At 58.5% G+C, this 115343-nt stretch carries 110 protein-coding genes and 1 pseudogene (1 of these 111 running past the window's edge); 3 read left to right on the top strand and 108 right to left on the bottom strand.

Features of this window, described 5'->3' with window-relative positions:
* From ABEV74_RS12905 to lepB, 5 genes are all read right to left on the bottom strand, one after another.
* Window positions 1-1336 carry the 5' portion of an efflux RND transporter permease subunit gene (locus tag ABEV74_RS12905; protein ID WP_430146486.1) on the bottom strand. It extends 1988 nt beyond the left edge of the window, so 1336 of the gene's 3324 nt are visible here — the first part of the coding sequence; it begins with the start codon at window positions 1334-1336; its stop codon lies off the left edge, out of view.
* A gap of 26 nt (window positions 1337-1362) precedes the next feature.
* Window positions 1363-2049 carry a response regulator transcription factor gene (locus tag ABEV74_RS12900; protein ID WP_430146484.1) on the bottom strand — a complete coding sequence of 229 codons (687 nt, stop codon included), beginning with the start codon at window positions 2047-2049 and terminating at the stop codon, window positions 1363-1365.
* Complete coding sequence (locus ABEV74_RS12895; protein WP_430146520.1) at window positions 2027-2947, bottom strand: sensor histidine kinase; 921 nt, start codon at window positions 2945-2947, stop codon at window positions 2027-2029. Before ABEV74_RS12895 ends, ABEV74_RS12900 begins: the two co-directional genes overlap by 23 nt.
* A 671-nt stretch (window positions 2948-3618) precedes the next feature.
* On the bottom strand, window positions 3619-4581 hold the full coding sequence (locus ABEV74_RS12890) for a DUF4184 family protein (protein WP_430146483.1): 963 nt from the start codon (window positions 4579-4581) through the stop codon (window positions 3619-3621).
* Window positions 4582-4666: 85 nt separating this feature from the next.
* Window positions 4667-5248, bottom strand: coding sequence for a signal peptidase I (gene lepB / locus ABEV74_RS12885; RefSeq protein WP_430146481.1), 582 nt, complete (start codon window positions 5246-5248; stop codon window positions 4667-4669).
* A gap of 193 nt (window positions 5249-5441) precedes the next feature.
* On the opposite strand from lepB, the gene ABEV74_RS12880 reads away from it, so the two are divergent.
* Window positions 5442-6632 carry an MFS transporter gene (locus tag ABEV74_RS12880; protein WP_430146479.1) on the top strand — a complete coding sequence of 397 codons (1191 nt, stop codon included), beginning with the start codon at window positions 5442-5444 and terminating at the stop codon, window positions 6630-6632.
* A gap of 142 nt (window positions 6633-6774) precedes the next feature.
* On the opposite strand, the gene ABEV74_RS12875 is transcribed toward ABEV74_RS12880, so the two are convergent.
* Complete coding sequence (locus ABEV74_RS12875; protein ID WP_430146478.1) at window positions 6775-9159, bottom strand: ATP-binding cassette domain-containing protein; 2385 nt, start codon at window positions 9157-9159, stop codon at window positions 6775-6777.
* Window positions 9160-9279: 120 nt separating this feature from the next.
* Between ABEV74_RS12875 and ABEV74_RS12870 the strand changes: the two genes are divergently transcribed.
* The gene (locus tag ABEV74_RS12870; protein WP_062492639.1) at window positions 9280-9873 is read left to right on the top strand and encodes a biotin transporter BioY; all 594 of its coding nucleotides are present in this window, start codon (window positions 9280-9282) and stop codon (window positions 9871-9873) included.
* Between the two features lie 132 nt (window positions 9874-10005).
* On the opposite strand, the gene ABEV74_RS12865 is transcribed toward ABEV74_RS12870, so the two are convergent.
* From ABEV74_RS12865 to sucC, 99 genes are all read right to left on the bottom strand, one after another.
* Window positions 10006-10506 (bottom strand): YlbF/YmcA family competence regulator, encoded by a 501-nt coding sequence (locus tag ABEV74_RS12865; protein WP_062496757.1) that lies wholly within the window; start codon window positions 10504-10506, stop codon window positions 10006-10008.
* A gap of 75 nt (window positions 10507-10581) precedes the next feature.
* Window positions 10582-12135 carry a tRNA (N6-isopentenyl adenosine(37)-C2)-methylthiotransferase MiaB gene (miaB, locus tag ABEV74_RS12860; RefSeq protein WP_430146476.1) on the bottom strand — a complete coding sequence of 518 codons (1554 nt, stop codon included), beginning with the start codon at window positions 12133-12135 and terminating at the stop codon, window positions 10582-10584.
* A gap of 96 nt (window positions 12136-12231) precedes the next feature.
* Window positions 12232-12804, bottom strand: a complete 573-nt coding sequence (gene pduL / locus ABEV74_RS12855) for a phosphate propanoyltransferase (protein ID WP_430146474.1) — start codon at window positions 12802-12804, stop codon at window positions 12232-12234.
* Between the two features lie 120 nt (window positions 12805-12924).
* Window positions 12925-13791, bottom strand: a complete 867-nt coding sequence (locus ABEV74_RS12850; RefSeq protein ID WP_062492636.1) for a 2-oxoacid:ferredoxin oxidoreductase subunit beta — start codon at window positions 13789-13791, stop codon at window positions 12925-12927.
* Window position 13792: 1 nt separating this feature from the next.
* Window positions 13793-15526, bottom strand: a complete 1734-nt coding sequence (locus ABEV74_RS12845; protein ID WP_430146472.1) for a 2-oxoacid:acceptor oxidoreductase subunit alpha — start codon at window positions 15524-15526, stop codon at window positions 13793-13795.
* Window positions 15527-15708: 182 nt separating this feature from the next.
* Entirely contained in the window at window positions 15709-16641 is a 933-nt protein-coding gene (locus ABEV74_RS12840) for a dipeptidase (RefSeq protein ID WP_430146471.1), read from the bottom strand.
* A 110-nt stretch (window positions 16642-16751) separates the two neighbouring features.
* Window positions 16752-17012 (bottom strand): stage V sporulation protein S, encoded by a 261-nt coding sequence (locus ABEV74_RS12835; protein WP_006286829.1) that lies wholly within the window; start codon window positions 17010-17012, stop codon window positions 16752-16754.
* Between the two features lie 143 nt (window positions 17013-17155).
* A complete protein-coding gene (locus tag ABEV74_RS12830; protein WP_430146470.1) occupies window positions 17156-17953 on the bottom strand; it encodes a TIGR00282 family metallophosphoesterase in 798 nt (265 codons plus the stop codon).
* Between the two features lie 88 nt (window positions 17954-18041).
* Window positions 18042-19583 (bottom strand): ribonuclease Y, encoded by a 1542-nt coding sequence (gene rny / locus ABEV74_RS12825; RefSeq protein ID WP_062492633.1) that lies wholly within the window; start codon window positions 19581-19583, stop codon window positions 18042-18044.
* A gap of 179 nt (window positions 19584-19762) precedes the next feature.
* The gene (locus ABEV74_RS12820) at window positions 19763-20452 is read right to left on the bottom strand and encodes a RecX family transcriptional regulator (protein WP_430146468.1); all 690 of its coding nucleotides are present in this window, start codon (window positions 20450-20452) and stop codon (window positions 19763-19765) included.
* 93 nt (window positions 20453-20545) lie between these two features.
* Window positions 20546-21604, bottom strand: a complete 1059-nt coding sequence (gene recA, locus ABEV74_RS12815; protein WP_062492631.1) for a recombinase RecA — start codon at window positions 21602-21604, stop codon at window positions 20546-20548.
* Between the two features lie 244 nt (window positions 21605-21848).
* Entirely contained in the window at window positions 21849-23108 is a 1260-nt protein-coding gene (locus tag ABEV74_RS12810; protein ID WP_430146467.1) for a competence/damage-inducible protein A, read from the bottom strand.
* A gap of 43 nt (window positions 23109-23151) precedes the next feature.
* Window positions 23152-23730 carry a CDP-diacylglycerol--glycerol-3-phosphate 3-phosphatidyltransferase gene (gene pgsA / locus ABEV74_RS12805; protein WP_430146466.1) on the bottom strand — a complete coding sequence of 193 codons (579 nt, stop codon included), beginning with the start codon at window positions 23728-23730 and terminating at the stop codon, window positions 23152-23154.
* Window positions 23727-25055, bottom strand: a complete 1329-nt coding sequence (rimO, locus tag ABEV74_RS12800) for a 30S ribosomal protein S12 methylthiotransferase RimO (RefSeq protein ID WP_062492628.1) — start codon at window positions 25053-25055, stop codon at window positions 23727-23729. Before rimO ends, pgsA begins: the two co-directional genes overlap by 4 nt.
* 128 nt (window positions 25056-25183) lie before the next feature.
* Window positions 25184-25675 carry a YajQ family cyclic di-GMP-binding protein gene (locus ABEV74_RS12795; protein ID WP_062492627.1) on the bottom strand — a complete coding sequence of 164 codons (492 nt, stop codon included), beginning with the start codon at window positions 25673-25675 and terminating at the stop codon, window positions 25184-25186.
* A 52-nt stretch (window positions 25676-25727) separates the two neighbouring features.
* Window positions 25728-26663, bottom strand: a complete 936-nt coding sequence (locus ABEV74_RS12790) for a helix-turn-helix domain-containing protein (protein WP_430146464.1) — start codon at window positions 26661-26663, stop codon at window positions 25728-25730.
* A gap of 45 nt (window positions 26664-26708) precedes the next feature.
* Window positions 26709-27473, bottom strand: a complete 765-nt coding sequence (locus ABEV74_RS12785) for a DUF3388 domain-containing protein (protein WP_062492625.1) — start codon at window positions 27471-27473, stop codon at window positions 26709-26711.
* Between the two features lie 193 nt (window positions 27474-27666).
* Window positions 27667-27918: a DUF3243 domain-containing protein gene (locus ABEV74_RS12780; protein ID WP_430146462.1), complete on the bottom strand. Its 252-nt coding sequence runs from the start codon at window positions 27916-27918 to the stop codon at window positions 27667-27669.
* A 117-nt stretch (window positions 27919-28035) separates the two neighbouring features.
* Window positions 28036-28782 carry an elongation factor P 5-aminopentanone reductase gene (gene ymfI / locus ABEV74_RS12775; RefSeq protein ID WP_062492623.1) on the bottom strand — a complete coding sequence of 249 codons (747 nt, stop codon included), beginning with the start codon at window positions 28780-28782 and terminating at the stop codon, window positions 28036-28038.
* 2 nt (window positions 28783-28784) lie between these two features.
* On the bottom strand, window positions 28785-30065 hold the full coding sequence (yfmH, locus tag ABEV74_RS12770) for an EF-P 5-aminopentanol modification-associated protein YfmH (RefSeq protein ID WP_430146460.1): 1281 nt from the start codon (window positions 30063-30065) through the stop codon (window positions 28785-28787).
* A 3-nt stretch (window positions 30066-30068) separates the two neighbouring features.
* Window positions 30069-31349 (bottom strand): EF-P 5-aminopentanol modification-associated protein YfmF, encoded by a 1281-nt coding sequence (gene yfmF, locus ABEV74_RS12765; RefSeq protein WP_430146458.1) that lies wholly within the window; start codon window positions 31347-31349, stop codon window positions 30069-30071.
* A 151-nt stretch (window positions 31350-31500) separates the two neighbouring features.
* The gene (gene sleB, locus ABEV74_RS12760; protein ID WP_062492620.1) at window positions 31501-32271 is read right to left on the bottom strand and encodes a spore cortex-lytic enzyme; all 771 of its coding nucleotides are present in this window, start codon (window positions 32269-32271) and stop codon (window positions 31501-31503) included.
* A gap of 125 nt (window positions 32272-32396) precedes the next feature.
* Window positions 32397-35039 (bottom strand): DNA translocase FtsK, encoded by a 2643-nt coding sequence (locus tag ABEV74_RS12755; RefSeq protein ID WP_430146456.1) that lies wholly within the window; start codon window positions 35037-35039, stop codon window positions 32397-32399.
* Window positions 35040-35100: 61 nt separating this feature from the next.
* The gene (locus ABEV74_RS12750) at window positions 35101-35331 is read right to left on the bottom strand and encodes a YlzJ-like family protein (protein ID WP_430146454.1); all 231 of its coding nucleotides are present in this window, start codon (window positions 35329-35331) and stop codon (window positions 35101-35103) included.
* The gene (locus ABEV74_RS12745) at window positions 35328-36086 is read right to left on the bottom strand and encodes a ClpP family protease (RefSeq protein WP_372447156.1); all 759 of its coding nucleotides are present in this window, start codon (window positions 36084-36086) and stop codon (window positions 35328-35330) included. Before ABEV74_RS12745 ends, ABEV74_RS12750 begins: the two co-directional genes overlap by 4 nt.
* 145 nt (window positions 36087-36231) lie before the next feature.
* Complete coding sequence (locus ABEV74_RS12740; protein WP_430146452.1) at window positions 36232-37911, bottom strand: ribonuclease J; 1680 nt, start codon at window positions 37909-37911, stop codon at window positions 36232-36234.
* A gap of 245 nt (window positions 37912-38156) precedes the next feature.
* Window positions 38157-39035 carry a 4-hydroxy-tetrahydrodipicolinate synthase gene (dapA, locus tag ABEV74_RS12735; protein WP_430146450.1) on the bottom strand — a complete coding sequence of 293 codons (879 nt, stop codon included), beginning with the start codon at window positions 39033-39035 and terminating at the stop codon, window positions 38157-38159.
* Between the two features lie 80 nt (window positions 39036-39115).
* Complete coding sequence (gene dapG, locus ABEV74_RS12730; RefSeq protein ID WP_430146448.1) at window positions 39116-40351, bottom strand: aspartate kinase; 1236 nt, start codon at window positions 40349-40351, stop codon at window positions 39116-39118.
* A gap of 81 nt (window positions 40352-40432) precedes the next feature.
* A complete protein-coding gene (locus tag ABEV74_RS12725; RefSeq protein WP_062492613.1) occupies window positions 40433-41473 on the bottom strand; it encodes an aspartate-semialdehyde dehydrogenase in 1041 nt (346 codons plus the stop codon).
* Between the two features lie 136 nt (window positions 41474-41609).
* Window positions 41610-42203 carry a dipicolinate synthase subunit B gene (locus tag ABEV74_RS12720; RefSeq protein WP_430146446.1) on the bottom strand — a complete coding sequence of 198 codons (594 nt, stop codon included), beginning with the start codon at window positions 42201-42203 and terminating at the stop codon, window positions 41610-41612.
* Window positions 42200-43099, bottom strand: a complete 900-nt coding sequence (dpsA, locus tag ABEV74_RS12715; RefSeq protein WP_430146444.1) for a dipicolinate synthase subunit DpsA — start codon at window positions 43097-43099, stop codon at window positions 42200-42202. The genes ABEV74_RS12720 and dpsA overlap by 4 nt, the downstream gene beginning before the upstream one ends.
* A 187-nt stretch (window positions 43100-43286) precedes the next feature.
* Window positions 43287-43730: a dUTP diphosphatase gene (dut, locus tag ABEV74_RS12710; protein ID WP_062492610.1), complete on the bottom strand. Its 444-nt coding sequence runs from the start codon at window positions 43728-43730 to the stop codon at window positions 43287-43289.
* Window positions 43711-44976 (bottom strand): M16 family metallopeptidase, encoded by a 1266-nt coding sequence (locus ABEV74_RS12705; RefSeq protein ID WP_062492609.1) that lies wholly within the window; start codon window positions 44974-44976, stop codon window positions 43711-43713. The genes dut and ABEV74_RS12705 overlap by 20 nt, the downstream gene beginning before the upstream one ends.
* Before the next feature lie 88 nt (window positions 44977-45064).
* The gene (locus tag ABEV74_RS12700) at window positions 45065-46063 is read right to left on the bottom strand and encodes a polysaccharide deacetylase family protein (protein ID WP_430146442.1); all 999 of its coding nucleotides are present in this window, start codon (window positions 46061-46063) and stop codon (window positions 45065-45067) included.
* 142 nt (window positions 46064-46205) lie between these two features.
* A complete protein-coding gene (pnp, locus tag ABEV74_RS12695; RefSeq protein WP_145977197.1) occupies window positions 46206-48305 on the bottom strand; it encodes a polyribonucleotide nucleotidyltransferase in 2100 nt (699 codons plus the stop codon).
* A gap of 174 nt (window positions 48306-48479) precedes the next feature.
* The gene (rpsO, locus tag ABEV74_RS12690) at window positions 48480-48749 is read right to left on the bottom strand and encodes a 30S ribosomal protein S15 (RefSeq protein ID WP_062492607.1); all 270 of its coding nucleotides are present in this window, start codon (window positions 48747-48749) and stop codon (window positions 48480-48482) included.
* A 195-nt stretch (window positions 48750-48944) separates the two neighbouring features.
* Window positions 48945-49913, bottom strand: coding sequence for a bifunctional riboflavin kinase/FAD synthetase (locus ABEV74_RS12685; RefSeq protein WP_430146518.1), 969 nt, complete (start codon window positions 49911-49913; stop codon window positions 48945-48947).
* A 26-nt stretch (window positions 49914-49939) separates the two neighbouring features.
* Complete coding sequence (gene truB / locus ABEV74_RS12680) at window positions 49940-50872, bottom strand: tRNA pseudouridine(55) synthase TruB (protein WP_213527763.1); 933 nt, start codon at window positions 50870-50872, stop codon at window positions 49940-49942.
* Window positions 50872-51861 (bottom strand): DHH family phosphoesterase, encoded by a 990-nt coding sequence (locus ABEV74_RS12675; RefSeq protein ID WP_062492605.1) that lies wholly within the window; start codon window positions 51859-51861, stop codon window positions 50872-50874. The genes truB and ABEV74_RS12675 overlap by 1 nt, the downstream gene beginning before the upstream one ends.
* Window positions 51858-52214, bottom strand: a complete 357-nt coding sequence (gene rbfA / locus ABEV74_RS12670; protein WP_062492604.1) for a 30S ribosome-binding factor RbfA — start codon at window positions 52212-52214, stop codon at window positions 51858-51860. Before rbfA ends, ABEV74_RS12675 begins: the two co-directional genes overlap by 4 nt.
* A gap of 7 nt (window positions 52215-52221) precedes the next feature.
* Window positions 52222-54822, bottom strand: a complete 2601-nt coding sequence (gene infB, locus ABEV74_RS12665; RefSeq protein WP_430146439.1) for a translation initiation factor IF-2 — start codon at window positions 54820-54822, stop codon at window positions 52222-52224.
* Window positions 54815-55138, bottom strand: a complete 324-nt coding sequence (locus tag ABEV74_RS12660; protein WP_062492603.1) for a L7Ae/L30e/S12e/Gadd45 family ribosomal protein — start codon at window positions 55136-55138, stop codon at window positions 54815-54817. The genes infB and ABEV74_RS12660 overlap by 8 nt, the downstream gene beginning before the upstream one ends.
* Entirely contained in the window at window positions 55131-55442 is a 312-nt protein-coding gene (gene rnpM / locus ABEV74_RS12655; protein WP_062492602.1) for an RNase P modulator RnpM, read from the bottom strand. The genes ABEV74_RS12660 and rnpM overlap by 8 nt, the downstream gene beginning before the upstream one ends.
* Window positions 55443-55497: 55 nt before the next feature.
* Entirely contained in the window at window positions 55498-56598 is a 1101-nt protein-coding gene (nusA, locus tag ABEV74_RS12650; RefSeq protein ID WP_062492601.1) for a transcription termination factor NusA, read from the bottom strand.
* A gap of 147 nt (window positions 56599-56745) precedes the next feature.
* On the bottom strand, window positions 56746-57204 hold the full coding sequence (gene rimP, locus ABEV74_RS12645; protein ID WP_062492600.1) for a ribosome maturation factor RimP: 459 nt from the start codon (window positions 57202-57204) through the stop codon (window positions 56746-56748).
* A gap of 163 nt (window positions 57205-57367) precedes the next feature.
* Window positions 57368-61675, bottom strand: coding sequence for a PolC-type DNA polymerase III (locus tag ABEV74_RS12640; RefSeq protein ID WP_430146436.1), 4308 nt, complete (start codon window positions 61673-61675; stop codon window positions 57368-57370).
* Window positions 61676-61779: 104 nt separating this feature from the next.
* Window positions 61780-63228 (bottom strand): proline--tRNA ligase, encoded by a 1449-nt coding sequence (gene proS / locus ABEV74_RS12635; protein ID WP_062492598.1) that lies wholly within the window; start codon window positions 63226-63228, stop codon window positions 61780-61782.
* Window positions 63229-63234: 6 nt separating this feature from the next.
* Window positions 63235-64515 (bottom strand): RIP metalloprotease RseP, encoded by a 1281-nt coding sequence (gene rseP / locus ABEV74_RS12630; RefSeq protein WP_430146434.1) that lies wholly within the window; start codon window positions 64513-64515, stop codon window positions 63235-63237.
* 83 nt (window positions 64516-64598) lie between these two features.
* The gene (locus ABEV74_RS12625; protein ID WP_213527758.1) at window positions 64599-65744 is read right to left on the bottom strand and encodes a 1-deoxy-D-xylulose-5-phosphate reductoisomerase; all 1146 of its coding nucleotides are present in this window, start codon (window positions 65742-65744) and stop codon (window positions 64599-64601) included.
* A 37-nt stretch (window positions 65745-65781) separates the two neighbouring features.
* A complete protein-coding gene (locus tag ABEV74_RS12620; RefSeq protein WP_430146432.1) occupies window positions 65782-66576 on the bottom strand; it encodes a phosphatidate cytidylyltransferase in 795 nt (264 codons plus the stop codon).
* A 28-nt stretch (window positions 66577-66604) separates the two neighbouring features.
* A complete protein-coding gene (gene uppS, locus ABEV74_RS12615; protein WP_062492594.1) occupies window positions 66605-67369 on the bottom strand; it encodes an undecaprenyl pyrophosphate synthase in 765 nt (254 codons plus the stop codon).
* Window positions 67370-67459: 90 nt separating this feature from the next.
* Window positions 67460-68014: a ribosome recycling factor gene (gene frr, locus ABEV74_RS12610; protein ID WP_062492593.1), complete on the bottom strand. Its 555-nt coding sequence runs from the start codon at window positions 68012-68014 to the stop codon at window positions 67460-67462.
* Window positions 68014-68742, bottom strand: a complete 729-nt coding sequence (gene pyrH / locus ABEV74_RS12605; protein WP_062496749.1) for a UMP kinase — start codon at window positions 68740-68742, stop codon at window positions 68014-68016. The genes frr and pyrH overlap by 1 nt, the downstream gene beginning before the upstream one ends.
* Before the next feature lie 118 nt (window positions 68743-68860).
* Window positions 68861-69511: a translation elongation factor Ts gene (tsf, locus tag ABEV74_RS12600; RefSeq protein WP_062492592.1), complete on the bottom strand. Its 651-nt coding sequence runs from the start codon at window positions 69509-69511 to the stop codon at window positions 68861-68863.
* 130 nt (window positions 69512-69641) lie between these two features.
* On the bottom strand, window positions 69642-70340 hold the full coding sequence (rpsB, locus tag ABEV74_RS12595; RefSeq protein WP_062492591.1) for a 30S ribosomal protein S2: 699 nt from the start codon (window positions 70338-70340) through the stop codon (window positions 69642-69644).
* A 202-nt stretch (window positions 70341-70542) separates the two neighbouring features.
* Window positions 70543-71211, bottom strand: coding sequence for a hypothetical protein (locus tag ABEV74_RS12590; protein ID WP_430146430.1), 669 nt, complete (start codon window positions 71209-71211; stop codon window positions 70543-70545).
* On the bottom strand, window positions 71204-71758 hold the full coding sequence (locus ABEV74_RS12585; RefSeq protein WP_430146428.1) for a DUF6115 domain-containing protein: 555 nt from the start codon (window positions 71756-71758) through the stop codon (window positions 71204-71206). The genes ABEV74_RS12590 and ABEV74_RS12585 overlap by 8 nt, the downstream gene beginning before the upstream one ends.
* A 30-nt stretch (window positions 71759-71788) precedes the next feature.
* Complete coding sequence (locus ABEV74_RS12580) at window positions 71789-72130, bottom strand: hypothetical protein (RefSeq protein ID WP_430146427.1); 342 nt, start codon at window positions 72128-72130, stop codon at window positions 71789-71791.
* A gap of 34 nt (window positions 72131-72164) precedes the next feature.
* Entirely contained in the window at window positions 72165-73571 is a 1407-nt protein-coding gene (locus ABEV74_RS12575) for a flagellar assembly protein A (protein ID WP_430146425.1), read from the bottom strand.
* Between the two features lie 63 nt (window positions 73572-73634).
* On the bottom strand, window positions 73635-74420 hold the full coding sequence (locus tag ABEV74_RS12570; RefSeq protein WP_062492586.1) for a FliA/WhiG family RNA polymerase sigma factor: 786 nt from the start codon (window positions 74418-74420) through the stop codon (window positions 73635-73637).
* A 55-nt stretch (window positions 74421-74475) separates the two neighbouring features.
* Entirely contained in the window at window positions 74476-74910 is a 435-nt protein-coding gene (locus ABEV74_RS12565) for a hypothetical protein (protein WP_430146423.1), read from the bottom strand.
* A gap of 2 nt (window positions 74911-74912) precedes the next feature.
* Window positions 74913-75404 (bottom strand): chemotaxis protein CheD, encoded by a 492-nt coding sequence (locus ABEV74_RS12560; protein ID WP_062492584.1) that lies wholly within the window; start codon window positions 75402-75404, stop codon window positions 74913-74915.
* Window positions 75401-76021 (bottom strand): chemotaxis protein CheC, encoded by a 621-nt coding sequence (locus ABEV74_RS12555; protein ID WP_062492583.1) that lies wholly within the window; start codon window positions 76019-76021, stop codon window positions 75401-75403. The genes ABEV74_RS12560 and ABEV74_RS12555 overlap by 4 nt, the downstream gene beginning before the upstream one ends.
* 2 nt (window positions 76022-76023) lie before the next feature.
* A complete protein-coding gene (locus ABEV74_RS12550; protein ID WP_430146421.1) occupies window positions 76024-76482 on the bottom strand; it encodes a chemotaxis protein CheW in 459 nt (152 codons plus the stop codon).
* 13 nt (window positions 76483-76495) lie between these two features.
* The gene (locus tag ABEV74_RS12545) at window positions 76496-78559 is read right to left on the bottom strand and encodes a chemotaxis protein CheA (protein WP_430146419.1); all 2064 of its coding nucleotides are present in this window, start codon (window positions 78557-78559) and stop codon (window positions 76496-76498) included.
* A gap of 21 nt (window positions 78560-78580) precedes the next feature.
* Window positions 78581-79984, bottom strand: coding sequence for a protein-glutamate methylesterase/protein-glutamine glutaminase (locus ABEV74_RS12540; RefSeq protein WP_430146417.1), 1404 nt, complete (start codon window positions 79982-79984; stop codon window positions 78581-78583).
* 26 nt (window positions 79985-80010) lie between these two features.
* On the bottom strand, window positions 80011-80880 hold the full coding sequence (locus tag ABEV74_RS12535; protein WP_430146415.1) for a MinD/ParA family protein: 870 nt from the start codon (window positions 80878-80880) through the stop codon (window positions 80011-80013).
* The gene (gene flhF / locus ABEV74_RS12530; RefSeq protein WP_062492580.1) at window positions 80873-82087 is read right to left on the bottom strand and encodes a flagellar biosynthesis GTPase FlhF; all 1215 of its coding nucleotides are present in this window, start codon (window positions 82085-82087) and stop codon (window positions 80873-80875) included. Before flhF ends, ABEV74_RS12535 begins: the two co-directional genes overlap by 8 nt.
* A complete protein-coding gene (gene flhA, locus ABEV74_RS12525; protein WP_062492579.1) occupies window positions 82084-84120 on the bottom strand; it encodes a flagellar biosynthesis protein FlhA in 2037 nt (678 codons plus the stop codon). The genes flhF and flhA overlap by 4 nt, the downstream gene beginning before the upstream one ends.
* A gap of 25 nt (window positions 84121-84145) precedes the next feature.
* Window positions 84146-85243 (bottom strand): flagellar biosynthesis protein FlhB, encoded by a 1098-nt coding sequence (flhB, locus tag ABEV74_RS12520; RefSeq protein ID WP_430146413.1) that lies wholly within the window; start codon window positions 85241-85243, stop codon window positions 84146-84148.
* A gap of 12 nt (window positions 85244-85255) precedes the next feature.
* A complete protein-coding gene (gene fliR / locus ABEV74_RS12515; protein ID WP_062496745.1) occupies window positions 85256-86041 on the bottom strand; it encodes a flagellar biosynthetic protein FliR in 786 nt (261 codons plus the stop codon).
* A gap of 20 nt (window positions 86042-86061) precedes the next feature.
* Window positions 86062-86331: a flagellar biosynthesis protein FliQ gene (gene fliQ, locus ABEV74_RS12510; protein WP_062492577.1), complete on the bottom strand. Its 270-nt coding sequence runs from the start codon at window positions 86329-86331 to the stop codon at window positions 86062-86064.
* Window positions 86332-86384: 53 nt separating this feature from the next.
* Complete coding sequence (gene fliP / locus ABEV74_RS12505; RefSeq protein WP_430146411.1) at window positions 86385-87134, bottom strand: flagellar type III secretion system pore protein FliP; 750 nt, start codon at window positions 87132-87134, stop codon at window positions 86385-86387.
* Entirely contained in the window at window positions 87131-87736 is a 606-nt protein-coding gene (locus ABEV74_RS12500; RefSeq protein WP_430146409.1) for a flagellar biosynthetic protein FliO, read from the bottom strand. The genes fliP and ABEV74_RS12500 overlap by 4 nt, the downstream gene beginning before the upstream one ends.
* Window positions 87737-87744: 8 nt before the next feature.
* Window positions 87745-88107 carry a response regulator gene (locus ABEV74_RS12495; protein WP_062492574.1) on the bottom strand — a complete coding sequence of 121 codons (363 nt, stop codon included), beginning with the start codon at window positions 88105-88107 and terminating at the stop codon, window positions 87745-87747.
* Window positions 88108-88131: 24 nt separating this feature from the next.
* A complete protein-coding gene (gene fliY / locus ABEV74_RS12490) occupies window positions 88132-89379 on the bottom strand; it encodes a flagellar motor switch phosphatase FliY (protein ID WP_430146407.1) in 1248 nt (415 codons plus the stop codon).
* A complete protein-coding gene (gene fliM / locus ABEV74_RS12485) occupies window positions 89369-90370 on the bottom strand; it encodes a flagellar motor switch protein FliM (RefSeq protein WP_062492572.1) in 1002 nt (333 codons plus the stop codon). Before fliM ends, fliY begins: the two co-directional genes overlap by 11 nt.
* Window positions 90371-90479: 109 nt before the next feature.
* Window positions 90480-90935, bottom strand: coding sequence for a flagellar basal body-associated FliL family protein (locus tag ABEV74_RS12480; protein ID WP_430146405.1), 456 nt, complete (start codon window positions 90933-90935; stop codon window positions 90480-90482).
* Window positions 90932-91159, bottom strand: coding sequence for a flagellar FlbD family protein (locus tag ABEV74_RS12475; RefSeq protein WP_062492570.1), 228 nt, complete (start codon window positions 91157-91159; stop codon window positions 90932-90934). The genes ABEV74_RS12480 and ABEV74_RS12475 overlap by 4 nt, the downstream gene beginning before the upstream one ends.
* A gap of 58 nt (window positions 91160-91217) precedes the next feature.
* Entirely contained in the window at window positions 91218-92036 is an 819-nt protein-coding gene (gene flgG, locus ABEV74_RS12470; RefSeq protein ID WP_062492569.1) for a flagellar basal body rod protein FlgG, read from the bottom strand.
* An 84-nt stretch (window positions 92037-92120) separates the two neighbouring features.
* A complete protein-coding gene (locus tag ABEV74_RS12465; RefSeq protein WP_430146402.1) occupies window positions 92121-92672 on the bottom strand; it encodes a flagellar hook capping FlgD N-terminal domain-containing protein in 552 nt (183 codons plus the stop codon).
* Between the two features lie 35 nt (window positions 92673-92707).
* Window positions 92708-94222 carry a flagellar hook-length control protein FliK gene (locus ABEV74_RS12460; RefSeq protein WP_430146400.1) on the bottom strand — a complete coding sequence of 505 codons (1515 nt, stop codon included), beginning with the start codon at window positions 94220-94222 and terminating at the stop codon, window positions 92708-92710.
* A gap of 58 nt (window positions 94223-94280) precedes the next feature.
* On the bottom strand, window positions 94281-95183 hold the full coding sequence (locus ABEV74_RS12455; RefSeq protein ID WP_062492567.1) for a MotE family protein: 903 nt from the start codon (window positions 95181-95183) through the stop codon (window positions 94281-94283).
* 44 nt (window positions 95184-95227) lie between these two features.
* A complete protein-coding gene (fliJ, locus tag ABEV74_RS12450) occupies window positions 95228-95671 on the bottom strand; it encodes a flagellar export protein FliJ (protein WP_062492566.1) in 444 nt (147 codons plus the stop codon).
* Window positions 95672-95679: 8 nt separating this feature from the next.
* Window positions 95680-97005: a flagellar protein export ATPase FliI gene (gene fliI / locus ABEV74_RS12445; protein ID WP_145977195.1), complete on the bottom strand. Its 1326-nt coding sequence runs from the start codon at window positions 97003-97005 to the stop codon at window positions 95680-95682.
* Window positions 96992-97828 carry a FliH/SctL family protein gene (locus ABEV74_RS12440; protein ID WP_430146398.1) on the bottom strand — a complete coding sequence of 279 codons (837 nt, stop codon included), beginning with the start codon at window positions 97826-97828 and terminating at the stop codon, window positions 96992-96994. The genes fliI and ABEV74_RS12440 overlap by 14 nt, the downstream gene beginning before the upstream one ends.
* Window positions 97821-98834, bottom strand: a complete 1014-nt coding sequence (gene fliG / locus ABEV74_RS12435; RefSeq protein ID WP_062492564.1) for a flagellar motor switch protein FliG — start codon at window positions 98832-98834, stop codon at window positions 97821-97823. The genes ABEV74_RS12440 and fliG overlap by 8 nt, the downstream gene beginning before the upstream one ends.
* 11 nt (window positions 98835-98845) lie before the next feature.
* Complete coding sequence (gene fliF, locus ABEV74_RS12430) at window positions 98846-100417, bottom strand: flagellar basal-body MS-ring/collar protein FliF (protein WP_430146396.1); 1572 nt, start codon at window positions 100415-100417, stop codon at window positions 98846-98848.
* A gap of 43 nt (window positions 100418-100460) precedes the next feature.
* Window positions 100461-100769: a flagellar hook-basal body complex protein FliE gene (gene fliE / locus ABEV74_RS12425; protein ID WP_062492562.1), complete on the bottom strand. Its 309-nt coding sequence runs from the start codon at window positions 100767-100769 to the stop codon at window positions 100461-100463.
* Window positions 100770-100791: 22 nt separating this feature from the next.
* Entirely contained in the window at window positions 100792-101238 is a 447-nt protein-coding gene (gene flgC, locus ABEV74_RS12420) for a flagellar basal body rod protein FlgC (protein WP_062492561.1), read from the bottom strand.
* A gap of 2 nt (window positions 101239-101240) precedes the next feature.
* Complete coding sequence (flgB, locus tag ABEV74_RS12415; RefSeq protein ID WP_430146394.1) at window positions 101241-101651, bottom strand: flagellar basal body rod protein FlgB; 411 nt, start codon at window positions 101649-101651, stop codon at window positions 101241-101243.
* 213 nt (window positions 101652-101864) lie between these two features.
* A complete protein-coding gene (gene codY / locus ABEV74_RS12410) occupies window positions 101865-102632 on the bottom strand; it encodes a GTP-sensing pleiotropic transcriptional regulator CodY (protein WP_430146393.1) in 768 nt (255 codons plus the stop codon).
* Between the two features lie 28 nt (window positions 102633-102660).
* Entirely contained in the window at window positions 102661-104058 is a 1398-nt protein-coding gene (hslU, locus tag ABEV74_RS12405; protein ID WP_062492558.1) for an ATP-dependent protease ATPase subunit HslU, read from the bottom strand.
* Window positions 104059-104102: 44 nt separating this feature from the next.
* Entirely contained in the window at window positions 104103-104648 is a 546-nt protein-coding gene (gene hslV, locus ABEV74_RS12400; protein ID WP_062492557.1) for an ATP-dependent protease subunit HslV, read from the bottom strand.
* A gap of 3 nt (window positions 104649-104651) precedes the next feature.
* Window positions 104652-105980, bottom strand: coding sequence for an FADH(2)-oxidizing methylenetetrahydrofolate--tRNA-(uracil(54)-C(5))-methyltransferase TrmFO (trmFO, locus tag ABEV74_RS12395; protein WP_062492556.1), 1329 nt, complete (start codon window positions 105978-105980; stop codon window positions 104652-104654).
* 47 nt (window positions 105981-106027) lie between these two features.
* Entirely contained in the window at window positions 106028-108118 is a 2091-nt protein-coding gene (gene topA, locus ABEV74_RS12390; protein ID WP_430146390.1) for a type I DNA topoisomerase, read from the bottom strand.
* On the bottom strand, window positions 108118-109293 hold the full coding sequence (gene dprA / locus ABEV74_RS12385) for a DNA-processing protein DprA (protein WP_430146389.1): 1176 nt from the start codon (window positions 109291-109293) through the stop codon (window positions 108118-108120). Before dprA ends, topA begins: the two co-directional genes overlap by 1 nt.
* 193 nt (window positions 109294-109486) lie before the next feature.
* Window positions 109487-110422, bottom strand: a complete 936-nt coding sequence (gene sucD, locus ABEV74_RS12380) for a succinate--CoA ligase subunit alpha (RefSeq protein WP_062492554.1) — start codon at window positions 110420-110422, stop codon at window positions 109487-109489.
* A 31-nt stretch (window positions 110423-110453) separates the two neighbouring features.
* Window positions 110454-111614, bottom strand: coding sequence for an ADP-forming succinate--CoA ligase subunit beta (gene sucC, locus ABEV74_RS12375; RefSeq protein WP_430146387.1), 1161 nt, complete (start codon window positions 111612-111614; stop codon window positions 110454-110456).
* Between the two features lie 555 nt (window positions 111615-112169).
* Between sucC and ABEV74_RS12370 the strand changes: the two genes are divergently transcribed.
* Window positions 112170-113747 (top strand): YifB family Mg chelatase-like AAA ATPase, encoded by a 1578-nt coding sequence (locus ABEV74_RS12370; protein WP_430146386.1) that lies wholly within the window; start codon window positions 112170-112172, stop codon window positions 113745-113747.
* A gap of 129 nt (window positions 113748-113876) precedes the next feature.
* Here ABEV74_RS12370 and ABEV74_RS12365 read toward each other — a convergent pair whose 3' ends face one another.
* The 3 genes and pseudogenes from ABEV74_RS12365 to ABEV74_RS12355 form a co-directional block, all read right to left on the bottom strand.
* A complete protein-coding gene (locus ABEV74_RS12365) occupies window positions 113877-114272 on the bottom strand; it encodes a YraN family protein (RefSeq protein ID WP_430146384.1) in 396 nt (131 codons plus the stop codon).
* Window positions 114269-114577: an EscU/YscU/HrcU family type III secretion system export apparatus switch protein gene (locus ABEV74_RS12360; RefSeq protein WP_430146382.1), complete on the bottom strand. Its 309-nt coding sequence runs from the start codon at window positions 114575-114577 to the stop codon at window positions 114269-114271. The genes ABEV74_RS12365 and ABEV74_RS12360 overlap by 4 nt, the downstream gene beginning before the upstream one ends.
* Window positions 114574-115343 (bottom strand): annotated as a pseudogene (locus ABEV74_RS12355) (hypothetical protein); the annotation flags it as partial. The pseudogene ABEV74_RS12355 and the gene ABEV74_RS12360, both read right to left, overlap by 4 nt.

Below are 115343 nucleotides of genomic sequence, written 5' to 3'. Positions count from 1 at the left end.
CCGCGATGATCGTCGAGCGGAAGTTGCGCAAAAACAGCAGGATAATGATGATGGCGAACAAGGCGCCGAGCAGCGCTTTGCTCATCATCGTCTCGACCGACTCCTCGATCGGCTTGCCCTGATCGAAGACGGTAACGGCGGTCAGCCCGTCAATCTCTTCCGACAGCTTTTGCATCTCGTCCTTGACGAGGTTGACGACCGCGACCGTATTGGCGTCTGCGGCCTTCACGATCGCCAGTCCGATCGATTCTTCGCCATTCGTCCGCGAAATCGATTCGGCCTTGCCGACGACGCGGATATCGGCGATTTCGCTCAGCTTGACGGTCGGAATCGCGAGCCCGGCTCCCGCACCTCCCGGTGCGGCTGCTTGGCCGCCGGCCGGCATACCGGCCGCACCGGCCGCGCCTGCAGCACCGGCCGCGCCTGCAGCGCCGGATGGCGCCCCGGCGGCCGCTCCGGCCAAGCCTTGTCCGCCTTCCGCGCCGGGAACGATTCCTTGCGCGCCGCCTGTGGCTCCCTGGCCGGGGACTCCGGCCGCACCGGCTCCCGGCTGTCCTGCCATGCCGCCTTGCGCTTGCCCGGCAGCGCCGGAAGGAATGACCGGAATTTCGATGTTTTTTAGATCTTCCTCGGTGACGATGCTGCCGTCGACAAGCAGCGCCTTCTCCGTATTCCCGAATTCGAAGATGCCGAGCGGGGCCGATATGACCGAGCCTTGCACGATGCCTTTGACGACATCCTCGTTAAGCCCCAGCTCCTTCATCTTGTCGGCTTTGAATTCAAGCTCCGCCTCCTGCACATGCTGACCGGAAATTTGGACGTCGGCGACGCCTTCCAGCCCCTGGATGGCCGGCACGATCCGTTCCTCGACCGTACGGGTCAGCTCCTGCAAGCTTTGCTTGTCGTTCGAAACGCTGAGCGACAGCACCGGGAAGGCGTTCAGGCTGAGCCGTGAAATCGAAGGCTCGCCCGCTCCTTCCGGCAGTTGAACGGAAGCGAGCGCCTCGTCGACCTCGCGCTGCGCCTTTTCCATGTCCTTGTCATAATCGTACTCAATGATAATGGAAGAAGCATTTTCGAACGATTGCGATGAAACGACGGTGACGCCGTCAAGATTGCGCACCCGCTGCTCGATCGGCTCCGTCACGTTCGCCGCCACTTCTTCGGGCGCCGCGCCGGGGTAGACGGTCGTCACGTTGACGATCGGCACGGTAATGTCCGGCATCGTCTCCATCTTCATGTTCAATCCCGCGTACAGACCGGCAAAGGTGACGATAAACGTCATGATCCATAATGCAAATTTGTTGTTCAGCGAAAATCGGATAACGCTTTTCAATTCGGCTCCACTCCTTTATCTCTCGTCTATACTTTGAATCGGTAACCAACGCCCCATATCGTTTCAATATATTGGGGGTTGGACGGTTCCATTTCGATTTTTTCCCGCAATCGGCGGATATGGACGGTGACCGTGGCGATATCCCCGGCCAAATCCATCCCCCAGACCCGTTCGAACAGCTCGTGCTTCTCGAACACCCGATTCGGATGCGAAGCCATGTACAGCAGCAGATCGTACTCCTTGCCGGTCAGGGGCACTTCTTCACCGTTGACGGTCACTTTGCGCGCCGGCTTGTCGATCAGCAAACCGCGGATACTGATCCGTTCGCCTCCGGTCTTCTCGCCGGTCAGCCGCTCGTACCGGGACAGATGAGCCTTTACCCTGGCGACCAGCTCGCCGGGACTGAACGGCTTGGTCAAATAATCGTCTGCGCCGAGACCAAGTCCTCGAATTTTGTCGATTTCATCCTTTTTGGCCGAAACGAGAAGAATCGGAATATTGTTCCGCTGGCGGATTTGACGGCATATGTCGAAGCCGTCGATTCCCGGGAGCATGACGTCGAGCACAATCAAGTCGTATTCCGCCTGCAGCGCCCGCTTGAGCCCGGCGTCGCCTCTCGTCTCGATATCGGCTTCGAAGCCGTGGCTTTCCAGGTAGTCCCGTTCCAACTCCGCGATCGAACGATCGTCTTCAATGATCAGAATCCGTTTCATGACCTCCCCCTGTCTCTCCGGTTTTGCGCAACGTGAACGAAATGATGAGTCCGCCTTCCGGATGATTGGCCGCCGTCACCTTGCCGCCATGGCCTTCGACGATTTGCCTCACGATGGCCAGCCCCAGGCCGCTGCCCCCCGTATCCGGACTGCGTGAGCTGTCCGCGCGGAAAAAATGGTCGAACAGGTACGGCACCGCCTCTTCCGCAAGTCCGGGACCCGAGTCCCGGATATCGACGCGGGCGTATGCGCCCTCCTCGGTCAGCTCGATCTCGATGCGCTTATCGGCCCCGCTGTCCTGGGCGCCCATATACTTTCGGCTGTTATCCAGGATGTTGGCGAATACGCGGCTCAGTTTCTCCGGGTCCGCCATGACCGGGAGAGGTTTCCCGCGCTTCGGCGGGACGAGCACGATGCCTTCCCGTTCCAGATCGAAGCGCATTTCCTCCGTGATCTGCTTCACGTATCCGTTCAAATCGATGACCCGGAAATCGAACGGCACGGCGTGAAGATCGAGCTTGGAATACAGAAACAGTTCGTCGATCAGTCGGTCCATGTCGCTCGCTTTGTGATAGACGGTGCGCAAATATTTTTCCTGTTTTTCCGGCGTATTCGCGATGCCGTCCAAAATCCCCTCGACATAGCCTTTGATCGAGGTGATTGGCGTTTTCAAATCGTGCGAGATATGGGACAGCAGCAGTTTCCGGTTCTCCTCGTACTGCAGGCTCTGATCGATCGAATGTTTGAGCCGGCGCCGCATATGCTCGAACGCCTTGCCGACTTCGCCGATTTCATTCGGCAACGCCGCCGTCTCGATCGGCGTGTTCAGATCCCCCTCCGTCATCCGTTCGGCGGCGGCCTTCAGCTTGTCCAGCGACCGGATGATGCTCCTCGACATCCAATACGTCAGAATGGCGCTGGTCAGCGTAATGACCGCCAGACCGACGATGTTCAAAACATGAAGGATATAAACCGGCACAACGTCGATCCGGCGAAACAGCACCGCCACTCCCGCGCTTCCGTCCGGATAATCGTAAACCGCCCGGTCCACCCGGAACCGGTAACCCCCGAGCTTAACCTTCTGGGGCGGCTTATCGATGAAACGGTACCAGTTCTGCTCCGGGGACAGGTTCTGCAAATACGGCGATACGGCGGCTATTTTCCCGTCTTGAAAAAGGACAAGCCCGGCGAACAGCCCGGCAAGCCGCCGCTGCACGTCATCGAGGTACGTTTTGTCGCGGTACAGCTCGGTATCGCGGCGAAGTACGTAGTCCATCTCCCCGAACACGAGCGCCTGACGATATTCCAGCTCATTGGCCGACATGAACGCCTGGCGCCAATTCCCGTCGTTGACGACGAACAGCACGAAGAGCGACAGCGAGATCAGGAACAGAAACGGAACGATGACCATGGCCAGATACGAGACATACAGTTTTTTACGGATGGACATCGCATCATCCTCGCTATTGGTTGCGCAATATTTTTTATCATAAACGATAATTCTAACAAGATTGCTAACCGTTTCTTACAAAAGTATAAACGTATGAATCGGCCGGATACAACGAAGGGTTAGCGGCGGGCGGCCGTCCCGGAAGCGAGCAGGGAAACGGCGGCAATCGCCCCCGAGAATCCCCACAAGTAGGCGATCCAGAGCGCCAGATCGAGCCGGGGATGAAGCAGCAGCCTATCGGCGGCGGCTTCTTGCGCCAGCTGATAGCCGGCCATGACGAAAAGGAGCATGACGAGTCCGGCCGCTGTCTGCGCCAGCTTGCCGCGGCGCCGTCCCGTCAGCAGCGCGGCCGCCACGAACAACCCGAACAGTGTAGCGGAGAACGGGGTGACAAACCAGATGTTGACGGCCAGCGGGTCGATGGATGTCTCCAGCTTCCGCCACAGCAGCAACGCTGCGGAGGCTGCGCCGATCAGCGGAAAGACGGCGGGAGCAGCCGGGGCTGCCACTGCCGCGTCCGTCCTGCGGACGGATCTTCTCCGCCATTCGGACCAGCGGTATGTAAAATAAAAAAACGCAATCGCCGCCCCGAGCAGCGACAATCCGTATTGGAGCAAATGATAGACCGGTTCTCCCCCCGCCGCCTTGAAGCTCAAATAAGGAATGCGGGATACGAACCAGCCCGTACGGTGCGTCCAGCCGTCAAAAAACAGATGCGTCAGAAAGCCGACGTAGAGCGAAACGAGGAAGCCGACAATCTGCCGCGGAAACGAACGGCGGCGCCGCGGGTAGCGCGCAGCTTCCGCCGCTGCGAACCGGTCGATGCCGCCGATGGCCGGCAGCAGCGAAGGCAGCGCCGGCTTGATGACAAGATGGAACGCAAGCGCGAACGCGGCGGAAAGCGGTAAGCCGATGAGCGCGAAGCCCGCCGTCGAGTGGCCTATGGTGCCGACGGCCTGCAGGGCGACGAAGTATTCCATATCCGGCGCCATGCTGCCGAGAATAAGGCCCGTCACATTGAGACCGGGCGCAAGCTTGCGCAGCGGGGCGGCCAATGCGGCATGGGAGAAAGTGAACGGCATCGCGCGAGTCCCCCTAAGTCAAATTAGTCGAACGGCCGGAACCGGAAAGCCGGACTGCCGGGACCGAAGCCGGCTGCTTCCTCTGTCAATCCAGAGCTCCGAATTGCGAAAGCGGCCACAGCCGGAATACCGCCCGGCCTTCCAGGCTCGACAGCGCAACCGGTCCGAACTCGCGGCTGTCCATACTATGCTCCCGATTGTCGCCCATGACGAAAACATGGCCTTCAGGGACCGTATACGGAAGCTCCATGCCTAGCGGCAGCGTCCTTCCTTTCGCATAAGGTTCCTGCTGCGGAATGCCGTTCAGCACGAGCCTGCCGTCCTTGATCTCGATCGTGTCCCCGGCGACGGCAACGACCCGTTTCACAAGCCGCAGCTCGCTTTCCGGCCCGTTGATGATGACGATATCGCCGCGCTTCGGTTCCACGAACCGGTAGGACAGCTTGTCTTCGATCAGCCGCTGCCCGGCGACGAGCGTATCTTGCATCGAAACGTTCCGGACTACCGTTTGCGCCACCGCGTAATTTTGAATCAGCAGCGATGCGGCAACCGCGACGCCAAGCGTCAAGGCCCATTCCTTCAATTCCTTGCGCCACCGCGAGCGCTTGCCGGCTGCGGCGGGACGGCCCGGCGAGCGGTCCGATCGGCCACCGGGAAATGGATGCACAAGCCCTCTCCTCCTTGTACAAAATCGTACATGCGATATCCTTAATACGATTGAGCCGCCTGTAAAGTTCCAATTTCCGGATGTCTCCCTGTATCGGCCGAATACGGGAATTGCGGGGGAGTGACAATACGGGGACGGTGCGGTAGAGTAATAAAAGCGATCTCATTTCAATGGCCGAAGGAGTTCTGAAACGTTGAAAAAAACGACGATGTTCGATCACGTGTTGTTTATCGCGGTAACCGTAATCTATTGGATGAGTCTGTACGTCTACGTGCCGGTTTTATCGCTTTTTCTCGACGAGCGCGGGCTTTCGATGCAAATGATCGGACTGGTGCTCGGCAGCTACGGTTTCGTGCAAATTGTCGTGCGCTTTCCGCTCGGCATGCTTTCGGACAAAATCGGCCGGAGGAAGCCGTTCATTCTGATCGGCATGGCGACCGGCGCGGCGAGCTGCCTGCTGTTTCTTCTGCCCGGATGGCTCGGACCGCTGGCGGGCCGGTTGATGGCCGGTGTGTGCGCCTCCACCTGGGTCGCCTTTACGGTGCTGTACGCCTCCTATTTCACCGCTGCGGATGCGACGCGGGCGATGGGCCGCATCAGCTTTATGACCGCTTCGGGGCAGTTGATTGGGATGACGCTCAGCGGGGTGCTGGCTGACAGGTTCGACTGGGGTGCGGTGTTCGGCGCCGGCTTTGCGGCCGCCCTGATCGGATTGCTGCTGGCGGCTGCCATTCGGGAACCGCGGGAAAGAGCCGACCGGCCGGCCGTTTCATTCGCCAAGCTGGGCAGCGTCGTACGCAAGCCGCTGCTCGTCAAAGTGTCGCTCTTGTCCGTTATCGCGCACAGCATTCTGTTTATTACCATGTTCGGATTTACGCCGCTGAAAGCGGAACAGCTCGGAGCGGGCGGCCTGGAGCTGACGTACGTCGTTTTCGCGTTCATGATTCCGCATGCCTTCACGTCGCTGTTCAGTGCCAGATGGTTTGCGCCAAGGCTCGGCTCCTGGCAGACGGTGATGGCCGGCTTCGCTCTGAGCGCCCTGTTTACGGCGGCCATCGCCTTTTCGCCGTCCCTCGGCTGGCTGATGGCGACGCAGGCGCTGAACGGCTTCGCGCAAGGGCTCCATTTCCCGCTTCTGCTCGGCATGTCCATTCAGGAGGTGGAGCTGCCGGAACGGGCGACGGCAATGGGCTTTTATCAGGCGGTCTATTCGGTCGGCATGTTCGCCGGACCGTTTCTGGCCGGATGGCTGAACGACAGCTTCGGCCTGACGAGCGGCTTCTGGCTGGGCGCCGTTCTCGGAGCGGCGGCGGCGATGCTCGCCGCCCGCTGGAGCCGGCCGGGCTCAAGCGGCGCATCGGCCGAAATGAGCGCCGGATCGTAACCGGCAGCGTCGCGGCATGAGCGCCGGTCGCAGGCGGCATGCGGTGCGGTTAACCGCCTTCATGCGGCGAACTCGCGCTCGGAGTCGCGCAGGCGGCGCGGCTTGCGCGCCGGATTGCTGCCGGCAGCGGCGCGGCTTGCGCTTACAACCATCGGGCTATGAACCACAACAGGCCGAACCATGCCGCGGCGGCCAGCACCAGCAGCCCGTCGCGGCGGCCCGGCTTGAGCCGGAAGCCGAACGTCGGGCGCCTGACGACCGTCCCGTACCCTCTCCCCTCCAGCGCTTCCGCCACTTGATCGCCGAGCCGCAGCAGCGCGACCAGATACGGCAGGATGGCGGACCGCAGCATCCGCAGCGGCACCCGTCCCGGTCTGGAAGCGAATTTGCCGCGGGCGACAGCGATGCGCGAATATTTCCCCCATTCGGCCGCAAGCAGCGGGATGAATCGGAACATAAGCGCCACGGTCAGCGCGATGCGCTGAACGGGTATCCCGACCCGGCCGAGAAATCCGAACGTCTGCTCGAGCGCGCGCTGCATCCGCAGCGGCGTAACCAAGGCGGCCAGCGGAAGGCCGAGCACCATAATCGGCAGCAGACGTCCGAGCCGCAGCGCAGTCGCCGACACCGCGCCCCAGTCGACGCCGAAAGGCTGCGGCCGGATGCCGGCAATGAGCGCGACAATCGCCACGAGCAGCGCATAAGCGCGAATGGCGCCGATCCACGGGCGCAGCGTCGCGCGCAGCGGATAGAGTACGGCGACAGCGGTAAGCGACGCCGCCAGCAGTCCCGGCCAGCTTGACTGCATGAGCAGGCCGGCTGCGCCAAGCAGGTACGCGGCGATTAGCGCGCGCGGGTCGAACTGTTCCCATACCGAACCATGTACTACCGAACCAGGCGAACGGCTTCCGCGCCGTTTCAACTCCGTGGCGCCGCTCCCGGACCGGTCTGCGGCTTGCGGATCGGCGCCGGCCGCAGGCGATTCCGAAGCCGCCGCGGCCGCAGAGCGGTCCGCACGCGATTTCGCCCACTCCGCGGCCGGCATCGCCTCCCGGACGACGCCGCCGTCGATCTCGACGACCCGATCGGCGACCGGCAGCAGCGCGTCCGGATCGTGCGTCGCGATTATGGCGCCGCCGCCGGCAGCCTTATGCGCGGACAATACGGCGCGCAGCCGCGACACGCCTTCGGCGTCCAGGCCGGCCGTCGGCTCGTCCAGCAGCAGCCAGGCGGGACCGCAGGCGAGCAGGCAGGCGAGCGCCAGCCGGCGCTGCTGCCCCCCGCTTAGCGTCCACGGATCCCGCCCGGCCGTCTCCGGCGGCAATCCGACCGCCGCCAGCGCCGCCTTCGCCCGTTCCGCCGCTTCCGGCCCGTCCACTCCAGCGGCCCGCTGCGAATAGCGCAGCTCATCGGCCGCCGTGGCGCAAAACCATTGGGCATGCGCCCGCTGCGGCGCGATGCCGAGCTGCAGCAGCACGCTGCGGTTCGGTTTGCCCCGCCGCTTCCACAGCGGCTCCGCGCCCAGATCGATCCGGCCGGCGGCCGGTTCCCGCAGCCCGGCCAACGCTTCGAGCAGCGTCGATTTGCCCGCGCCGTTGCGGCCGATGAGCAGCGTAATTTCTCCGCCGGCAAGATGAAGCCGCCGGCAGTCGACGAGATCGCGTCCGGAACGTCCGTCCTCTGTTATCCGCAGCCCGCTGACGCTTAAGCCGCCGCCCGGCGCAAGGCGGGGTTTCGGCAGCATGCCGCCCTCCGGCCTCGCCATCCCATGCATCCTGTTCTCCCGGTTATCCGGCGCATCGCGCCAACCGATCCGGTCGATCGCCCCTTGCCCCGGCGAAGCTCCCCAAAAGCCGGCCAAATCGCCGTCATAGGCGATTCGGCCGGCTTGCATCGCCACGATGCGGTCACCCGGCCGCAGTTCGTCCAGCTTTTGCGTCGCCCATACGACCGTCGCTCCTCGTGCATGAAGACGGCGCACCGCCTCATGAACCGCCTGCGCCGAATCCGGGTCGAGCATGGCGGTCGGCTCGTCGAGCACGATGAAAGGCGACTGCTGGACAAGTCCGCCCGCGATCGCGGTCAACTGCTGCTGGCCGCCCGACAGTCGGTTCACATGCCGATGCATAACAGCCGCGAGCCCGACTTCGGACATGGCGCGTTCCGTCAGCGCCGGTATCCGCTCGCCCGGCACACCAATCCGTTCCATTGCCAGAAGCGCATCCTCGTACGGCGTCGCACCGACGATGGACGCCTCCGGATGCTGCATCACAATCGGCACCCGTCCCACAGTTCCGAACGTCTCCGGGTCCCGCTTCACCTTTCCTTCCACCTTCCCGCGCCAGCAGCCGGCCAGCAGCTTGGCCAACGTGCTCTTGCCGCTGCCGTTCGGTCCGATGAGATGCACCCATTCCCCTTTCCCGATGCGCAAATCCAATCCGCTCGCAATCGCCTTGCGTCCGCCTTCCGTACCGCCCGGCGCGTCCGGATAAACGGTCACGTCAGACAACTCTACTACCGTTTTCACCAAAAACTTTTCCTCCAACCTCTTCCGCATGAAGCGTTTCTATGGTAAAATCCAATTTGTTAACCTCATTATATCGTAATAGGTTAACAATTAAAATAGGGAAAAGGAGCTTTTGAATCGATGTTTCATGAAATTCGTCGTCTCGTATTTATCGCCTTATTTGCCGCATTGTTTATCGTGATGAGCGCCATCAAAATCGATCTTGGCTTTACGCCGGTTCCGATTACGCTGCAAAATTTGGCCGTCATGCTGGCCGGCGCCTTTCTCGGGGCCGGTCCGGGCTTTGCCAGCATCGCCATCGTCGTCGCGCTTACCGCAACAGGCTTGCCGCTCTTGCACGGACAGGGAGGCATTACGTATATCGCCGGACCTACCGGCGGCTTTATACTTATCTTTCCGGTTTGCGCGCTGCTGATCGGCTTCTTCGCCGCCCGGCTGCTGCGCAGCGAGAAGTTCGCCGGCAACCGGATCCTGCTTGCGATTGCGCTGTTTTTCGTCTTCGAGCTGTTCGGCTCGGCGCTCGCCTATATCGGCGGCGTCCCGTGGTTTATGAACGTCACCGGCTATTCGCTCGAGCGCGCGCTCGCCGCAAGCTGCTATCCGTTCCTGCCGGGCGATGCGATCAAGTCGCTGCTCGCGGCGATATTGACGGTTGCCCTTCGGCCTTATTTGCCGGCGGTACGCGGCTACGGCAACCGGCGCGCAACGGAATAACCGTCGGGCGAACCGCCTTCGCGGCGGAACGATTCGGCCGCCCGACAAACAACGACCGCCAGTCCCGGAGGGACTGGCGGTCGTACTGTTAGGGAAGCTTGTCCGTCATGCCGGCCCTTCCAGCCGAAGCGTTCAATCGCTGCAATCGGCGGGAGCGGCCTGTCTGTTGTCATTCTCCAGCTCCAGCTTCTCGCCGACCGTATCGCGAATGACCGAAACGACAAGCTGGAGCAAATAGTTGATATCCGATTGGCTCTGCTGAAATTCCGACACAATCGGAATGCTGTCGAGCTCGTCCTGCAGTTGCTCCATCTCGCGCTCGATTTTGGCAACCATTTTCTCGTTTTTGAACGTCGTCTCGAACGCGACGAGCTCCTTCTGCTTTTTCTTGATTTGGGCGATCAATCCCTGAACCCGTTCATTGGCCTGGATTTGCTTTTCCGCGCGGCGGAAATGCTGCACCTCTTCGGACGTGTAGATCAGTTCGGCAAGCTCTTTGGCTTTGGCCATAATATCCTCGCGAACGATCAAATCCCGGGTATGGTAAACCGGAATGGAGCAGCCTGCGGACCCGTGGCCGTGCCGATGCTCCTTCTCATGCGCCCTGCCCGGCGCCTCGCTTGATTGTGTCATCGTCATCTCTCCTCAAACTTTTCGCCAGAAAAGTTTTTTCGTCGGCAATTGGCTTGCAGCAATCGGCATCCGGCTTCAGGATACCGCGCCCTGTGCAAGCTCGACCGGCTCCGCTTTGATATACCACGTCTGCGGCTCCGTAACCCGCACATGAACGAATTGTCCGATCCATTCCTTCGGTCCTTCGAAATGGACGAGCTTGTTCGTTCTTGTCCGTCCCGACAGCATATTCGCCTTGTTTTTGCTTTCGCCTTCGACAAGCACTTCGACGATCTGCCCCTTCAGCCGCTCGTTGCTTTCACGGCTCAATTCGGCCATCAGATCGTTCAGCCGCTTCAGCCGCTCCTTCTTCGTCTCGGCCGAGACGTCGTCGGCCATTTCGGCTGCCGGCGTGCCCGCGCGGGGCGAATAAATAAAGGTGAAGGCGGAATCGAAGCGGACTTCGCGCACAAGCGAAAGCGTCTCTTCGAACTGCTCCTCGGTTTCACCCGGGAATCCGACGATAATATCGGTCGTCAGCACGACGTCGGGAATCGCGGCCCTGATTTTGCGCACAAGCTCCAGATACGATTCGCGCGTATATTTGCGGCTCATCTTTTTCAGAATGGCGGTGCTGCCGGACTGTACCGGCAAATGGATATGCTCCACCAGATTGCCGCGGCCGGCCAGCACTTCGATCAAGTGATCGTCGAAGTCGCGCGGATGGCTCGTCGTGAAGCGGACGCGCGGGATATCGATTTTCGAAATATCTTTCATCAGATCGCCGAAACGATAGTTGCGGTCCGTGAAATCTTTGCCGTATGCGTTGACGTTCTGGCCGAGCAGCGTAATTTCCTTGAAGCCTTGCCGGGCCAGCTCCCGCACCTCGGCGATGACGTCTTCCGGCAGCCGGCTCCGCTCCTTGCCCCGCGTATACGGCACGATGCAGTAGGTGCAAAATTTATCGCAGCCGTACATAATGTTGACCCAGGCGCGCATCCCTTCCCGTTTTTTCGGCAAGTTCTCGATAATGTCGCCTTCTTTCGACCACACTTCGACCACCATCTCCTTGCTGAAGATGGCGTTCATCAGCAGTTCCGGCAGGCGGTGAATGTTGTGCGTGCCGAAGATGAGGTCGACGAACGAATGCTTTTGCAAAATCCGGCTCACGACCGATTCTTCCTGCGACATGCAGCCGCAGACGCCGAGAATAAGCTCGGGCTTCTCTGTCTTGAGCGACTTCAGATGCCCGAGCTCGCCGAATACTTTGTCCTCCGCGTTTTCGCGGATCGCGCACGTATTGAGCAGGATGACGTCGGCCTCGCTACGGTCTTCCGTCGCCGTATAGCCCATCTGCTCGAACAGCCCTTTCATCACTTCGGTGTCATGCTCGTTCATCTGGCAGCCGTACGTATATATCAAATATTTCTTGTTCGTTCCGAGTGTGCGCAGCGCTTCCGGCACCGCATTGTCGTACAGCACTTTCACTTCTTCTTTGCCGCGCTGCTTTTCCTGACGATAATTGGGTTCGGATACGATATGAATATCGCGGCCGCCCAAGCGGATTTTTTTGCCATGCTCATCCTCGGAAATGACTTTGGCTCCCGAAAAATCGAAATATTTGCTGTAATCTTTCGTTTCTTTCGCCAACGTTGATCACTTCCCTCCGGTTGTATCCATCAAATTATAGCATGTTTTGCAGAAGGCCGCCACAAGGGTATTCCGAGGCATCGGGCCGGTCGCCGCTTACCCGATAATTTCGGCCGTATCGCCGCTTTGGACGCCAGCCGCGTTCGCTTCATCGGTATCGATGTGCATATCGAGAGCGAAATCCGGCGACACTCTGGCGATCACCTGCTCGAATACGAGTCCCCGTTCGCCGCCAACGCGCACCTTCAGCCTTTGCTTGTCGGCAATCCCCCACCGTTCGGCGTCGGTCGTATGAAAATGGATATGCCGCGCAGCGACGATGACGCCTTGTTCGATCGCCAGTTCGCCGGCTGGCCCTTTGATCGTGATCCCCGGCGTGCCCGCGATATCGCCGGATTCCCTGACGGGCGCGTCGATGCCGATCGCATACGCGTCGGTGCGCGATATTTCGAGCTGCGTCGCGCTGCGGGCCGGCCCCAGTATCCGCACTTTCGGGAACGAGCCTTTCGGGCCGACAACCTCCACCGTTTCATTGGCCGCAAACTGCCCAGGCTGCGATAGCGGCTTCATGACCGTCAGCTCGTAACCCGGGCCGAACAGCGCCTCCACATGCTCCCGCGAAAGATGAATATGCCTCGCCGATACGCCAACCGGTACAAGTTTTGCCATGAAAAGATCATCCTTTCGTTTGTCCCTGTAAAGTATACCCTATCGCCAGTATACGCCAAACATCTTCCGACAGCAAAAAAGCATGCGGCCGATTCGGCAGCATGCCCGGGCTTCTCCCGTTTATTTGAACTCGGCAAGCAGATTGTCGAACTGCTCGCGGGTAATATCGAGCGATTGCTTCGCCAACGCTTCCTGTGCGAATCCCGGGATGAGGTCCTCGTAACATTTGCGCGTTTTATCCTGATAGATCAGTCCGGTCAGCATCCCGTTCGTTTCCATAATTTTGTTCATCGCGGCAACCCGGTTGGTCGGATCGTAGTCCGGGAACTGATCCAGGTTGACGATGTTTTCCTTGAACCAGTCGTACGTGTTCACCTTGTTGAATGTTACGCAGGGGCTGAACACGTTAATGAACGAAAAGCCTTTATGCTTGATCGCCTCCTCGATCAGCAGCGTCAGCTGCTTCAGATCGCTGGAGAACGATTGCGCGACGAACGTCGCACCCGCGGACAGCGCGATTTCGAGCGGCGACAGCGACGTCTCGATCGAGCCTTCCGGCGTCGATTTCGTCTTGAAGCCTGCGGCGCTGCGCGGCGATGTCTGGCCTTTGGTCAAGCCGTAAATCTGGTTGTCCATTACGATATAGGTAATGTCCAGGTTGCGGCGAATCGCATGAACCGTATGTCCCATGCCGATAGCGAAGCCGTCGCCGTCGCCGCCGGAGGCGATAACCGTCAATTCCCGGTTGGCCAGCTTGACGCCCTGCGCGATCGGCAGCGCCCGGCCGTGAATGCCGTGGAAGCCGTAAGCGTTAATATAGCCGGAAATCCGTCCCGAACAGCCGATGCCGGATACGACAGCCAGTCCCTCGGGCTCCAAACCGACGTTGGCTGCCGCCCGCTGAATGGCCGCTTGCACGGAGAAATCGCCGCAGCCGGGACACCAGTTCGGCTTCACATTATTGCGAAACTCTTTGAATGTCGCCATCTTAGTTCAACTCCTTGCAAGCTTTGTACACTTCGGAAGGCAGGAACGGAGTCCCGTCATATTTCAAAATGCTGCGGATATTGTCGGCAAATCCGCAATGCAACTTGATTTGCGCAGCGAGCTGCGCCGTCGCGTTGTTCTCCAGGACGACGATCCGCTTGGCGCTCTTCAGATACGGCAGCAGCAAATCGGCCGGGAACGGATGGATCTGGCGCACGGTCACATGATTGCTCGTCACGCCGTCCGCTGCGAGCCGCCGTCTTGCCTCGTCGATCGTGCCTCCGGTCGAGCCCATGCCGATCATCAGCAGATCCGGCGCTTCATGAGGCGCGTCGACGCGGATCGCTTCGCGGATGTAGACGCCTTTCAGCTTTTTCAGCCGTTTGTCCATCATCTTCTGGCGGTTCTGCGCATTCTCCGACGGGCGGCCGACCTCATCGTGCTCGACGCCTGTCACGTGATGGAGGCCGTATTTCTCTCCCGGCAGCACGCGCGGCGAAACGCCGTCTTCCGTAAATTCATAGCGCTTGAACAGCTCGTTCGGCTCAAGCGGCGGCGCGTCCTTCACCAGTTTGCCGCGTTCGATCGGTATTTTCTCATAGTCCAGCATTTCACAGGACTGCTTGCCGAGCGACAGCTGCAAATCGGTCATGACGATGACCGGCACCTGATATTTCTCGGCCATATTGAACGCCTCGATCGTATCGTAGAAGCAGTCCTCGATCGAAGCCGGCGCGATAACCAGCTTCGGAATTTCACCGTGCGTGCCGTATACCATCGCGTTCAGATCGGATTGCTCCTGCTTGGTCGGCAAGCCGGTGGACGGACCGCCGCGCTGCGTGTCGACGATGACAAGCGGCGTTTCGGTCATGCCGGACAAGCCGATCGACTCCATCATGAGCGACAAGCCGGGGCCGGCGGAAGCCGTCATCGCCCGCACGCCGGCGTATCCCGCACCGATCGCCATCGTCGCGGCGGCGATTTCATCCTCCGTCTGAATCACGGTGCCGCCGAATTTCGGCAGCTTCTTAATCAAATATTCCATAATCTCGGAAGCAGGGGTAATCGGATAAGCGGACATAATTCGGCATCCTGCGACAATAGCGCCGAGCCCGATCGCTTCATTGCCGATCATAAACAATTTCTGGCGGCCGTCGGCCGGCTCGAGCCGGAACTCTTCCAAGGGACCTCCGGCAAGCTCGAGCACATACTCGGCGCCGCGCTTGACCGCCTCCACGTTTTTCTCGACGATGGCCGGTCCTTTCCGTCCGAACTCTTCCTCCACCGCCTTGTTGAATACTTCCAGCGGCAAGCCGAGAAGCGCCCACGATGCCCCGGAGGCGACCATGTTCTTCATCAACGAAGTGCCAAGCTCCTCGGCAATCGCCGTAATCGGCACGGCAAACAGCCGGGCGTCCACGCCATCCGGCAGCGTCGGATTGAATTTCGCATCGGCGACGACGACGCCGCCCGGACGCAGCTCGTGGCTGTTCAAATCGATGCTTTCCTGATCGAACGCGACGAGAATGTCCAGATCGTCCGAGATGGCCCGAATCGGCTTCGTGCTGATGCGAATTTTGTTATTCGTATGACCGCCTTTGATCCGGGAAGAAAAATGACGATATCCGTATAAATAGTATCCGAGCCGGTTCAGCGCCGTCGAAAAAATGCGGTCCGTACTTTCGACGCCCTCCCCTTGCTGACCCCCGATCTTCCAAGACAATTGACTGATCAAAATGCCCATCTCCTCTTTTTGATGAACGGTGATAGTTCGACAACAAGCTATTTGAATGAAAGCTATTCGATTGTCACATAAATTTTAAGATTGGTAACCGTAAAAAGCAAGGCGTAATCGGTTTTTTTAAGATAATTCTTTTCGATTGAATTGATACCGGAACGAGATGGAAGACCATAATGTCATGTCGCAGGCAGCATCGCCGTCAAATAACGGAGCGCATTGCCGCTGAAAAAACGTTCCGTCTGTTCCGCCGAATATCGCTTCAGAAGCGCTTCTTTCAATCTCCATACATCTTCCGGACTGCGCAAATCTTCCATATGGCGATCTATGCCGTCGAAGTCCGATCCGAGCATAATATGACGGTCGCCGCCGAGCGCGCAGACATGCTCGATATGGCGGAGCAGATCGTCCGTTGTGACGGGGGCCTCCGGTCGCACGAACCAGGGGACGAACGTCATGCCGATCCGCCCGTCGACCGCGATAATCGCCCGTATCTGATCGTCCGTCAAATTGCGCGGATGGTCGCATACGGAACGGGCATTGGAGTGCGAGGCGATAAACGGGCGGCCGGCCAGGTCGCACACGTCCCAAAAACCGGCTTCCGACAAATGGGAAACGTCGACGATAATGCCGAGCCGTTCGCACTCCCGGACAAACTCCTTCCCCTTGCCCGTCAGTCCTGCGCCGCGAGGCTCCATCACGCCGTCCGCGGCCCAGTTGGCGTGGTTCCAGGTAAGCCCGACCGCCCGCACGCCGAGCCGGTATAGGATGCGAAGCAGCGTCAGATCGCCGTCAAGCCGGTCCACGCCTTCCAGAGAAAGCAAGGCGCCGATCTGCCGTTCGCGTCCCGCCGCTTCCAGATCGGCGGCCGACCGGATCAGACGGATGCCGGGAATGGACAGCACTTTGCGGTAAAACAGGTCGATGCTGCGCCATACCGGCGTCATGCCGCCATGCTGCCGCTCCGGAATATAGACCGCAAATGTCTGAAGCAGGCTGCCCGCCGCCTTTAGACGAGGAAACGTCACGTCGAGCCCGTCCGATCCGGCGGCAAAATCGAGCCTGTCGTCGTCCAGAAGCTTGCACAGCACATCGCAATGAAAATCGATCATTTATCGTTCCTCCTGACGTTTATCCGGCATGATGCGCAAAAAAACCTGTTTACACCGGTCGTAAACAGGTTCTATTTCTTGCGCGAGCATTTCTGTATAGGCATCTTGGGTTATCGCGGTTCAACGATCAGCTTGATCGCTGTCCGATCTTCTCCGTCGATTACAATATCGGTAAAAGCCGGAATACAGATGAGATCCACCCCGCTGGGAGCGACAAAGCCCCGGGCGATCGCCACCGCCTTGATCGCCTGATTCAACGCACCAGCCCCGATCGCCTGCAATTCGGCAGCCCCGCGTTCCCGCAAAACGCCAGCCAGCGCGCCTGCTACGGAATTTGGGTTGGACTTTGCTGAAACTTTTAATACTTCCATGACAAGTACCTCCTCGGGAATGATGGATGGAATCCACTATTAAATCTTTATTCGAGAGAGGTCAAAAAATTCCTGCTGATTTCATCCGAGTTCGCAAAGTCTTTTGAATTATCTTACTTTTTAAAGAAAAAAAGAGTGGCCGATCAAGACATGATGAGCCACTCGTCCTCGGTCAGACGGATTTTTTCGATGGTGGTCGCCCGGCCGTTCGTCTCGTCCAATTCGGCGTACACACCGTGGAATTGCCATTTTCCTTCATCTACGACAAAACGGGCCGGAAGCTGGGTTTTGAATTTGGACAGCACCGCCGTTCGTTCCATGCCGAGCACCCCTTCGCGCGAACCGACCATTCCCGCATCGGTAATATAAGCGGTGCCCCCCGGCAAAATCGTCTCGTCGTTCGTTTGCACATGCGTATGCGTGCCGACGACGAGCGAAGCGCGGCCGTCCAGATGCCAGCCCATGGCGATTTTCTCCGACGTCGCCTCGGCATGAAAATCGACCAGCACGCATTTCGTTTCCTTGCGCACCCGTTCCAGTTGTTCGTCGGCTTCGCGGAACGGGCAATCGATCGGCGGCAAAAACGTTCTGCCCTGCAAGTTGACGATCGCCAGCTTTTTGCCGTTTGCGCGGATGATCGCGGAGCCTTGCCCCGGCGTTCCCGGCGGAAAATTGGCTGGACGAACGATGCGCGGTTCGTCGTCGATCCATTCGAAGATGTCCTTATTGTCCCAGGTATGATTTCCCATCGTAATGCCGTGTACGCCCCAGGTAAACAAATCTTTCGCGATCGAAGCGGTAATGCCGCGTCCGTGCGCCGCATTTTCGCCGTTTGCGATGACGATATGAGGATGATATTTGTCGATCAGCGCCGGCAGCACCTGTTTGACTGCGGCTCTGCCGACGCTTCCGACGATATCCCCGATAAACAGCAGCTTCATTGTTGTTTTCTCTTCCTCCGCTTATGTTCCGTCAGACGGGAAAAGTGGCTGACTTTCGCAGCCACTTTCCGCCGATTGTTATCCTGCTTTATTTCGCGTATTCCACAGCTCGCGTCTCCCGGATGACGGTAATTTTAATATGCCCCGGATAATCGAGCTCGTTTTCGATTTTCTTCGTTATATCGCGCGCGAGGCGGAACGCCTCGATGTCGTCGATCTTGTCCGGCTGCACCATGACGCGAACTTCCCTGCCGGCCTGTATCGCATAGGACTTCTCGACGCCTTCGAACGATTCGGAAATTTCCTCGAGCTTCTCCAGCCGCTTGATGTACGTCTCCAGCGTCTCTCTGCGTGCGCCCGGACGTGCCGCCGACAACGCATCCGCGGCGCCGACCAGCACGGCGATAACCGACGTCGCCTCGCAATCTCCGTGATGGGATGCGATACTGTTGATGACGACCGGATGCTCCTTGTATTTCTTGCCCAGTTCCACGCCGATTTCCACGTGGGAACCTTCTACTTCGTGATCAAGCGCTTTGCCGATATCGTGCAGCAGGCCGGCCCGTTTCGCCAGCGTAACGTCCTCGCCGAGCTCCGCTGCCATCAACCCGGTCAAATACGCAACTTCCATCGAATGCTTCAAAACGTTTTGGCCATAGCTTGTTCGATACTTCAGACGGCCCAATATCTTGATCAGATCCGGGTGCAATCCGTGCACGCCGACTTCGAACGTCGCCTGTTCCCCGTATTCGCGGATTCGTTCGTCCACTTCCTTGCGGGATTTCTCGACCATTTCTTCGATGCGCGCCGGATGGATACGTCCGTCTGCAACCAACTTCTCGAGAGCGGTTCGGGCAATTTCCCGACGAATCGGATCGAAGCCCGACAATATGACCGCTTCCGGCGTATCGTCGATAATCAAATCGATACCGGTCAATGTTTCCAAAGCGCGGATGTTGCGCCCCTCGCGTCCGATAATGCGGCCTTTCATTTCCTCGTTCGGCAGCGCCACGACCGATACGGTCGTCTCTGCCACATGATCCGCCGCGCAACGCTGGATCGCCAGAGAAATAATATCGCGCGCTTTCTTGTCGGCTTCTTCTTTCGCTTGTTGTTCGATCTCCTTAATCATTTGAGCCGATTCATGGCGCACTTCCTGCTCGACGTTGGACAGAATGATCTGCTTCGCTTCTTCCATCGTCAGTCCGGATATCCGCTCCAATTCACTAAGCTGCTGCTTGTAAATGGAGTCGATCTGCTCCTGGGTTTCCTCGATTCGTTTCTCCTTGTTGGCTACTTGTTCTTCTTTGCGTTCCAGTGCTTCTAATTTTTTATCCAGCGACTCCTCTTTTTGCAGCAAGCGTCTTTCCAGACGTTGAATTTCATTTCGTCGCTCGCGAATGTCTTTCTCTGCTTCGGTACGGAGTTTGTGGACTTCGTCTTTCGCTTCCAAGACCGTTTCTTTCTTCTGCGCTTCCGCTTCCTTCCTCGCATTTTCGATTATCTGGGAGGCGGCTTGCTCCGCGCTCGAAATTTTGGCCTCGGCAATCGACTTCCGAATAAAATAACCAATCCCAAAGAAAATCGCGCCAACAACGAGAACGATCAAGAGCCAAGCCCAATCAGGCATCTTGTTCACCTCCTCGTTGCCATTCACCAAGGCAAACGCTTGGGATGATATGGGGTTTTAAGCCGGGTTCCATACCGTTTTACATTTGCATAACTTACATTCATCGTTTCGAATCAATTTGTGGAAGTGAAATCGATTCAAAAGGCAGGAATACACATTCATTTTAGCTTTTGCGAAAATCAATTGTCAAGCCATGGCAAGTCGTCGTCCCCATCTTCGGCAGTCCGGCGCAGCGCTTCGCGCACGATATCGCCCGGAAATCCGCGGCGCAGCAAAAATTGGGCGAGCTTGCGGCGCCGCTCGCTCTGCTCGCCGCGCAGCGTCCGCCATTTTTTGACTGCCAGCGCAAGAGCGACTTCCAGTTCTTCGGCCGGATCGAGCGCATCCGCCGCTTCCGCCGCCGTCTCGCCCTTCACGCCCCGCTGCCGCAATTCCTGCACAATCAGGCGCCGTCCTTTGCCCGCGCTCCGCAGCCGCTGGCCGGCGAACAGGCCGGCATAGTCGCGGTCGTCCACCAGCCGTTCCCGTTCGAGCCTGTCGAGCGTCAGCGCGACATCTCCGGCTTCCATCCCTTTGCGCAGCAAATAGCGCTCGACTTCTTTGCGCGTGCGGGGTTTGACGCCCAAATAGACGAGAGCGGCCATGTAGCAGCGGTATTTGTCGTCTTCGCCGCGAATTTCGTCCAGGACGGCGGGATCGACCGTCTGGCCTTTCAACAGACGGTAGCGGACCATAATGTCTTCATGGACCGACAATGCCGCCTCGTCGGCGCCGTCGATATAAATATGGTAGCGGCGACGCTCTTTGCGGTCCTGCTTGACCGCGGTAATGACGGCGGGCCGCTCGTGTCCGCCGCGCCGTTCCTTCATTTCACGTCCCCCTTCGACTGCCGCTGCAAATTCGAAAGAGCACCCGCCAGAGGTGCTCCCGTTCCGAATAAACGTATAGATTCGATTCGCCCGTTATTCAAAATCGAGCTCGAACGCCTCTTCCTCTTCCTTCGTCGGATGCTGAGGCAGCGGGTCCGTGACGACAGCGTTCAGCTTATGCGCCTCGCGAATCTGGTTCTCGATCGTCGCGGCAATGTCCGGATGATCCTTCAAAAACTGCTTGGCGTTCTCGCGGCCTTGTCCGAGCCGTTCGCCGTTGAACGAGAACCAGGCGCCGCTCTTCTGCACGATGTCCATTTCCGTGCCCATGTCGATAATGCTGCCTTCCTTCGAGATGCCTTCGCCGTACATAATGTCGATATCGGCTTGTCTGAAGGGCGGCGCAACCTTGTTCTTCACGACTTTAATGCGGGTCCGGTTGCCGACGACGTCGTTGCCCTGCTTGATCGATTCCACGCGGCGCACGTCAAGCCGGACGCTGGAATAAAACTTCAGCGCGCGTCCGCCGGGCGTCGTCTCCGGATTGCCGAACATGACGCCGACCTTCTCGCGAAGCTGATTGATGAAGATCGCAATCGTCTTGGACTTGCTGATCGCGCCGGACAGCTTCCGCAACGCCTGCGACATCAGGCGCGCCTGCAGCCCGACATGCGAATCGCCCATCTCTCCTTCGATCTCCGCTTTCGGCACGAGCGCCGCCACAGAGTCGATAATAATGATATCGACCGCGCCGCTGCGGACAAGCGCTTCAGCAATTTCAAGCGCCTGCTCCCCGGTATCCGGCTGGGAAAGCAGCAGTTCGTCGATATTGACGCCGAGCTTGCTGGCGTAAAGCGGGTCGAGCGCATGCTCCGCATCGATGAAGGCGGCTTGTCCGCCGATCCGCTGCACTTCTGCAATGGCGTGCAGCGCCACTGTCGTCTTGCCGGACGATTCCGGTCCGTATACTTCAATAATCCGGCCTCTCGGGTATCCTCCGATTCCGAGGGCGATATCTAAAGCAAGGGAACCGCTGGATACGGTTTCCACTTGCAGTTGCGCACTTTCCCCCAACTTCATGATGGAGCCTTTACCGAATTGCTTCTCGATCTGACGAAGCGCCATTTCCAACGCAGCACGACGATCTGACAACCAACTCACATCCTTCACTGTTTATAATGTTATGATACTCTTTTTTACCACGGTTGCCAAGCATTTTTTCGAACATACATTCGGTTTTTTTGCGGAAGCGACGGCGGACGACAAAAAAGAACCGCAGCAAATGATACATCTGCCACGGTTCTTCCGTCAACTAAGGACAATTATAGACGCAATATGACGCAAAGACAAGGCTCAGATGTGACGGAAATGTGGCAATCTTCAACGCCGTTCGGGTTTAACCGCCCGCGTCCGCCTTGATCGCCTGCCATAGCCGGTATAGCGCCGCCTTGACGACGCGCAGCCGGATCATGTCGCGGTTTCCGCTCATATGCGCCGTATGGACGACCGTTTCGCCGCCGCGCCGGGCGATCGCGAAGTAGACGAGCCCGACAGGCTTGCCTTCCGCTTCCTCCGGACCGGCGACGCCGGTCAGCGAAATGCCGAAATCGCTGTCCGTCCGCTCCCGCACCCGTTCCGCCATCATGGCCGCTGTCGACTCGCTTATCGCGCCCGGCGCCCCGGGACCTTCGAGCTGCGCCAGCGGAATGCCGAGCAGCGCGTGCTTCGTCGCGTTCGTATAAGAAACGACCCCGCCGGCGAACGCACCGCTGCTTCCCGGCACGCTCGTCAGCAGCTCGGCCAGCAGGCCGCCGCTCAAGCTTTCGGCCGACGAGACCCGCCGCCCCGAGCTGCGCAGCAGCTCGATGACCGCCGCCTCCAGCGGCCGTTCTTCCGTCGCATACAGATGGTCCCCGACGCGCGACTTGATCGCTTCCGTCATCCGGTCGAGCTTGCCGAGCGCTTCCGCGTCGGTCTTCGCTTTCGTCGAGATGCGGACCGCCACCTCGCCTTCCTTCGCATAGGTGGCGACGGTCGGATCCGTCTGCCCGTCGATCAGGTCGATCAGCGCCGCCTCCAGATTCGATTCGCCGATGCCCGCAAACATCAGTACCCGGGAGTGAAGCGGAGCAATCGCCCCCATTTGGGAACGGAGCCATTCCGTTCCCGGTCCGTCGAACATCGGCTTCATCTCCCGCGGCGGTCCCGGCAGCAGCATATAGCGCGTCCCGTCCGCCTCGAGCGCGACGCCGACCGCGAGACCGGCTTCATTGCCGAGCGGCTCTGCGCCCTCGATCATCAGCGCCTGCCTGCGGTTGCTCTCGACCATATGGGCGCCCCGGCTCGCAAACAACGCTTCGATCTTGGCCATGGAAGGTTCGTGCACCACAAGGCGCCGTCCCAAATAATCGGCCAGCACATCCTTCGTCAAATCGTCCTGGGTCGGTCCCAGACCGCCTGTCATCAGCACCAGATCGGCGCGCTTGCGGGCGTTTACGATCGCTTCGCGAAGCCGTCCGGCATTATCGCCGACTACAGTCTGAAAATAAACGTCGATGCCGAGGTTCGCGAGCCCGCGGGACAAATATTGCGCATTCGTGTTTACGATCTGGCCGAGCAGCAGCTCCGTGCCGACAGCAATGATCTCGGCTTTCATTCCATCTCTCCTCTGCCTTGGCGTTGTCATCGGTCCAACCGGTTCATTTGGAAAGGGAAATCAGGTTTTTGTTTTTTACGAAATAGTCGAAGCCGGAGTAAACGGTAATAAGCGCCGCCGCCCAGCTGGCGATAAGATCAAAACGAAAATCGAGGAAGGCAAAAGGGAAATTGTTCAGCAGCAGCGCGATAATCATCGTGATCTGCACGCCCGTCTTCCACTTTCCCCACTTGCTCGCCGCCAGAACGGTGCCTTCGAGCAGCGCGATTTGGCGCAGACCCGTTACCGCGAACTCGCGGCTTATAATGATGATGGCGATCCATGCGTCCAGCTTGTCCATCTCGACGAGCGAAATGAGTACGGCCGCGACGAGAAGCTTATCCGCAAGCGGATCGAGCAGCTTGCCGAGATTGGTAATGATTTTGTTCTTCCTGGCGATATATCCGTCCAGCCCATCCGTACTTGCCGCGATAATAAAAATGAGCGCCGCTACGATCTGATTGACCGTGATGGAATAATCCTCGAATTTCAACGAGCCGAGATTCAGATTGATGAGAAGGAAAAACATAATAATCGGCACCAGAAATATTCTCGCCAGCGTAATCTTGTTGGCCAGATTCAAGCGATTCCCTCCCCGGACAAATCGAACTCGTAGGCGTGGGTAATGCGCACTTTCTGAATTTCGCCGATGCCCGCCGTACAGCCCGTGATGAACACTTCGCCGTCGATTTCCGGCGCATCGTACGGAGAGCGGCCGACATAGACGTCGCTTCTGCCGTCATAGCGCTCCACGAGCACATCGATCGTTTTCCCGATATATTTGCTGCTGTTTTCGCGCGACACTTCGCGCTGGATCTCCATCAAGGTATTGGCCCGCCATTGTTTGACTTCGTCCGGCACGTGATCGGGCAGTCGTACCGCGGGCGTATCTTCTTCGGCGGAATAAGTAAAGACGCCCAGCCGGTCGAACTTTATTTCACGCACGAAATCGCACAGCCGCTGGAACTGCTCGTCGGTTTCGCCGGGGAAGCCGACGATGATGCTCGTACGCAGGGCGACGTCGGGAATGCGGGCGCGGATTTTGCTGATCAGCTCGCGGACGTCGCGCTGCCGGCCGGGCCGTCTCATCCGCTTCAATATAAGATCCTCGCTGTGCTGAAGCGGCATATCGATATAATTGCACACCTTCGGGTTCGAGGCGATCGTTTCGATCAGCTCATCCGTAAAAAATCCGGGGTAGGCGTAATGAAGCCTGATCCAGGCAATGCCTTCCACCTCGCTCACCCGGTTCAGCAGCTCCGGCAGCATAAACCGGTTGTACAGGTCGGTTCCGTAATTGGTCGAATCCTGCGCGATCAGGCTGACTTCCTTGACGCCCTGGGCGGCCAGACCCCGCACTTCTTCGACAATCGACTCGATCGACCGGCTGCGGAATTTGCCTCTCATGAGCGGAATGCTGCAGAAAGTGCAAGCATTGTCGCAGCCTTCGGCGATTTTGACGTAAGCCGTGTACCGGGGCGTCGTCACCTTGCGGGGCAGCTTCCGGTCGTAATCGAAAGCCGGATGCCCGACGCGCACCGGCTTCTTGCCGCGCAGCGCTTCGTCGACAATAGTATTAATATGATGAAAATCGCCGGTGCCGACGATGCCGTCGATTTCCGGCATCTCCGTCATCAGCTGCTCCTTGTACCGTTGCGTGAGGCAGCCGGATACGATAAGCGCCTTCAAATTGGCCGTTTCCTTCAGTTCCGCCAGATCGAGAATGGTGTTGACCGATTCTTCCTTGGCCGCGTCGATGAAACCGCATGTATTGACAATAATGACTGTGGCATCCTCCGCCTCCTCCACGAGCCGATAGCCGCGCTCATGAATAAGACCGGACATAATCTCGGAATCCACCAGATTTTTCTCGCATCCAAGCGTTACAATTTTTACACGTTCCGTCACTTTCGCAATCCCCCAGATCTCAACCGAAAAACTGTATGATCAAGTATAATATATGCCCATAAGCGTGTCAAAAACGCAAATAGTCCCGCTATTCGTTCCGGCAGCGGAACGGCGGGACGCTTTCCGAATTAACGGTAGTTCGTAAATTGCAGCTCCAGCGGCAGATCCGCCTCTTTAAGCAGCCGCATGACGGCCTGCAGATCGTCGCGGCTCTTGCCGCTGACGCGAATCTGATCGCCCTGGATCTGGCTTTTCACTTTCAGCTTCGAGTCTCGAATGAGCGTATTGATCTTCTTGGCGACATCCTGTTCGATTCCTTGACGGAGCCTGATGCGCTGCCGGACCGTGCCGCCCGCCGCCGGCTCGATTTTGCCGTAATCGAGATTTTTCACCGGCACGCCGCGTTTGGCCATCTTGGACAGCAATATATCGAGTACGCTCCGCAGCTTGTAATCGTCGTCCGATACGACGACCAGCTCTTCCTTTTCCAGCGTAATGGAGCTCTTGCTCCCCTTGAAGTCGAAGCGCGTCTCGATTTCACGCTCCGTCTGCCGAATCGCGTTTTCCAATTCCTGCATATCCACTTTGGACACAATGTCGAACGAATTTTCCGATGCCATGAATCGGTTTCCTCTCCTCTTTACCGCTCCGTCACGATCAGCCGAACGCCGCTTATCGGCCCTCTCCGCCCGTACCGGATTGGCCGGTCTCATTCGCAGCGGAGCCGTCTTCGATCGGATGGAATATTATTTTTTTCGAATTCGGCCGATTGCCGTCATCGACGACGATATCATCGATTTTGATTTCCACATTGTCGGCCCGTCCCACGTTTACGTACAGCGGCTTATCCAAATCGTAGGTGAGCGTATTGTCCGGGTCAACCGTTTTCGAAATGCGCGCCTTTCCGCCTTTGCGCTCTTCCCGGACTTCTATCCAGCTTTGGCCGTTCGTCACCACGATTTCCAGCTTGTGGTCGCCAGCCGGCGCGACATCGTAATGGTCGATGTTGCCTTCCTTCTCTCTGAACGTCACCGTGGTCGCCGGCTTCTCCGGTTCGGTCTCCGGTTCGGCCGTTTCGCCGGTTCCTTGCGTGTCCGTTCCCGTGCCCTGGCCTTCGCCGGCCGACTGGTCCGTACCGTTGTCGGACGGCGGTTTCACCTCGTCGGTGATCGACGTATTGTTGTCCGCCGTTTTCGGCGGCGGGCTGTCTTTGCGAATTGCGAACACATATACCAGAATCAAAATTAAAATAAGAAAGGACCACATCAGAACGGAAAATCCGACTTTGCCGAAACGTTCCGAACGCTGCGACGGCTGCGAACGGCGCGGCGGTCTTGCGGCGATCGACGGCTCGGTTTCCGTCTCCAGCGATGCCGAAGGAATTTCCTTTCCGTATTGGGACAAAATTTGATCGGCGTCCAAACCGACGGCCTCGCAATAATTTTTCACGAAGGCTCTTACATAGAAATTACCGGGAAGGACGTTGTAATTGCCTTCTTCGATCGCTTCCAGGTAACGTTTTCTGATTTTTGTGCTGTCCTGCACGTCGTCGAGCGTCAAGCCGCGTTCCAGACGGGCTCGGCGCAATTCGGCTCCCAGTTCGGACACGGTGCGCACCTCCTCCGGTCATTCATCGTGAATGGCGATATACCGTTAAAAATCGTTCAATCCCGAAGTGATCGAATCGTAACTGATCTCTTCTTCGGGCGTATTGCGAAGTTCGATAATCGTTGTAAAATGGCTGTAATCATAATGCGATTCCTTGACGAAAATATCCGGATGTTCGATAACTTTGGTCGCGGGCATAGCCATTATTTCTTGAAGCAGCGCATAATGCCGCTCATTCGCACGCATCGTGCTGACGATGCCGTCAATAATAAAAATGTTGTTCGGGTTCATTTCGTCGCCCGACAGCTGGCTGCGGACCGTTTGCCGCAACAAGGTGGAAGAAACGAACGTCCATCGCTTGTTGGAGCATACGCTGCCGGCAATAATCGATTCGGTCTTGCCGACGCGCGGCATTCCCCTGAGACCGATTACCTGATGGCCGTCACGCTTGAACAGCTCGCCCAAGAAATCGACCAGCAGGCCAAGCTCGTCCCGGGTGAAACGAAACGTCTTGCGGTCATCCGAATCCCGCTCGATATATCGGCCGTGACGAACGGCCAACCGATCGACCAGCGTCGGCGGCCGCAATTTGTTCAGTGTTATATTATCCACTTTTTGCAGCAGTTTGCCAAGCAGCTCGATTTTCATTTCGTCGTCGGTTTGCAGCAGCATGCCGCGCGTGCGGTCCTCAACGCCGTTGATCGTCAAAATATTCACTTCGAGCATGCCGAGCAGCGAGGCGATGTCCCCAAGCAATCCCGGACGGTTTTTATGTATTTTGTATTCCATGTACCATTGTTTATACTCCATGCGAACACCACCGTTGCGTAAAATCGAGCCTGGCAGCCGGAAATCATCAACTTCAATAATGAAAATTCAACAAAATTCGTCAAAATCCTTCTTTATTATAAAAGTCATTGCAGAAAAGCCCCCTGTTCGGGAGCTTTCGCTGCCTTGTTTCGAATGACTTATAAAGCCCGATAAAAAATCCGGTTCGTATGGCTTACGAATTGGAAACGAGTTTCACCATCAGACGGGCAAGCGTACGGCGTTCCTCATCGTTGCCGGCATCCCAAAGCTCCTTCAGCAAACGTTCCTCGCCGTTTTTGGGATCGACTTTTTCATCGAGGAACGAACCGATTTCGAACGCGAGATTGGAAATCGTATCTTCGGACAGCCCCGCTTGCTTCCCTTGCGCGACACGATCGGCCAAAAATTGTTTCCATGTTTCGAAATTGGTAAGAACTGTTGACACTTCTTTCGCCTCCTTCGATTGTTGAAGATCAAAATCGTCAACAGTCGTATTTTGTGCGAGGCGCATACAGATTATTCGACGCATCGGCCAGTCAATTTGTTGCAGCCGCGAATGGCGCTAGGTGATCCAGCCCCCGTTCGGACTAATAATTTGGCCGGTAATATATCCGGATTCAGGCAAAGCGAGGAAGTATACCAGCGAAGCGATTTCGTCCGGCCTGGCGAGCCGTCCCGCCGGAATTTCCTGCTCGAGCGCCGCCCGTTCCTCGTGATTCAGATGGTCGAGCATGGCCGTGTCCACCGCCCCCGGAGCGACCGCATTGACGGTGACGCCCGACGGGGCGAGCTCTTTGGCCAGCGCCTTGGTGAACGCGTTAACGCCGCCTTTCGCCGTGGAATACAGCACTTCACACGAAGCGCCGGACATGCCCCAGACGGACGAAATATTGATGATTCTGCCGAAACGCTGGCGAATCATCGCCGGCACGAACAACTGCGTGCATAAAAACATGCCTTTCAGGTTAACCGCCATTACGTCGTCCCAGGTGCTCTCCTCGACATCGGAAAGCAAGCCGTAATGGGCAATGCCGGCATTGTTGACGACGATGTCCGGCATCATCCCGTGCTGCTCCAGCTTGTCGCGCATGCGCGCCAACTGCTCCTTCGAGCGCACATCGGCCGCGGCGGTGAGCACCTTGACCCCGGATTCCATGCAGAAGCGGGCGGTCTCGGCGGCCGCCTCATGGGACTGCAAATAATGGATGACGACGTTCACGCCTTCCGCGGCAAAGCGCTGCGCAATGGCAGCGCCGATCCCGCGGCTTCCCCCGGTAATCAGCGCCGTCATCTCGCTCAACGTTTTCATGGTCAGGACTTGGCGACGACGGACACGGCCAGCTGATTCCAGTCGAAATGCTCGCGCAGCCGTTCGTTCGCTTCTTCCAGCGTCGTCCGCTCGTACAGTGCAAGCTGCTCGAACAGGTCGCCGTCGCGAAAGCGATAGCGCGTAAACTCGCCTGCGATCGCCTCGGGGGAATTCAGCATGCGCAAATAACCGCCGATTTTTTTCCGTTTCGCCCGCTCGAAAGAAGTTTTCGGCAAGCCGTCGGCAAGCGCCCGGTCGACGGCCTCCCGGAATCTGTCGAGCAGCGCGTCGGGATCCGGCGTATCTCCGCCTATGACGGAGAACGCGTAATCCGGAGCGGAATTGTATTCGTGACCGAAAGAATCGGAAATGAGATTGTCGTCGTACAAGCTTTGGTAAAGCGGGGAACTCGGGCCGATCAGCGACTCGAGCATCAGCTTCGTGGCGGCTTCCCTGCGTTGCAGCTCGCGTCCGGTGAAGCCGGTCCGCTTTTCCTTGAAGCCGAACATGCATTTCGGCAGCGAAACCGGAAGAACGGCTTTCGTCTTCGGCTTTTTGACCGATTCCGGCTCCGCATCGAAGAAACGGCGGATTTCCTCCTGCGGAGGAAACGATTTTCGCGACTGGTTGTCACGCACAAGCCCGAAGATGCGCTCTGCGTCCACGCCGCCCACGACAAAGAGCATCATGTTGCTCGGATGGTAAAACGTCTCATAGCAGCGGTACAGCGTCTCCTTGTCGATCTGCCGGATCGATTCGACGGTGCCCGCGATGTCGATATGAATCGGGTGGTTGTGGTACATCGCATCGATCAGACCGAAATAGACCCGCCAGTCCGCGTTGTCGCGATACATATTGATTTCCTGCTCGATAATGCCTTTTTCCTTCTCCACATTCTCGTCCGTAAAATACGGATGCTGCACGAAATCGAGCAATGTGACGAGATTTTTCTCGATTTGCTCCGTTGCGGAGAACAAGTACACCGTCCGGTCGAAGCTTGTGAACGCATTGGCCGACGCACCTTGCGAAGCGAACGTCGCGAAGATGTCGCCGGTCGGCTCCTCGAACATTTTATGCTCGAGAAAGTGGGCAATGCCGTCCGGCACTTCGATCGGCGGCCGGTCGCCGACGGCAAACCGGTTGTCGATGGAGCCGTAGCGGGTCGAGAAGGTGGCGTACGTTTTCCGGAACCCTTCCTTAGGCAATACAATGACTTCCAGTCCGTTCGGCAGCACTTCCCGGTACAACGTCTCGCGAACGTCGGAATATACGAGCCGCTCCATACGCTATTCCTCCTTGCCGTCCCGCAAAAAATAGATCGTGTCGAGCATGACGCGCTCCGCCACTTTGACGATATCCGCTTCCGTAACCGCCTGAACCCGGCCGAGCAGTTCGTCCGGCGAACGCTCCTTGCCGGACAATACCGCATTGAAGTCGTAGGCGATCTGCTCGTAGGCGGAATCCTGCAGCTCGCGCAGATGGTTGGCGAGCATCGCCTTCGTCTGGCTCATCTCGAGCTCCGACAGCTTGCCGGACCGCATGCTGTCCAGCTGTTCTTTAATAATTTGAACGGCCTTGTCGTAATTGCCGATCTCGATGCCCGATTGAATCGTCATCAATCCTTTATGCCCGTCAAGCCGGGAAGCCGCGTAATAGGCGAGGCTCGCCCGTTCCCGCACATTCATGAACAGCTTGGAATGCGGATATCCGCCCAATATGCCGTTGTACATAAGCAGCGCGGGATACCGGTCGTCGCCGTAATCGATCCGGGTGCGCAGCCCCATATTGAGCTTGCCCTGGCTGACATCCATCCGCTCGATGACAACTTTGACCTCTCCCGCCTCGCGGGTGACGTCCGGACGCTCGTAGGAAGCCGGCTGTCCGGCGGAAAGCTTGAACGATTCGGTCACGAGCCGCGCGACCTCCTCCATGGACGTGTCCCCGACGACGTACAGGTCGAAGGCCGCCCGTTCGAGCCAGTCGCGATAAGAAGCGTAGAGCGATTCCGGCGTGATGGCGCCGATCGCGTCGAGCTGCCCGAGCGGATGAAGCCGGTACGGCTCTTCGGCGCACATCACCTCGATGCATCGTTCGGCCGCATAGCGGATTTTATCGTTCACAATCGCTTCCAGCCGCTTGCGCACCGTCGTTTTTTCGGCTTCCACGTATTTGCTGCGGAAAACCCCGCCCTCCAGAGCCGGTTCGGTCAGCACTTCCCCGAGCAACCGCATCGCGGCTTCAAGCAGCGAACGATCGGACGATACGAACTGGTCGTTGATGACGTCCATCCGGAACTGGACGATTTGCGAATCGCCTCTTTTGTATACGTCGAATCCGAAGCCGGCTCCGTACATGTCGTCCAGCCGTTTCCGGAACGCGATCGTTTCGGGCGTGGAGGCGGTGCCGCGGCGCAATACGAACGGAGTCAACGCTGTCGCCGTTACAGTCGATTCGGATAGAGGCACTCCGGCGAACAGCGAAATGGCGAACGTCTTAAACCGTTTGGTCGGCATAACATGAAGACGCAAACGGCCTATCGATCCTCTCTCAAAACGGTCCACGGTCACGCCCCAAGCTCCTTCCGTTGCGATCTACAAAGTCAATCATATTCCTAAAGACCGCTGCCTATAACCAATTATTCCTTTTCATTGTAACCGATCCGAAACAGAAGAAGCAACCCGCATCGCCGAATGCAAGGGCTGCTTCTGTCAAGTTTTATTACATGCAGAATATATGCTTGCCGATTGTCTTCACCTGCGGACGCGTCCAGATCCAGGCCGACGTTGCCGTTTCGGGATTGAAATAGTACAGGCAGCCGTTCGTCGGGTCCCAACCGCCGATCGCATCCATGACCGCTTTTCTCGCCGTCTCGTTCGGCGTCAGCCAGATTTGGCCGTCGGCCACGGCCGTGAAGGCGCGGGGCTCGAAGATGACGCCGGAGATCGTATTCGGAAAGCTCGGCGACCGAAGCCGGTTCAGGATGACGGCGGCTACCGCCACCTGGCCTTCATAAGGCTCTCCCCGCGCTTCCCCATATACGGCGTTGGCCATCAGCTTGATGTCGTTCTCCGACAGGCCGAGCCTGTTCGATTTGGCCACTTCGGTATTGCCGGTGCTTGGTCTTGACGGCTGGGCGGCTCCCCCGCCCATCTCCTCCGCTGTCGGCTGCCAATTCTTCGTAGCCTCCCACAGCTTCAGCTTCGTCTTCGGCCCGACGATGCCGTCGGCCTTCATGCCGAACTTCCATTGAAACCATTTAACCGAGTTAAGCGTCTCGTAGCCGAAAATGCCGTCGATCTTGCCGTGAAAATATCCGAGAAATTTCAACCGTCCCTGCAGCTCGTACACATCTTTGCCGGTGGAACCGTACTTGACGATCGCGTTGCTGAACGTCTCGGCCGTTTTGCCCGTACCGTTCTGATAAACGTTATAGGCGCCGAACAACAACGCGACGATGACGGCCGTTATTACAATCAGTCGTATTCTCATGTTGGGATCTGCCTTTCTCATAGCTAGTTGTTGGACTGTAGCGCAATCTGTCCCTAGTATGAGAAAGGGCGCTCCCTTCTATGCACGTCATTTCCGCATTCGGCAATCTCCGGCTTTTCCGGGGGTCAGGAGCTGATGCGTCCGTGGTATTGCTCGGACGAAATGAGAACGTCGCGCGGCTTGCTTCCTTCGTACGGCCCGACGACTCCTTTCGCCTCCATCTGATCGATGAGCCGCGCCGCCCGCGTATAGCCGATCCGCATCCGCCGCTGCAGCAGCGAGACGGAAGCCTGCTTCGCTTCCAGCACGATCTGGACCGCCTGATCGTACAGCTCGTCCAGCATCTCGTCCTCATCGGCCGCGATTTCATCGGCTTCCGGAACGAGATCGTTGTTATATTCGGCCTCGCCCTGCGAGCGCACGTACGAAACGATGGCCTCCACCTCCTGGTCGGAGAGGAACGCTCCCTGGACGCGAATCGGCTTGGACATGCCGACCGGCAGGAACAGCATATCTCCTCTGCCGAGCAGCTTTTCCGCTCCCGCCATATCGAGAATCGTTCGCGAATCGACTTGCGACGATACGCCGAAAGCGATGCGGGACGGAATATTCGCCTTGATGACGCCCGTTATGACATCGACGGACGGCCGCTGCGTGGCGATGATGAGATGGATGCCGGCGGCGCGCGCCATTTGGGCCAGACGGCAGATCGAATCTTCCACGTCATTGGCCGCGACCATCATCAAATCGGCGAGCTCGTCCACGATGACGACGATATAGGGCAGCACGGCGGCAGGATTGTCGGCCATCAACGTATTGTAGCCCTCGATGTTGCGCGTGCCCGACTTGGAGAACAATTCGTAACGCTTCTCCATTTCGACGACGATTTTTTTCAGCGCGAGCGAGGCGCGCCGGGGATCGGTCACGACCGGAGCAAGCAGATGCGGAATGCCGTTGTAGACGTTCAGCTCGACCATCTTCGGATCGATCATCATAAACTTGACTTCGTCGGGCTTCGCCTTGTACAGGATGCTCGCGATAATGCCGTTGATGCATACCGATTTGCCGGAGCCGGTCGCCCCCGCCACGAGCAGATGGGGCATCTTGGCCAGATTGCCGACGATCGGCTGGCCGGAGATGTCCCGGCCGAACGCGATGGACAGCCTGGAAGGCGCGTTCAGAAACGCCGGCATTTCCATTACCTCGCGCATCGTGACGATGGACACTTCGGTATTGGGCACTTCGATGCCGATAGCGGATTTGCCCGGAATCGGCGCTTCCATCCGGATATCCTTCGCCGCCAGCGCAAGCGCGATGTCGTCGGTCAATCCGACGATCCGGCTCACCTTGACGCCGGTCGCCGGCTGCACCTCGTAACGGGTGACGGCGGGTCCCCGCACGACATCGAGCACCTTCGCGCGGACGCCGAAGCTTTCAAGCGTCGCTTCCAGCTTGCGCCGCGATTCGGCCGTATCCGCCGCATCGTTTCCTCTGCCGCTTCCGGTCGACCGGTTCAGCAGCGATATCGGCGGCAGCCGATACGGTTTTGCCGGAACCGGTGCGGCGGGCGCCCCTTCCGTCCCGCCGCCGCCGTCCGCATCGACGAGCGCCTCCGACAATTCCGCCGGACTGGGAGACTTGCCCGCGCCTTCCGGCATATCGGCGAACCGTTCGGCCGACTCGGTCGCGGACTCGACCGGCGGCCATTCCCGTTCCCAATCGGGAGCTGTTGTCGGCCGCCCTTTCTCGTCCTCTTCGTCCCACGGCGGTTCCTCATCCTCGTCGTCCCGGTCATGTTCGTCGGCGTGAAGCGCGTTCTCCCGCTCCTCTTCCTTCATCCAGGCAGATCGCCCGCCGGAATCGGAATATAGCGGATGCTCTTCCGTTCCGCTTTCCGCCGGCTCCTCTTCATCGCCCGAACGGTTCCGTTCTTTGCCGCCATCATTCAGGAACCATTGGAAAAACATCGCTCTTTTCTTCGGGCGCCGGACCTCGGCTTCCGGCGCGTATTGTTCGTCTTCCCCTTCGTTCTCTTCGTCGTCTTCCTCATCGTCCGGCAGGGAATGGACCGTATGTACCGGAGACGCCGCCTTTACATTGACGGCCGCCGGCGCAACCGGACGCCGCGTTTTCCGGCTCGCGGCGTATTTGGCCCTGAGCAGCGTATAGAGCCGCTGCAGCTTCTCTTTCCCGAGCTTCGCCATCTCCACGTAGGAGCGTCCCGTAATGAGCATGACGGAAATCGCAAACATGACGATCATGACGAATTTGGCGCCGAAATATCCGAACAATCCGAACAGGATCGAATATTGGATCGCACCTACATACCCGCCGCTGATCGCCTTTTGCATCATCGGCTCGTCGGGATTGCCGGCCCCGGACAAAAGCGCTCCGCGGATATCGTCTCCGAGTTGATTCAGGATGGTCGTCCAGGTGACTCCCTCGGCCCCCGCCAGCTTGGCATCGATTTCGGCGATGGAGCTGAACAGCGTCAGAGCGAGCACGAGCAGGACAAGCCCCGATTTCCGTTGCGACCAGCCTGTCGGCCAGCGCCGCTTGACCATTACCGCCAATCCGATGTAAATGCCTACAAGCGCCAATACAAAATAAAATTTGCCCAACACGAGACCGAACAGCTTGGATAGCGAGCGGCCGACTGTCGCTTCGCCCGACAGCGCGATGACGGAAATCGTGATGAGCAAAATGCCGTACACTTCGTATTTGAGACTGGTGCCCAGCGACGAACGCTTTCGTCTACGTTTAGCCAACGTTACTCACCTCTGGTACACCATTATACCACATGAGGAACAATGTTCCTATGATGTTCGCTTATTTGGCGTCCGGGGCGCTTCCGTAAGCGATTATCGACCCGGGCGACAGCTCCGGCTTCAAATAGTCGCTCAGCTCGCAGTCGAGCAGCCGCACAATTCGTCCCACGCCGGGCGCCACCGGCTCCACTTCGAGCAGCAGGCCTCCCGCCTTCACTTGCATAGTAGGCCGGCCGGGTCCGTTCACTCCGTCGAGCACGAGCTCGAGCGGCATCGTCGTATGCAGCGTCATGACACGATCCCTCCCGCGGGCGCGCTTGCGGCCCGCCGTTCCTCGATCCGCCGGTTCAGCTCCTTCAAGGCGTCGCCTACGCCGCCGACGGCGTCGATCAGCCCGATTTCAACCGCATCGGCTCCGATCACCGTCGTCCCGATGTCTCTTGTCAGTTCGCCGGTCTTGAACATCAATTCCTTGAACTTTTGTTCGGTGATGCGGGAATGGGCCGTCACGAAACGGACGACGCGCTCCTGCATTTTATCCAAATATTCGAACGTTTGGGGCACGCCGATAATAAGACCGTTCAGACGGATCGGATGGATCGTCATCGTCGCCGTCTCCGCAATGAGCGAATAGTTGCCCGCCACCGCAATCGGCACCCCGATGGAATGCCCGCCGCCGAGCACGAGCGTTACCGTCGGCTTGGACAGCGACGAAATCATTTCGGCAATGGCCAGCCCGGCTTCCACGTCCCCGCCTACGGTGTTGAGCACGATCAGAATGCCTTCGATTTTCGGGTTTTGCTCCGCCGCCACAAGCTGCGGAATGAGATGCTCGTATTTGGTCGTCTTGTTTTGGGGCGGGAGTACGAGATGCCCTTCCACCTGACCGATAATCGTCATGCAATAAATATTCGTTTCCGGCTGCGCCGGCGTCATCGTCTGCCCGAGCTGCTGGATCGTGTCGACCACCGGATTGCCTTTACCTCCCGGATCGGCCGCCGGCTGTTGTTCCGATTGCAGCGTCGTCCCGTATTCGTTCCTGCTCATGTTCATCCTCCTGCCGTTGAAAGTGAGTATGGACTGCTCGTCCTAGTATGGTAAGGAGGACCGGGTTTTAGTCCCGTACAAGCGGAAACGGTCCTTCCGCCCCGGCCGAATGCCGGCTGGCGGAAGGACCGCTTCCTGACTGCGGTTACACTTCCATAATAATGGGCAAAATCATCGGGCGGCGCCGCGTCTGCTCGTACAGAAAACGTCCGAGCGCCTCCTTGACGTTCGTCTTGAGCGAAGCCCATTCGTTGACATTGTCGTTCATCAGCTTGTTCAGCGTCGACGTGACGATGCGATTCGCTTCGTCAAGCAGTCCTTCCGACTCCCTTACATAGACGAAGCCGCGGGAAATAATGTCCGGACCGGACAAAATTTTGCCGTCCTGCTTGCTGAGCGTGACGACGATGACGAGAATGCCGTCCTGGGACAGCAGCTTGCGGTCCCGAAGCACGATGTTGCCGACGTCGCCGACGCCAAGTCCGTCGATCAGCACGTTGCCGGCAGGCACTTTGCCGCTTTTGCGCGCAACGCCGCCCTGGAATTCAACCGTGTCGCCGTTGTCGATAATGAAAATGTTGTCTTTCTCGATGCCGATCGATTCGCCCAGCTTGGCGTGATGATGCAGCATCCGGTATTCCCCGTGAATCGGGATGAAATATTTCGGACGAATCAGGTTCAGCATAAGCTTCAGTTCCTCTTGGCTGCCGTGACCGGAAACGTGTACACGCGATACGGAACCGGGTCCGTAAATCACGTTTGCGCCAAGCCGGAACAATTCGTCGACCGTTCTGCCGACGTAACGTTCGTTGCCGGGAATCGGCGTTGCGGCAATAATGACCGTATCCCCGGGCAAAATATCCACCTTGCGGTGCGTCGAGCGGGCCATGCGGGTGAGCGCCGACATCGGCTCGCCCTGACTGCCCGTGCAAAGCACGACGACGCGGTCCGCCGCCATCTTGTTCACTTCTTCGGGCTCGATCAGCATGCCTTCCGGAATGTTCAAATAGCCGAGCTCGGAAGCGATAGTGACGACATTGACCATGCTTCGGCCGACGACGGCGATTTTGCGGCGGGTCGCCATCGCGGCATTGAAGACTTGTTGAATGCGGTGCACGTTCGAAGCGAATGTCGCGATGACGATGCGCTGCGTCGCTTTGCGGAATATCGCTTCCAATTCGTTTCCGATATTGCTTTCCGACGGCGTAAAGCCCGGGCGTTCCGCATTCGTGCTGTCCGACAGCAGCGCGAGAACGCCGCGCTTGCCGATTTCCGCGATACGCTGAAGGTCGGCGAATTGATCGTTGACGGGCGTATGGTCGAACTTGAAGTCGCCCGTATGAACGACAATTCCTTCCGGCGTATCGAGGCAAACCCCGACAGAATCCGGAATGCTGTGATTCGTTTTGAAAAACGACGCGCGAATCGAGCCGAGCTGCACTTCCGAGTCGGCGTTGATCAGAATGCGCTTCGTTTCGCCGAGAAGACCGGCTTCCTTCAGCTTTCCTTCTACAAGTCCGAGCGTCAATTTCGTACCGTATACCGGAACGTTCAAATGTTTCAGCACGTACGGCAGTCCGCCGATATGATCCTCATGTCCGTGCGTAAGCAAAATTCCCCGTACTTTGTCTCGATTGTCGGTCAAGTACGTAATGTCCGGAATGACGATATCGATGCCAAGCATATCCTCTTCCGGGAATTTCAGGCCGGCATCGACGACGACGATATCGTTTCCATATTGTACGACGTACATATTTTTTCCGATTTCGCCAACGCCACCCAGCGCAAAAATAAGCAGCTTATCCTGGTTGTTCTTCTTTGACAAGTGTATCTATACCTCCTACAAATTTTCGAAGCCGCTGTGACTTCGCGAATGTGCCATGGTCCGTTGGCCGCCGCTCCAACTTATTCGATTTTCAAATAATTGCCGCACCAGTCACTTGACCCCATTATACATGATCGATTTAACCGAACACAAGTCGTCGCGATTTCAGCCGTGAAACCAGTGTCTCCGAAAAACAAAAAGCCGATGCCGATGGCACCGGTCGAGATAGGAATGAATGCCCGATATCATCTTGATACAAGCCGGCGGATAAACGCTTCCTCCGCCTCGCTCGCTAGCGTGAGCGGCAGACGGACGCCGCCGACGGGCATGCCCCGCAAGCTAAGCGCATACTTGACCGGAACCGGATTCGGAACCGGGTGCGGACATTCGAACAAACCTTTGAAAATCGGGTGCAGCTGCCGATGAAGACGCGCCGCCTCCGCAACCTCGCCTTTCAAATAGGCTTCAATCATCGTTTTCATTTCCGAGCCGACAATATGACTGGCCACGCTGACAATGCCGTGTGCGCCGATGCTGAGCGCCGGCAGCGTCACGCTGTCGTCGCCGCTGTACAGGCGGAAGCCTTCCGGAGCGCCCGCGATAATTTGCGTCATCTGATCGAGCGAAGCGCATTCCTTGACAGACGTCACATTCGGCAGCTGCGCCAGACGAAGCGTCGTCTCGGCGGTCAGCGATGCGCCGGTACGGCCTGGAACGTTGTACAGCATGATCGGCAGTCTGGTCGAATCGGCGATCGACTTGAAATGCTGATACATGCCTTCCTGACTCGGCTTGTTGTAATAGGGAACGACAAGCAGAATGCCGTCGACGCCGCAGCGCTCCGCTGCTTGGGTCAAATGGATGGAATGCTTCGTATTGTTGCTTCCCGTGCCGGCGATAATTTTGCACCGGCCGCCAGCTTTTTCCACCGCAAAGCGGAACAGCTCGATCTTCTCTTCGTCGGTCAGCGTCGGGGATTCTCCCGTCGTGCCGGACACAACCAGCGCGTCGCTCTTCTGCTCGTCGATCAAATATTGAATCAGTCGTTCCGTCGTCTCCCAATCGATTTCGCCGTTACGGTCGAACGGCGTCACCATTGCGGTGATCAATCTGCCAAAATCCATGCCGACTCCTCCTAGTCGTTCCATAGCCCGAGCGATCGGACCATTCGTCAAAAATGAAATTGCACCGTTTTTATTCCAAATCAATATCCGCCAGCGGCTTCAAGGCCCAAATGGAGCTCGAATTTCGCATGAAGCGCACGCAGCGCTTCCGCCGTATTTTCCTCCCGGACGAGCACCCAGATGGTCGAATTGGAATCCGCCGACTGCAAAATCGGGATATTCCGTTCGGTCAACGCCGCCACAATCCGGGCCATTATCCCCGGAACGCCGTTCATCCCGCCGCCGATGACCGACACTTTCGTGCAGCCGCTGAGCGCCTTCGGCTTGTAACCGATCTCCTCCAGCACCCGCAGCGCCAGCGGAGCGTCGCTGTCGAACACAGTATAAACGGCTCCGCCGGGCGTAACATTGATAAAATCGACGCTGATTCCGTTTTTGGCCATGGCCTGAAACACCTGCAGCTGCACGTCGTTCCGCCCTTCCGGGGCAAAGACGGAAATTTGGGTCACGCCCTGCACATGGGCGATGCCCGTCACATGCCGGTCTTTGATGGCCAGCGCGGCGGCCCGCCGTTCGTCCGTTACCAGCGTCCCCTCATCGTCGGAAAAAGTCGAACGGACGCGCAGCGGAATGCCGGCCTGCTGAGCGATTTCGATCGCCCGCGGATGAATCACCTTCGCCCCTTGCCGCGCCATATTGCAAATTTCGGCATAGCCGGCAACCGGCAAAAGACGCGCATCTTCGACAAAGCGCGGGTCGGCCGTCAATATCCCGTTCACATCGGTATAAATATCGACATATTCCGATCGCAATGCGGCGCCGATCGCCGTAGCGGACGTATCGCTGCCGCCGCGGCCGAGCGTCGTGACATCGCCATCCTTGTTCTGTCCCTGGAATCCCGTGACGATGACGACCTTGCCGCCGCGCATATGGTTCAGCATCGCTTCCGGCCGCACTTCCGTTATGCGCGCATCGCCGAATCGGGAATCGGTTATCATTCCGGCCTGTCCTCCGGTCAGCACGACGGCGGGAACGCCTATCGCATTCAGCAGGCTGCACAAGGTTGCCGCGGCGATCGTTTCGCCGCAAGCGAGCAGCATATCTTTCTCGCGCGGCGGGAGACTGTCCCCGTTCTCGCGGATCAGTCCGAGCAGCGTATCCGTCGCGTACGGATCGCCGCTGCGGCCCATGGCGGAGACGACGACCGTCAGGCCGTACCCCGCATTCCGTTCCCGCACGATGTGGGCGATTACGCGTTCCCGCGCCTGCTTGGTCGACAGCGACGTCCCGCCGAATTTTTGTACCAGGATGCGCAAATCGGCTCTCTCCTCTGTGACAAGTTGTCTGTCCGACAATCGTGTCCGCGGATGAGGAACGGCGAATGGTGACGGAGCTTGTTATACTTGTTTGGCTGCGAAATATTCGGCGATCTGTACGGCGTTCCAGGCCGCGCCTTTCAGCAGATTATCGGATACGATCCACATGTTCAGCGCGCGCTCGTTGCCGAGGTCGCGGCGCAGGCGGCCGACGAATACGTCCGGTTTGTCCGCCGCTTCCGTCGCCAGCGGATAGCGCTGCGCAGCGGTATCGTCGACAAGCGTAACGCCGGGCGCTTCCGCCAGCAGCTTCCGGACGTCTTCCAGCTCGAAGTCGCTTTTCAGTTCGACATAAACCGATTCGGAATGGCCTTTCACAACCGGAATCCGGACGCAGGTGGCCGTTACTTCGATCGAATCGTCGCCCATAATTTTTTTGGTCTCGCGGACCATCTTCATCTCTTCCAGCGTATAGCCGTTATCCTGGAATTTGTCGATCTGCGGGATCGCGTTGAAGGCGATCTGATGCTTGACCGGCAGCGAGCCGACCGGCAAAATTTCCGGTTTCGCCTCCTTGCCGTCCAGGACGTCGCGCGTCTGGCGCAGCAGCTCGTCGATCGCCCGGCTGCCCGCACCCGACACCGCCTGATAGGTCGATACGATGATGCGCGAAATGCCGTAACGGTCGTACAGCGGCTTGAGCGCCGCAACCATCTGGATGGTGGAACAGTTCGGATTGGCGATAATGCCTTTGTGCTCGTTCGCCTTCTCGATGTTGACCTCCGGGACGACCAGCGGCGTATCCGGATCCATCCGGAAGGCGTTCGTATTGTCGATGCAGATGGCGCCGCGCTCGACGGCATGCGGCGCGAGCGCCTTGCTGACGTCGCCGCCGGCGCTGAACAGGGCGATATCGATCCCTTCGAAGCTGTCCGGCGTTGCTTCTTCAACCGTAATTTCCCGACCCTTGAAGACGACGGTCTTGCCTGCGGAACGGGCGGAAGATAACAGCTTCAACCGATTGATGGGGAAATCGCGTTCTTCGAGAAGTTTGATAATTTGCTCCCCTACGGCTCCGGTCGCCCCTACTACGGCTACGTTGTACAATTTTTGATTCGACATCGATGTCGTCTCCCCTCTCCACATGTTATGTTCCGCCGGCATACGCAAAAGGTTCCCGAATGCGGGACGGCCGCCCACAGATCGGACGGCGGAATCATCTTTCTATCGGAACAGCGCCGGTAAGGCACATGCCGCGTTAATCGCGAAAACGCTCGATCAAAAGCGGCTGCAGTTGTCTGCCTTCAAGCGCCGCTTCGCACGCTTCCATCACCAGATCCATGCGCGCCACCAGCGAATTCGGCTTCTGCGCCGGGTTGTCTTGACCGAACGGCACAAAGTAAATATTTTTGGCGACGAGCAGCTTGGCGATGTTGGCCGCATTGAGACCAAGGCCGTCATTCGTCGATATGGCCAGAACGACAGGCCGTTGATTGCGCATTTGCACCTTCGCCGCCATCAGCACCGCACTGTCCGTCATCGCATTCGCGAGTTTGCTCGTCGTATTGCCCGTACACGGCGCAATGAGCAGCACGTCCAGCAGCTTGGACGGACCTAGCGGCTCCGCCTGCACGATCGTGGAAACGATCTCTTCCCCCGTAATTTCCTTCAGCTGCTGCTGCCAGTGCGCGGACGTGCCGAATCTCGTATCCGTCGTCATCAGCGTCTGGGACACGATCGGAATGACGCGCGCGCCGGCATCGACGAACCGCTGGATTTGCGGCATTACTTCCTCAAAGGTGCAATGTGAACCCGACAAGGCGTAGCCCACCGTTTTTCCCGTCCAATTCATAGCCCATTCCCCCGTTGCGAATGATCTTCCAAAATCAACCGGCCTAGGCATTCCGCCATAATACGTCCTGCTGTTTTGGGTGCAACGATTCCGGGAAGTCCGGGTGCCAGCAGCGCCTTCATTCCGCGCTTCTCGGCATAGCGGAAATCAGTTCCGCCGGGCTTCGAAGCGAGGTCGATAATAACGGCGCGCGAAGGCATATGGGCAATAATTTGCGCTGTGACTATCATAGTCGGAATTGTATTAAAAAGCAAGTCAATATTCCCGACGTGATGCTGCAATTGCTTGACGTAGAAAGGCTCAAAGCCCATTTCCCAGGCTCTGGCGTAATGCTCGGGGCGACGGACGCCGGCTTTCACTTTCGCCCCCAATCCTTGCAGCGTCCGCGCCAGCGTCAGACCCGTTCTTCCGAGTCCGAGCACGGTGCAGGACGAACCGTGAAGCGTAATATCCGTATGCTGAATCGCCATCATAATCGCGCCTTCCGCGGTCGGTATCGAATTATAAATGGCAACGTCGTCCCTGTCGAACAGCTCTACGAGGGCAATCCCGTGATTTTCGCACAATTGGCGCAAATAAGACTTGGCCATGCCGGTATATACTTTGCTGTGCTTCGGCAGCCGGCCGATCATCTCCCCGGTCAGCTTCAGCTGGCGGTCGGTGAATACCGCCGTAACCGTTCCGTCGTCCTCGGTTCCGACCGCCGGGAGAATGACGGCATCGGCATTGTCGAACAGTTCCTCTCCGAGCTGCGCCGGCGTCGCCCCTTCCGGCGGCTGCTGCAAGCCGTCGAAACCGACGACCGTAACGGTCGCGTCCAACTCGGCCAACTTGCGGATGATTTCGAGCTGCCTGGCGTCGCCGCCGATCAACAGAACATGAACTCCCGTCAGCATCTGGTCCCACTCCTTTCTGCGCTACACGCGGTTATGCACCATCATATGCGTACGCCTAAAAGGGGGTGAAACCGTTCGGGCCTTATTTGTCGTCCGATTTGCGCGGCTCGTCCGAAGCCGAACAAAAAAGCCTCCGTCGCCGCCGGTTGTCGGCGGTGACGGAGGCTTCAGCCGCGGTCCGGCGGAGTTACACTCCGGTATGCCCGAACCCGCCGGTTCCGCGCTCCGTGTCCGGCAGCTCGTCGCATTCCTCGATCGACACGGCCGGAACGGTCTGAAATACCATCTGGGCGATCCGCTCCCCGCGCTCGATCGTGAACGGCTCGCTGCCGAGATTGACGAGCAGCACCTTCACCTCGCCCCGGTAATCGGCATCGATCGTTCCGGGCGAATTGAGGCACGTAATGCCGTGCTTGTAGGCCAGGCCGCTGCGCGGGCGGATTTGCGCCTCGAGCTGCGGCGGCATCGCCATGGCGAAGCCGGTCGGGATGAGCGCGCGCTCCCCGGGCGCAAGCACGAGCGGCTGCTCGACGGCCGCGTGCAGATCGAAGCCGGCCGCCCATTCGGACATGCGCCGGGGCAACGGAATATCTTCATTCCCGGACAACCGTTTAAACTTGACTGGATACAAAGATGTCCCTCCTTACCGAAGCGACGGCCTTGTCGTTCGTTCCGACCATCGCCACCGCGAACGGAACGGCCAGCATGCTTTCCGTCACTTCGCGAATATCGTTCATCGTCACCGCATCGATTCTTTCGAGCATCTCATCCAAAGTATAATGCCGGCCGAGCATCAATTCGTTTTTCCCGAGACGGTTCATTCGGCTGCCCGTACTTTCCAGGCTGAGAATGAGACTGCCCTTCAGCTGTTCCTTGCCGCGGTGCAGCTCGGCTTCGGACAAGCCTTTGGCCGCCAGCTCCCCGATCTGTTCGATGATCAGATCGAGCACCTCCTTCGTCTGTTTCGGCGCCGTGCCCGCATAAATCGTAAACAGCCCCGTATCGGCATATGACGTATGGTAAGAATAGACGGAATAGGCCAGTCCCCGCTTCTCGCGGATTTCCTGGAACAGCCGGGAGCTCATGCCGCCGCCCAGCGCATTGTTCAGCAAAATGATCGCATACAGCTGCGGATCGGATATCGAACGGCCCGGGAACGACAGGCACAGATGGTTCTGCTCGGTTTTCTTCTTATGAAATAGAAGGCGCCCTGCAAATTCGGCCGGCTCCACCTGCCCTCCGCCGCCCCGGACCGCGAACCGTCCGAAATGGCGCTCGAGCAGTTCCAATAGCGGCTCGTCCTGCACGTTGCCGGCAACGCTGATGACCGTATTGTCGATCCGGTAATGCTCGTTCATATAATCGCGAAGCGAGTCGGGATTCATGGCGGAAAGCCGTTCCTCCAGACCGAGGATCGAATAGGCCAGCGGATGGTCTCCGAACGACGCGCGGGAAGCTTCGTCGTGAACCTTGTCGTCCGGCGTATCCTCATACATGGCGATTTCCTCGAAGATGACGTTTTTCTCCTTGGCCAATTCCTCTTCGTCGAACTGCGATTCGAAGAACATATCGGACAATGCGTCCACAGCGAGCGGCAAATGCTCATCCAGCACCTTGGCGAAATAGCAGGTGTATTCTTTAGCCGTAAACGCGTTGACGTTCCCCCCGATACCGTCGAACAAATCGGCGATATCTTTGGCCGAACGACGTTTCGTGCCCTTGAACAACATATGTTCGATAAAATGGGAGATGCCGTTGTTCTCCGCGGTTTCGTCGCGGGAACCCGTTCTGACCCAGATACCGAAAGAAACCGATCGGCAAGTGGGGATATTTTCTACTACGACGCGCAAGCCGTTGCTTAGCGTATATTTGTTCACCCGGTTTCCTCCTTATCCGTGTTTTCCGCTGCGGAAAACAGCGGACAAATCGTCTTGTTCGTCTCGCATGAATACCACTATAGCAAAATTAATGCCGGCCCTCAACCGGCGCCCGTCTGGAAGACAGCGTTTCGCTAACGGTCCCCAGGGCGTAGCCTTTCTTTTTGGCGGCGGCAATGATGCCGGCCAGCGCATCCCTCGACGTGGACGTCGGATGCATCAGAATGAGCGATCCCGGCTCCAGCTTCGCGGAAATTTTGGCGACGACCGCATCGGCCGGCGGTTTCTTCCAGTCGACCGTATCGATCGTCCACAATACGGTCTTCAGGCCTAGCTCGGCGGCAATTTCGACCGTCGTCTGGTTGTAGTCGCCCGAAGGCGGAGCGAACCAGCGGTTATCCGTTACGCCGAGCACCGACCGCAGCAGCTTCTCCGTCTTGTCGATCTGCTGGTAGGCGGCGGCCCGGCTCAGCTTGCTCATATCGGGATGGGAATAGGCGTGATTGGAAATTTCATGCCCTCGTTTCTGAATCGCCTTCGCGTAGTCGGGGTATTTGGAGAGCCAGCTGCCGTCCAAAAAAAAAGTCGCCTTGACGCCTTCCCGGTCCAGCGTGTCGAGCATCGGCTCCAAATATTCGTTGCCCCAGGCCACGTTGATCATCAGCGACACCATCGCCTTGCGCGGATTGCCCCGGTATATCGGATGAGGGCCGAGCTGGTCCAACCCGATCTCCGGCTCGATTTCCCGGTATATATACGTGATCTCGTCCTCGGGGCCGATGCCGGCATTGGCGATATAGGTTTGCTCGATATCCACTTCCCGTCCGTTGTAACCGGGAATCGCTTTCCATATCCGATCGACGACGGCGTTGACCGGAGGCTCGAAGCGCTTGTCCGCCTCCTGCCGAATCCGCTCGTAGAGCCTGCTTCCGTCAGCAGAGGACGGCCAGGCCGAAACGGGCGCGGCGAGCTGCGGCAGGCCGCTTTTGACATAATCGATATAATCCGCCAAACCGTCATGCAGCTTGTATACAGCGGCTACAAGCAGCAAGCCTGCGGCCAGACCCGCGAGTTTTCGTATGTTCATACTTTATCCCCCTGCGCTTGTCTTCGTTTCCATTAGTATGTACGGGGGGACGAGATTATGAGAGAAAACAAAAAAGAGACAGATCGACTCTGACTCTTTGTTCGTTTCATGCTTTATAGGCTGCGATCCGCCATGCGGCCGGCTATTTCGCCTGCACCTGTGAAGCCAGTACCGCCTTGCGGGACAAATTGATGCGCCCCAGCTGATCGATTTCCGTCACTTTTACCGTAACGATATCGCCGATTTTGACGACGTCCTCGACTTTGGCTACGCGCTCTGCAGCCAGCTGCGAAATGTGCACGAGCCCTTCCTTGTTCGGCAATATTTCGACGAATGCGCCGAACTTCTCGATGCGCTTGACGGTGCCTTCGTATATTTCGCCGACGACGACTTCCTTGACGATGCCTTCGATAATCTGTTTGGCGCGAAGGTTGGCCGCCTCGTCCGACGATGCGATATAAACCATACCGTCCTGCTCGATGTCGATTTTGACGCCGGTTTCCTCGATAATTTTGTTGATGATTTTGCCGCCCGCTCCGATAACGTCGCGGATTTTGTCCGGATTGATCTGCAGCGTGACGATCTTCGGCGCATACGGGGACAAGCTTTTGCGCGGCTCCTTGATCGCTTCCAGCATCTTGTCGAGAATGAACAACCGGCCTTCGCGCGCTTGCTCCAGCGCCTGCGACAGAATAGCCCGGTCGATGCCGTCGATTTTGATGTCCATCTGAATGGCCGTTACGCCGTTGGCTGTGCCCGCAACTTTGAAGTCCATATCACCCAGATGGTCTTCCATGCCCTGAATATCCGTCAGGATGGAGAATTGATCGCCGTCTTTAATCAATCCCATCGCAATGCCCGCAACCGGCGCCTTGATCGGAACGCCTGCGTCCATCATCGCCAGCGTGCTGGCGCAAATGCTCGCCTGGGACGTCGAGCCGTTCGACTCCAGCACCTCGGAAACGAGGCGGATCGTGTACGGAAATTCCGATTCCGGCGGAATGACCTTGGACAGCGCCCGTTCGCCCAGCGCTCCGTGTCCGATTTCCCGGCGGCCCGGCGCGCGCAGCGGACGCGCTTCACCTACGCTGAACGGCGGAAAATTGTAGTGATGCATGAACCGCTTCGATTCTTCCAGATCGATGCCGTCCAAAATTTGCACGTCGCCGAGCGCTCCGAGCGTGCAGATGCTGAGCGCCTGGGTTTGTCCACGCGTAAACAGGCCCGATCCGTGAGTGCGCGGCAGCAGCGCCGTATCGCATTCGATCGGACGGATTTCATTCAGCGCACGCCCGTCCGGCCGCACTTTGTCGTGCGTAATGAGACGGCGGACTTCTTCTTTGACGATATTGTGCAGCACTTCCTTGACGTCGGAAAGAAGCTCCGGCGTTTCGGCGTATACGGTTTCGAAATGGGCAACCGTTTCGTCGTTGATGGCGTCGATCGCATCCTGACGCGCCTGCTTCTCCGGAATCCGGATCGCTTCGATCAGACGCTCGGCGGCATACGCCCGAACGGCCGCATTCACTTCGGCATCCACCTGATGCAGCTGCACTTCCATCTTTTCCTTGCCGGCGAGACCGCGAAGCTCCTCGATGACGGCGACGATGTTTTTGATCTCCTCATGGCCGAACATAATCGCTTCGAGGATGACGTCTTCCGGCACTTCGTTCGCTTCGGCCTCGACCATCATGATCGCGTCCTTCGTACCGGCCACGACGACATAGATATCGCTCTTCGCTTCCTGCTCGACGGTCGGGTTAATGACGAACTGGCCGTCGACCCGCCCGACAATGACGCCGCCGATCGGACCGTTAAACGGTACGTCGGAAATCGTAAGCGCCGCTGACGTGCCGATCATGGCCGCGATTTCGGGGGAGCAGTCCTGGTCGACGCTCATGACGAGATCGACGATTTGCACCTCGTTGCGGAACCCTTCGGGAAAAAGCGGCCGAATCGGCCTGTCCGTCAGACGGCTGGCCAGTATCGCTTTCTCGCTCGGCCTTCCTTCCCGCTTGATAAAACCGCCGGGAATTTTGCCGACGGCATACAAGCGCTCCTCATAGTTGACGGTCAACGGAAAAAAATCAAGATTTTTCGGCTCCGACGACGCCGTTACGGTACAGAGCACGACGGTATCGCCATACCGCACCGTTACGGCCGCATTGGCCTGCTTGCCCAGTCTTCCCGTCTCCAGCACGAGCGGTCTGCCGGCCAGCGACATTTCTACGCGATGAACCAATAGTATCCCTCCTGTCACCAATCTTCATTTCGACATGTTGCCCGCAATTCCTTCCCGGGGCCTTCAAACAAATGCGCTTGAACGGAGAACGCACGATACCAAAAAGCAACCTGTCGCAGCAAGTCCGAAAAACTCCGGATTGCTGAACAATCAGGTTGCTTCTGAACGCACCGCTTATCGGCGAAGGCCGAGTTTCTCGATCAACGCGCTGTAACGCTGCACGTCTTTCTTTTTCAGATAAGCCAGCAGCTTGCGGCGCTGCCCGACCATCTTCAGCAGACCGCGGCGGGAATGGTGATCCTTCTTATGCTCCCGCAAATGCTCGGTCAAATTGGCGATGTTCTCCGTCAAAATGGCGATTTGCACTTCCGGAGACCCCGTGTCGTTCTCGTGGGTTTTGTGCTGTTCGATCAGTTCCTGTTTGCGTTCTTGCGTAATAGCCATATCGTTCACCTCCTTGATTCGATCGATCCCCGTCAGCCCAGTCGCCGCCGGTGAGCGCGCACGGCCAAGCCGAGGTTCGTTGCGCATTGCCGCCGAATGGCGATCTCATCCAACGGTACCGCGCAACGTTACCAAGTATACCACATTCGAAATGAAAAAGTAAATTGAAAAACCGCCATTTCGGGACAAGCCCTGTCAGCGGATGCGCGCATCCGCCGCTCCGGCGGCGTCTCTGGCCATAATGTCCCGCGCCGCAGCGGCGTCGGCGGCGATTTGGGCGGCCAGTTCGTCTACGGACGCGAACCGCTGCTCGGGCCGGATAAACTCATGGAAGCGGATCGCCATTTTCTTGCCGTACAAATCGCCGTTGAAATCGAGCAGATGCGCCTCCATGACGGGCTGAAAGCCGTCTTTGTTGAAGGTCGGCTTCATTCCGTTGTTTAACACGGCCGGGTAAGCGGTGCCTTCGATCTCCACCGTTACGGCGTAGACGCCGAGGCGGGGCGTCACATACGGGTCCGTCATGCCCAAGTTCGCAGTCGGAAAACCGATCGTCCGCCCCCGCTTGTCTCCGTGCACGACCGTGCCCCGCACTTCGTACGGCCGGCCGAGCAGCTCGGCGGCAAGACGGGCATCGCCTTCGGCCAGCGCGTCGCGCACCCGCGTGCTGCTGACTTTCCGCCCGTGAAGCCGAAGCGCCTCCATAATATCCGTATCGAAGCGGTCGCCGCCGAGCCGCCGCAGCTCTTCCGCCGTACCCGCTCCGCGGGTGCCGAACCGGAAATCGAAGCCGACGACCGCATGCTTTACGTTCAGTGGAACAAGCACTTCCCGGACGAACGCCTCGGGCGTAACCGCGGCAAACGTCAGGTCGAATTTCATCACATACAGCCGTTCGACGCCCAAAGCGGCAAACTGCTCGCGCTTCAGCTCGAGCGGCGTCAGGCAGGTGAAATACCGCTCGCCGCGGCCCAGCACTTCCTTCGGATGCGGATGAAACGTCATGACCGAAGCGGCAAGACCTTTCTCCTTGGCTGCCTCCACCGCCCGGAGTATGACGTTGCGATGGCCTTTATGAACGCCGTCGAAATGCCCGATCGCGAGCGAGATGCCCGCTTCGGACAGGCTTCCGTCCGGCGGAGGCGGATATTGAATCGATATCATTTCCACTTGCGATGCACCTGCAATTCTTACATAGATTCCGATTCATTCGGGAAGCCCGGCGCGAACACCTTGACCGGACGAAGCAGACGCGCGGCCTCCTCTCCCTTGAACAAGCCGATAAATGCGCCGCCCGCCGCATACAGGCGGACGGTCTCCCCGTCATCCGGATTCTCGGACAGGCGGCCGTACGGGACGGCGCGTCCCTGCGACGCCATGGCCGCCGTCTCGTCGCCAACGGAAATCCGTCTCAGATGGCCGACGGCGGCATCCGCCGGAATGAGCCGGTCGGCCAGCGTCCCTGCGGCTGCCAGCTCCTCGATCTGGTCGATAGTCAGGCAGTGCTCCGCCGTCAATCCGGCCGACATCGTCCGCGTCAACTGCGCCATGGCGGCCGGGACGCCGAGCGCCCGGCCGATATCGACGCAGAGCGTACGGATATACGTGCCCTTGGAGCATACGACGGTAAACGTGATGCGCGGATCGGGCCGCTCCAGATCGGATTCGCCCAGCTTCAGGTCGTAAATCGTCACTTTGCGCGGTTTGCGGTCGACCGATTTGCCTTCTCTCGCCAGCTCGTACAGACGCTTGCCTTCCACTTTGACCGCCGAATACATCGGCGGAATTTGCTCGATCTCGCCTCTGAAAGAAGCCAGAGCCGCTTCGATTTCCCCGCGCCCGATCCGCACTTCCGGCACACGAGCGACGACCTGCCCGGTAAGATCTTCCGTATCGGTGGCAATGCCGAGCTGCAAAACGGCTTCATAAGCTTTCGGCAATTCCTGCAAATATTCGACAACTCGCGTCGCCCGGCCGACGCAAAGCGGCAGCACGCCCGTTACTTGCGGGTCCAGCGTGCCGGCATGCCCGATGCGCTTGACGCGGATGATGCGTCTGACCTTGGCGACGACATCGTGCGATGTCCAGCCGGCCGGCTTCCAAACTGCCAGTACGCCGTCCATCAGTTCATCGCCTCTTCAATCGTGCGGATGACACGCGCCATCGCTTCTTCAAGCGGACCGTCAACCCGGCAGCCTGCGGCGCGGACATGTCCGCCGCCGCCGTACATCTGGGCAATGGCAGACACGTCGACCGTCCCCGCCGAGCGGAGGCTTGCCTTGACCGAGCCGTCCTTCATTTCCTTGAACAGAATGCCGACTTCGACGCCGTCGACATTGCGGGCGTAATGGACAAGCCCTTCCAGATCTTCCGGCTCCGCTCCCGTCTCCGCCATATCGTTCGCTACGATATAGAGCCATCCGATCCGGCCGTCGGGCGTGAACGTCAAGCGGTTCAGCCCCCGCTGCAGCAGCTTGATCTGCGGCATCGACATCCGCTCCAGCAGCCGGTCGGCGATCTGGTGGGCGGGAGCGCCTGCGGCCAGCAGCTGCGACGCGATATTCATGACGCGCGGGCTTGTGTTCGAATACCGGAAGCCGCCGGTATCGGTCAGCAGCCCCGTATATAACACGGTAGCCGCTTCGGAATCGAGCGGCAAGCCGGCATATTCGATCAGCTCGAACAAAATTTCGGCCGTCGCCGCCGCATTCGGGCGGATCAGATTGACCGTTCCGAATGCGTCGTTCGTCGGATGATGGTCGATGTTGAGCAGCTTCGCATCTTCCGCGAAGCAGCCTGCGGACAGGCCGATCCGGCGAAAATCGGCACAGTCGACGGCGACGACGCGATCGAACTTGCGTTGCGGAGGCGAAAGCTTGAAGCTGGCGATGGCGTCAAACCCGGGAAGAAATCCGAGACGCGCGGGAATGTCCCCTTCGTTCAGCAGCGTGACGCGCTTGCCGAGCTTGCGCAGCAGCCATCCGGCAGCCAGCGTCGAACTGATCGCGTCCCCGTCGGGCTGAACATGGGAGACGACCAGATAGTCGTCCCCGCTGCGCAAAAACGCCATCGCTTCGTCAAAGCTGCGTTCGGATTCGAGCGCTGCCGTCATCGGCTATCGCTTCCGCTGTTGATTTCGTTCAGAAGCGCTTCGATGCGGCTCCCGTACTCGATGCTGCTGTCCAACTTGAACAGCAGCTCCGGCGTAAGGCGCAGCCTGATCCGCTTGCCGAGCTCGGAGCGGATGAAGCCGCTCGCCCGGCCCAGCGCCTTCAGCGTCTCTTCCTTCTGCTCGTCGGAACCGAGCACGCTCAAATATACGCGAGCCTGGGACAGATCGTTGGTGACGTCAACGCCCGTCACCGTAATGAAGCCGATGCGCGGATCTTTCAGCTCGTTCTGAATAATTTGGCTCATTTCCTTCTTGATCTGCTCGCCTACCCGGCCAACCCGAATTTTTGCCATCCGTCCATCACCTCTCTACCGATTCCATAACGAAGGCTTCGAGGATGTCACCTTCTTTAATATCGTTGAATTTCTCCAGCGTAATACCGCACTCGAAGCCTTGCGTAACTTCCTTGGCGTCGTCCTTGAACCGTTTCAAGGAATCGATCCTGCCCTGATATACGACGACGCCGTCGCGAATAACCCGCACTTCCGCGTTCCGGGCCACTTTGCCCGAGGTGACCATACAGCCCGCGATCGTGCCGACTTTGCTGACCTTGAAAATGTTGCGCACCTCGGCGTGGCCGATAATGTTCTCTTTGAATACCGGATCGAGCATTCCTTTCATCGCCTGCTCGATTTCCTCGATGACATTGTAGATGATGTTGTGCAGGCGGATGTCGACCTTCTCCTGCTCGGCCGTCGCATTGGCCTGCGGCTCCGGTCGGACGTTGAAGCCGATGACGATCGCATTGGAAGCCGACGCGAGAATAATATCCGATTCGGTAATCGCCCCGACGCCGCTGTGCAAAATTTTGACGCGCACGCCTTCGATGTCGATTTTCTCGAGCGCGCCTTTCAGCGCTTCCGCCGATCCCTGAACATCGGCTTTGATGATGACGTTCAGGTCTTTGATCTCGCCTTCTTTAATATGCTTGTACAAATCGTCGAGCGTGACGCGCGTCGTCGCCCCGAGCTCGCTCTGCCGAGCCTTGATGGCGCGGGTTTCGGCGATCTGGCGCGCCTTGCGCTCGTCCTCGAAGCAGATGAACGGATCGCCTGCGAGCGGAACGCCGCTCAGACCGGTAATTTCGACGGGCGTGGACGGCCCCGCATCCTTCAGCCGACGGCCCTTGTCGTTCATCATCGCCCGAATCCGGCCGAAGCAGTTGCCCGCGACGATGGCGTCGCCGACCTTCAGCGTGCCGTTCTGTACGAGTATGCGCGCAACCGGTCCTTTGCCCTTGTCCAGCTCGGCTTCGATGACCGTTCCGCGCGCCCGCTTGTTCGGATTCGCCTTGTAGTCGTTCACTTCCGCAACGAGCAAAATCATCTCCAGCAGCTCTTCAAGGCCGGTCCGCTGTTTCGCGGAAACGTTGACGAAGATCGTATCGCCACCCCACTCTTCCGGCACGAGCTCGTATTCGGTCAGCTCCTGCTTGACCTTGTCGGGGTTGGCTTCCGGCTTGTCGATTTTGTTGACGGCAACGATAATCGGCACGTTCGCCGCCTTCGCGTGGTTGATCGCCTCGACCGTCTGCGGCATGACGCCGTCGTCGGCGGCCACGACGATTACGGTAATATCGGTCACTTGCGCGCCGCGCGCCCGCATCATCGTAAACGCCTCGTGACCCGGCGTATCGAGGAACGTAATTTTTTTCTGGTTGATCTCGACCTGGTATGCGCCGATATGCTGGGTAATGCCGCCCGCTTCGCCGCTCGTCACGTTCGTATGGCGAATGGCGTCAAGCAGCGTCGTCTTGCCGTGGTCGACGTGTCCCATAATCGTCACGACCGGAGGACGGGGCACCAGATCCGCTTCGTCGTCCTTCTCTTCGAATGTCTCGAACTGGTCTTCCTCCACCGGTATTTTGATTTCAACCTCGACATTGTAATCATCAGCAACAAGCTGAATCGTGTCGAGATCGATCTCCTGGTTGATCGTGGCCATAACGCCGAGGAACATCAGCTTTTTGATGACTTCGGAAGCGTCCTTGTGCAGCAGTTTGGCCAAATCGCCGACGGTCATCGTGCCGCGCACGATAATTTTCTTCGGCGTGTTGTCGATTTTCTCCCGGCGTTCCGTCTGTTGGCCGCCGCGGCCGCGCTGATTTTTGCCGCCGCGGCCGCTGCGAAAGTTGCTGACCTTGGCGTCGTCGAACCGTTTCGGATTCGATTTCGATTTCCGGTTCCGGCCTGCGCCGTTGTCACGGGCGAAGTCGGCTTCGCTGCGCACGCTCGGGACTGGCGCCGGGCGGGAATCGGACGCGCGCCCCTGACCGCTGCGGCCGTTGTCCTGACGCGCCGGAGCCGGGCGTCCGGCCGATTGGCCGCCTTGCCCGTTGCGGGGGCCGCCTTGTCCCTGACCGCCGCGCTGGCCGCCGGGGCGGGAGCCGCCGCCCTGTCCTTTCGGGCCTGCTCCCTGACCTTGGCCGCCTTGACCCGAACGCTGTCCCTGACCGTTCTGCCGCTGTCCCTGCTGCTTCTGCTGCCCGTTTCCTTGACCGCCCTGGCGGTTCCCTTGCTGACTTTGACGTTGCGACGATTGCTGATTCGGTTTCGTATTCGTATTAATAGAATTCATGGTCCCCTGTCTGTCCTGAGCTTGAGATTTGTTCGTCTGCGGGCGCTGTTCGCCCGACCCCGCCGTCTGCTGCGTCTTGCCGTCGTGACCGGATAAAGAGGCTTCCTGCGCCCGCTTCGCCGCCGCATTGGCTTTAATGTCGCGGAAAAAGCCCTCCACCTTAGCCACCATATCGTTTTCCATTACGCTCATATGATTGTTTACGGGCAAGTTGAGCCGTTTCAGAATGGTAATAATTTCTTTGCTGCTCATATTTAACGATTTGGCATATTCGTAGACGCGCAATTTATCTTTGTTTTCCTTGTTGTCCTGTGCTTTAGTCAATATACTCCACCTCCGATTGTAAGGTCAGTTGACTTCCGATAAGCTTCGCGAATCCTTCGTCGAGCACCGCCACGACGACCCGCTCGCCCTTGCCGACCGCCTGGCCGAGCTCGAACCGGCTGAAGGCCTCCGCGATCGGAACGCCATAAAACTCGCATTTGTCGCGAAATTTCTTCTTCGTATTGTCCGAAGCGTCGGCGGACACGATAACGAGCCGGGCGTTTCCCTGGCGAACCGCTCGCAGAACGGTGTCGTCCCCGGTCGCCAGCTTGCCCGCCCGCATCGCCATGCCGAGCCGGGCAAGCCCTTTATTCATCGTCAGCCTCCCGCTCCTTCCCCGCGAGAAATTCGTCTTCCACCGCGATAAATTCGCGTTCGAGCTGATCGTAGATGTCCGCTCCCACCGGATGCTTCAAGGCGCGGTCGAGCGCCTTCGTTTTTTTGGCCAGTCTGAAGCAGTCTACCTTTCCGCATAAATAAGCGCCCCGGCCCGACTTTTTGCCGGTCAGATCGATCGACACTTCCCCGGAGGGCGAGCGCACGATGCGGATCAATTCCTTTTTCGGCATCATTTCCTGGCAGGCTACGCATTTGCGCAGCGGAATTTTTCTCGTTCTCATCGCCGCACCTCCAAAATTTTCGAAACCAATACCGCTTCGTTCGTACGGATTCGCTTTAATCGATCGTTACCGAATCCTGATGCATCGTTTCCGCTGTCACCGATTTCGGACGGCCGTATTCCTGTTCCGCCTGCGTTTCGCTCTTAATGTCGATTTTCCAGCCGGTCAGCTTGGCCGCAAGCCGGGCATTCTGACCCTTGATGCCGATAGCAAGCGAAAGCTGGTAGTCCGGCACGATGACGCGGGCCATTTTCTCCTGCTCGTAGACGATCACTTCCAGCACCTTCGACGGGCTCAGCGCGTTCGCCACATACTCTTCCACGCTTTCCGACCAGCGGACGATGTCGATTTTTTCGCCCTTCAGCTCGTTTACGATCGTCTGGACGCGCATCCCTTTCTGACCGACGCAGGAACCGACCGGATCGACCTCGGGGTTGCGCGAATAGACCGCGATTTTCGAGCGGAATCCCGCTTCGCGGGCAACCGAGCGGATTTCGACGACGCCGTCGTAAATTTCCGGCACTTCCAGCTCGAACAGACGCTTGAGCAGTCCCGGATGCGTACGCGACAGAATGATTTGCGGACCCTTCGTCGTATTCTCGACTTTGGTTATATATGATTTCACGCGATCGCCATGTTTGAACTTGTCGGTCGGCATCAGCTCGGTAAGCGGCAGCACCGCCTCCACCTTGCCCAGATCGACGTACAGGTTGCGGGCGTCCTGCCGCTGCACGATGCCGTTGACGATGTCCTCTTCCTTGTCGATAAACGCATTGTAAATCAATCCGCGCTCCGCCTCGCGGATGCGCTGGGTGACGACCTGCTTCGCCGTCTGCGCGGCGATCCGCCCGAAGTCGCGCGGCGTCACTTCGATTTCGGCGATATCGTCAAGCTGGTAATGCGGGTTGATTTCGCGGGCCGCCTCGATAGAAATTTCCAGACGAGGATCGAGCACTTCGTCGACCACCGTCTTGCGGGCATAGACTTTGATCACGCCGGTGTGGCGGTTGATATCGACGCGTACGTTCTGCGCCGTATTAAAATTTCGTTTGTAGCTGGATATGAGCGCAGCCTCGATCGCATCGATCAGCACATCTTTGGCAATGCCCTTTTCACGTTCGATTTCCGCCAGCGCTTCGATAAAATCCATGCTCATCTGAATTCAATTCCTCCTTTCAGTTATCGGAAGCCTCCGGCGCAGCCGTTCGATGGCGAGCGGCCGCGTCCGAAGGCGGGTTATATCGCCAATCGGCCGAGTCGTTCGTCTCGCTTGCTTCCGCAGTGCTTGCCGCGTCCTGCGCGATCAAAAGACGATCGCGAGACGGGCGCTTGCAACCTTGGCGTACGGAATGGCGTGGCTTCGACCGCCAACCCGGACGACGACCGTATCGCCGTCGAACGATTCGAGCGTTCCTTCGAATTCTTTCAGGCCGTTCACCGGCTCGTACGTCGTGACGAACACATGCTTGCCGACGGCCTTGCGGACGTCATCGGGCTTTTTGAGCGGACGTTCGGCGCCGGGCGAAGACACTTCCAGAAAATAAGCGCCCGCAATCGGATCGGACTCGTCCAGCTTCGCGCTCAAGTATTCGCTGATCCGCCCGCACTCGTCGATATCGATACCGCCTTCTTTGTCGACAAACAGACGCAGGAACCAGTTGCCCCCTTCTTTGACGTATTCGATATCGACCAGTTCGAATCCGTGAGCGTCCAGATAAGGGCGTGCCATCTCTTCCACGATGGTTGTAACCTTTGTGCTCAAATGTTGCGACCTCCCGAAATGGACATGCAAATTTAGCGTGACAAAACGTAAAGAGTGGGTTTCCCCACTCTTCTCGCACGTTAGTCCCTATCCACATCATTGCCAGAAAAATTATATCATAACCGTTTCATAGTGACAAGAAATCTTTTCATCCATGATGCCGTCAGAAGAGCGAAAGCTGGTTCGATTCGGGAAGCCCGCGGAAACAGCCCATCGCCGCGAGCATTTCGACGATCGTCTTGCTTACCTTCGCCTTTTGCTGAAAATCTTCGATCGAGAGAAACTCGCCTTGCTCCCGCGCCGCCGCGATATTGCGGGCCGCGTTTTCCCCGATGCCGGCGATGGCCGAGAACGGCGGGATGAGCGAATCGCCGTCGATCAGGAAACGGGTCGCATGCGAGCGGTACAGGTCGATCGGCTTGAACGAGAAGCCGCGCGCGGTCATCTCGAGCGCCATCTCCAGAATGGAAATCATGCTCTTCTCCTTCGTCGTGGCGCTGAAGCCTTTCTCCTCGATTTCGATCAGCCTGCGCAGGATGGCGTCGTATCCCTGGCAAAGCAGATCCAGATCGAAATCCTCGGCGCGAACCGAGAAATAGGTGGCGTAGAAAGCGATCGGATGATAGAGCTTGAAGTAGGCGGTGCGCACCGCCGAGATGACGTACGCCGCGGCATGGGCTTTCGGAAACATGTACTCGATTTTCAGGCATGAATCGATATACCATTGCGGCACGTTGCACCGCTTCATCTCCTCGATCCACTCCGGCGTAAGGCCCCGGCCTTTCCGCACGCTTTCGGTAATTTTGAAGGCGAGGCTGGCGTCCATTCCCGCTTTGTAAATAAGATACAGCATAATGTCATCGCGGCAGCCGATTACCGTCTTGATGTTGCAGGTGCCGTTCTTGATCAGCTCCTGCGCGTTGCCGAGCCAGACGCCGGTGCCGTGGGACAGCCCGGAAATTTGCAGCAGGTCCGCGAAGGAGGACGGCTGCGTCTCATGCAGCATCTGGCGGACGAATTTGGTGCCCATCTCCGGCACGCCGTACGTCGCCACGGGCGTCCGGATCTGTTCCGGCGTTACGCCGAGCGCCTCCGTCGAGTTGAACAGGCTCATCACTTTCGGATCGTTCATCGGAATCGTCGTCGGATCGACGCCGGTCAAATCCTGAAGCATCCGCATCATCGTCGGATCGTCGTGGCCGAGAATGTCCAGCTTGAGCAAATTGGTTTCGAAAGCGTGGTAATCGAAATGCGTCGTCTTCCATTCCGAGCTCGTATCGTCGGCCGGATATTGCACCGGTGTCACGTCCTCCACCTCGATATAATCCGGGACGACGACGATGCCGCCGGGGTGCTGGCCGGTGCTGCGCTTGACGCCCGTACAGCCTGCGGCCAGCCGCGACAGCTCGGCGCCGCGCCACTTCTTGCCGTGATCCTCTTCGTACTTTTTGGCGAAGCCGAACGCCGTCTTCTCCGCCACCGTGCCGATCGTGCCGGCCCGGAACACCTGCTTCTCGCCGAACAGCACCTTCGTATAGTTGTGCGCGTGCGGCTGGTATTCGCCGGAGAAGTTGAGGTCGATATCCGGAACCTTGTCGCCTTTGAAGCCGAGGAACGTTTCGAACGGAATGTCCTGTCCCTCGCCCTTCATGACGCCGCCGCACTTGGGACAATCCTTGTCGGGCAGATCGAAGCCGCTCGGCACGCTGCCGTCCAGAAACCATTCGCTGTGGCGGCACGATTCGTTCCGGCACAAGTAGTGGGCCGGCAACGGATTGACCTCGGAAATGCCGAGAAACGTCGCGACGACCGAAGAGCCGACCGATCCCCGGGAACCGACCAGATAGCCGTCCTCATTCGACTTTTTGACAAGCCGCTCCGAAATGAGATAGTTGGCGGAAAAACCGTATTTGATAATCGGAACAAGTTCTTTTTCCAGCCGCTGCACGACGACTTCGGGCAGCGGATCGCCGTACATTCGCCGGGCCGTGGCGTAGCATTTCTCGCGAATTTCCTCGTCGGCCCCTTCGATAATCGGCGTAAACAGATCCGGCGGGAACATCTCGAACGGTTCGAACCGTTCAACCAGCTCGTTCGTATTTTTCACGACGATCTCGTAAGCCTTCTCCTCGCCGAGAAACTGAAATTCGGCCAGCATTTCCTTCGTCGTCCGGAAATGGGCGTCCGGCTTGCGCATTTCCTTCAGCGGGCTGAAGCCGGTAATGCCGTGAATCGTAATGTCGCGGAACAGCTTGTCGCGCGGGTGCAAATAGTGAACGTTGCCGGTAGCCACGACCGGCTTGCCGAGCTTCTCGCCGATCCGGCAAATCGTGCGCAGCGCCTGCTCGATTTCGGCGCGGCTGCCGACTAGCCCCTTCTCGACGAGGTGCATGTAGAAATCGAGCGGCTGCACTTCCAGCACATCGTAAAATTGCGCCACTTCCTCCGCTTCCTCGACCGTCTTGTTCAGCACCGTTTCGAAAAACTCGCCCTTCTCGCAGCCCGACATGACGAGCAAACCTTCGCGCAGCTCGACAAGCTTGCTTTTCGGAATGCATGCCACCCGATTGAAATATTCCGTATGCGACAGCGATACGAGCTTGAACAAATTTTTCTTCCCGGTCGCGTTCAGCGCATAGATGCCGCAGTGGAACGGACGGCTGTTGGACAAATCGAGACCGACGTAGTCGTTGAGCTGGTCCAGATATGTAACGTTCCGTTCCGCCGCGTCGCCGATCAAACCGTACAGGATGCCTCCGAGCGCGATGGAGTCGTCGATTGCGCGGTGATGGTTTTCAAGGCTTACTTTATATTTGTCGGCAAGCGTATTGAGCCGGTGGTTTTTCATGCCCGGATGCAGAAAACGCGCCAGCTCCAGCGTATCCAGCACCGGATTGCCGAGCTCCGGCAGACCGATCGATTTGCATGCCGCCTGAATGAAGCCGATATCGAACCGGGCGTTGTGCGCGACAAGCACCGCATCGCCGACGAATTCGACGAATTCGCGCAGCTTCGGCTCGAGCTCCGGCGCATCCTTTACCATATCGTCGCTGATGTTGGTCAGCTGCTGGATATGGTACGGTATTTTTTCGTGCGGGTTGATAAAGGTCGAGAAGCGTCCGATTTCCCGCCCTTCCCGCATTTTGACACCGGCCAGCTCGATAATTTTGTTGTTCACGACGGAAAGGCCGGTCGTTTCGATGTCGAATACGACATATTCGGCCGTCGCAAGCGCCTCCCGCCGGGGGTTGATGACCATCGGCACGGCGTCGTTGACGACGTTCGCCTCCATCCCGAACAGGACGTTGAGGCCGTGCTTTTTGGCCGCCTTGTAGGCTTCGGGATAGATCTGCACATTGGCGTGATCGGTAATGGCGATCGCCTTGTGCCCCCATTTGACCGCGGTTTTGATATACGCATCGATCGGCGTCACGGCGTCCATCGTGCTCATCGTCGTATGGAGATGAAACTCGACCCGCTTCTCCTCGGCGTCGTCCTGCCGTTCGGGGGGCGGGGTAATCTCGTGCAGGTCGTTCGGCATCATGACAAGCTCGGGCTCCTGCATGAAGCGGTCGTATTCGACCCGGCCGCGCGCCTTCACCCATTTGCCGTTGGCCAGCCGGCTCAGCACCTTGACGTCTTCCTTCGTTTTCGCGAACATTTTCATCGCGATCGAATCGGTAAAGTCGGTGACGTTGAACGTGAACAGCGTGCTGCCGTTGCGCAGCTCCTTCACCTCCAGGCCGAACACCGAACCTTGCACCGTTATTTTCTTCTCTTCCTCGCGAATGTTCATCAGCGGCACCGGCTCGTCGCGAATCTCGTAGCCGACCTGCAGCCGGACGTCACCTTCGTCCTCCGGCGGCGGTGCCTCCTGCACGCTCGCCATAATTTGCTGCACCGCTTCCCGTTCTTCCTGCTCGATCTGCTGCGCAAACCGTTCGTATGCCTCCTGACGGGAAGAACCGACAGCCAGCTTGACGCGGTACGTGCGGGCGAACAGCCGCTCGTAGAAACGAACGACCGCTTCGTCGATTTTTTTCTTGCGGGCAAGTTCGAGGCCGGTTTCGTCGAGCAGCGTAACGGTCAGCAAATCGCCGTCGGCGTCCAACCCGGCGCGGGCGAGCCAGCCGTTGACCGAAACCATCTCGCGCTGCGCGTATTCGACGAACAGCTCCCAATACTGCAGCGCGATGTCCTGCGGCTTCACCTCGTCGTCATACAGAAAAACGAACGAAACGTCGGCGATATGCGCGAATTTCTCCTTCACCGTGCGGCAGAACGCCACAAACGCCGGCGAAGGCACGAGCGACGTTTTGCGGATGCAGAACGTCCACTCCCGGTTCGTTTGGCTGACGATCACTTTGTCGATATAGCCGTCCGCAAAATAAGCGTCAATCAAATCGTTCGGCAGCTCCGCCTGCTTCATGAGCAGCTCGAAGCGGTGCCGCTTGTCTCCGGTTTGGCTCATGTTCCCCTCCCATGCGAAAAGGCCGATTCTGGCTTTACGTTCACAGCTCTCCCCGCAATGTGAATCCAGAACCGGCCTTTCATGCTATTCCCGTATGATTGCGGTCAATACGCCCGCGCGAACACGACCGTATGTGCGGCAGGCTCGCCGCAAACCAGACAACGGTCCTTGACGGCGACCGGCTCGAACGGAATGTTGCGGCTCGTCGCCCCGGTCTCTTCCTTCACCTGATGCTCGCACGCGTCCGAGCCGCACCAGCCCGCGTTGACGAACCCCCGCTTTTCTTCCAGAAAAGCCTTCATTTCATCCAATGTATCGACGGTTATGAAATTTTCGTCGCGGAACGCCTTCGCTTTCTCGTACATTTCGCGCTGGATTTCGTCCAGCATCCGGGCCACTTCCCGTACGAGGTCCGACTGCGGGACGATTCGCTTCTCGCCGGAGATGCGCGAGACGAGAACGGCTTGTCCGTTTTCCATATCGCGCGGTCCGAGCTCCAGCCGAAGCGGGACGCCGCGCATCTCGTACTCGTTGAATTTCCAGCCGGGGCTCAGATCGGCGCGGTCGTCGACGCGCACCCGGACGCCGGCCGCTTTCAGCTCGGCGTACAGCTCGTCTACCCGGGCTATGACCTGCTCCCTCGTCTTCGGCGGACCGATCGGGATCATGATCACCTGCGTCGGCGCCACCTTCGGCGGCAGCGCCAGCCCGCGGTCGTCGCCGTGCACCATAATGAGCGCGCCGATCAGCCTCGTGCTGACTCCCCATGACGTCGTATGCGCATATTGCTGCTTGTTCTCCCGGTCCAGATACTTGATGTCGAAAGCGGCAGCGAAGTTCGTGCCCAAATAGTGGGACGTGCCGGCCTGCACGGCGCGGCCGTCTTTCATCATCGCCTCGATCGAGAACGTATCCACCGCGCCGGCGAATTTCTCGGAAGGCGTCTTCTGGCCCCCGATGACCGGAATCGCCAGAAACTCTTCCACAAACGAGCGGTACACCTCCAGCATCCGCATCGTTTCCTCGCGCGCTTCCGCTTCCGTCTCATGCGCGGTATGCCCTTCCTGCCATAGAAACTCGCTCGTCCGCAAAAACGGCAGCGTCCGTTTCTCCCAGCGCACGACGTTCGCCCACTGGTTGATCAAGAGAGGCAGGTCGCGGTACGACTGAATCCATTTGGCGTACATATGGCCGATCATCGTCTCGGACGTCGGGCGGATGGCCAGACGCTCCTCCAGCTTCTCGCCTCCCGCTTCCGTCACCCAGGGCAGCTCGGGATTGAAGCCCTCGACATGCTCTTTCTCCTTCTGAAAGAAGCTTTCCGGAATGAACAGCGGGAAGTAGGCGTTGCGGTGCCCCGTTTCCTTGAACCGGCGGTCCAGCTCGCGCTGGATGTTCTCCCAAAGCTCGTAGCCTTCGGGGCGAAACACGATGCAGCCCCGCACGGGCGAGTAGTCCATCAGCTCGGCCTTGCGGATGACATCGATGTACCAGCGGGAAAAATCTTCGCCTTGCGGCGTAATTTCCGTCACGAATTGTTTCTCTTTCGACATATGGGCTTAATGCTCCCCTCTGACCAATCGCAAAATATCGTTGTACGTAACTGCCAGCATTAGCAGCATGAGCATCGCGAAGCCGATAAAATGAACCATGCTTTCGCGGTTCGGATCTACCGGTCTGCCCCGCAGCGCTTCCAGGCCCAGAAACACAAGCCGGCTGCCGTCGAGAGCCGGTATCGGCAGCAGGTTGAAAATGCCGAGATAGAGGCTGAGAAGCGCCGCCCATGACGTAAGCTGCGTAATGCCTCTCATCGCAATCTGGCTGGTCACTTCCGCCGTCCGCACCGGGCCGCCGAGATCGTCGAGCTTGAATTCGCCGAATATCAGCTTCTTGAATCCTTCGAAAATGCTGACGGTCATGTCCTTCATCAGAACGCCGGAACGAACGATCGTTTCGCCGAATCCGGCCTGCCTGGTCGGGTACGCGGCCGTCAAGCCGACCTTGCCGACTCCGGATTCCGGATCGAGCACCGGCGTCAGCTTGATATCGACCGGTTTTCCGTCGCGGATAACCGTCATCACGAGCGGTTTGCCCGCGGACTCGCCGATCATCCCGATCATCTTATCGAAATCGGCACCGATCTTCTCGCCGTTGATGCTGTCAATCACATCGCCCTTCCGCAAATCGGCTTTCGCAGCCGGCATCCCTTCGAGCACTTCGTTCACGAGCAGCCGGTCCGGGGGTTCGACGGGAATGCCGGCCATTTGGATATAGGCGCCGAACAGCACGAACGCCAGGATGAAATTCATCGCCGGTCCGGCAAAAATGGCAAGCGCCCGCTGTCCGACCGTCTTGCTCCCGAATTGACGGTCAAGCGGCGCGATTTGCGTTTCTCTTCCTTTCGCGATCATGACCGCTTGCGGATGGATGTCGTAACGCTCGCTTTCCCCTTCGACGTTGAGCGAAACGGACAGCCGCCGCTCGAGATCGATCGCTTCGACTTCGCCGCGGATGACGTTCGTCCGCTCGTCCAGCCGGTCGAGATAGATGCGCGTCACCCGATCGCCCGCCACGCGAACGGCAATCGTCTGGCCGGGCTTCACGTCGACAATTTCGGGATCTTCGCCGGCCATGCGCACGAAGCCGCCTGCCGGAATAAGACGCAGCGTATAGCGCGTCTCGCCGCGCTTGATCGAGAACAGCTTCGGTCCGAAACCGATCGCGAATTCCCTCACGAGTATGCCGGCGCGTTTGGCAAAAAAGTAATGTCCCCATTCATGTACCGTCACAATGAGGAAAAATACGAAAACGGTCAAAAAGACGACCTGCAACGTTTCCATGTCGTGCCTCCTGTTCGCGAGCGGCCTGTACTACATAGATTATCATTATTCCACCGTCGGATACAAGAGAACCGCTTTCCCGTTTATCCTTTTGCCGCTTCCGCAGCTTTTCGCGCCCACTCGTCCGCTTCGGCGATTTCCCCGAGTCCCGGATTCGCGACCGCCGTATGCCGTTCCAAAACGGCTTCCACGATCCGCTCGATCGAAAGAAACGGGATTTCCCCGCGCAAAAACCGGGCTACCGCCACTTCGTTGGCCGCGTTGAACACGGTCGGCGCCGTCCCTCCTGTCCGTCCGCTCTCATAAGCCATCCGCAGGCAAGGATACCGGTCGAAGTCCATCTCCCGGAAATGCAGGCTGCCGGCCTTCGCCAGATCGAGACGCGCAGCAGGCGTCCGCCGCCGCTCCGGATACGTCAGCGCATATTGAATCGGCACCCGCATATCGGGCATGCCGAGCTGCGCGACGATGCTGTTGTCGACGAATTCGACGAAGGAGTGGACGATGCTTTCCGGATGAATGAGCACATCGATCCGCTCGTAAGGAAGGCCGAACAGCCAATGCGCCTCGATGACCTCCAGCCCCTTGTTGGCCATCGTGGCGGAATCGATCGTGATCTTCGCGCCCATCGACCAGTTCGGATGGCTCAGCGCCTGCTCGACCGTCACATCCGCCAGCTCCTCGCGGCGCTTGTCGCGGAACGCCCCGCCGGAAGCCGTAAGCACGATGCGCTGCACCGAGGCGCGGTCTTCGCCGTTCAGACATTGAAAAATCGCGGAATGCTCGCTGTCCACCGGGAGAATCGGCACCCCCTTGGCGGCTGCCCTTTCCATCACGAGATGCCCTGCCGTGACAAGCGTCTCCTTGTTGGCGAGCGCAATCGCCGCACCGGCATCGATCGCCGCCAGCGTGGCGTTCAGGCCGCGGCTGCCGACGATGCCCGTCACGACCATGTCCGCGCCCGAGCCGCCCGCAATTTCGACAAGCCCTTCTTCCCCGTAAAGGACACGCGTGCCGGGGGGAACGAACGGACGGACCTGCTCGGCCGCTTCCTTCGTCGCAAGGCATACTTGCGCCGGCCGGAACCGCTTTGCTTGTTCGATCAGCAGCTCCGTGTTGCCGCCGGCCGCAAGACCGACGATCTCGTACCGGCCGGGATCGCTTGCGACAACGTCCAGCGTCTGCGTGCCGATCGATCCCGTCGACCCGAGAATGGCAATTTTATTCAATGCGTTTCCTCCTAAATCTGTTGATGAAGGCGGCCCGTCATCCGGGCAGAAGACCGATGAGAAGGAGCAGCGGGAACACGATCAGCCAGCTGTCGCAGCGGTCGAGCACGCCGCCGTGTCCCGGCAGCAGATTGCCGCTGTCTTTTACGCCGCGCAGACGTTTATAGGCCGACTGGATCAGATCGCCGAATTGGCCGGCTACCGCTGCGAGCAGTCCGATAGCAAGCGCGGTGCCCAGCGAGAATGCATCCGGGGCCGACAGCGCGAATACGCAAGCTACCGCAAGCGAAAGCGCGATGCCGCCGACGGAGCCTTCGACCGTTTTGTTCGGACTGATGGCCGGCCACAGCTTCCGCTTTCCGAACAGCCGTCCGGCAAAGTAAGCGCCGATATCCGATGCCCAAATGCAGCCGAAAGCGAGCGCGGTCCACAGCAAGCCGTCCGGTTCCGCCGCGCGTACCGCCACCATGGCGTGAAATCCGAAACCTATGTAGAAAGCGCCGAGCAGCATGAGCGCGGCGCCGTCAATTGTCGTTTTATTTTTCGTGACGACGGTCAGGACGAGAAGCAGCAGCATGAGCAGCCATGCCGCCGTCAGCGCGGCGGGCTGTTCAAGCTTCAGGACATCCCACGGCAGCAGGAAATAGAGCACGCCGGCATAACCGGCGAGCGCCGCGGGATGATGCCAGGCGAAACCGTTGAGACGCGCATATTCGGCGAAGCCGATCAGCGCGAGCAGCAGAATCAGCCCGTAGTACGCCCACCCGCCGACAATCGCGAGCAGCACGAATACGGCTCCGGCAGCAAGACCGGTTACGATACGCTGTTTCAATGTCAGTGCCACACTCCAGAAGCGGATGCTAAATGCCGCCGTACCGGCGCGCTCTCCGCTGGTATTCGCTAATAGCCTCGAGAAAATGCTCCTCGGTAAATTCCGGCCAGTAGACGTCGGTAAACCACATCTCGCTGTAGGCCATCTGCCACAACATAAAGTTGCTGAGCCGCAATTCGCCGCTCGTACGGATGACCAGATCGGGGTCGGGCAGACCGCTGCTGAGCAGCCGTTCCGACATCGTCTTCTCGTCGATGGCATCAAGCGACAACTCGCCTCGCTGCACCGCCGCGGCAATTTCCCGCACCGCGCCGAGCATTTCCTTGCGACTGCCGTAATTGAGGGCGAAATTCAGCACGAGCCCGGTATTGTTCGCAGTCCGGCTGATGGCCGTTTCCACCGCCTGCAGCGTATGGTCCGGCAATCCGCCCTTGTAGCCCATCATTCGGACCTGAACGTTGTTTTGTATCAATTCTTCCAGCTCAATCGCCAAAAACTCCTGCGGCAGACGCATCAAATAATCGACTTCCGCCTTCGGGCGCTTCCAATTTTCCGTCGAAAACGCGTATAGCGTCAAATATTTAATGCCCACCCGATCGGCGGCCATCGTAATCCGCTTTACCGTCTTCATTCCGGAATGATGACCCGCTATGCGCGGCAAACCGCGATTTTTGGCCCATCGGCCGTTGCCATCCATAATAATCGCCACATGCTGCGGCAAATTGTCTGTAGCAAGCGGTTCCGAAGGCTGCGAGGATGTTTTGCCGAATTTGGCCCAAAGTCGCTCGATCATCTTCGTTCCTCCCACCGGAATTCACACCTGACGGAAATAACGCCGGCTATTTGGCAACAAACCCCACCTGTCGGAGGGGCTGCACCTTTTTTATACTTCCATAATTTCTTTTTCCTTGGCTGCCAGCACCTTGTCCACCTCGGCGATGAAGCGGTCCGTCATCTTCTGGATGTCGTCCTGGTGACGGCGCGATTCGTCCTCGGAAATATCGGATTTCTCCAGTTTTTTAATATCGTCGTTGGCATCCCGGCGAATGTTGCGAATCGCTACCTTCGCTTCTTCGCCGAATTTCTTCGTCATTTTGACAAGCTCCGTTCTGCGCTCTTCGGTCAGCATCGGGATCGAGATGCGGATGACCGATCCGTCGTTCGCCGGCGTAAGCCCGAGATCCGATTTCAAAATCGCCTTCTCGATCGACGCCAGCGACGATTTGTCCCAGGGCTGGATAAGCAGCGTCCGGGAATCGGGGGTGTTGATATTGGCAAGCTGATTGACCGGCGTCATCGTGCCGTAATATTCCACCTGCACCCGGTCGAGCAGCGATGGAGTGGCACGGCCGGCGCGCAGCGTTGCCAGATCGCGTTTCAACGCGGCGATCGCTTTGTCCATGCGCTCTTCGGCGCTTTTTTTGATGGACTGCGGCATCAGTCGACACTTCCTTTCACAATAGTTCCGATTTTTTCACCAAGCACGACCCGCTTGATGTTGCCTGGCTCCGTAATGGAGAAAACGACGAGCGGAATGTTGTTGTCCATGCAGAGAGACGCGGAAGTTGAATCCATAACGCCAAGATTGCGGTTCAGGACATCGAGATACGTCAATTGGTCGAACTTCTCGGCGTTGGCGTCCTTGAACGGATCGGCGGAATATACGCCGTCGACTTTGTTCTTCGCCATCAGAATGACTTCGGCTTCGATTTCCGCGGCCCGCAGCGCCGCGGTCGTATCGGTCGAGAAGAACGGATTGCCGGTGCCGGATGCGAAAATGACGACGCGGCCCTTCTCCAGATGCCGAATCGCCCGCCGCCGGATATACGGCTCCGCGATTTGCTGCATCGCAATCGAGGTTTGCACGCGGGTCGGCACGCCGATCGCTTCGAGCGCATCCTGCAGCGCCAGCGAATTCATAACCGTCGCCAGCATGCCCATATAGTCTGCCGTCGCCCGGTCGATGCCTTTCTCCATACCGGCAATGCCCCGCCAAATATTGCCCCCGCCGACGACGATGGCCACTTCCACATTCAGGTTCACCACTTCTTTAACCTGTTCGGCGATCGATGAGATCATGCCCGCATCGATGCCAAAACCGTTCTGGCCGGCCAGCGATTCGCCGCTCACCTTCAACACAATACGTTTGTACACGGGACTTTCCAACATCGTTTACCTCCATCTTGCACCTCGTCATGCGACGCGGCTGCTATAACGAATTGCGGTCTGAACGCACGAAAATTCAGGCGGGGCGGCGCCCCGCCCCGCCTGAAAGCGATCGGAATTACAGTTTGGCCTGGGACATAACCTCTTGAACGAAGTTGTCCTGCTTTTTCTCCAGCCCTTCGCCGAGCTCGAAACGCGCGAAGCGGCGGATCGAGATGTTCTCGCCGATCGTGCTGATTTTCTCGCTCAGCAGCTGGCTGATCGTTTTGTCCGGATCTTTAATGAACTGCTGCTCCAGCAGGCAGTTTTCTTCATAATATTTGCCGATGCGGCCTTCCACCATTTTATCGACAATGTGAGCCGGCTTGCCTTCGTTCAACGCCTGGGCTTTCAAAATTTCGCGTTCCTTGTCCAGCTCTTCCTGCGGCACGTCTTCACGACGCACATACTTCGGATTGGCGGCCGCAATCTGCATCGCGATGTCGCGCGCAAATTCGCGGAACTGGTCGGTCTTGCCGACAAAGTCGGTTTCGCAGTTGATTTCGACGAGAACGCCGATCCGTCCGCCGGCGTGAATGTACGATTCGACGACGCCTTCCGTGGCGATGCGGCCCGCTTTGCTCGCCGCAGCCGAAAGCCCTTTCTCGCGGAGAATATCTACGGCTTTGGCCAGATCGCCGTTCGCTTCCTCCAGCGCTTTTTTGCAATCGAGCATGCCTGCCCCCGTTTTTTCACGCAGTTCTTTTACCGCACTTGCGCTTACTGCCATTCGAAACCCTCCTGATGATATGTTGGTATTGGAATGATCGCGCCGCTTGGCTTGGCGGTTTTCATTCGAAAAAAAGGGCGGTGAGAGGTTATTCACCTTCCGACCACCCTTTTTGGTTCAATCGCCGCAATTACGCGGTCGTTTGTTCGCCTTGACGGGCTTCCACAATCGCGTCAGCCATTTTGGATGTGAGCAATTTCACGGCGCGGATGGCGTCGTCATTGCCCGGAATGACATAATCGATTTCGTCGGGATCGCAGTTGGTATCGACGATACCTACAATCGGGATGCCGAGCTTGCGGGCTTCCGCTACGGCAATGCGCTCTTTGCGCGGGTCGATGACGAACAGGGCGCTCGGCAAAGATTTCATGCCTTTAATGCCGCCGAGGAACTTCTGCAGCCGCTCTTTCTCTTTGCGGAGAATGATGACTTCTTTCTTCGGCAACACTTCGAACGTGCCGTCTTCTTCCCAGGTTTCCAACTGCTTCAGACGGTCGATCCGCTTCTGAATCGTCTGGAAGTTGGTCAGCGTGCCGCCCAGCCAGCGCTGATTGATGTAGAACATGCCGCAGCGCTCGGCTTCGTCCTTCACGGAGTCTTGCGCTTGCTTCTTCGTGCCCACAAACAGGACGGTGCCGCCTTCTTCCGCCAGGGAGCGTACAAAATTGTAGGCTTCCTCGACTTTCTTGACCGTCTTCTGCAGGTCGATAATGTAAATGCCGTTACGTTCGGTGAAGATATAACGATCCATTTTCGGATTCCAGCGACGGGTTTGATGCCCGAAGTGAACCCCAGCCTCAAGGAGCTGTTTCATGGAGATAACCGCCATCTTCACAACACCTCCCAAATTCGGTTTTTGTCGAAATCCTCCGCCGATCGCACTTTTCGCCAAGACTCCGGCCGGGCCGAAGCACCGTTGACGAAATTGATCGGCGTGTGAATTTAACGCCGTCACTTACTATACCATAACCTTCAATGCCGCGCAAGCCGGGAAAAAAGACGCGGTTCCCGCCTTCCTCCGGCGCGAACCGCTACGGTTCCAGCAGCGCCTTGCCTTCCTCGGGCGGCAGCGGCTGACTCGACACAATCTCTATGATTTCTTGCAGATCCGGGCTGTCCGGGAAGCGGAAATAGCCGGCCCGTACGACCTTTTTCGCTTTCCGCATGGCGGCGACAAACGCTTCCTCCCGCGCGATCAGTCCTTTGGCGGCAAGAATGGCCGCCGTCTCGGTGACGCTCGATCCCGGCGGAATGCGGACAACCGTCCCCGTCTTGCCTCCGGACCCGTCCGTCCCGCTTTCCGCGGCTTCCGCGGCGGTTCGGCCGGGTTCCTCTCCGTCCGACGTCCCGGGCGACTCCCTGTCCGACGTCCCGGATTTCCTGACATCAAGCGCCGCTGATTGCTTGGCGTCCGGCGGCGCGGACGATTTGACGGCCGGCATTTCCGCCTTGTCCCCGGCTGCCGCCGCCGGCTGCCGCTCTCCCGCTTGAGCTTCCGCTTCCTCGAGCGCGTCTCGGACAGCGTCTTCGATCAGCTTGTCCGCTTCGGCCTGGGTATAAAGTTTCGGTTCTTCCGGCGGGTTGCTAAACGCGTTCAGCTCTTCGCGCTGCCGCTCGCCGACCAGCATCAGCTGCAGCAGCAGCGCGCCCGCCATCAGGCCGATGCCGAGACCGATCAGGAAGCTCCGGTTTCTAATCACGGGCAGCCGCCTCCCGTTCGGCCAGTTGCAAAATCAACTGCACCTCGCCCTTCGGCATATTCGTTTTGCGGGCGATCGCTTCGATCGATTTGCCCTGCTCGCGGAGACGGAACAGCTGCGCATAGCGATCGCGGATCGAACCGGACTCCGGCTCCGCGGCTTCTTCGGCGGCGGGCGCGTTCCCCCGCTCCGCAGCGGCAGGCGGTTCCGGTTGAACCGGGACGGACCGTACCGGCTCCGGCCTGACCGGCTCTGCGGCCGCCGCTTTCAGAGCGGCCAGATCGCGCTCCAGCCGGCCGCATCTCTCCTCCAGCTCGGCGATGCGCCGTTCGCCGTTTTCGGCGCGCACCCGCGTCTCTTCCCGCAGCTTGCCCGTCAGCCCGACGAGCTCGCGGTGATCCGCCTCCATGTTCTCCATAAACTGATCGAGCGCCGTCTCCATATTGCGCAACGATTGACCGGATTGCGCCGTCTGTTTTCGCGGAAGCGCAAGACCGCATACAAGCGCGAACGCGCCGAGAAGAACGATATATTGCCAAGGCTGCAATGTTGTCCACCTGCACTTCCTGCTTTTCATTTATAATGAAATGTCGATATGGCGGCCTTTGAACGGATGGGACGAATGCTGCGCTTGCCGCTTGTCCCCGCTGCGGCCGCTGTCGTCCTCCCCGTCCCCGGCGCCCGGACTGCCCGCTCTATGCCGGCCGCTCTGCTCCTTGTGCCGGCTGTCCTTCACATTAAGTCCTTCCGCCAGCTCGACCGCAGCGTTGCGGGTACGCTGCTGCTCCGTCTGCTTGGCCGCGGCCTGGCCCAGAATCGCCTGATCCGCCGCCGGCTTGGCCTGCGCATGGCTCTGAATGCCGGACATTTCCGGCGTGCGGGGGACGGACATCTGCAGATCGATCGGACGATACTTCATGCTGCGCCTCCTGTCCGCGATCCAACGCGTTTATTCAAGAACGGTAAGGAACGGTGCTGATATCCCCGTCGGCGTAGCAGAACGTGACGCGGGAGGCCGGGTCCTTTACGAAACGGGTATAACGGCCGATCACGATTTTCGTTCCGCCGTATACGGTATGAACGACATTTACGCGAGCGTTCTCCGCATCTTCCAACATTTTTTCGATCGCAAGAATCTGTTCGCGCAGCTCGTCCTGCTCTCTCTGGGCCTGCTGCTTCGTCGACAAAAGCTTGACGCGCATCGCCATTCGGTCGGGAGTGAGCTGACCGGAAGCGGCAAACTGATCCAGCAGCGCCAGCGCCTTTCCCGTCTTGTCCAGACTGTCCGTACATTCCTTCAGCTTCGTCCGCAGCCCGATCAATTCCGCGCGCAGCTCCGGCTTGACGCCGACTTCCACCGTAGTCGCCGTCGACATCGTATTGCCGAGCGTCCGCACCGACACCCGTTCGCCCGCCTGAATGACGCCGCCGACGATCAGCCCTTTCGCGCCGATGCACTCGACGTTCCGCCCTGCCTTCACCTGCGAGTGCATAATGCTTTGGGAGACGATGACATCCTCGCCGGCCGTCACGTTGCCGTCCTGAATGAAAGAGCTGCGCACCGTTTTGTTCGCTTTGACGAGTCCCTTGTGGCCGGCCATGATGCCGCCGGTAATTTCGATCGATCCTCCCGCCTCCAGCATCGCGCCTTCCACGCCGCCGACGATCCGGATGTCCCCGGCGGCTTTCACGCTGAAGCCGGTAAGCACGTTGCCGCGTACGACGACGTTCCCGACGAAATCGATGTTTCCGATATTATAGTCGACATCGCCGTTCACTTCATATACGGGAAACACATTGATCTTGTCGCCGTCCGTCTTGCTGACCATGCCGTCGATCGTCGCATAGAGCGCCGTCTGCTCCGGATTGGTGACTACATTTTTGCCGATTTTGAAACGCGCCTCACGCCCTTTCCGGCCGGGCACGGGATCGCCCGTAACCGCCCTTCCGTCCTTTCCCGGCTTCGCCGGAATGCGCTCCGCGATCAATTGGCCGCGCTTGACGTTGCTGAGGCGGAGAACGTCCCTGAAATCGACCTTGCCATCCTGCGCTTGCGCCGGTTTTCGTTCCGCCCCCGCTTCCGCCACCATGCGAATGGAACCGTCCTCACCGTCTGTCGGTTCGTCCCCGCTCGCAATCAAAGCCGCTCCGGAGAAAAATTTGATCGGCGCCGCGGCGATTTCCTTCAACAGTTCGGTACGAATCCCGTACACGACCCCCTGGCTTTGCACATAACTTTCCAATTCCTCCGCCGTAAAGGAGATGGTGTCGTCCACTTGCGCAAACTCCAGGTAGGCCGACAGCTTGTCATGAGAAATGCGGATACGGATATAACGGTCCAATGATGAAGGCACGGACAAATCGCTCTCCTCCTTTCCGCTTTAATACTACTTTAATACTTCTTTAACCTGCATAATACGGTATTAATACTGCAAAAGCTGCTGTTTTTGTTTGGCCAATGCGCTGCGCAAGCGGAGAATCGCCTTGGAATGCAGCTGCGATATGCGCGACGGAGACAGCGACATCACTTCCGCGATTTCGCTCAGCGACAATTCCTCGTAGTAGAACAGGGATACGACGGTCCGTTCCTTCTCCGTCAGCCGGTCGATCCCCTTGACGAGCGCTTCCTTCAAATAATGCTCATGAACTTTGTATTCCGGATTTTTCGCTTTTTCGTCCACGAGCAGCGACATGCGGGTTTCCGCGTCCTCCTCGCGGATCGGGTCTTCCAGTGAACAGACGGTCGTCACCGCGATTTCCTGCAGCATCTGATTGAATTCTTTCTCGCTTACATTCAGATGCCGGCTCATTTCTTCGTCGGTTACGGAACGCAAATACCGCTGCTCCAGAACCTGGTAAGCCTCTTCGACCTTCTTCGCTTTTTCCCGCACCGACCGCGGAACCCAGTCGCCTTGCCTGAGCCCGTCGATAATGGCCCCGCGTATGCGCCAGGACGCGTACGTTTCGAACTGCAGCCCCCGGCGGTAATCGAATTTCTCGATCGCGTCGATCAACCCCATCACGCCGTTGCTGGTCAGATCGTCTTTGGACACATTTTGGGGAAGACCCGAGGCCATCCGTTTCGTCACATAATCCACCAACGGAAGGTAGCTCTCGATCAACTGTTTTTTCGCTTCGATATCCTTGCTTTCTTTCCACCGCTCCCATATCTCGATGTTCGACAGATGATGCGTTTTCGGCTCCGCCATCTTGCCGTCGTCCTCCTTCCTTGCATCGCTATGGAGTTTCAGGTGAAAAAAGCCGTCAATTCATGCTGCGAATCGCTTCCGCCAGTTTCCCGGGTTCCTGCTGCTTGACCGATGTCAGGCGGGGCGGCTGAAGGGGCTGAAAACCGACGTCCGCCTGCTGCCCGGAATTTTCCGGCGTCTGCACGGCGCCGGGCGCTTCCCATTGACGCTTCAACATTCCGGTCAAATCATCCGTCTCGTCCGGGGTCGTCAAATCGAGTTGCCCGCCTTTGTTCTCCTCCGCCGCGCCGGCTTCATCCCGCAAAACGGGCGGACGGAGCGCCATGCCGAGCATCGCCCGCAGCGCGAATGACAAGACGAACATCGCCGTAAAGGCGTACACGGCCCGAATGCCGGACACGCCGAGCGGATTGCTGGCGTATGAGACAAGAAAGGTCGGTATTGCCGCTACAAAACCGAGCACGATATTCCAGCGCCAAGTTCCCGTCATCATCAAATCTCCTTCGTTCCAAGCTGTACGCTGCGAATCGTCATGATACCGGTCAGACTGTCGAATTCGATCGTGCGGCCCCAGCTGCCTCCCGTATCTTCGGCCGCGATTTCGATGCCCGCTTCCTGGAGCGCCGCGGTGCACGACTCCACGTTGCGCTGGCCGATGCGCATCATTTCGCTGCCCGAATACGAAAACATTTGCGCGCCGCCGGCCATTTTGGCGACAAGCCGGTCTGCCGAGGCGCCGGCGGCGACCATCCGGACGATAAGCGCCGGAATGGCCGTATCGGCATATTTGGCGACGTTGAGCTGCGCTTCCCTGGCGATAGACGACGACGGCAGCATGACGTGGGCCAGGCCCGCAATCCGCATCCGCTCGTCGTATAAGGCGACCCCGACGCAGGAGCCGAGCCCCGCCGTTTTGAGCACATCGCCGCCGGCGGCGATATTCAGTTCGGCCATTCCGACCTTGACCATTTTTTTCTGGATCATTCGACGGGCACTCCCAGCGCACGGAAAATTTTCACGAACGATTCCGGATCGGGAATGAGGAAAAAACGGCCCTTTAACGCTTCCCCGCCTTCCAAAAACGTCGTTTCGATCAGCAAGGCCGAATCCCCCATTTCGCCGTACTGTACGAGTCCGTAGCTTAATATCGCACCGGCCATATCGAGCGCGATCGCCGGAACGGTAGGCGCAAGCGACATCCGCGTAAAGTCGGCCAGCGAAGACAGATAGGAACCGGCCAAAATGTTCCCGATCTCGCACAGGGCGGACAATTCCATCTCCGTATAACCGTCCGGCTGCTGCGCTTCGATCGCCAGGAAGCGGCGCAGCAGCGCCTTGGCGGAATCTTCCTCGACGATAAAGAACAGATTGCCGGGCGCCTCGCCCTCCACGCGCAAATAAACGGCGAATACGATCTGTTCCGGACCGCCGACAATGTCGGCGATCCGCTCGAACGGCATCAGGCTGACGCGCGGGACGGCCATATCCACCTGCTTGTCCAGCAAGCGCGACAACGCCGTGGCGGCATTGCCGGATCCGATGTTGCCGACCTCACGCAGCACATCCAGCTCGAATTCCTCCAACCGGTCAAGGACGTTCACACCTAAGCCTCCATCTGCTCAAGCTGAACGATTTCGTTTTTGTTCAATACTTCGCTCAGATTCAGCATGATCAGCAGCCGGTCGTCCAGCTTGGCGATTCCGCGCAAATATTTGGCTTTGATGCCGCCGACCACCTCAGGCGGCTGGTCGATCGCATCCTCGTCGATGTCCGTTACGTCGTTCGCCGCGTCGACGATAAATCCGACCTCCATATCGTTCACCGCCACGACGATAATCCGCGATTGTTCGGTCGGCTCCGTCTCCTTTAACCCGAACCGTCCTTTAAGATCGATAACCGGGACGACGACTCCGCGCAAATTCATGACGCCTTTGACAAACGGCGGCGTTTTCGGCACCCGGGTAATCGGGGCCATTCGCTCGACCGTGCGGACTTTGTCCACTTCAATGCCGTATTCCTCGTTTGCCAGCGTGAAGACGATCACTTTCAATTCTTCTCCCATGCTTCAGCCCTCCCTATTTGATCAATCCGTTCGGATCGATAATGAGCGCGACCTGGCCGTCGCCGAGAATCGTAGCCCCCGCCACGATATCGGTATTCGGCAAATACGAGCCGAGCGTCTTCAATACGATCTCGCTTTGACCGATAAATTCGTCGACCATGACGGCAGCCCATTTATCGCCTTTCCGCACGATAATAACTTCGGTTTCTTCCTCGGCGCTTTCGTCATAATCCGGCGATTCGAGAATGCGGCTGAGCGACAGCACCGGAATGACCGCGCCGCGATATTCGATCATCCGGTTGCCGTGGATAAGACGGATCTGCTCCTGCCGGATGATCGCCGTTTCCGCAATGGAAGAAAGCGGAATGGCGTATTTTTCCGAGCCGAGCTTCACGAGCATCGCCGAGATGATCGACAGCGTCAGCGGCAGCTCGACGGAAAATTTCGTACCTTTGCCTTCCGACGTCCGGATCGTTACGTTGCCGCCGAGCGAGGCGATCTTCGAGCGGACGACGTCCAGTCCGACGCCGCGTCCGGAAATATCGGAAATCGTGTCGGCCGTGCTGAAGCCCGGCGCGAAGATAAGCATCGCGATTTCATCGTCGGACATTTTGCCCGCTTCTTCCGCCGTCAGAATGCCGCTTGCGATCGCCTTGTTCTTCACCTTCTCGCGATTGATCCCCCGGCCGTCGTCCTCGACTTCGATGAACACGTGGTTGCCGCTATGGTAAGCGCGCAGATGTACGGTGCCCGTCTCCGGCTTGCCGGCCGCGATCCGCTCGCTCACGCTTTCGAGACCGTGATCGATCGAGTTGCGCAGAAGATGGACGAGCGGATCGCCGATTTCGTCGATCACGGTACGATCGAGCTCGGTTTCCGCGCCGGTGATGACCAGCTCGACCTTTTTGCCCAGGCTTTTGGCCAAGTCCCGGATCATTCGCGGAAAACGGTTGAATACGGATTCGACCGGCACCATGCGCAGCTTCAGCACGATATTTTGCAAATCGCCGCTGACGCGGGTCAGATGCTCGACCGTATCGGTCAGCTCCGGCTTGCGAATTTCCGAAGCGAGCTGCTCCAGTCGGACGCGGTCGATCAACAGTTCGCTGAACAGGTTCATCAAGGTGTCCAGCCGGTCGATATCGACGCGGATCGTCCGCGGAAGCGCTCCTCCAGCCGCGGCGGTTTGCGCCTTGGCGGCCGCAGCCTGCCGCTTCGCTTCCCGGGCCGCTTCCGGCGCTCCGGCAGCAGGGGGCGCGGAAGGCGCCGCGGGGGCGGAAGGAACGTTCGGTCTGGCCAATATTTGCAGCGATTCGGGATCGAGCTTCGTCACAGCGGCTTCTTCGATTTCGGAAATAGCGGCGACCTGCTGCTGCAGCTCCTCCTGCGATAACGAGGAGATGGCAAAGACGGTAAAGGTACGATCGAATTTCTCCTGCTCCAGATCCTGAACGGAAGGCTCCGATTTCACGACTTCCCCGTGCCGCTCCAGCAAATCGAAAACCATATAGGCACGGGCCGCTTTCAGCACGCAATCTTCGCGGACCGTCACCGTAATATGGTAGACCTGGTGGCCGCTGTCCATCGACTGCTGCAGAACGGACACCTGATACTGGTCAAGCTGCAATCCGGAATCCCCGGCGCCCGCTGCGCCTTCGGCGGCGCCGCCCGCTGCGGGACCGCCGCCGGCGTTGTAATCTCCTTTCACGATCGCCTGCAGCGAAGCGACGATCGCGGACACATCGGCGCTCCCCGCTCCTCCGGCCGTAATATCCTGCACCATCGATTCCAGCGCGTCCAATGATTTGAAGAGCGTATCGAATATGAAACTGTCCATCCGCAGCTTGCTGTTGCGCACCAGATCGAGAACATTTTCCATTTCATGCGTCAGGGAAGCCAGATCCTCGAAGCCCATCGTCGCCGCCATCCCTTTCAAGGTATGGGCCGAACGAAATATGGCCTGGACGATCGTCAAGTCCTCGGGCGTATTTTCCAGCTGCAGCATGTTGTCGTTCAACGCTTGCAGATGGTCGCCCGCTTCATCAATAAACATCGATAAGTACGCATTCATATCCACGGCCATGCACCTCCTCTTAACCTAAATATTGCGTTCCGGATTCCCGATGTTCCGAAGGACGTCCCCGTCCCCAGCGCCGTCACGATCCCGGCCTCGGACCGCGTCCGCAAGATGTCCCGCTATGCGGTGCAGCGGCAGAACCGTCCGCACGCTTCCGCTTTCGATGGCCGCCCGGGGCATGCCGAATACGACGCATGTCTCTTCGGCTTCGGCGATTGTCGATACCGCTCCGCTTTTCGCAAGCGCGATCATCCCTTTCGTCCCGTCGCTGCCCATTCCCGTCATAATGACGGCGTGCCGCCGCAGCTCGGTATACGGGACGAGCGACTCGAACAGGACGTCGACCGAAGGCCTGTGCCCGCTGCGGGGATGAGCGTCCGTCAGCCGGATGAAATAGCCGTCCGCGTCCCGTCCCAATTCGAGATGGAAGCCTCCGGGGGCGATATAGACGACACCCGCGGCTACTCTCTCTCCCTGCCGCGCTTCGGTAACTTTGAGCGCGCTGAAAGCGTCGAGCCGCTCGGCCAGCGAAAGCGTGAAGCGCGGAGGCATATGCTGCACGACGAGCACCGGCGCCGCCAGATCGGCCGGAAGCGCCGTCACGACCTCGTGCAGCGCCCGCGGGCCGCCGGTCGACGTGCCGATCGCGACGATGTCGCGAAACCGATAGGCCGCTTCATCGGGCCGACGGACCGCAGCCGGCGGACGCGCCGCGCCCGCAGCGCCCGCAGCGCCCGTCAGCGGCGCAGCGGCTGCCGCGGGCTTGACCGGCTTGACCGGCTTGACCGGAGCAGCGGCGGACGGCGGATTCGCAGAAGGCGCGGCTGCCTTGCGGCGGACGGCCGCCGCCTTCTCTTCGCTTCCCGCGTTCGGCTGCCGGCCGGCGGCAGCGCCCGGCTCCGGCTTCTCCTTTACAGCGCGGCCGCACTTCGCATCCGGGGAAAGGGGCGCCGGCTGCGGACGCTGCCGTACCGGCGGCGCGGCCGCAGAGCCGCGGGGCGGCAAACCCGGCCGCCGCGCCATTACGGCGGTGCGCAGCTTCTCCAGCAGCTGTCTGCCTGTCAGATGAATATCGCGGGAAGCGCCCAGCGTCGGCTTGCGGATGAAATCGAACGCCCCCGATTGCAAAGCCTGAATCGTATCGCGCGTATTCTGTTCGCTTATCCCCGAGAACATAATGACCGGCGTCGGGCATTCCTTCATAATAAGACGAAGCGCCTCCAGCCCGTTCATCTCCGGCATCTCCAGATCGAGCGTCACGGCGTCGGGACGATGCCGCCGGATCTCGGCCAGCGCTTCCACGCCTGTCGTCGCGGTAGCGACAACGGTGAACTGCCCGTCCGCTTCGATCAGATCCGTGATGACTTTGCGCATGAACGCCGAATCGTCGACAACCACCACGCGATATGGATCCGCTGGCGCCATCAGAAGTCTCCTCCCATTCATTAGGATCAGAATTTCCGTCCGAACATTCGCTGTATAAATTGTCTGACCCCGCCGCCACGGGAATCCGCGCCCGGCAAATCCAGATATTTGCGCGCCATTTCGGCAATGGCCCGCGAAGCGTCGGCATCCGGATAAGCGACCGTGAACGGCACCTGCTGCCTGACCGCCTTCCGCACATGGACATCGTCACGCACGATGCCGAGCGTCGGCAGCTCCGTTTTCAGAAACCGTTTGGCCGCCATATCGATTTTTTCGGCGGTCGTACGTCCTTCCGCGAAGCTTTCCGCCCGGTTGACGACAAGCCGGAAACGGACGTCTACTTCGAGCGCGAGCACCATTTTGACGAGCGCGTAGGCATCGGTAATGGACGTCGGCTCCGGTGTCGTGACGACGATCGCCTCTTCCGCCGCGGCGATAACCCGGGCCGCTTCCTTGGACAAGCCCGCTCCCGTATCGAACAGAATAATATCGTACCGGCCCTGCAGCTTCCCGATCTGTTCGGTGAAATGATCGAGCTCGTCCGGCGTCAGATCGAGCAAATCCGCGAAGCCGGAGCCGCCGGCGACATAGTGCAGGTTTTCCGGCCCGGTCTGGATAATGTCCCAGATCGTCTTCTCGCGCTTCAGCAGATGGTACAGGCTGTACCGCGACGATTGGCCCATCAGCACGTCCATGTTCGCCATGCCGATATCGGCGTCGAAGACGAGCACCTGCTGACCGAGCCGCTGCAGGCAGAGCGCGAAATTGAGACTGAAGTTGGATTTGCCGACGCCGCCTTTTCCGCTGGTCACCGTGACGATCCGGGTCTGCCGGCCCGCCTCCTGCCGCTCCCGGCGGAGCACGAGATGGCGAAGCGCCTCCGCCTGATCAATCATCGGGAGCATCTCCCAGCAGCTTGGCGACATAACGGTCTGCGCGAAAAGGCTCGATGTCGTCCGGCACCGTCTGTCCCCCGGTAATATAGGCCAACTTGAGCTGATGCTCGAGCACGACGTTGAGGATGCCCCCGTACGTTTCGGTCTCGTCCAGCTTCGTGAACAACGCCTTGGTTACGCCGTATTTGGCGAATTGTCCGGCGATCGCCGTCATATCGGCCGATTTCGCCGTCATGCTGAGCACGAGATACGTGTCGCTCCGGTCGCCCGCGCGCAGCAGGCTGTTCACTTCGGATACGTGAAGCTCGCTGCGGAAATTGCGGCCCGCCGTATCCATGAAGATCAGCTCGCAGTTTTCCAGCTGCCGGAAAGCGCGGTCCAGATCGGCGTGGGAGATGACGACCTCCATCGGCGCGTTCAATATCGACGCATACGTTCTCAGCTGTTCGACGGCGGCAATGCGGTATGTATCGGACGTAATGAAGCCGATCTTGCGCCGGTTCCGGATCGACTGTTCGGCGGCCAGCTTGGCGATCGTCGTCGTCTTGCCCACGCCTGTCGGCCCGACAAAATGGACGACGCGCGTATCCGGCCGAATTCCCTCGTCCACGAGCGGCTCCAGCCAGCCGGTCAGCACCCGGCTCGCGGCTTGCCAGAGCTGCGCCGCATCCGTCTCCGTGCCGGCCTGTTCCTTTTTCCGCAGCTCGTCGAGCAGACGGTCGACCAGTGCCGGCGCCACTTCCTGCGCAAGCAGCCGATCGGATAGCCGGCGCAGCGGACCGGACAGCGATGCGGCCGTGACCGGCAAACGCGACACGTACGCTTTCAGCTCCCGGATTTCTTTCAGCAGCTGCTGTTCCTGCTGCGGGTCGGGCCGGCTTTCGGGCGCCGGGCGCGCCGCAGCAGACGGCCCGGCCGGCGCCTCCTGCGCCGAATCGGGACCGGCCGCTTCCCCTTTGACCGCGTATAACGTCCGCACATTAGAGGACGAAGGCGGAGGCGCCTTTCGCTGCTGCGCGGCCGGTTCCGGCGGCAAAGCGGCTTCGACGGCGGCGATCACCTCGACTTTCCGCTTTCCGAACAACCCGAGAAACCCGCCCGTTTTCAGTTCCTTCGTGTTCAGTATGACCGCATCCTTGCCGAGCTCGCTGCGAATGATCGGCAGCGCCTCGGCCATGGAGCCGGCGACATAACGCTTTACTCTCATAAATTCACCACCCCGACGCTTTGAACTTCGACGTTCGGCTCAAGCTCGCTGTATGAGAGAACCGGCACATCCTGCATCGTCCGTTCGACGATCTGGCGCAAATACATCCGGATAGTCGGAGAAGCCAGAACGATCGGATTTTGTCCGGACTGCGCGACCCGGCTCACCTGCTCGCGGAGCTTATGATAGATTTGCTGCGTGGCGACGGGATCGAGCGCCAGATAGCTGCCCTGTTCGGATTGCTGAACCGATTCCGCGATGCGCTTCTCCAGCCCCGGCCCTACCGTAATGACGCGCAGCGTATCGCCGCCCCCCGAGAATTGCTGGGTAATTTGCCGGGACAGCGCTTGTCTGACGTATTCGGTCAGAACGTTCGGGTCTTTGGTGAATGGAGCATGGTCGGCCAACGTCTCGAGAATCGTGACAAGATCGCGGATCGATATTTTTTCCTTCAGCAGCTTCGCGAGCACCTTCTGCACGTCGCCGATCGACAATAGCGAAGGAATCAGCTCGTCGACAAGCGCCGGATACGTCTCCTTGACGTTTTCGATCAGCGCCTTCGTTTCCTGGCGTCCGAGCAGTTCATGGGCGTGGCGCTTGATCACTTCCGTCAAGTGGGTCGCCACGACCGACGGCGGATCGACGACCGTATAGCCCGCGAGCTCCGCCCGCTCTTTGGTCGTTTCGTCGATCCACAGCGCCGGCAATCCGAATGCCGGTTCCGTCGTTTCGATGCCGATCACGTCGTCATCTTCGATTCCGGGACTCATCGCCAGGTAATGGTTGAGCAGCAGCTCGCCTCTGGCGACCGTATTGCCTTTAATCTTGATGACATATTCGTTCGGCTTGAGCTGGATATTGTCGCGTATCCGGATGACCGGAACGACGAGGCCGAGCTCGAGCGCGCACTGCCTGCGGATCATAATGATGCGGTCGAGCAGATCGCCGCCTTGCTGCGTATCCGCGAGCGGAATGAGCCCATAGCCGAATTCGAATTCGATCGGATCGACCTGAAGCAGGCTGACGACGCTTTCCGGGCTTCTCACTTCTTCGATCTGCTGCTCCTCTTCCATCAGTTCTTCTTGCTGCTGCTTTTTCGTCAGCGTCTGCTGCATCCGCCAAGCGGCGAACGCCACGACCGCCGCGAGCGGCAGCGTCGCGGTCACGCCGATCGGCGTGAACAAGCCGAGCAGCGCGATCGTGCCGGCCACGATATACAGCAGCTGCGGATACCGGAACAGCTGTCCCGTCACATCGTGCGCCAAATTGCCCTCGGAAGCCGCGCGCGTCACGATGAGCCCCGCCGCCGTCGAGATCAGCAGCGCAGGAATTTGGCTGACAAGTCCGTCGCCGATCGTCAAAATGGAATACGTGCTGAGCGACTCTTGGAAGCTCATGTCGTGAATGGCCATGCCGACGACAAATCCGCCGATCAGATTGATAAGCAGAATAATAATCGCGGCGATCGCATCCCCTTTGACAAACTTGCTCGCGCCGTCCATCGCCCCGTAGAAATCGGCCTCGCGCTCGATTTTGGCCCGGCGTTCCCGGGCCTGCTGCTCATTGATCAGCCCGGCGTTCAAATCGGCGTCGATGCTCATCTGTTTGCCGGGCATCGCGTCGAGCGTGAAGCGCGCAGCCACTTCCGCCACCCGCTCGGAGCCTTTGGTAATGACGATAAATTGGACGACGACCAGAATGAGGAATACGATGAAGCCAATCGCAATTTCGCCTCCGGCCACCCAATTGCCGAACGTCTCGATGACTTCCCCGCCTTCCGCATGCTGCAAAATGTTCCGCGTTGTCGAGACGTTAAGCGCCAGACGGAACAGCGTCGTAATGAGCAGAAGCGCCGGGAATATGGAAAAATCGAGCGCGTCTTTCGTGTTCATCGCAATAAGCAGGATGATGAGCGCCAGCGAGATGTTGACGACGAGCAGGATATCGAGCAGTCCGAGCGGCACAGGAATGACCATCATGAGGACGATTCCGATAATGCCGAACAATATGCCCAAGTCCTTGAATGGCTTCATGACGGTCCCTCCCCGTTATCCTTGATTAAGATGATTTGACGCGTCCTTTTATTTTGTAGACGTATGCCAACACCTCCGCCACCGCCTGGAACAGATCGCCCGGAATCATGTCGCCGATATCGGTCCGATCGTAGAGCGCCCGGGCAAGAGGCTTGTTCTCCATCGTCACGACGCCGTGCTCCTTGGCGATCTCCTTGATGCGCAGGGCGACGTAATCCATCCCTTTGGCGACGACGACAGGCGCCTCCATCTCGGACGCGTCATACCGGAGCGCCACGGCAAAATGCGTCGGGTTCGTAATGACGACATCCGCTTTCGGAATCTCCTGCATCATCCGCCGAAGCGCCATCTTGCGCTGCTGCTCCCGAATGCGGCCCTTGATCAGGGGATTGCCTTCGGTTTTTTTGAATTCGTCCTTGATGTCCTGCTTGGACATCCGGATGCTCTTCTCGTATTCGTACCTTTGATACAGGTAGTCCAGAACGGCCAACACGAAGAGCACGGCGCCGATCTGCAGCCCCAGCCTGAGCGTCAGGCTCGCGGCGAATCCGAATATCTCTTCGACCGACAGAAACGAAAGCGACAGCATCCGTTTCCATTCCGAGCTGATCGTCCAGAAGACGAGCAGCCCGATGACGATCAGCTTCAGTACGCTTTTGACGAATTCGACGAGCGAGCGGACGGAAAAAATTTGTTTCAGCCCGTTGATCGGATTCAGCTTGTTCAGCTTCATCTTGAGCGGCTCGCCCGACAGCAGAAAGCCGAACTGTATCAGATTGGCCACGATGGCGACGACGACGGCGATCGCAAAAATCGGCGCCAGCATCAGCCCGACTTCCATCATGACCTGATAAGCGAGCGACATGACGTTGCCGGCCGACAATTCCATCGTGAGCCAGTCTTGCAGCAAATCCCCGAACAGGTGCAGAAGCCGCTCCTTGTAAAACCCGCCGAGCAAGAAAAAACTGAGGAAAGCAAACAGCAGGATGAGCGCTCCGGGCAACTCCACCGTTTTGGCAACCTGGCCTTTTTGGCGGGTCTCCTGCCTCTTCTTCGGCGTCGCTTTCTCGGTCTTCTCCTGATTGAACATTTGCAGATCGAGCTGCCAGCGATACGTCTGCATGCGGCGCGCCCCCTATCCGGATTGTGCCCGGCCTTGCAGCAAGCCGAACAACCGTTCAAGCGAATCGAAAAGATGAACGAACAGCTGCTCGAACAAGCTCGAAAACGCCGGCATCAGCAGCATCAGCATGATCAAGCCGATCAATATTTTGAGCGGAATCCCGATGACGAACACGTTGTACTGCGGTGCGGTTCGCGCCAGAAAACCGAGGCCGACGTCCGTCAGAAACATCGCTACAATGAGCGGCGCCGCGATCTGCAGGGCGATCATAAACGTCTCGGTGAACGTCCGCACAAGAAAGCCGCTAACCCCTCCGGCGTATATTTCCTGAAACAGACGGTTCGACAGCGGCACCCACTGGTAGCTGTCGAGCAGCGCGCGCAGTAAAAAATGGTGGCCGTTCATCGACAAAAAAACGAGCGTCAGCACGATGTATTTGAACTGGCCCATGATCGGCGAGTTGGCGCCCGTAGCCGGATCGAACACGTTGGCCATCGCAAATCCCATCTGCAAATCGATAAACGCGCCCGCCGTCTGGACGGCGGCAAAAAACATGGCGGCCGTAAAGCCGAGAAGAAGGCCGACAAGCACTTCCCGGATAACGAACAATATGTATTCGGCGTCCGGAACGACCGTCTGTTTCATCCCGTATACGAGAAAGACGAGAACCGACACGACAAAACCGAGTCCGATTTTGAACTGCGCCGGTACGGTTCGATGCGAAAACACCGGAGCGACGACAAAAAATGCGGTTATCCGACAGAATATGAGCAAAAAAACAGAAAAACCTTGCAGAATCCATGCCACCGAAAACACGCCTATCCGATGTATTGATGGAGATTGTTAAGCAAGTTGTACGTAAATCCGATCAACGTGTTCAGAATCCACGGTCCGAACAGAATGATCGATACGAGCACGGCGACAATTTTCGGGACGAAGGCAAGCGTCTGTTCCTGAATTTGCGTCGTCGCCTGCAAAATGCTGACGATCAGACCGACGACCAGACCGCTGACAAGCATCGGCGCGCTGGCTTCAAGAATCGTATAGACCGCCCGTCCCGCCAGCCCGATGACGAATTCGGAATTCACGATTGACCTCCTAAAGACTTTGCCCAGGGCAAAGTCACTTCGTAAGCATTGGCTTATTTAAAGCTGAGCAGCAGCGATTGGACGACGAGATACCAGCCGTCCACCAGAACAAACAGCAATATTTTGAACGGCAGCGAGATCATAACCGGCGGCAGCATCATCATCCCCATCGCCATCAGCACGCTCGCTACAATCATGTCGATGACGAGAAACGGAATGAAAATCATAAAGCCCATCTGAAACGCCGTTTTGAGTTCGCTCAGCACGAAAGCGGGCACGAGCACCGTAATCGGAATTTCCTCGTAGCTCGCCGGTTTTTCCGTTTTCGTATAATTCATGAACAGCAGCAGATCTTTCTCGCGCGTATGGGAGAACATAAACTTCTTCATCGGCACAGCCGCCTGCTCGAGCGCTTCGGTCTGGGTCAGCTCGCCTTTCAAATACGGCTGCAGCGCCACTTCGTTCACCTGCGCAATCGTCGGCGACATAATAAAGAAGGTTAAAAACATCGCCAGTCCGATCAGCACCTGGTTCGGCGGCATCTGCTGCGTGCCGAGCGACGTTCTCACGAATCCGAGCACGACGACGATGCGGGTAAAGCTTGTCATCAGCACCAGAATGGCGGGCGCGATGCTGAGCACGGTAATGAGCAGCAGCAAGGACAGCGCGCTCGTTCCCTGTTCGCCCTGACCGTCCCCGATCCGGATGTCGATGGAGGGGAGCGGCTCGGCGAATACCGGCATGCTCCACAGCATGACGGGCAGCAGCATTACGATAAATGAGATCCATGTTTTTTTATTCATTCGTCCGTCAACCGATCACTTTGCTTAGTCTCTTTCAACAGCCGTTCCATCTCACGCTTCCGTTCGGTTTGAAGCTCCAGCTTTTCGCGAAGCGTCCTCTCGAACGAAGCTTCTTCCTCTGCCGGCGATTTGCCGTCCCGGCGCTTGGCGAACTTTTCGATCAGCCACTGCAGCGGAGCGGCGCCAATACCGGATGGCGATTCGGCGCGAAGCGACGCCAGCACCGCTTCCACCTCCGCCCGGTCTTCGATCTTCTCGATCAGCGTGATATCGTCGCCGACGCCGAGCAAATAGATGCGGCCGCCGAACTCCACGGCCTGCAGCGATTTATGCTGTCCGAGCGGCACCCCGCCCAGCTGACGGAAACGGCGATTGGCCCCCCATGTCCACGTGCGCCGGGACAGCCACTTCAGCACGATGACGATCAGTACGATCACGAAAAGCAAGGCGAAGATGACCCAAATGACGCTTCCGGTCATATCCGCCCCGCTGATCATGTCGGGCGGGTGGTCCGAAGTTGCCGCCGGCGCTTCCGCGGCAAGGGCGGACGGCATCGGCAACGCGAAGGCAAAAGGCAAGCCAAAGCCTGCAAACCGCTGCATAGCCGCCTCTACCCGAGCGTCTTCTTGATCGCTTCGATGACGCGGTCCGCCTGGAACGGTTTGACGATGAAGTCTTTGGCGCCTGCCTGAATCGCGTCGATGACCATCGCTTGCTGCCCCATGGCGGAACACATGATGACTTTGGCGTTCGGATCGATTTTTTTGATTTCTTTAAGCGCAGCAATCCCGTCCATCTCGGGCATCGTAATGTCCATCGTGATGAGATCGGGCTTGAGCTCTTTAAACTTTTCGATCGCTTGCATCCCGTCCGGCGCCTCGCCGACGACTTCGTAGCCGTTCTTGGTGAGAATGTCGCGAATCATCATTCGCATAAATGCTGCGTCGTCTACGATCAGAATACGATTTGCCATCTTGTCTATTTCCTCCCGGAATGATTATTGAAGTTTCTGGATTCGGTCCCACTGGCTGACGATGTCCGTGACCCTTACCCCGAAATTTTCGTCGATGACGACCACTTCGCCCTTGGCGATCAGCTTGTTGTTGACAAGGATGTCCACAGGTTCGCCGGCAAGCTTGTCCAGCTCGATGATCGAGCCTTGGGACAACTCCAATATCTCTTTAATCTGCTTCTGGGTTCTTCCCAGCTCAACCGTCACTTTCAACGGAATATCGAGCAGCAAATTCAGGTTCGTCTCGTCGACCTGCGCGTATGACGGCTGCCCGAAATTGGCGAATTGAACAGGCTGTACGTTCACATTGCGATGGCTTGCGGCGCCGTATGTATGCGGATGCTGCTGTCCCGGCTGCTGAGCGCTGGCTCTGGCGAACGCCTCGCCGTAATCCGGCTGCGGCGGCGCTGCCGCATAAGGCGGCGATTCGGGCTGAGGCAGCTCGACCGCAGCCGCCGCAGCGGCCGCTTCTTGAGCGGCGGAGGAGCTTTCCTCGAGCGCGCGGGTCTGTGCGGTATCCGTCTGCTCGTCAACCGCGCTGCCGCCCATCAGCGCCGCCACCATCTCCTTGGCGAACGATACCGGAAGCAGCTGCATAATCGTCGAATCGATCAAGTCGCCGATCGTCAAGCGGAACGATACTTTAATGAATACGTCGACCGGCGGCAAATTACCGACACCGTCTCCTTTGGAGACGTCGAGAATATCGATCGCGGGAGGCGAAATATTGACCAACCGGTTGAAAATGGTGGACATGGACGTTGCGGACGAGCCCATCATCTGGTTCATCGCTTCCTGCACGGCGCTGATATGAATTTCGTTCAGCGCCTCTTCGGATATCGCGCCTTCGCCGCCCAGCATCAGATCGGCGATAACCTGGGCGTCCCGCGTCTTGATGACGAGCGAGTTGATGCCTTGAAAACCTTCGACATAGCTGACATGTACGGCCACATGCGGCTTCGGAAACACATCGCCGAGCTCGTCGCGGTGGACGATCGACACCTTCGGCGTCGTAATGTCCACTTTTTTGCCCAGCAATGTTGATAACGCGGTCGCCGCACTGCCGAACGTAATATTTCCGATTTCTCCCAACGTATCCTGCTCGATGGGCGACAAATACGTTTCAATGTCCCTGTCGCCCGCATCGGCAGCCTGAGCCCCGTCGGACTCTCCCGCCGTCTGGCGCAGCAGAGCGTCGATTTCCTCCTGGGACAAATAGTCTTTACTCGTCATAATCTTCCTCCGCTCCCTCGCTGACAATTTCGTTCACCTGAACGGCAAGTCGGTCTTTCACCGATCCGGGGCTGCCGATAAACTTGACTTTATTGCCCACTTTGATCTTCAGACCTTCGCCGACCGGTTTGTTCAGCGCGATGACATCTCCGACCGACAAGCTTAAAAATTCGTTTATCGTAATCGTCGATTCACCGAGCTCGGCCACGATCGGCAGCTTCGCCCTGCTCACGCGCTGCTCCAGCATTTCCACTTCTTCGGGCGCGCGCGTTTTTTTCTGGGACACGAACCAATGATGGACCGACAGGCGCGGCATAATCGGTTCGATCACGACGTGAGGGATACACAGGTTGATCATCCCTGTCGTGTCCCCGATTTTGGTGCTGAGCGATATGAGCGCAATGGTCTCGTTCGGCGATACGATTTGCATAAATTGCGGATTCGTTTCCAGCGCCTCCAGCCTCGGCGAAATGTCGATCACCGTTTTCCACGCTTCCTGCAAGCTTTCAAACGTGCGGCTGAAAATACGCTCCATAATAATGGTCTCGATTTCGGTCAGCGCATTGATTTTCGAAGGCGCCGTACCTTGTCCGCCCAGCAGACGGTCCAGCATCGCGTAGGCGACGTTCGGATGAACTTCCAGCACCATGCGCCCTTCAAGCGGCTCCGCCTCGAAAATGTTCAATATCGTCATTTTCGGAATCGAGCGGATAAACTCGTCATACGGCAGCTGCTCGACTTGCACGACGTTGATCTGCACGAAGGTGCGAAGCTGCGCCGAGAAATACGTCGTCAAGTAGCGCGCGAAGTTTTCGTGGATTCGCGTCAAGCTGCGGATATGGTCTTTGGAGAACCGGACGGCCCGCTTGAAGTCGTAAGCCCGAATGCGCTTCTGGGTTTCCTCCTTCTTCAGCTCTTCGGCATCCATTTCTCCGGAAGAGAGAGCGGCCAGCAAAGCGTCTATTTCGTTCTGCGACAATACATCGACCAAGTGCACTCACCTCCTGATGCTTTAGCTTTAGCGTCAGCACAAGCCGGATCGCAAGCGTGAACGCCCTTCGCCGTCTTTTATGCGGAGAAGCCCGTTTCGCGCCGTTTCGCTACAGCTGTGTCAAAAAGAAATTGGTAATGTCGACTTTGACCACTTTCCCGCTGGGGAGCACTTCGTTGATCGATTGAAGCAGCTTGGCTCCGAGCGCATCCTGGCCTTTGGAACCGTTCAGTTCCTCCGCCGTCATGTCCGCCAGCGTCCGGTTGATGATGGGCCGGATTTGAATGTCTTTCACCTTGTCGAAATCGGCCTTCGCTTTTTTGCTGTCCAGTTGAAACGCAAAGCTGACGACAACGACGTAATCGGGGTCCAGCAAATTGCGTTTGATATCGGTAATCTCGGAGGTAACCTCCACCCGTTCATCCGCGGTCAGCGTCTTCTTTTCGGCCGTTTTCGTTTCCTTCAGATCGCTGCCGAGAAGCGAATCGAATACGACGATGGACACGACCGCGATGAGCGTAATGGCAAGCAAAATCGTGATCAGCCAGGGCAGCATTTTTTTCATGTCGATGATCCCTCCGAATATCCGCTCTTTTGGTTCGCCGCATAGAAGCCGACCGCCCCGAGATAATCTTGAACGAGCGCGATAATTTCCGGTGTATTTTCCCGCACGATTATTTTTTTGCCCGTCGTCAGCGTCACGACCGTATCGGGCGTTTCTTCGACCGTTTCGATCAGCAGCGCGTTGACGGTTACTTTCGTACCATTGAGCCTCGTAACGGTAATCATCCATTTCCTCCTCGAATGCCGGGGAAGGGCGTAGCGCTTCCCCGGCCGGCTTCACGGCTTATCGTTTCAGGTTGACAACTTCCTGGAGCACTTCGTCGGAGGTTGTAATGATTCGGGAATTGGCCTGGAAGCCGCGCTGCGCGATAATCATCTCGGTAAATTCGCCCGTCAGGTCGACGTTCGACATTTCCAGTTGTCCGGCGATAATCGCTCCGGTACCGGCTTCCGGATCGTTCGCTCCGACCACTTCAATATCTTCCAGGTTGGAGTTGCCGGTAGGCCGGTACATATTGCCGCCGATTTTCTCCAGGCCGTTCGGGTTGTCGACCATCACGAGGCCGATGCGAAACTCGGTCGGCTCGCTCGTCCCGTCCTGATAAACGGCATTAATGGTACCGTCTTGCCCGATCGTGAACGCCGTTACCTCCTCCGGCAGCACGATCGGCTCCCCGCCTTCGGCGAGCACGAAATAGCCGTCCGCCGTCACCAGCTGCCGGGCGGCGTCAAGCGTGAAATTGCCCGCGCGCGTCAAATATGGCACTTCCTGATCGGCATTGGCGATAACGGCGAAAAAGCCGTCGCCGTCGATCCGCAAATCGGTCGCGACGTTCGTCGTCATGGCGCTGCCGGGCGTATGTACGGTGCCGATCGATCCGACGGTAACGCCTAGACCGATCTGCTTCGAATTGACGCCGCCGATCTCGCCTTCCTCGGGACGGGTAATGCCGGCAACCGTCTGGCTCATAATGTCCTTGAACATGACCCGCCCGGCTTTGAAGCCGATCGTATTGACGTTGGCGATGTTGTTGCCGATAACGTCAAGCTTCGTCTGAAAGCCCTGCATGCCGGACACGCCGGAATACATCGATCTGATCATTTACATGATTCCTCCTTTATATAATGGATACGATTGGCTTGCATTCAATCGCGCTTCATGCCGATGTCGCCGAATCCAGCGCCGTCACGCACCCGCTTCGCCGCCGGTTCCGGCATCCGCCTCTTCCTCCGGCGGCTCTTCGGGCTGTTCGCCCCCGTCCGGCGTATTCGAGATCGAAATGAGCTCGTCGATCGGCACTTCCGTCGTCCCTGCCACGACATACTGGATGCCGTCCCGAAGCAGAATCGAATCGACGACCCCTTTCTTCGTTTCCATGCTGCCGTCGATCAGCTCGTCCCATTCCACAGTCTTGCCGATCAGGTTGGAGTTCGCGCCCAGATTTTGGCGAAGCAGCGATATTTCCTCCGCCATATTCATCAGCTGCTCCAATGACGTAAATTGGGCCATCTGCCCGATAAATTCGGTGTCCTGCATCGGCGCCATCGGATCCTGGTGGCGCAGCTGGGCGACCAAAATTTTCAGAAACTCGTCTTTGCCCAGTTGGCCGCCTGCGTTGTTTTGCCCGACCCTCGCGACATTGGCGGTGTTATAGTAAGGCCATACGTTATTTGTCGGAATGGCGTTGTCCGCCATATGCGTCACCTCCGTTCCGCCTTGCGTCAGCCGCGGAATCATGACTGCGAAGCGTCTGCCGGCTTAGTCCGGCCGGCTCAGGCCGTAACGCTGATCGCCCGGCCGTACCCCAGCTCGCGCTTTATGTTCAGCTCGGCCAGTTCGGCTTCAAACGCGTTCTCCTCGCTAAAGCTTCCATCCGTTCCGTCCCGGCCGACGGACCGGTCGTCCCGGCCATGTCCCCGATCATGCTGCCTGCTGTCCAGTTCCGAGGAAAAGCCGTCTCCGTCCCGGTACGTCACATCCAGTGAATCGACCTGCAAGCCTTGCTGCTGCAAAGCGGCGCGCAGCTGCGGCAGCTGGCTGTCCAGCATTTCCTTGGCCATCGGCGTATCGGTGACGAACTGGGCGGCAAGCTGCCCTTTCCGGACCGTCAGCTTCACTTCCAATTGACCGAGATGCTCGGGAGAAAGCGACAGCCGCGCCTCCGATCGGCCTTGAGCCAGCGTAATGTCGAATCGCTGCACGATATAGGTATTCATCGTGTCGGCAAACTTGGTGGCAGGGATGTAAACCGGCGTTTCGGCTTTCGGCGCGAACGCCGCGGCAGGACGTTGGCCTTCTGCGGCTACGCTGTTCGCGGCAGGCAATTGGGCCGGCTGACCGAACGTCTCGGCAGGCGGCGTCGGCTCTTCCGTCTGCTGCGTGCCGCCCGATGCCGCTACGACGGCCGCCAGCACGTTCGGCTGTACCGGCTGCTGCGCAAGACGCCGGAGCAGGCGGCTGCCGTCCGTTTGTTCCTGCGCTGCAATGGCAACCGTCGGCCCGGGTGACGGTTCCGCCGGCTGAAGCCGGATCGGCGCTTCGATCCGGACATGCGGCTGCCGGCTCTGGCGTTCCGCCGAAACGTCGCCGGCGTACGGCGCTTCACCGGCCGGTCCGGCTTGACCGGCTTGGCCGGCAGGGCCTGTTTGGCCGGCGGCGCCATTTTCGAACAGCAGCCCCTGCAGCTTCTGCAGCTGTCCGGCGATCAGCGCATACGTCTCGCGATGGCCCATGCGCGCCGTTCCGGATTCCAGTGACGATTGCAGCTGAAGCAGCGCTTCCCCGATATTCAGCTGCAGGGTGCGCCATTCGGCTTCCGTACGGCCCGATGGGGCCGCGGCAGTCCCGTCCGCGAGCTGCGCGTAAGCGGCGGCGGGCGGCGCCGGATAGGCTTCCGGCTGGATGCCGAGCAGCGCAAGCAGCGCTTCCAGCTGTTCGAACGCCTGTTCGTAAGAAGCGAACAGTTCTTCCCCTGTGCCATTGTCCGCAATCGGAGACTGCTCCTCCAGCTGCTCGAGCAGATCGGCGATTTGTCCGAGCAGCATATCGAGCGTGACGCTTTCGTCCGGCTGTCCGGCCGCAGTTGCCGGCACAAGCGCGGCAAGCGGACCGGCCGCGCTCGTTTCCGCACCGGCCGCTTTTCCGTTCCCCGCTCCGATGTGATAGACCAGCGTCTGGCCGAAGCTCGCCGATGCCGCGGCGGAAGCCGCCGGCAATGCGGATTCGGATCCTGCCGGCGTGCGTCCGACCGGCATAGATACGATGGCGGCAGGAATATTCATCATCATTGTTCACCTCCTTTCGAGGCGCAAACGAAGCCGTCGATGTCTCATCCGGGCGCAGCCTTTATTTCCCCGCCATCAGTTTCGATACGAGTTGGGCCGTCACCGCATCGTCGGCTTCGGCCATCGCCGCCAAAATGCCCGAACGCGCCCGATCGTCCAGCGCGCTCAAAATGCGCAGCACTTTGCTCGGACTGACTTCCGACATTTTGAGCAGCAGCGCCCCCGCCTGCTTCGGGTCCATGGAAGAGAACGTCGCCTGCAGCTGCCCGTCTTCCAGCAGCACGGAACCGGCTTTCTGCCCGGCAGTGCCGGTCGCGTTGGCCCTTGCCTGCAGCGCGGCCATCTGCCGGTCTTTAACCGGCAACAAATCCTTGAGCCTCATGGACGCTTCCGCCGCCGTCTGCGGGGTCAGCTTCTCCATAATTTTCGACCGGCTGCTGGCCTTCATCGAATCGAGAACGAGCACGAGCTCTTCCATCGTCAAGCTTTCCAGTATCGGGGCCGCTTTGCTCGGCGACATATCCGCATACATGGCGGCGAGTTCTTTGATTCTCGCCTCATACTGCTCCTCTTCGAGCCGTTCGGCTTCGTTCCGCTGCGTGATGTCCGCAATTTCCTTCTGCAGCTCAGCAATCGAAGCGTCCAGTTTTTGCTTTTCCTCGGCAAGCTGGGCAAGCTGCGCTTCTTTCTCGTCGAGCATCGCCTGCAGCTGCTTCACTTTCTCTTCCTGGCTTTCGGTCTTGGCCGTTTCCGCTTCCTTCCCGGCATCGCCCGGTCGAGGCTCGGGTGCGGGCAGCACATTGCTGAGCAAAGGGATGGCACCGCCGATTTCCAGCAGCTTATTGCGGACATCGAAATTGAACAGCGTCAGCAGTACGCCAAGCAGCACCAGCGTGAACAGAATCGGCGTCAAAAAAAACATGATCCGCTCAAAAGCGCTGTACCCCTGTTTCTCCGTTTCCATTCGTCAGTTCCCTCCCTTCCCTGCACAACGGCCCGTCACCGGCGTCATCGGGCCGCCATGACGAAACGGGCGGTCGCCATATCGTCCAGCTCGTTCTGCTCGCGCTTCAGACCGGCGCTGCGGAACTGGTCGAATGCACGGTCTTTGGCCTTCATCCATACTTTCTCGTCCTTCATTTTGTCCGTCAGATGCGACCGGCTCCGGTCTACCGCCTGGCGCGCCTCCCGCACCTCCGCTGTTTTGCGGGATATGCGGGCGTCCAGGGCGTCGAGATAGGTCTGAATCAGCTGGAGCTCGGCAAGCGGCACCGCCGTCTCCGCCGCTTCCTGAATCCGGCGCGTCCAGATGGCGCGCTGCTCCAGAAGCTGCTCCAGCGACAGTTCTTCGGCCTGAAGCTTGCCGATCGCGGCCGACAACAGCCACTCGGCCTGGGTTTTCTCGCTCGATTTCAGATCGACGATTTTCTGATACGGATAGTGAAATTTCATCTGCCGGTTCAACTCCTGTAAAAGTCGCGAATCAAACGATCGCGCGCTTCTTCGAAACTCACTTTTTCGTCCGTTTTTTGCCGGGTGAAGCTTTGGATCTGTCCGAAATATTCGATTGCTTTGTCAATTTCTTCGTTCGACCCCCGCTGATACGCCCCAATATGGATCAGATCTTCCGAATCTCTATAAACAGCAAGCAATCTTTTCAATTCACGGGCGGCTTCCTGCTGCTCTTCGGAGACGATGTCTTTCATCACCCGGCTGACCGAGCTTAAAATATCGATCGCCGGAAAATGTCCCTTGTTCGCCAGGCTTCGCGACAGCACGATATGTCCGTCGAGAATGCCGCGCACGGCATCCGCGATCGGCTCGTTCATATCGTCGCCGTCCACCAGCACGGTGTAGAAAGCGGTAATGGAACCGGTCGGCCCCGTGCCGGCGCGTTCCAGCAGCTTCGGCAGATTGGCGAACACCGATGGCGTATAGCCGCGGGTCGCCGGCGGCTCCCCGATGGCGAGTCCGACTTCCCGCAGCGCCATCGCGTAGCGGGTGACCGAGTCCATCATCAGCATGACGTCAAGTCCCCGGTCGCGAAAATATTCGGCGATCGTCGTGGCGATCAGCGCGCCCTTCATCCGGACAAGCGCCGGCTGGTCGCTCGTGGCGACGACGACGACCGAGCGGGACAGCCCTTCGGGGCCAAGATCCTTCTCGATAAATTCGAGCACCTCGCGCCCCCGTTCGCCGATGAGCGCGATGACGTTGACGTCGGCCGATGTGTTGCGCGCGATCATGCCGAGCAGCGTGCTCTTGCCGACGCCGGAGCCGGCAAAAATGCCGACCCGCTGCCCGCGTCCGACCGTGAGCAGGCCGTCGATCGCGCGGACGCCGATTCCGATCGGCTCCGTGACGCGCGGACGCATCAACGGATTGCCGGGCTTGTTGTCTGTCGGGTAATGCGGCATCCGGCTTGGAAGGATGGAGCCGTCGAGCGGCTTGCCCAAGCCGTCGAGCACTTTGCCGAGCAGCTCGGAGCCGACCTGCACGGTCAACGGTTTTCCGGTTCCGACGACGTCGCACCCGGGACCGATCGCGGAAAGCTCGCCAAGCGGCATGAGAATCACTTTATTGTCCCGGAAGCCGACCACTTCCGCCATAAGCGGCTTGGCCGATTTCGTCGGATAGATGTAGCATACGTCGCCGACGCTGGCATCCGGCCCTTCCGATTCGACCGTCAACCCGATCACTTGCGTTACTTTGCCGTTGACACGGACGGGGTCCAGCGTGCGCAAATGTTCGATATACTTGCCCGCCTCCGGCCTAACGATGTTCATGGTCGTCCTCCCGCTCGTCGTGCTGCAGCGCGAGATGGATCAGCTCCCGCTTGATTTCCGCCAACTGCGTATCGATGCGGGCGTCGATGCTGCCGAATGCGGATCGGATGACACAGCCTTTGTCGCCGACGCTGGCGTCGGGCAATATTTGCAGCTCGGCCTGCGAATCGATCGCAAGCGTCAATTCCTCGCGGGCCGCCTGCACGAACGCGAGCCGTTCCGGAGCGACGCACAGTGTAATGACGCCCTGTTCGCGGCGGCGCGAAAGCGATTTGCGAATCAGGTCGAGGCTCCATTCGGGTTCGATAGTCAGCTGCCTGTCAATAATTTTTTCGGCGATGGCGCAGCTCAAATCGACCAGAAACGGTTCAGCCTCCTGAATGATCTGGTCGCGAATCCGGTAGGCCGTTTCGAGCAATTCCCGCGCCGAGGCGATCGCCTGTTCCCGCTGCTCCCTTAGCTCGTTCTCGCTGAGCGCCTTGCCTTCGGCATAGCCGCGGTCGGTAGCGGCGGCGCGCGCCTCCTCGATGATGCGCTCGTCTTCGGCCCTTCTTTCGCTCCACCACTGCTCGATGCGCGCCTTCGCTTCTTCGAGCATCTGTTCCGCCTGCACCGCGGCATCCCGGATGCGCTCCTCGGCGAACGCCTGCGCGTCGGCCAGCAGCTGGTCGCGAAGCGAAACCGTCTCTTCGTCCGGCTCGGCGATTGCCGGATTCGCCGGAGGCTGCGCGGTATCGGCAGGGGGCGTATACCGGATCGGCGCCGCAATTTCTCTGCGGTCTCCCGCCGGCACGACATGCGACGATTTGATCAGGTTAGACAATGATGTCATCTCCTCCGCCGCGGGCGATTATAATTTCGCCGGCTTCCTCGAGCCTGCGGATCGTCGCTACGATGCGCGTTTGCGCTTCTTCGACGTCACGCAGCCGGACGGGGCCCATATATTCCATCTCTTCCTTGAACGTCTCCGCCATCCGCTTGGACATATTCCGGAAGATGGCGTCGCGCACCTCTTCGCTTGCCACTTTAAGCGCAAGCTGAAGATCCGCATTTTCGACGTCGCGGATAATACGCTGAATCGAACGATTGTCGATGTTGACGATATCTTCGAAGACGAACATCCGCTTCTTGATTTCTTCGGCCAGCTCGGGGTCCTGTATTTCCAGCGCGTCCAGTATCGTGCGCTCCGTCCCCCGATCGACGCCGTTCAAAATTTGCACGATCGAGTCGACGCCTCCCGCGGTCGTATAATCCTGCGTAACGGTCGCGGACAATTTCTGTTCGAGCACCCGCTCGACCTGCGAAATCACTTCGGGCGACGTGCTGTCCATCAGCGCGATTCGCCGCGCCACTTCCGCCTGCTTGTCCTGCGGAAGCGAAGACAGAATTTGCGAAGCCTGCTCCGGCTGCAAATACGATAAAATGAGCGCGATCGTCTGGGTGTTCTCGTTCTGGATGAAATTCAAAATTTGCGTCGGTTCCGCCTTTCGTGCAAAATCGAACGGGCGAACCTGCAGCGTCGCCGTCAGCCTATTGATGACCTCGGTCGCCTTCTGCTCGCCGAGCGCCTTCTCCAGAATGTCTTTGGCGTACGCAATCCCGCCCTGCGTAATATATTCCTGGGCGAGGCATATCTGATGAAACTCGTCCAATATTTGTTCCCGTTCCGCGCTGTCCACCTTGCGGACATTGGCAATCTCCAGCGTCAACTGTTCGATCTCTTCTTCGCGCAGGTGCTTGAAAATTTGGGCGGATACTTCCGGCCCCAATGTGATCAGGAGAATGGCCGCTTTCTGGCGTCCGGTCAATCCATGCATCGCTTTTGCCATAAGCTCCTCCTTCATTCATCCGCAAGCCAGGTGCGAAGCAGGTTGACAAATTCATCCGGCTTGCGCTTGGCAAGCGACTCGAGATTTTTGCGCGCCTGATTCTCGCCTCCGACGTTTTCGAGATCGAGAGTCGGGTATTCCACTTTCGTCGGAATCGGAAGCTCCTCCGTTTCCTCCTGCTGCTTCCGTCTGCGCGCGATAACGTAGGCCGCTCCGCCGACAAGCGCAAGCGCCGCCGCCCCGATGCCGACCCACCATGCCAGAGACAAGCCCGCTTCGCCTTGCTCTCCTTCTTCTGCCGCGAATTCCTGGGCAATCAGCGTCACTTTCTTCGCCATCAGTTCGTCGTTCGTGACGTCCTGGCCGGAATCGACGAGCTGGCCCCGAACCAGATTGACGATGGACGTCTGCACCTGATTCAGCTGCTCCTCGCTGAGCGACGACGCTTTAATGCCGACGCTGATCGCCAAATCTTTGACGACGAACGGAGCGGACTCGATTTTGTTGTGGACCCGGCTCACTTCGTAATTGGTCGTCCGGCTCGTTTCTTCGGAAGAACTCGTTCCCGCGCCTTCCGTCGCCTGGTAGCCGGGAATATCGGTTTCGCCCGTGCCGACGACGCCGCCCGTTCCCGCACCGCTCTGTCCGGTGACCGACCGCGAAGTTTCCTGCTCGCTGATAATGATGCCGTTGTTGTCGTTGTTTTCGAGCGGCCGCACAAGGTTTTCTTCCGTGCTTCTCCGGTCGAAATTGAGGCTGCTCGCCACGCTGACGACGACGTTGTCCGCCCCGACGATCCGGCCGAGGAACTGCTGAATGTTGCGCTTCAGATCCGTTTCGTATTTGCGCTGAATTTCGAACTGCTTGTCGACCGTTCCGACCGCTCCACCTGTCCCGGTCAGCTTCTCCGAAGGAAGCAGCTCGCCTGCCGGACTGGAGATCGTAATGTCTTCGATGGCCAGCTTCGGCACGGCCGTCCGGACCAGATTGAAATAGCCGTCCACTTCTTCCTGAGACGGACGGTAGCCGGTCTTGAAATTGATGCGAATCGAGGCCGAAGCCCGTTCCTGATCCTCCGGAACCATAAATACCGACTCTTCGGGCAAATTGACGAGCACGTTCGAGCTTTGCACGCCCTGCATCCCGTTCAGCAGCCGTTCGATCTCGCCGTTCAGCGCATTGCGGTATTTGACGTTGAACTCGTTGTCCGTCATCCCGAACTGGGAAGCGCCGGTATTGAAAGCCTCGAATCCGATCGTGCCGTTCTGGACCAGGCCTTGCGACGCGACATCCACTTTAACGCGGGACGCCACCGCGCTCGGTACGGAGATGCTGTCTCCGTTCGGCGACAGCTGATAAGAAATGCCGTTGCTGTCCAAATAATTCATAATGGCGGCCGCATCGGTCGCATCCAGATTTTGAAACGCGACTTCGTACTCCGTTTTCGAAAAGATAAAGGTCAGCATTACGACCGACAACAATAACACGCCGGCCGTCGCTCCGAGCCACAGTTTCTGTTTTTTGCCCATCTGGCCCCAAACTTGCCGGAGCTTTTCGCGGTAGTGGGCTAGCTTCTCTTTCACATCGTCACCTCACACAGATACTTTGCCATGTCGAATAGTGCAATTAGATCTGCATCCGCATGATTTCCTGGTAGGCCTCGACGGCCTTGTTGCGGATTTGTGAGGTCAGCTGGAGGCTGAGCAGCGCCCTTTCCGCCGTTATCGCGACTTGAGATATGTCGACTTCCCCTAATAAAAACTTGTCGTTCATGGTATGTACGCTTTGTTCCAGCTCACTGACGCCGTCGATCGCATTTTTCAGCATTTCCCCGAACGATCGGGATACGTCGGCAGGCGTCGGTTCTTTTCTGATCGCCGCCCCTCCCGTTTCAAGCGAATGCCGGACTGGGCCTAGCGCCATCGGTTCAATCATAAACGATCCTCCTTACGATTCACTATTTGCCGATCTCCAAAGCTTTCATGAACATCGCCTTCGACGCGTTCAAAGCCGTGACGTTAGCCTCATAAGAACGCGTTGCCGAGATCATGTCCACCATTTCTTTCATAATGTCGACATTCGGCATCATGACGTAGCCGTTCTCGTCGGCGTCGGGATGAGTCGGATTATAGACCGGCCGCAGCGGCGACTGGTCCTCGACGATGCGCGTCGCTTTCACGCCGCCCGCCGCGCCGCCGTTCAGCTCCCTGTTCAGCATATCCGAGAAGCTCGGCTTCATCGGCTCCATGACAACCATTTTGCGTTTGTATGGCACGAACCGGCCGTCGACATAAGCGGCTCTTGTCGTCTCCGCGTTCGCGATATTCGAAGCGATCACATCCATCCGCAACCGTTGGGCGGTCAGAGCCGAAGCGCTCGCATCAAATCCGTTGTTCAGCTTCACGATTATACCCTCCCGTCGATTCCGACGCGCAGCATCCGGATCTCATGATTGACCTGCTGCACGTAGGCGTTGTACAAGAGTTGGTTTTTCGCCATTAACGAAGCTTCGCGGTCCATATCGACATTGTTCAAATTGTTGTTCATGACAGAAGTTTCATCGGTGACGATGAGAGGCTGCGGTACTGCGACATCATACCCAATCGGAAGGTGGCGGGATTCGGTCCTTCTACCCACAATCGGGTTCGCCCCCTCCTTTATGACTTCCTCCAATAGTTCCTCAAAGAGAACGTCGGAGCGTTTGAAATGAGGCGTGTCAACATTTGCTAAATTGTTAGATATTACCTGTTGCCGCTGCCCGGCAGCCAAAATGGCGGTTTCCAGACGTCGAAATTCGGCACCATTCAACAAATTCACGCACTATTCCCCACTTTCTCTCATGCTGAAATTAAAATTCCACAATTTCTTTCGCATTCCTTCTTTCTTTGACAGATTAACATTAAAAAAATGAGAACAGAATGTCGATATTTGCCGACATCATAATCTTCCTCAATTTAGTATTTTATTACAATAAGAAAAAAGCCCTATCTTTTTGCAAAGATAGGGCTCTTATAGTTAAATAGTCCCAATTTAGTTTTTGTTTTTTTCCAACTCTTGAAGCAGTTGGGGATTAAGGATGCGGATGTATGTGCCCTTCATGCCGAGCGACCGGGTCTCGATCACGCCGGCGCTTTCCAGCTTGCGAAGCGCATTAACGATAACCGAACGGGTAATGCCGACACGGTCGGCAATTTTGGAAGCCACAAGGAGTCCTTCCTTCCCATCCAATTCGTCAAATATATGTTCGACCGCTTCCATTTCGCTGAATGACAAAGATCCGATGGCGACAGCTACGACCGCCCGGCTGCGCGCCTCCATCTCCACCTCTTCGGCCCGCTCGCGCAAAATCTCCATCCCGACGATGGTCGAACCGTATTCGGCGAGCACCAGATCATCATCTCCGAACGGTCCCGACTGGCGCGTAAGTACGAGCGTTCCGAGGCGATCGCCTCCGCCGGTGATCGGAACGACCGTCATAATTTCATGGCCGGACAACGAAGGGAATGTCTCCATGATGCCGGCGTCGGGGGCGACGTTCGTTACCGGTTCGTTCATAAGCAGAAACCGCCGGTTGCTGTCCGTCGGAAACCGCAGTTCGCCGGACATCGATTTGAGCAGATCGTGGTCGTAGGCGGCATAAGCCGCGCAGCCCAAAATTTTTCCCTTGCGGCTGACGACGAACACATTCGATTGAATGGTCGAACTCAACACTTCCGCCATCTCTTTGAAATTGAGCGCCTTTCCGGCCGCGCGCTGCAGCAGCCGGTTCAGCGTTCTGGTTTTAGTCAATAACGTCATGCCTGTGGCCTCCCAAAACACTTACCCACTACAAGATATATTGGCTCAAATCCCGATTCTGCGCAATCGAAGCCAATTTCTCCCGTACATATTCCGGTGTAATCGTAATTTGATCCAATGTAATATCCGGTGCTTCGAAGGACAAATCTTCAAGCAGCTTCTCCAAAATGGTATGGAGACGGCGCGCACCGATATTTTCCGTATTGCGGTTGACTTCCGCGGCAATGGATGCCAGCTCGTATATCGCGGCGTCCGAAAAATCGACCTTGATCCCTTCCGTCTCGAGCAATGCGGAATATTGTTTCGTCAAGGCGTTCTTCGGCTCCTTCAAAATGCTGACGAAATCGTCCAGACTGAGCGTGGTCAGCTCCACCCGGATCGGAAACCGTCCCTGAAGCTCGGGGATCAGGTCCGACGGCTTGGCGATATGGAATGCGCCGGCCGCCACGAACAAAATATAGTCGGTTTTGACCGGCCCGTATTTCGTCATGACGGTCGAGCCTTCCACGATCGGCAAAATATCGCGCTGCACCCCTTCGCGGGACACATCCGGTCCGGAGCCGCGCGACGGGCTGGCGATCTTGTCGATTTCATCAATGAATATAATACCCGATTGCTCCGCTCTCGTCACGGATTCGGCGATGACATCGTCCATATCGATCAACTTGTTCGCTTCTTCCTGAACGAGCACTTTCCGGGCTTCGCGGATCGGCAGCTTTCGTTTCTTCGTTCGTTTCGGCAGCAATTGCCCGAACATCTCCTGCATATTGATGCCCATGCCTTCCATTCCTTGGCCGGAAAGCATATCGAGCATACTGGGCGCGTTGTCTTCCACTTCGATTTCGATCAGTTCGTTCTCCAGCAGCCCGGCATCGAGACGCTCTTTCACCTGTTTGCGGCGCTCGGCGATGCCCGGGTCCACTTCGGCCTCCGTCTCTTCCTTGGCCGGCTGGTTGCCGCCGAACAGCATCTCGAACGGATTTTTCTGCCCTTTCGACTTGTTCGGCGAAGGGACAAGCAGCGATACGATTCTTTCGTTCGCCAAATGCTCCGCCTTGTCGCGCACTTGCTCCGTCCGCTCCGACTTGACCATCCGGATCGCCGTTTCCACCAAATCGCGCACCATCGATTCGACGTCGCGGCCGACATAGCCCACTTCGGTAAATTTGGTCGCTTCGACCTTGACGAACGGAGCATTCACCAGCTTCGCCAGACGACGGGCGATCTCCGTCTTGCCGACGCCGGTCGGACCGATCATCAAAATGTTCTTCGGAACGATTTCGTCACGAATGGCCTCATCAAGCCGGCTACGGCGATACCGGTTGCGGAGAGCGATCGCGACCGAGCGCTTCGCCTGTTTCTGTCCAACGATATATTTATCCAGCTCGGCAACGATTTGCCTTGGCGTCAATGCTTCTTTTCCCATAGGGCACCCCTTTCGCGACGTTCACTTTCATCGGAACACTGCAATTAACCGATCTCCTCCACGACAATGTTGCGGTTCGTATAAACGCATATGTCGGACGCGACTTCGAGCGCCGTCTGCGCCATCTCCCTGGCGCTCAATTGCGGAGCGTGGCGCTTCAGCGCCCGGGCTGCCGCCAAGGCGAAGCTGCCGCCGGAACCGATGGCCAATATGCCGTCGTCGGGCTCGATAATTTCGCCGTTTCCGGAGATCAGCAGCAGTCCCGACGCATCCATGACGAGCATCATCGCTTCCAGCCTGCGCAGCACCCGATCGGAGCGCCATTCCTTCGCCAGCTCGACCGCCGCCCGCTGCAAATGGCCGTGATGCTCCTCCAGCTTGCTTTCGAACTTCTCGAACAGCGTAATCGCATCCGCCACCGAACCGGCGAATCCGGCGACGACCTGGCCGCGGTACAGCCTTCTCACCTTCTTGGCCTGATGTTTCATCACCATGCTGTTGCCGAAGGTCACCTGGCCGTCTCCCGCGATGGCGCCTTTCCCGTCGTGACGGACAGCGCAAATCGTCGTCGCATGGAATTGCATATCCATAGCCTACGCCTCCTGTTCCCAATATTGCCGCTTGAACGATTCCAGCTGTGCAAGCGCGCGTTCGGCGATCGCTTCGTTCTTCTCTTTCTTGTTGCGAATTTTTCGCCCGAGCGGCGGAAACAGCCCGAAATTGGCGTTCATCGGCTGAAAATGCCGGAAGTCAGCCGTCGTGATATAATGCGCCATGCTGCCAAGCGCCGTATCTTGCGGCAGCGTCACGGGCGCAAGGCCTCGGGCCAGCCGCCCGGCGTTGAAGCCGGCGATCAACCCCGAGGCCGCCGATTCGACGTAACCTTCGACGCCGGTCATCTGGCCGGCGAAAAACAGCGTGTCGCGTTGCAATGTCTGGTATGTCGGCTTGAGCAAACGCGGCGAATTGATGAACGTATTGCGGTGCATAACGCCGTAACGGACAAACTCGGCATTTTCCAGCCCCGGAATGAGCGAAAATACGCGCTTCTGCTCGCCCCACTTCAGATGCGTTTGAAAGCCGACCATATTGTACAGCGTTCCGGCGGCGTTGTCCTGGCGCAGCTGAACGACAGCGAACGGAAGCTTGCCCGTATGCGGATTGACGAGTCCGACCGGCTTGAGCGGGCCGAACAGCAGCGTCTGCCTGCCCCGCGAAGCCATCACTTCGATCGGCATGCAGCCTTCGAAATAAATTTCCTTCTCGAATTCCTTCAGCTGCGCCGTCTCGGCCGACACGAGCGCTTCGTAGAAACGGTCGAACTCCTCTTCCGTCATCGGGCAATTCAAATATGCGGCTTCTCCCTTGTCGTATCGTGAGGCCAGATATACCTTGCTCATATCGATGGAGTCTTTCTCCACGATCGGCGCGGCCGCATCGTAAAAATAAAAATATTCTTCTCCGAGCAGCTCGCGGATACGATCGGACAGCTTGGGAGCCGTTAGCGGTCCCGTGGCGATGACAACGATGCCGTCCTCGGGAATGTCTTTCACTTCCTCCGTACGGACCTCGACAAGCGGATGCTCGCGCAGCCGGCTCGTCACTTCGCCGGAGAAGCCTTCGCGGTCGACGGCAAGGGCGCCGCCTGCCGGCACGGCATGGCGGTCAGCGCTCGCCATAATGAGCGAGCCGAGCCTGCGCATTTCTTCCTTCAGCACGCCGACGGCGTTGGTCAGCCCGTTCGCCCGCAAACTGTTGCTGCAAACGAGCTCCGCAAAATGCGACGTATGATGCGCGGGCGTCCGTGTGGCCGGACGCATCTCGTACAGCGTGACGGGCACGCCCTGCGCGGCGATTTGCCAGGCCGCTTCGCTTCCTGCAAGTCCTGCGCCGACGACCGTCACGCGTTCCTGTTGTGACAATTGATTCCCCGTCCTTTCTTGCTGGCCGTCCGGCTTCCGGAACGGCTTTACGCCTGCTCGCTATCGGGCAGTTCTTCCGTATAGCCGCACTGCGGGCATTGCAGCCGGGTTCCGCTGCGGTTGCGCTTCTCGACAAGCATCGTTTCGCATGTCGGGCACGGCTTGCCCGCCGGTTTGTCCCATGAGACGTATTCGCATGCCGGATAACGGTCGCATCCGTAGAAGATGCGCCCTTTCTTGCTGCGGCGCTCGATGACGCGGCCTTCATGGCATTGCGGACAGGCGACGCCGATTTCCTTGACGATCGGTTTCGTGTTGCGGCAGTCCGGAAATCCGGAACAAGCCAGAAATTTCCCGAAGCGTCCCATCTTGTAAACCATCGGGCGGCCGCACTTGTCGCATACTTCATCCGAAACCTCGTCCTGGATTTCGACTTCCTTCATCTCGTCCTCGGCCACTTCCAGCCGCTTCTCGAACGACTTGTAGAAGGAAGAAAGCACCTTGACCCAATCGACCTTGCCTTCTTCGATATGGTCGAGATCATCTTCCATATGGGCGGTAAATTCCACGTCGAGAATTTCCGGAAAAAATTGTTCCATAAGCTGAATGACGAGCTCCCCGAGCTCGGTCGGGACGAATTTCTTGTCCTCGAGCGCCACATACCCCCGCTTCTGGATCGTCTCCAGCGTCGGCGAATAGGTGCCCGGCCGACCGATGCCGAGCTCCTCGAGCGTTCGGATCAGGCGCGCCTCGGTATAGCGCGGCGGCGGCTGCGTAAAATGCTGCTTCGGCTCGATCGAGCTGACGGCCACTTCGTCGCCTTGCTTGAGCGGGGGCAGAAACTTGTCGTCTTCCTCCGTTCCGTCGTCGTTGCCCTCCACGTATACTTTCATGAAACCGTGGAATTTGATTTTGGAGCCGACCGCGCGGAACGTAACGTCGCCGGCCGTCAGATCGACGGTCATCGTGTCGAGCACGGCGGAAGACATCTGGCTTGCCACGAACCGTTCCCAGATCAATTTGTACAGCCTGAACTGGTCGCGGGTCATATATTCCTTTACCGTTTCCGGTTCGCGCAGGACGGAGGTCGGGCGGATCGCCTCATGGGCATCCTGGGTATTCGCGTTTTTCTTCGTATAGACCCTCGGCTGTTCCGGCACATATGCGGCGCCGTATTTTTCTCCGATATAGGCGCGCGCTTCTTCCTGCGCAACGGGAGAAATGCGGGTGGAGTCGGTCCTCATATAGGTAATGAGACCGACAGAGCCTTCCTTGCCCAAATCGACGCCTTCGTACAGCTGCTGCGCCACCGACATCGTCTTCGACGTCCGGAAGCCGAGCTTGCGCGCCGCTTCCTGCTGCAGCGAGCTTGTGATGAAAGGCGGCGCGGGATGGCGCAGACGTTCCTTCTCCTTCACATCCGTTACGACGAACGGACGCCCTTCTAGCGCCCGCAGCACTTCCTGAACGTCCTGCTCGTTGCCGAGCTCCCGTTTCTCGCCGCCGATGGCGTAAAATTTGGCCTCGAAAGCGGCGTCGCCGAGCTTCATCGCCGCCGTGATCGACCAATATTCGACCGGCACGAAAGCATCGATCTCGTTCTCGCGATCGATAATGAGCTTGACGGTAACGGATTGTACGCGGCCGGCGGACAGCCCCTTCTTCACTTTCTTCCACAGAAGCGGGCTGATCTTGTAGCCGACCAGCCGGTCCAGTATGCGCCGCGCCTGCTGCGCGTTCACCAGATCCATATTGATTTTGCGCGGCTGCTTGAATGCGTCCTTGACCGCCTGCTTCGTAATTTCGTTAAACACGACGCGGCAGTTTTCGCCTTCCTCCAACTCCAGGTAATGGGCCAGATGCCAGGCGATCGCTTCGCCCTCGCGGTCGGGGTCCGCCGCGAGATAGACGCGCTTGACTTTTTTTCTTGCATCCTTCAGTTCCTTCAGGACGCTGCCTTTGCCGCGGATCGTTATATATTTCGGCTGGAAATCGTTCTCGATCTCGACGCCGATCTGGCTCTTCGGCAAATCGCGAATATGTCCCATGGAGGCTTTCACGATATATTTGCTGCCCAGATATTTGCCTATCGTCTTGGCTTTCGCCGGAGATTCGACGATGACAAGTGAATCAGCCACTAAGCGTCCTCCTCTCTGCTGCCGCTATGACAATGCGATGTGTATAGGGAACCCGGTTGCAGTTGAATTTTATGTTTTACAGTTAAATTTATCAGAATCGCGTGCAAAAGTCCAAACGGATAGCCGGTTAACGCATGAAGCTCGTTGGCGGAGCGCGCCTTTTCGCGCAACAGCCGGAGCACATGCCGCTCCCCGTCGGCCAAACGGCCGTCCCGAGACGACGGCCGGTCCGGCTTCGTCTCCTCTGTCCGGCGCGTACGGATCAATGGCTGCTCATCATCATCATATGCAGCGATGAGCACGGCGCAGTCCACGACAATGTCGGAAGCGTTGCCGACGAGCAGCGCCCGTCCGTCGCGGATGAGGCCGTTCGTTCCTTCGCTCTTCGGAGAATGAACGGGTCCCGGCACCGCATAAATGCCGCGTCCCATATCGAGCGCCATATCGGCCGTAATGAGCGAGCCGCTGTTCTTCGCCGCCTCGACGACGAGCGTGCCGGCCGAAAGCCCGGCGATAATCCGGTTGCGCTGCGGGAACAAACCCGGATGCGTCGGCGTGCCGGGCGGGTACTCGGACAGAAGCAACCCCTGCTCGGCGATACGGCGGTATAAGGCGGCATTCTGTTTCGGATAGACGGTGTCGACCGGCGTCCCCAGCACCGCGATCGTTCCGCCGCGCGCAGCGAGCGCGGCCTCGTGGGCCAGGCTGTCGATTCCTTTGGCCATCCCGCTGACGACCGTCAGCCCGATCGCGGCGAGCTCTCCGGCAAGCCGCGCCGCCGTGTGGCGGCCGTAGACGGTCGGCACGCGCGTGCCGACGACGGCGATCGCCGGGCGGCGAAGCAGCGCCGTATCGCCGATCGCGTACAGCACCCAGGGAGGCTGCGGAATTTCGCCCAGCAGCCGCGGGTATTCGTCGTCGAAGCGCGTGATGCGCCGAATGCCGAGACGACGGCATGTTTCGTCCGTGCGCCCGACCGCCCCGCTCCCGAACGCTTCCGCCGCCGCGCGCGCCTGATCGCTGGAGAAGCCGATCGCCATCCACTCATCCGGACGATAGCCGGGATAGGCGCTCCAATCGCCGGCATCCGCCGCCTTGCGGATCGTTCTCCACCCGATGCCCGGCGTTTCGTGAAGGGTGACAAGCACCCGGGATTGCACCGATTGATTCATCATGTCGAATCCTCCCGTTCGTAACGGGGCCAGCGCATCCTTTACTATTTTGCGTTACCCGCAAACAGAATGCAAGCAAAAGCCCCATTTTCCTTGTATGAATATAACAAAAAGCAACCTTCTCATTCTCCGTTCGGAGACGAGAAGGTTGCTTACCTTCATCCGATATGCTATGCGATTGGCCTTAAACCGCCGTTTACGCCTTGCGGGTAATGCAGCGTTCCAGCAGGCCGCGCTCCTCCAGCACGCTGACGAGCGTCGCCCCCATCTCGGCAGGCGTCGGCGCCACCTTGATGCCGCAGGCTTCCAGCGTAGCGATTTTCTCGGCCGCCGTTCCTTTGCCGCCGGAGATGATGGCGCCCGCATGGCCCATCCGTTTGCCCGGAGGCGCCGTGACGCCGCCGATGAAGCCGACGACCGGCTTCTTCATGTTCGCTTTGATCCATTCGGCCGCCTCTTCCTCCGCCGTGCCGCCGATTTCGCCGATCATGATGACCGCATATGTATCCGGGTCATCGTTGAACATGCGCAAAATGTCGATAAACTCGGAGCCTTTGACCGGGTCGCCGCCGATGCCGACCGCGGAGGATTGGCCGATGCCCCGCGTCGTCAGCTGATGGACCGCTTCGTACGTCAACGTTCCGCTGCGGGAAACGACCCCGACGTGGCCTTTCGTATGGATGTATCCCGGCATGATGCCGATTTTGCACTCGTCAGGCGTAATGACGCCCGGGCAGTTCGGCCCGATCAGACGCGTCTTGCGGCCTTCCATAAACCGTTTCACCTTGACCATGTCCAGTACCGGAATACCTTCTGTGATACAGATGACAAGCTCGAGCTCCGCATCGACCGCTTCCATGATCGCATCGGCGGCTCCTGCCGGCGGAACATAAATAACCGAAGCGGTCGCGCCGGTCGCAGCAACAGCTTCCGCCACCGTATTGAAGACCGGCAGCGATGCGGTCGTTCCGTTCTCGAGCGTGATATCCACTTTCGTCCCGCCTTTGCCGGGGGATGTCCCTCCGACCATTTTCGTGCCGTAATCCAGCGCGCCCTTCGCATGGAACAGGGCCGTTTTCCCCGTAATGCCCTGCGTGATCACTTTTGTATCTTTATTGACCAAAATGCTCATCGATAGCCCACATCCCCGTAAATGATTTCGTTTATTTCACGAGCGCGACGATTTTTTGTGCGCCATCCGCCATGGAATCGGCGGCTACAATGTTCAGACCCGATTCGTTCAGCATTTTCTTGCCGAGATCGACGTTCGTACCTTCCAGCCGCACGACGAGCGGGCGGTCCAGGCCGACTTCCTTGGCTGCGGCGATGACGCCTTCGGCAATGACATCGCAGCGCATAATGCCGCCGAAAATGTTGACGAAAATCCCTTTGACGTTTTCGTCGGACAGAATGATTTTGAACGCCTCGGTCACTTTCTCTTTCGTCGCACCGCCCCCGACATCCAGGAAGTTCGCAGGGTCGCCGCCGTAATATTTGATAATATCCATCGTCGCCATCGCGAGACCGGCGCCGTTGACCATGCAGCCGATATTGCCGTCAAGTGCGATATAGCTCAGGTCGTACTTCGACGCCTGGATTTCCTTCTCGTCCTCTTCGTCCAGATCGCGCAGGGCCACAATGTCCTGATGACGATACAGCGCGTTGGAATCGAAATTCAGTTTCGCGTCGAGCGCCATCACGTTGCCGTCTCCGGTCACGACGAGCGGGTTGATTTCCGCAATGGAGCAGTCCTTGTCCACAAACGCGGCATACAGCGACAGCATGAATTGAGCCGCTTTGCCTACGAGCTCGTTCGGGATGTTGATCGCATACGCCAGCTTTCTCGCCTGGAACGGCTGCAGGCCGACGGCCGGATCGATTACTTCTTTGAAAATTTTCTCCGGCGTGCGGGCCGCCACTTCTTCGATCTCGGTGCCGCCTTCTTCGGATGCCATCATGACGACGCGGCCCGTCGAACGGTCGACGACGACGCCGACATAATATTCTTTTTTAATGTCACAGCCCTGCTCGATCAGGAGCCGCTTCACTTCTTTGCCTTCCGGTCCCGTCTGATGGGTGACGAGCGTCTTGCCGAGCAGCTGGCTCGCATACTCGCGCACCTCGTCCAAATTTTTGGCAACCTTGACGCCGCCCGCCTTGCCGCGTCCGCCGGCATGAATTTGCGCTTTCACGACGACGACGGACGTCCCGAGCGCTTTCGCGGCTTCGACCGCTTCGTCGACGGTGAACGCCACCTTGCCTTCCGGTACGGTAACACCGTATTGTTTCAGGACTTCTTTGCCTTGATACTCGTGGATATTCATTGAAATCCTCCATTCCGCAGACTCTGGTCAAGTCATATGTACACAACATCTAATATTGTACCACTAAAATGATCCGCTTTCCTCATTTTTTCGACATATTGACAGCATTTTTTTGATATCGGTTTGTTCTCGAAATGAGATGGGAAGGAAGAAAATTGATGCCGAAACCGTCCGGACGCTCATCCGGCGAAACTTTCATCCTTCCGACAAAGCTGCGATCGGCGAACCTTTTTTCCCCTGAAAATACACCGATCGGCGATCCTTCTTCCTCCCGACAAGGCGCCGAACGGCAGCCCTTTCTTACCCCGATAAGACACCGGTCGGCGAAAGGGCGGCGGAGAAAGCTCGTCTCTATTATAGCCAACACGAGCAAAAATTGCACACGGACGGGTTCGGACCGCCGTTTCACCGGCTTGAACGAATGCATGAACGAAACGCCGCGATCTTGACAGGCAAACGGCTACGCTTTACGATAGATGTAAAGATTTGTCGTTCGAATATTTATGCGGGTTGAGAGGAAGCACCTTCGTCCGTCTGTTTCGGAGGTGCTTTTTTATGTTCAGCATGATGACGAGCGGGAGCGTGCACGGCGTAGATGGCCGAACGATCGCAGTCGAAGTCGATATCGCAAGCGGCTTGCCACAGGTGAATATCGTGGGGCTGCCGGATCCGGCGGTGCGGGAATCGATCGATCGCGTAAGGGCCGCTTTGCGCAACTGCGGCTTCGTCTTTCCGCTGGAGCGGGTCACGATCAACCTTGCGCCGGCCGATCTCCGCAAGGAAGGAACCGCTTTCGATTTGGCGATCGCGGCCGGCATACTTGCCGCAAGCGGCCAACTGCCGGGCGAGCTGTTCGCCGGCATGCTGCTGATCGGGGAACTGGCGCTGGACGGCGCGGTTCGTCCGGTGCCGGGCGTGCTGGCGATGGTCGAACAGGCCCGGCGGGCCGGGATCGGCCGCGTTATGCTGCCCGCCGGCAACGTCGCCGAAGCGGCGCTGATCGGCGGGATGGAACGCTTCGCGCTGACCCATCTCGACGAGCTTGGCGCGCCGGGCCGTCCCCGGGATTGGGCGCCGCTGCGGCGGGCGGCCGACCTCGCTTGCGCAGGGGTTCCCGGGGAGGCGAACGCTACAGCCCCGCCGCGCGAGAGGGGCGAAGCGGGCGGCTGCGGCGATTACGGCGACGTCATCGGCCAGCCGATCGCGAAGCGCGCGCTCCTGATCGCCGCCGCCGGCCGGCACAACATTCTGCTGTCAGGACCGCCCGGCACGGGCAAAACGATGCTGGTCCGCCGGCTGCCCGGCATATTGCCCGATTTGACCGAGCAGGAAGCGCTTGAGGTGACGAAAATTTACAGCGCAGCCGGCCAGCTGCCTGCCGGCGTTTCGTCGCTCATCCGGGAACGGCCGTTCCGCTCGCCCCATCATACGATATCGACCGGCGGACTGATCGGCGGCGGAACGATACCGAAGCCGGGCGAAGTGACCCTCGCCCATCGCGGCGTGCTGTTTCTGGACGAGCTTCCCGAATTTTCGCGCCAGGCATTGGAAGTGCTGCGCCAGCCGTTGGAAGACCGCTTCGTGACGATCGCCCGGGCGCGGGCGGTATTTCGCTTTCCGTCGTCCTTCATGCTTGCCGCGTCGATGAATCCGTGCCCTTGCGGCTATTGGGGACACGACAGCGTCACGGACGACCGCTCCTGCCACTGCACCTCGGTCCAGATCGCGAGATATCGCGCGAAGCTGTCCGGTCCTTTGCTTGACCGGATCGATATGCAGATTGAAGTTCCCCGGCCTGCGTCGTACGATATGCCGAACGGCGAAATGACGACCGCCATGATGCGGGAGAAGGTCGCAGCCGCCAGGGAACGCCAGGAGGCGCGGCGGCGGATGACCGGCATCGACTGGAACGGCGACTTGTCCGGCGCCGCGCTCCGCAGGACCGCCCGGCTGTCGAAGGACAGCTCGCTGCTGCTGCGGGAAGCGTTCGACACGATGGGCATCAGCCTCCGGGCGCACGACCGGGTGCTGAAACTGGCGCGCACGATCGCCGACGTGGAGGAGCGCGACACCATCGACCCCGAGCATATCGCCGAAGCGATTCAATACCGGAAGCTCGATTTGCAAAGTTGAAGTTGAAAGGATAGCCGAAGGAGGCCAGCCTGTCGCAGGCGGCCTCCTTCGGCTATAATCGCGAAACGATTCCCGTTCGTGCGATGAAACGCTTCCCATTTGCTCGAAATCGCCATATATGGCTTGGGGCTAAAATGCGCCTTCGATGTGCTTCAGCTCGGCAATTTCCCCGCCCGGCCCGATGATGACGGCAATGACGTCAAACCGGATTTTGCAATGTTCCAACCCTCTGGCTCGCAGAAACACTTGCGCTGTCGCGCGAACCTGAAGCTGCTTGCGCACGTCGACCGATTCGAGCGGCGTCCCGAAACGGTTGACGCTGCGGCGGCTTCGCACCTCGACGAAGACGATCCGGTCGCCTTCGGTCGCGATAAGGTCCAGCTCTCCCGACCGGCATCGCCAATTCCGCCCGATAATCGTATAACCGTGTCGTTCCAAATGCTCCAACGCGGCTTGTTCGCCCTGCCTTCCGGTTACATGGCGTTTCGAAAGGGCGGACGGCATTCTTCCGTATTCATTATTCACTCCCAATCCCTCGCTTTATGGTCAGCCCGGTAAACGAAGCTCAATATTTCCGCCACGAGCGTATACAGCTCCGGCGGAATTTCCTGCTCGATGTCCAGCTTCGAAAGCACCTCCACGAGCGAGGCGTCTTCCTGAACCGGTACGCCGTGCTCTGCAGCCGTTTCCATAATTCGCTCGGCCAGCCTGCCGCTGCCTTTCGCGACGACGACCGGAGCCGACCGCTCGCCCGGATCGTACTTGAGCGCCACGGCTTTGCGCAGCGGCCTGTCCGCCCCTCCGCCGCTTGTTCCGGTTTGTCCGCTCATACCCGGTAGTCCACCCCTTTATATTTTCTCGACGCAAATTCCGGCAGCGAAATCCCTGTCCGCCCCGAATGCGCGTTGTCTTCCTTCCGCTCGAAGGAGGAATCGGCAAGCGGAGCCGACCGCATCGACAGCAACTGGTAACCGGAACGCTCAAGCGCCGACGCCAGCTCGTCCCGTGCTTCTTCCGCCAGCGCCGCCGTCAGCGGATGGTCGTTCCACAGCGTAAGGCTGACAATCCGTTCGACAATTTGCACGTCGACGATCGTATCCCCGAGCGACTTCATCCGAAGGTCGAACAGCAGCCGGCAATTCCCGGCATCGAGCTCTCCCCTTCTCCCTCTTCGGGTTTGCACGTGGACTGAGGCCGTCTGGCTGCCGTCCTGATGCTGCAGCGGGATGAACAAGACAGCGTGCGTAAACACCGCCCCGTTCCGTTCGGGCGACAATAACAGCTGCTGGCCGGTAATATGCTGGACAAGTTGCTGCGCCGTCTCCCGGATCGCCGGCGAGACGCCGTCTGCGGCCGCCAGCGACAGCAGCGCGCCCTTCAGCGCGTCCCGGCTGCCGGCGCCGGCGCTCCCCGGCTCGGGAGACTGGAGCAAGCCGGACTGTACGGCGGTATGGGGCGATACCAATGGCCGGCCTTCCGAGCCGGCGACGGGCGGTTGCGGGCCGCCGTCAGCCGCCGCTTGCGCAGCCGCCGAGCCGGCGGATGCGGGGCCGGGCTGCGCCGGTGGCGCTTGCGGCGGCGGCGCAGCGCCTTGCG

This window comes from Paenibacillus cisolokensis (genome assembly GCF_050481165.1).
GTDB lineage: Bacteria > Bacillota > Bacilli > Paenibacillales > Paenibacillaceae > Paenibacillus_AH > Paenibacillus_AH cisolokensis.
This window is presented reverse-complemented; position numbering and strand designations above follow the sequence as displayed.

Excerpts from the sequence above, each read along its gene's own strand:
- dprA (WP_430146389.1), bottom strand. The coding sequence starts at position 109,293 with ATGATGAATCAATCGGTGCAATCCCGGGTGCTTGTCACCCTTCACGAA.
- fliE (WP_062492562.1), bottom strand. The coding sequence starts at position 100,769 with ATGATTGAACCGATGGCGCTAGGCCCAGTCCGGCATTCGCTTGAAACG.
- frr (WP_062492593.1), bottom strand. The coding sequence starts at position 68,014 with ATGCCGCAGTCCATCAAAAAAAGCGCCGAAGAGCGCATGGACAAAGCG.
- ABEV74_RS12660 (WP_062492603.1), bottom strand. The coding sequence starts at position 55,138 with ATGAATAAAGGGCTTGCCCGGCTCGGCATGGCGATGCGGGCGGGCAAG.
- dpsA (WP_430146444.1), bottom strand. The coding sequence starts at position 43,099 with ATGCTGACGGGAGTTCATGTTCTGTTGATCGGCGGCGACGCCAGGCAG.
- sucC (WP_430146387.1), bottom strand. The coding sequence starts at position 111,614 with ATGAATATCCACGAGTATCAAGGCAAAGAAGTCCTGAAACAATACGGT.
- fliJ (WP_062492566.1), bottom strand. The coding sequence starts at position 95,671 with ATGAAATTTCACTATCCGTATCAGAAAATCGTCGATCTGAAATCGAGC.
- hslU (WP_062492558.1), bottom strand. The coding sequence starts at position 104,058 with ATGGGAAAAGAAGCATTGACGCCAAGGCAAATCGTTGCCGAGCTGGAT.
- tsf (WP_062492592.1), bottom strand. The coding sequence starts at position 69,511 with ATGGCAGTAAGCGCAAGTGCGGTAAAAGAACTGCGTGAAAAAACGGGG.
- fliG (WP_062492564.1), bottom strand. The coding sequence starts at position 98,834 with ATGGCAAAAGCGATGCATGGATTGACCGGACGCCAGAAAGCGGCCATT.
- rpsO (WP_062492607.1), bottom strand. The coding sequence starts at position 48,749 with ATGGCTATTACGCAAGAACGCAAACAGGAACTGATCGAACAGCACAAA.
- ABEV74_RS12580 (WP_430146427.1), bottom strand. The coding sequence starts at position 72,130 with ATGAAGTATCGTCCGATCGATCTGCAGATGTCCGTCCCCCGCACGCCG.
- flgG (WP_062492569.1), bottom strand. The coding sequence starts at position 92,036 with ATGATCAGATCGATGTATTCCGGCGTGTCCGGCATGCAGGGCTTTCAG.
- sucD (WP_062492554.1), bottom strand. The coding sequence starts at position 110,422 with ATGAGCATTTTGGTCAATAAAGATACAAAAGTGATCACGCAGGGCATT.
- ABEV74_RS12900 (WP_430146484.1), bottom strand. The coding sequence starts at position 2,049 with ATGAAACGGATTCTGATCATTGAAGACGATCGTTCGATCGCGGAGTTG.
- proS (WP_062492598.1), bottom strand. The coding sequence starts at position 63,228 with ATGTCGAAAGAGAAACAATTCGTGACGGAAATTACGCCGCAAGGCGAA.
- ABEV74_RS12370 (WP_430146386.1), top strand. The coding sequence starts at position 112,170 with ATGTTCAGCATGATGACGAGCGGGAGCGTGCACGGCGTAGATGGCCGA.
- ABEV74_RS12870 (WP_062492639.1), top strand. The coding sequence starts at position 9,280 with ATGTTTCATGAAATTCGTCGTCTCGTATTTATCGCCTTATTTGCCGCA.
- ABEV74_RS12785 (WP_062492625.1), bottom strand. The coding sequence starts at position 27,473 with ATGGAGTATAAACAATGGTACATGGAATACAAAATACATAAAAACCGT.
- flhF (WP_062492580.1), bottom strand. The coding sequence starts at position 82,087 with ATGAGAGTAAAGCGTTATGTCGCCGGCTCCATGGCCGAGGCGCTGCCG.
- ABEV74_RS12700 (WP_430146442.1), bottom strand. The coding sequence starts at position 46,063 with ATGAACATACGAAAACTCGCGGGTCTGGCCGCAGGCTTGCTGCTTGTA.
- rbfA (WP_062492604.1), bottom strand. The coding sequence starts at position 52,214 with ATGGCAAAAATTCGGGTTGGCCGGGTAGGCGAGCAGATCAAGAAGGAA.
- ABEV74_RS12465 (WP_430146402.1), bottom strand. The coding sequence starts at position 92,672 with ATGATTCCGCGGCTGACGCAAGGCGGAACGGAGGTGACGCATATGGCG.
- fliI (WP_145977195.1), bottom strand. The coding sequence starts at position 97,005 with ATGAACATCGTTAGGCCGGAGGCGGGCAAGTATATCGAACATTTGCGC.
- ABEV74_RS12835 (WP_006286829.1), bottom strand. The coding sequence starts at position 17,012 with ATGGAAGTATTAAAAGTTTCAGCAAAGTCCAACCCAAATTCCGTAGCA.
- ABEV74_RS12895 (WP_430146520.1), bottom strand. The coding sequence starts at position 2,947 with ATGTCGAGGAGCATCATCCGGTCGCTGGACAAGCTGAAGGCCGCCGCC.
- ABEV74_RS12535 (WP_430146415.1), bottom strand. The coding sequence starts at position 80,880 with ATGATTGATCAGGCGGAGGCGCTTCGCCATCTCGTGCTCCGCCGGGAG.
- ABEV74_RS12540 (WP_430146417.1), bottom strand. The coding sequence starts at position 79,984 with ATGGCGCCAGCGGATCCATATCGCGTGGTGGTTGTCGACGATTCGGCG.
- flhA (WP_062492579.1), bottom strand. The coding sequence starts at position 84,120 with ATGAAGCCATTCAAGGACTTGGGCATATTGTTCGGCATTATCGGAATC.
- dapA (WP_430146450.1), bottom strand. The coding sequence starts at position 39,035 with ATGGATTTTGGCAGATTGATCACCGCAATGGTGACGCCGTTCGACCGT.
- ABEV74_RS12725 (WP_062492613.1), bottom strand. The coding sequence starts at position 41,473 with ATGTCGAATCAAAAATTGTACAACGTAGCCGTAGTAGGGGCGACCGGA.
- rnpM (WP_062492602.1), bottom strand. The coding sequence starts at position 55,442 with ATGAGAACGAGAAAAATTCCGCTGCGCAAATGCGTAGCCTGCCAGGAA.
- ABEV74_RS12820 (WP_430146468.1), bottom strand. The coding sequence starts at position 20,452 with ATGAAGGAACGGCGCGGCGGACACGAGCGGCCCGCCGTCATTACCGCG.
- ABEV74_RS12720 (WP_430146446.1), bottom strand. The coding sequence starts at position 42,203 with ATGAATTGGACGGGAAAAACGGTGGGCTACGCCTTGTCGGGTTCACAT.
- truB (WP_213527763.1), bottom strand. The coding sequence starts at position 50,872 with ATGGACGGCGTACTGGCAGTTTGGAAGCCGGCCGGCTGGACATCGCAC.
- ABEV74_RS12685 (WP_430146518.1), bottom strand. The coding sequence starts at position 49,913 with ATGATATCGATTCAATATCCGCCTCCGCCGGACGGAAGCCTGTCCGAA.
- ABEV74_RS12890 (WP_430146483.1), bottom strand. The coding sequence starts at position 4,581 with ATGCCGTTCACTTTCTCCCATGCCGCATTGGCCGCCCCGCTGCGCAAG.
- ABEV74_RS12455 (WP_062492567.1), bottom strand. The coding sequence starts at position 95,183 with ATGGAAACGGAGAAACAGGGGTACAGCGCTTTTGAGCGGATCATGTTT.
- ABEV74_RS12840 (WP_430146471.1), bottom strand. The coding sequence starts at position 16,641 with ATGATCGATTTTCATTGCGATGTGCTGTGCAAGCTTCTGGACGACGAC.
- codY (WP_430146393.1), bottom strand. The coding sequence starts at position 102,632 with ATGACGTTATTGACTAAAACCAGAACGCTGAACCGGCTGCTGCAGCGC.
- ABEV74_RS12565 (WP_430146423.1), bottom strand. The coding sequence starts at position 74,910 with ATGACGGGAACTTGGCGCTGGAATATCGTGCTCGGTTTTGTAGCGGCA.
- sleB (WP_062492620.1), bottom strand. The coding sequence starts at position 32,271 with ATGAGAATACGACTGATTGTAATAACGGCCGTCATCGTCGCGTTGTTG.
- yfmH (WP_430146460.1), bottom strand. The coding sequence starts at position 30,065 with ATGGAGCGGCTCGTATATTCCGACGTTCGCGAGACGTTGTACCGGGAA.
- ABEV74_RS12570 (WP_062492586.1), bottom strand. The coding sequence starts at position 74,420 with ATGGCGGAGCCGAAAACGCATCATCTGTCGAACATCGAGATATGGGAG.
- ABEV74_RS12460 (WP_430146400.1), bottom strand. The coding sequence starts at position 94,222 with ATGATGATGAATATTCCTGCCGCCATCGTATCTATGCCGGTCGGACGC.
- rseP (WP_430146434.1), bottom strand. The coding sequence starts at position 64,515 with ATGGAAACGTTGCAGGTCGTCTTTTTGACCGTTTTCGTATTTTTCCTC.
- fliP (WP_430146411.1), bottom strand. The coding sequence starts at position 87,134 with ATGAATAAAAAAACATGGATCTCATTTATCGTAATGCTGCTGCCCGTC.
- ABEV74_RS12850 (WP_062492636.1), bottom strand. The coding sequence starts at position 13,791 with ATGGCGACATTCAAAGAGTTTCGCAATAATGTGAAGCCGAACTGGTGT.
- ABEV74_RS12500 (WP_430146409.1), bottom strand. The coding sequence starts at position 87,736 with ATGCAGCGGTTTGCAGGCTTTGGCTTGCCTTTTGCCTTCGCGTTGCCG.
- ABEV74_RS12745 (WP_372447156.1), bottom strand. The coding sequence starts at position 36,086 with ATGAGCAGGAACGAATACGGGACGACGCTGCAATCGGAACAACAGCCG.
- ymfI (WP_062492623.1), bottom strand. The coding sequence starts at position 28,782 with ATGAAAACGTTGAGCGAGATGACGGCGCTGATTACCGGGGGAAGCCGC.
- pduL (WP_430146474.1), bottom strand. The coding sequence starts at position 12,804 with ATGGCAAAACTTGTACCGGTTGGCGTATCGGCGAGGCATATTCATCTT.
- ABEV74_RS12550 (WP_430146421.1), bottom strand. The coding sequence starts at position 76,482 with ATGGGAGAAGAATTGAAAGTGATCGTCTTCACGCTGGCAAACGAGGAA.
- fliY (WP_430146407.1), bottom strand. The coding sequence starts at position 89,379 with ATGACGAGTAAAGACTATTTGTCCCAGGAGGAAATCGACGCTCTGCTG.
- uppS (WP_062492594.1), bottom strand. The coding sequence starts at position 67,369 with ATGATCGAGCGACTTTGGGCCAAATTCGGCAAAACATCCTCGCAGCCT.
- ABEV74_RS12830 (WP_430146470.1), bottom strand. The coding sequence starts at position 17,953 with ATGAAGCTGCTGTTTATCGGGGATATCGTCGGAAGCGTCGGCAGAGCC.
- rny (WP_062492633.1), bottom strand. The coding sequence starts at position 19,583 with ATGCCTGATTGGGCTTGGCTCTTGATCGTTCTCGTTGTTGGCGCGATT.
- rpsB (WP_062492591.1), bottom strand. The coding sequence starts at position 70,340 with ATGGCGGTTATCTCCATGAAACAGCTCCTTGAGGCTGGGGTTCACTTC.
- ABEV74_RS12495 (WP_062492574.1), bottom strand. The coding sequence starts at position 88,107 with ATGGCAAATCGTATTCTGATCGTAGACGACGCAGCATTTATGCGAATG.
- hslV (WP_062492557.1), bottom strand. The coding sequence starts at position 104,648 with ATGGATATGCAATTCCATGCGACGACGATTTGCGCTGTCCGTCACGAC.
- ABEV74_RS12795 (WP_062492627.1), bottom strand. The coding sequence starts at position 25,675 with ATGGCATCGGAAAATTCGTTCGACATTGTGTCCAAAGTGGATATGCAG.
- ABEV74_RS12810 (WP_430146467.1), bottom strand. The coding sequence starts at position 23,108 with ATGAAAGCCGAGATCATTGCTGTCGGCACGGAGCTGCTGCTCGGCCAG.
- ABEV74_RS12360 (WP_430146382.1), bottom strand. The coding sequence starts at position 114,577 with ATGAGCGGACAAACCGGAACAAGCGGCGGAGGGGCGGACAGGCCGCTG.
- ABEV74_RS12560 (WP_062492584.1), bottom strand. The coding sequence starts at position 75,404 with ATGATCCAGAAAAAAATGGTCAAGGTCGGAATGGCCGAACTGAATATC.
- ABEV74_RS12480 (WP_430146405.1), bottom strand. The coding sequence starts at position 90,935 with ATGAAAAAAATGCTGCCCTGGCTGATCACGATTTTGCTTGCCATTACG.
- ABEV74_RS12640 (WP_430146436.1), bottom strand. The coding sequence starts at position 61,675 with ATGAGCCAAACCGGAGACAAGCGGCACCGCTTCGAGCTGCTCATGAAG.
- ABEV74_RS12475 (WP_062492570.1), bottom strand. The coding sequence starts at position 91,159 with ATGATTACCGTTACGAGGCTCAATGGTACGAAAGTAACCGTCAACGCG.
- nusA (WP_062492601.1), bottom strand. The coding sequence starts at position 56,598 with ATGAGCATGGATTTTATCGAAGCGCTGGCGGAAATCGAACGTGAAAAG.
- ABEV74_RS12865 (WP_062496757.1), bottom strand. The coding sequence starts at position 10,506 with ATGACACAATCAAGCGAGGCGCCGGGCAGGGCGCATGAGAAGGAGCAT.
- flhB (WP_430146413.1), bottom strand. The coding sequence starts at position 85,243 with ATGCAGACGTATCGCTGGCAGCTCGATCTGCAAATGTTCAATCAGGAG.
- ABEV74_RS12675 (WP_062492605.1), bottom strand. The coding sequence starts at position 51,861 with ATGACGGCAGCGCTCGAATCCGAACGCAGCTTTGACGAAGCGATGGCG.
- ABEV74_RS12750 (WP_430146454.1), bottom strand. The coding sequence starts at position 35,331 with ATGACGCTGCATACGACGATGCCGCTCGAGCTCGTGCTCGACGGAGTG.